Origin of the sequence: Flavobacterium sp. UBA2787, assembly GCA_002352205.1 — a bacterium.
In the GTDB taxonomy this organism is placed as follows: Bacteria; Bacteroidota; Bacteroidia; order Flavobacteriales; family Flavobacteriaceae; genus Flavobacterium.
Genome location: DEHZ01000015.1, coordinates 346030 through 461372 on the forward strand (window position 1 = coordinate 346030; position 115343 = coordinate 461372).

General features: G+C 34.2%; 100 protein-coding genes and 1 tRNA gene (2 of these 101 only partly in view). 59 read left to right on the top strand and 42 right to left on the bottom strand.

The window, feature by feature from the left end:
- The 3 genes in view from B4N66_RS14625 to B4N66_RS14635 are tightly spaced (at most 33 nt apart) and all read left to right on the top strand, a layout consistent with a single transcriptional unit that may run on beyond the window.
- On the top strand, positions 1-1188 hold the 3' portion of the coding sequence (locus B4N66_RS14625) for a DUF4365 domain-containing protein (RefSeq protein ID WP_291095742.1). The gene continues 1512 nt to the left of window position 1, outside the view; the window shows 1188 of its 2700 coding nt (coding positions 1513-2700); the start codon falls outside the window, past its left edge; its stop codon occupies positions 1186-1188.
- Between the two features lie 33 nt (positions 1189-1221).
- Positions 1222-1611 (top strand): hypothetical protein, encoded by a 390-nt coding sequence (locus B4N66_RS14630; protein WP_291095744.1) that lies wholly within the window; start codon positions 1222-1224, stop codon positions 1609-1611.
- Complete coding sequence (locus B4N66_RS14635) at positions 1598-4990, top strand: PIN domain-containing protein (protein WP_291095745.1); 3393 nt, start codon at positions 1598-1600, stop codon at positions 4988-4990. Before B4N66_RS14630 ends, B4N66_RS14635 begins: the two co-directional genes overlap by 14 nt.
- Before the next feature lie 169 nt (positions 4991-5159).
- On the opposite strand, the gene B4N66_RS14640 is transcribed toward B4N66_RS14635, so the two are convergent.
- From B4N66_RS14640 to B4N66_RS14655, 4 genes are all read right to left on the bottom strand, one after another.
- Positions 5160-6209, bottom strand: a complete 1050-nt coding sequence (locus B4N66_RS14640; RefSeq protein WP_291095746.1) for a CBS domain-containing protein — start codon at positions 6207-6209, stop codon at positions 5160-5162.
- 143 nt (positions 6210-6352) lie between these two features.
- The gene (locus B4N66_RS14645; RefSeq protein ID WP_291095748.1) at positions 6353-6889 is read right to left on the bottom strand and encodes a hypothetical protein; all 537 of its coding nucleotides are present in this window, start codon (positions 6887-6889) and stop codon (positions 6353-6355) included.
- 2 nt (positions 6890-6891) lie between these two features.
- A complete protein-coding gene (locus B4N66_RS14650; protein WP_291095750.1) occupies positions 6892-7797 on the bottom strand; it encodes a hypothetical protein in 906 nt (301 codons plus the stop codon).
- 423 nt (positions 7798-8220) lie between these two features.
- Complete coding sequence (locus B4N66_RS14655) at positions 8221-8628, bottom strand: helix-turn-helix domain-containing protein (RefSeq protein ID WP_291095752.1); 408 nt, start codon at positions 8626-8628, stop codon at positions 8221-8223.
- Between the two features lie 492 nt (positions 8629-9120).
- Between B4N66_RS14655 and B4N66_RS14660 the strand changes: the two genes are divergently transcribed.
- The 3 genes from B4N66_RS14660 to B4N66_RS14670 all read left to right on the top strand — a co-directional run bounded on the left by B4N66_RS14660 (position 9121) and on the right by B4N66_RS14670 (position 12434).
- Entirely contained in the window at positions 9121-10059 is a 939-nt protein-coding gene (locus tag B4N66_RS14660; RefSeq protein WP_291095754.1) for a PKD domain-containing protein, read from the top strand.
- A gap of 292 nt (positions 10060-10351) precedes the next feature.
- Positions 10352-10834: a hypothetical protein gene (locus B4N66_RS14665; RefSeq protein WP_291095756.1), complete on the top strand. Its 483-nt coding sequence runs from the start codon at positions 10352-10354 to the stop codon at positions 10832-10834.
- Between the two features lie 22 nt (positions 10835-10856).
- The gene (locus B4N66_RS14670) at positions 10857-12434 is read left to right on the top strand and encodes a hypothetical protein (RefSeq protein WP_291095757.1); all 1578 of its coding nucleotides are present in this window, start codon (positions 10857-10859) and stop codon (positions 12432-12434) included.
- 1445 nt (positions 12435-13879) lie between these two features.
- Here B4N66_RS14670 and B4N66_RS14675 read toward each other — a convergent pair.
- The 3 genes from B4N66_RS14675 to B4N66_RS14685 form a co-directional block, all read right to left on the bottom strand.
- On the bottom strand, positions 13880-15475 hold the full coding sequence (locus tag B4N66_RS14675; protein WP_291095759.1) for an ice-binding family protein: 1596 nt from the start codon (positions 15473-15475) through the stop codon (positions 13880-13882).
- Positions 15476-15674: 199 nt separating this feature from the next.
- The gene (locus tag B4N66_RS14680; protein WP_291095761.1) at positions 15675-17279 is read right to left on the bottom strand and encodes an ice-binding family protein; all 1605 of its coding nucleotides are present in this window, start codon (positions 17277-17279) and stop codon (positions 15675-15677) included.
- Positions 17280-17597: 318 nt separating this feature from the next.
- Positions 17598-18116: a heavy-metal-associated domain-containing protein gene (locus tag B4N66_RS14685; protein ID WP_291095763.1), complete on the bottom strand. Its 519-nt coding sequence runs from the start codon at positions 18114-18116 to the stop codon at positions 17598-17600.
- A gap of 118 nt (positions 18117-18234) precedes the next feature.
- On the opposite strand from B4N66_RS14685, the gene B4N66_RS14690 reads away from it, so the two are divergent.
- Complete coding sequence (locus tag B4N66_RS14690) at positions 18235-19101, top strand: DMT family transporter (protein WP_291095765.1); 867 nt, start codon at positions 18235-18237, stop codon at positions 19099-19101.
- Positions 19102-19394: 293 nt separating this feature from the next.
- On the opposite strand, the gene B4N66_RS14695 is transcribed toward B4N66_RS14690, so the two are convergent.
- Both B4N66_RS14695 and B4N66_RS14700 read right to left on the bottom strand, forming a co-directional pair.
- Entirely contained in the window at positions 19395-21428 is a 2034-nt protein-coding gene (locus B4N66_RS14695; protein ID WP_291095767.1) for a M16 family metallopeptidase, read from the bottom strand.
- A 10-nt stretch (positions 21429-21438) separates the two neighbouring features.
- On the bottom strand, positions 21439-22764 hold the full coding sequence (locus B4N66_RS14700) for a M16 family metallopeptidase (RefSeq protein WP_291095769.1): 1326 nt from the start codon (positions 22762-22764) through the stop codon (positions 21439-21441).
- 201 nt (positions 22765-22965) lie between these two features.
- On the opposite strand from B4N66_RS14700, the gene rplU reads away from it, so the two are divergent.
- Together rplU and rpmA are read left to right on the top strand one after the other, a co-directional pair.
- A complete protein-coding gene (rplU, locus tag B4N66_RS14705) occupies positions 22966-23592 on the top strand; it encodes a 50S ribosomal protein L21 (RefSeq protein ID WP_291095771.1) in 627 nt (208 codons plus the stop codon).
- A gap of 31 nt (positions 23593-23623) precedes the next feature.
- Entirely contained in the window at positions 23624-23884 is a 261-nt protein-coding gene (gene rpmA / locus B4N66_RS14710; protein WP_248435982.1) for a 50S ribosomal protein L27, read from the top strand.
- A gap of 66 nt (positions 23885-23950) precedes the next feature.
- Here rpmA and B4N66_RS14715 read toward each other — a convergent pair whose 3' ends face one another.
- Together B4N66_RS14715 and ahcY are read right to left on the bottom strand one after the other, a co-directional pair.
- Complete coding sequence (locus tag B4N66_RS14715) at positions 23951-24523, bottom strand: hypothetical protein (RefSeq protein ID WP_291095772.1); 573 nt, start codon at positions 24521-24523, stop codon at positions 23951-23953.
- Between the two features lie 89 nt (positions 24524-24612).
- Positions 24613-25929 carry an adenosylhomocysteinase gene (gene ahcY / locus B4N66_RS14720; protein ID WP_291095773.1) on the bottom strand — a complete coding sequence of 439 codons (1317 nt, stop codon included), beginning with the start codon at positions 25927-25929 and terminating at the stop codon, positions 24613-24615.
- Between the two features lie 138 nt (positions 25930-26067).
- Here ahcY and B4N66_RS14725 point away from each other — a divergent pair, with 138 nt between their 5' ends.
- The 6 genes from B4N66_RS14725 (at position 26068) to B4N66_RS14750 (ending at position 33044) form a co-directional block, all read left to right on the top strand.
- Entirely contained in the window at positions 26068-26703 is a 636-nt protein-coding gene (locus tag B4N66_RS14725) for a 4'-phosphopantetheinyl transferase family protein (RefSeq protein ID WP_291095776.1), read from the top strand.
- On the top strand, positions 26703-27422 hold the full coding sequence (locus B4N66_RS14730) for a geranylgeranylglyceryl/heptaprenylglyceryl phosphate synthase (RefSeq protein ID WP_291095778.1): 720 nt from the start codon (positions 26703-26705) through the stop codon (positions 27420-27422). Before B4N66_RS14725 ends, B4N66_RS14730 begins: the two co-directional genes overlap by 1 nt.
- A complete protein-coding gene (gene pnuC, locus B4N66_RS14735; protein ID WP_291095779.1) occupies positions 27415-28038 on the top strand; it encodes a nicotinamide riboside transporter PnuC in 624 nt (207 codons plus the stop codon). Before B4N66_RS14730 ends, pnuC begins: the two co-directional genes overlap by 8 nt.
- Positions 27999-30113 (top strand): DUF4301 family protein, encoded by a 2115-nt coding sequence (locus B4N66_RS14740; RefSeq protein WP_291095781.1) that lies wholly within the window; start codon positions 27999-28001, stop codon positions 30111-30113. The genes pnuC and B4N66_RS14740 overlap by 40 nt, the downstream gene beginning before the upstream one ends.
- Positions 30113-30514, top strand: a complete 402-nt coding sequence (gene arfB, locus B4N66_RS14745) for an alternative ribosome rescue aminoacyl-tRNA hydrolase ArfB (RefSeq protein WP_291095783.1) — start codon at positions 30113-30115, stop codon at positions 30512-30514. Before B4N66_RS14740 ends, arfB begins: the two co-directional genes overlap by 1 nt.
- 313 nt (positions 30515-30827) lie before the next feature.
- Positions 30828-33044, top strand: coding sequence for a TonB-dependent receptor (locus tag B4N66_RS14750; protein WP_291095785.1), 2217 nt, complete (start codon positions 30828-30830; stop codon positions 33042-33044).
- A gap of 39 nt (positions 33045-33083) precedes the next feature.
- Here B4N66_RS14750 and B4N66_RS14755 read toward each other — a convergent pair whose 3' ends face one another.
- Positions 33084-33512: a hypothetical protein gene (locus B4N66_RS14755; RefSeq protein ID WP_291095786.1), complete on the bottom strand. Its 429-nt coding sequence runs from the start codon at positions 33510-33512 to the stop codon at positions 33084-33086.
- Between the two features lie 224 nt (positions 33513-33736).
- On the opposite strand from B4N66_RS14755, the gene greA reads away from it, so the two are divergent.
- Both greA and B4N66_RS14765 read left to right on the top strand, forming a co-directional pair.
- A complete protein-coding gene (gene greA / locus B4N66_RS14760; protein WP_291095788.1) occupies positions 33737-34213 on the top strand; it encodes a transcription elongation factor GreA in 477 nt (158 codons plus the stop codon).
- Between the two features lie 21 nt (positions 34214-34234).
- Positions 34235-34624: an HIT family protein gene (locus B4N66_RS14765; protein WP_291095789.1), complete on the top strand. Its 390-nt coding sequence runs from the start codon at positions 34235-34237 to the stop codon at positions 34622-34624.
- A 35-nt stretch (positions 34625-34659) separates the two neighbouring features.
- On the opposite strand, the gene B4N66_RS14770 is transcribed toward B4N66_RS14765, so the two are convergent.
- On the bottom strand, positions 34660-34899 hold the full coding sequence (locus tag B4N66_RS14770; RefSeq protein ID WP_291095790.1) for a GlsB/YeaQ/YmgE family stress response membrane protein: 240 nt from the start codon (positions 34897-34899) through the stop codon (positions 34660-34662).
- Between the two features lie 64 nt (positions 34900-34963).
- Complete coding sequence (locus B4N66_RS14775; RefSeq protein ID WP_291095791.1) at positions 34964-36112, bottom strand: sensor histidine kinase; 1149 nt, start codon at positions 36110-36112, stop codon at positions 34964-34966.
- 103 nt (positions 36113-36215) lie between these two features.
- Here B4N66_RS14775 and B4N66_RS14780 point away from each other — a divergent pair, with 103 nt between their 5' ends.
- The 3 genes from B4N66_RS14780 to aat all read left to right on the top strand — a co-directional run bounded on the left by B4N66_RS14780 (position 36216) and on the right by aat (position 38230).
- Positions 36216-37094, top strand: a complete 879-nt coding sequence (locus B4N66_RS14780) for a flavin reductase family protein (RefSeq protein WP_291095792.1) — start codon at positions 36216-36218, stop codon at positions 37092-37094.
- 35 nt (positions 37095-37129) lie between these two features.
- Positions 37130-37504 (top strand): DUF3127 domain-containing protein, encoded by a 375-nt coding sequence (locus B4N66_RS14785; protein ID WP_291095793.1) that lies wholly within the window; start codon positions 37130-37132, stop codon positions 37502-37504.
- A gap of 84 nt (positions 37505-37588) precedes the next feature.
- Positions 37589-38230, top strand: coding sequence for a leucyl/phenylalanyl-tRNA--protein transferase (aat, locus tag B4N66_RS14790; protein WP_291095794.1), 642 nt, complete (start codon positions 37589-37591; stop codon positions 38228-38230).
- On the opposite strand, the gene B4N66_RS14795 is transcribed toward aat, so the two are convergent.
- Positions 38227-38787, bottom strand: coding sequence for a DNA-3-methyladenine glycosylase I (locus B4N66_RS14795; RefSeq protein WP_291095796.1), 561 nt, complete (start codon positions 38785-38787; stop codon positions 38227-38229). The two genes, aat and B4N66_RS14795, sit on opposite strands and share 4 nt — an antisense overlap.
- A 161-nt stretch (positions 38788-38948) precedes the next feature.
- Between B4N66_RS14795 and ald the strand changes: the two genes are divergently transcribed.
- On the top strand, positions 38949-40037 hold the full coding sequence (ald, locus tag B4N66_RS14800; protein ID WP_291095798.1) for an alanine dehydrogenase: 1089 nt from the start codon (positions 38949-38951) through the stop codon (positions 40035-40037).
- Between the two features lie 62 nt (positions 40038-40099).
- On the opposite strand, the gene B4N66_RS14805 is transcribed toward ald, so the two are convergent.
- From B4N66_RS14805 to rplM, 5 genes are all read right to left on the bottom strand, one after another.
- Positions 40100-40318, bottom strand: a complete 219-nt coding sequence (locus B4N66_RS14805; protein WP_291095799.1) for a VF530 family protein — start codon at positions 40316-40318, stop codon at positions 40100-40102.
- Positions 40319-40395: 77 nt separating this feature from the next.
- Positions 40396-41361 (bottom strand): translation elongation factor Ts, encoded by a 966-nt coding sequence (tsf, locus tag B4N66_RS14810; protein WP_291095801.1) that lies wholly within the window; start codon positions 41359-41361, stop codon positions 40396-40398.
- 146 nt (positions 41362-41507) lie between these two features.
- Positions 41508-42308 carry a 30S ribosomal protein S2 gene (gene rpsB / locus B4N66_RS14815; protein ID WP_291095803.1) on the bottom strand — a complete coding sequence of 267 codons (801 nt, stop codon included), beginning with the start codon at positions 42306-42308 and terminating at the stop codon, positions 41508-41510.
- Positions 42309-42452: 144 nt separating this feature from the next.
- Entirely contained in the window at positions 42453-42839 is a 387-nt protein-coding gene (gene rpsI, locus B4N66_RS14820) for a 30S ribosomal protein S9 (protein WP_248435880.1), read from the bottom strand.
- Positions 42839-43294 carry a 50S ribosomal protein L13 gene (gene rplM / locus B4N66_RS14825; protein WP_112085949.1) on the bottom strand — a complete coding sequence of 152 codons (456 nt, stop codon included), beginning with the start codon at positions 43292-43294 and terminating at the stop codon, positions 42839-42841. The genes rpsI and rplM overlap by 1 nt, the downstream gene beginning before the upstream one ends.
- Positions 43295-43596: 302 nt before the next feature.
- Between rplM and B4N66_RS14830 the strand changes: the two genes are divergently transcribed.
- Positions 43597-44619: a LacI family DNA-binding transcriptional regulator gene (locus B4N66_RS14830; protein WP_291095805.1), complete on the top strand. Its 1023-nt coding sequence runs from the start codon at positions 43597-43599 to the stop codon at positions 44617-44619.
- 411 nt (positions 44620-45030) lie between these two features.
- Here B4N66_RS14830 and B4N66_RS14835 read toward each other — a convergent pair whose 3' ends face one another.
- From B4N66_RS14835 to B4N66_RS14860, 6 genes are all read right to left on the bottom strand, one after another.
- On the bottom strand, positions 45031-45414 hold the full coding sequence (locus B4N66_RS14835; protein WP_291095807.1) for a hypothetical protein: 384 nt from the start codon (positions 45412-45414) through the stop codon (positions 45031-45033).
- A 65-nt stretch (positions 45415-45479) separates the two neighbouring features.
- Positions 45480-48353 (bottom strand): DNA polymerase I, encoded by a 2874-nt coding sequence (gene polA, locus B4N66_RS14840; RefSeq protein WP_291095809.1) that lies wholly within the window; start codon positions 48351-48353, stop codon positions 45480-45482.
- Between the two features lie 109 nt (positions 48354-48462).
- Positions 48463-51654 (bottom strand): tail fiber domain-containing protein, encoded by a 3192-nt coding sequence (locus B4N66_RS14845; RefSeq protein WP_291095811.1) that lies wholly within the window; start codon positions 51652-51654, stop codon positions 48463-48465.
- Entirely contained in the window at positions 51651-51872 is a 222-nt protein-coding gene (locus B4N66_RS14850) for a hypothetical protein (protein ID WP_291095813.1), read from the bottom strand. The genes B4N66_RS14845 and B4N66_RS14850 overlap by 4 nt, the downstream gene beginning before the upstream one ends.
- Positions 51873-51980: 108 nt before the next feature.
- Complete coding sequence (locus B4N66_RS14855) at positions 51981-52694, bottom strand: LytR/AlgR family response regulator transcription factor (RefSeq protein ID WP_291095815.1); 714 nt, start codon at positions 52692-52694, stop codon at positions 51981-51983.
- Positions 52695-52711: 17 nt separating this feature from the next.
- Entirely contained in the window at positions 52712-54433 is a 1722-nt protein-coding gene (locus tag B4N66_RS14860) for a tetratricopeptide repeat-containing sensor histidine kinase (protein WP_291095816.1), read from the bottom strand.
- An 85-nt stretch (positions 54434-54518) separates the two neighbouring features.
- Here B4N66_RS14860 and B4N66_RS14865 point away from each other — a divergent pair, with 85 nt between their 5' ends.
- Both B4N66_RS14865 and B4N66_RS14870 read left to right on the top strand, forming a co-directional pair.
- Positions 54519-55751 (top strand): metallophosphoesterase, encoded by a 1233-nt coding sequence (locus tag B4N66_RS14865; protein WP_291095818.1) that lies wholly within the window; start codon positions 54519-54521, stop codon positions 55749-55751.
- A gap of 71 nt (positions 55752-55822) precedes the next feature.
- On the top strand, positions 55823-56119 hold the full coding sequence (locus B4N66_RS14870; protein WP_248435864.1) for a thioredoxin family protein: 297 nt from the start codon (positions 55823-55825) through the stop codon (positions 56117-56119).
- On the opposite strand, the gene B4N66_RS14875 is transcribed toward B4N66_RS14870, so the two are convergent.
- Both B4N66_RS14875 and B4N66_RS14880 read right to left on the bottom strand, forming a co-directional pair.
- Entirely contained in the window at positions 56116-56760 is a 645-nt protein-coding gene (locus B4N66_RS14875) for a polysaccharide deacetylase family protein (protein ID WP_291095820.1), read from the bottom strand. The two genes, B4N66_RS14870 and B4N66_RS14875, sit on opposite strands and share 4 nt — an antisense overlap.
- 40 nt (positions 56761-56800) lie before the next feature.
- Positions 56801-59998, bottom strand: coding sequence for a DUF2723 domain-containing protein (locus B4N66_RS14880; RefSeq protein WP_291095821.1), 3198 nt, complete (start codon positions 59996-59998; stop codon positions 56801-56803).
- 239 nt (positions 59999-60237) lie between these two features.
- Between B4N66_RS14880 and B4N66_RS14885 the strand changes: the two genes are divergently transcribed.
- The 4 genes from B4N66_RS14885 to B4N66_RS14900 all read left to right on the top strand — a co-directional run bounded on the left by B4N66_RS14885 (position 60238) and on the right by B4N66_RS14900 (position 61920).
- Positions 60238-60308 (top strand) — tRNA-Gln (locus B4N66_RS14885).
- Positions 60309-60955: 647 nt separating this feature from the next.
- A complete protein-coding gene (locus tag B4N66_RS14890; protein WP_291095823.1) occupies positions 60956-61465 on the top strand; it encodes a hypothetical protein in 510 nt (169 codons plus the stop codon).
- The gene (locus tag B4N66_RS14895; protein WP_291095824.1) at positions 61458-61763 is read left to right on the top strand and encodes a hypothetical protein; all 306 of its coding nucleotides are present in this window, start codon (positions 61458-61460) and stop codon (positions 61761-61763) included. The genes B4N66_RS14890 and B4N66_RS14895 overlap by 8 nt, the downstream gene beginning before the upstream one ends.
- Before the next feature lies 1 nt (position 61764).
- Entirely contained in the window at positions 61765-61920 is a 156-nt protein-coding gene (locus tag B4N66_RS14900) for a hypothetical protein (protein WP_291095826.1), read from the top strand.
- Between the two features lie 289 nt (positions 61921-62209).
- On the opposite strand, the gene B4N66_RS14905 is transcribed toward B4N66_RS14900, so the two are convergent.
- On the bottom strand, positions 62210-62827 hold the full coding sequence (locus B4N66_RS14905) for a recombinase family protein (RefSeq protein ID WP_291095827.1): 618 nt from the start codon (positions 62825-62827) through the stop codon (positions 62210-62212).
- Positions 62828-62935: 108 nt separating this feature from the next.
- On the opposite strand from B4N66_RS14905, the gene B4N66_RS14910 reads away from it, so the two are divergent.
- Positions 62936-63424 carry a hypothetical protein gene (locus B4N66_RS14910; protein ID WP_291095829.1) on the top strand — a complete coding sequence of 163 codons (489 nt, stop codon included), beginning with the start codon at positions 62936-62938 and terminating at the stop codon, positions 63422-63424.
- A 3-nt stretch (positions 63425-63427) separates the two neighbouring features.
- Here B4N66_RS14910 and B4N66_RS14915 read toward each other — a convergent pair whose 3' ends face one another.
- The 4 genes from B4N66_RS14915 to B4N66_RS14930 all read right to left on the bottom strand — a co-directional run bounded on the left by B4N66_RS14915 (position 63428) and on the right by B4N66_RS14930 (position 68164).
- Complete coding sequence (locus B4N66_RS14915) at positions 63428-64444, bottom strand: hypothetical protein (protein ID WP_291095830.1); 1017 nt, start codon at positions 64442-64444, stop codon at positions 63428-63430.
- A 175-nt stretch (positions 64445-64619) separates the two neighbouring features.
- Entirely contained in the window at positions 64620-65456 is an 837-nt protein-coding gene (locus B4N66_RS14920) for a DUF2971 domain-containing protein (RefSeq protein WP_291095831.1), read from the bottom strand.
- Between the two features lie 216 nt (positions 65457-65672).
- On the bottom strand, positions 65673-67070 hold the full coding sequence (locus B4N66_RS14925; protein WP_291095832.1) for a phage integrase SAM-like domain-containing protein: 1398 nt from the start codon (positions 67068-67070) through the stop codon (positions 65673-65675).
- Positions 67071-67339: 269 nt separating this feature from the next.
- Positions 67340-68164 (bottom strand): universal stress protein, encoded by an 825-nt coding sequence (locus B4N66_RS14930; RefSeq protein ID WP_291095834.1) that lies wholly within the window; start codon positions 68162-68164, stop codon positions 67340-67342.
- Between the two features lie 176 nt (positions 68165-68340).
- Here B4N66_RS14930 and rimP point away from each other — a divergent pair, with 176 nt between their 5' ends.
- Genes rimP through infB form a run of 3 tightly spaced genes read left to right on the top strand, consistent with a single transcriptional unit; the run spans position 68341 to position 72938 of the window.
- Positions 68341-68805 (top strand): ribosome assembly cofactor RimP, encoded by a 465-nt coding sequence (rimP, locus tag B4N66_RS14935; protein WP_291095835.1) that lies wholly within the window; start codon positions 68341-68343, stop codon positions 68803-68805.
- An 18-nt stretch (positions 68806-68823) separates the two neighbouring features.
- Entirely contained in the window at positions 68824-70068 is a 1245-nt protein-coding gene (gene nusA, locus B4N66_RS14940; protein ID WP_291095837.1) for a transcription termination factor NusA, read from the top strand.
- A 35-nt stretch (positions 70069-70103) separates the two neighbouring features.
- Positions 70104-72938: a translation initiation factor IF-2 gene (gene infB / locus B4N66_RS14945; protein ID WP_291095839.1), complete on the top strand. Its 2835-nt coding sequence runs from the start codon at positions 70104-70106 to the stop codon at positions 72936-72938.
- Between the two features lie 57 nt (positions 72939-72995).
- Here infB and B4N66_RS14950 read toward each other — a convergent pair whose 3' ends face one another.
- The gene (locus tag B4N66_RS14950) at positions 72996-73385 is read right to left on the bottom strand and encodes an SPOR domain-containing protein (RefSeq protein WP_291095840.1); all 390 of its coding nucleotides are present in this window, start codon (positions 73383-73385) and stop codon (positions 72996-72998) included.
- Between the two features lie 219 nt (positions 73386-73604).
- Here B4N66_RS14950 and B4N66_RS14955 point away from each other — a divergent pair, with 219 nt between their 5' ends.
- The 13 genes from B4N66_RS14955 (at position 73605) to queG (ending at position 88940) form a co-directional block, all read left to right on the top strand.
- Positions 73605-74939 carry a c-type cytochrome gene (locus B4N66_RS14955; protein ID WP_291095841.1) on the top strand — a complete coding sequence of 445 codons (1335 nt, stop codon included), beginning with the start codon at positions 73605-73607 and terminating at the stop codon, positions 74937-74939.
- A gap of 32 nt (positions 74940-74971) precedes the next feature.
- Positions 74972-78040 carry a TAT-variant-translocated molybdopterin oxidoreductase gene (locus B4N66_RS14960; RefSeq protein ID WP_291095842.1) on the top strand — a complete coding sequence of 1023 codons (3069 nt, stop codon included), beginning with the start codon at positions 74972-74974 and terminating at the stop codon, positions 78038-78040.
- A gap of 36 nt (positions 78041-78076) precedes the next feature.
- A complete protein-coding gene (gene nrfD, locus B4N66_RS14965; RefSeq protein ID WP_291095843.1) occupies positions 78077-79480 on the top strand; it encodes an NrfD/PsrC family molybdoenzyme membrane anchor subunit in 1404 nt (467 codons plus the stop codon).
- Between the two features lie 21 nt (positions 79481-79501).
- Positions 79502-80026, top strand: a complete 525-nt coding sequence (locus tag B4N66_RS14970) for a DUF3341 domain-containing protein (protein ID WP_291095844.1) — start codon at positions 79502-79504, stop codon at positions 80024-80026.
- Positions 80027-80035: 9 nt separating this feature from the next.
- Positions 80036-80599, top strand: a complete 564-nt coding sequence (locus tag B4N66_RS14975) for a c-type cytochrome (RefSeq protein WP_291095845.1) — start codon at positions 80036-80038, stop codon at positions 80597-80599.
- Between the two features lie 25 nt (positions 80600-80624).
- A complete protein-coding gene (locus B4N66_RS14980) occupies positions 80625-81965 on the top strand; it encodes a quinol:cytochrome C oxidoreductase (RefSeq protein WP_291095846.1) in 1341 nt (446 codons plus the stop codon).
- A gap of 19 nt (positions 81966-81984) precedes the next feature.
- Complete coding sequence (locus B4N66_RS14985; RefSeq protein WP_291095847.1) at positions 81985-83142, top strand: cytochrome c oxidase subunit II; 1158 nt, start codon at positions 81985-81987, stop codon at positions 83140-83142.
- A 33-nt stretch (positions 83143-83175) separates the two neighbouring features.
- Positions 83176-84978 carry a cytochrome c oxidase subunit I gene (locus B4N66_RS14990; RefSeq protein ID WP_291095848.1) on the top strand — a complete coding sequence of 601 codons (1803 nt, stop codon included), beginning with the start codon at positions 83176-83178 and terminating at the stop codon, positions 84976-84978.
- Between the two features lie 85 nt (positions 84979-85063).
- The gene (locus tag B4N66_RS14995; RefSeq protein WP_291095849.1) at positions 85064-85276 is read left to right on the top strand and encodes a (4Fe-4S)-binding protein; all 213 of its coding nucleotides are present in this window, start codon (positions 85064-85066) and stop codon (positions 85274-85276) included.
- Positions 85277-85287: 11 nt separating this feature from the next.
- Positions 85288-85596 (top strand): GNAT family N-acetyltransferase, encoded by a 309-nt coding sequence (locus B4N66_RS15000; RefSeq protein WP_291095850.1) that lies wholly within the window; start codon positions 85288-85290, stop codon positions 85594-85596.
- 42 nt (positions 85597-85638) lie between these two features.
- Complete coding sequence (ruvB, locus tag B4N66_RS15005) at positions 85639-86664, top strand: Holliday junction branch migration DNA helicase RuvB (RefSeq protein WP_291095852.1); 1026 nt, start codon at positions 85639-85641, stop codon at positions 86662-86664.
- A 21-nt stretch (positions 86665-86685) separates the two neighbouring features.
- Positions 86686-88017, top strand: coding sequence for a cytochrome P450 (locus tag B4N66_RS15010; protein WP_291095854.1), 1332 nt, complete (start codon positions 86686-86688; stop codon positions 88015-88017).
- Complete coding sequence (queG, locus tag B4N66_RS15015) at positions 88017-88940, top strand: tRNA epoxyqueuosine(34) reductase QueG (protein WP_291095856.1); 924 nt, start codon at positions 88017-88019, stop codon at positions 88938-88940. Before B4N66_RS15010 ends, queG begins: the two co-directional genes overlap by 1 nt.
- Positions 88941-89092: 152 nt before the next feature.
- On the opposite strand, the gene uraH is transcribed toward queG, so the two are convergent.
- From uraH to B4N66_RS15055, 8 genes are all read right to left on the bottom strand, one after another.
- Positions 89093-89500, bottom strand: a complete 408-nt coding sequence (gene uraH / locus B4N66_RS15020) for a hydroxyisourate hydrolase (protein ID WP_291095858.1) — start codon at positions 89498-89500, stop codon at positions 89093-89095.
- Positions 89501-89524: 24 nt separating this feature from the next.
- Positions 89525-90052 (bottom strand): heme-binding protein, encoded by a 528-nt coding sequence (locus tag B4N66_RS15025; RefSeq protein WP_291095860.1) that lies wholly within the window; start codon positions 90050-90052, stop codon positions 89525-89527.
- Positions 90053-90116: 64 nt separating this feature from the next.
- Positions 90117-90686: a Crp/Fnr family transcriptional regulator gene (locus B4N66_RS15030; RefSeq protein ID WP_291095861.1), complete on the bottom strand. Its 570-nt coding sequence runs from the start codon at positions 90684-90686 to the stop codon at positions 90117-90119.
- A gap of 312 nt (positions 90687-90998) precedes the next feature.
- A complete protein-coding gene (locus tag B4N66_RS15035) occupies positions 90999-91409 on the bottom strand; it encodes a hypothetical protein (RefSeq protein WP_291095863.1) in 411 nt (136 codons plus the stop codon).
- 7 nt (positions 91410-91416) lie between these two features.
- A complete protein-coding gene (locus B4N66_RS15040) occupies positions 91417-91809 on the bottom strand; it encodes a GreA/GreB family elongation factor (RefSeq protein ID WP_291095864.1) in 393 nt (130 codons plus the stop codon).
- 18 nt (positions 91810-91827) lie between these two features.
- Positions 91828-93108 carry a Glu/Leu/Phe/Val family dehydrogenase gene (locus B4N66_RS15045; protein ID WP_291095866.1) on the bottom strand — a complete coding sequence of 427 codons (1281 nt, stop codon included), beginning with the start codon at positions 93106-93108 and terminating at the stop codon, positions 91828-91830.
- 373 nt (positions 93109-93481) lie between these two features.
- Entirely contained in the window at positions 93482-94807 is a 1326-nt protein-coding gene (locus tag B4N66_RS15050) for a sigma-54-dependent transcriptional regulator (protein WP_291095868.1), read from the bottom strand.
- Positions 94808-94812: 5 nt separating this feature from the next.
- Positions 94813-95904 carry a sensor histidine kinase gene (locus B4N66_RS15055; protein ID WP_291095870.1) on the bottom strand — a complete coding sequence of 364 codons (1092 nt, stop codon included), beginning with the start codon at positions 95902-95904 and terminating at the stop codon, positions 94813-94815.
- Between the two features lie 192 nt (positions 95905-96096).
- On the opposite strand from B4N66_RS15055, the gene B4N66_RS15060 reads away from it, so the two are divergent.
- From B4N66_RS15060 to B4N66_RS15125, 14 genes are all read left to right on the top strand, one after another.
- Positions 96097-98394, top strand: coding sequence for an NADP-dependent malic enzyme (locus B4N66_RS15060; RefSeq protein ID WP_291095872.1), 2298 nt, complete (start codon positions 96097-96099; stop codon positions 98392-98394).
- Between the two features lie 79 nt (positions 98395-98473).
- The gene (gene ruvA, locus B4N66_RS15065; protein ID WP_291095874.1) at positions 98474-99055 is read left to right on the top strand and encodes a Holliday junction branch migration protein RuvA; all 582 of its coding nucleotides are present in this window, start codon (positions 98474-98476) and stop codon (positions 99053-99055) included.
- Positions 99056-99058: 3 nt separating this feature from the next.
- Positions 99059-106294 (top strand): cell surface protein SprA, encoded by a 7236-nt coding sequence (gene sprA / locus B4N66_RS15070; protein WP_414654156.1) that lies wholly within the window; start codon positions 99059-99061, stop codon positions 106292-106294.
- Between the two features lie 71 nt (positions 106295-106365).
- Complete coding sequence (gcvH, locus tag B4N66_RS15075; protein ID WP_291095876.1) at positions 106366-106746, top strand: glycine cleavage system protein GcvH; 381 nt, start codon at positions 106366-106368, stop codon at positions 106744-106746.
- Complete coding sequence (locus B4N66_RS15080) at positions 106739-107113, top strand: VanZ family protein (RefSeq protein WP_291095878.1); 375 nt, start codon at positions 106739-106741, stop codon at positions 107111-107113. The genes gcvH and B4N66_RS15080 overlap by 8 nt, the downstream gene beginning before the upstream one ends.
- Before the next feature lie 49 nt (positions 107114-107162).
- Entirely contained in the window at positions 107163-107885 is a 723-nt protein-coding gene (locus B4N66_RS15085; RefSeq protein ID WP_291095880.1) for an energy transducer TonB, read from the top strand.
- Between the two features lie 100 nt (positions 107886-107985).
- Positions 107986-108756 carry an energy transducer TonB gene (locus B4N66_RS15090; RefSeq protein WP_291095881.1) on the top strand — a complete coding sequence of 257 codons (771 nt, stop codon included), beginning with the start codon at positions 107986-107988 and terminating at the stop codon, positions 108754-108756.
- A gap of 54 nt (positions 108757-108810) precedes the next feature.
- Positions 108811-109554 carry a deoxyribose-phosphate aldolase gene (gene deoC, locus B4N66_RS15095; RefSeq protein WP_291095883.1) on the top strand — a complete coding sequence of 248 codons (744 nt, stop codon included), beginning with the start codon at positions 108811-108813 and terminating at the stop codon, positions 109552-109554.
- 11 nt (positions 109555-109565) lie between these two features.
- Positions 109566-111671, top strand: coding sequence for a gliding motility protein RemB (locus B4N66_RS15100; RefSeq protein ID WP_291095885.1), 2106 nt, complete (start codon positions 109566-109568; stop codon positions 111669-111671).
- Between the two features lie 87 nt (positions 111672-111758).
- A complete protein-coding gene (gene cyoE / locus B4N66_RS15105) occupies positions 111759-112676 on the top strand; it encodes a heme o synthase (protein ID WP_291095933.1) in 918 nt (305 codons plus the stop codon).
- Between the two features lie 2 nt (positions 112677-112678).
- Entirely contained in the window at positions 112679-113257 is a 579-nt protein-coding gene (locus tag B4N66_RS15110) for a cytochrome c oxidase subunit 3 (protein WP_291095887.1), read from the top strand.
- A 46-nt stretch (positions 113258-113303) separates the two neighbouring features.
- Positions 113304-114317: a cytochrome c oxidase subunit 3 gene (locus B4N66_RS15115; RefSeq protein ID WP_291095889.1), complete on the top strand. Its 1014-nt coding sequence runs from the start codon at positions 113304-113306 to the stop codon at positions 114315-114317.
- A gap of 21 nt (positions 114318-114338) precedes the next feature.
- Positions 114339-114779: a cytochrome C oxidase subunit IV family protein gene (locus tag B4N66_RS15120; protein WP_291095891.1), complete on the top strand. Its 441-nt coding sequence runs from the start codon at positions 114339-114341 to the stop codon at positions 114777-114779.
- 75 nt (positions 114780-114854) lie between these two features.
- On the top strand, positions 114855-115343 hold the 5' portion of the coding sequence (locus tag B4N66_RS15125) for a hypothetical protein (RefSeq protein ID WP_291095893.1). Its footprint extends 165 nt past the window's final position; 489 of the gene's 654 nt are visible here — the first part of the coding sequence; it begins with the start codon at positions 114855-114857; its stop codon lies beyond the right edge, outside the window.

A 115343-nucleotide genomic window follows, 5' to 3' on the forward strand; every position in this document is an offset into this window, starting at 1 on the left:
GAATTCGAGGTGCTTGCAAATAAAATGCTTGAAGGCATATTAGCACTTTACGCAATTAATAATCCAGCTTCTTCAAAATATGAACATTTTGGATATACAATAATCAATATGTGGCTTTTCCATGCTGAACCAAGTCATATAAAACATTTATTAAGAAGGTACGATATAAAAGTTCTCGACTTGGAGTTCAGTGATATCGAATACGACATATTGAATGAATATATTAGTAATCTAATTAATTCTTCAAGTATAATTTATGAAAATTTCAAAAAGGAGAATTACACCCATAATGACAAAATACGGAAGCTTTTGCAAAACTATCTCCTAATTCTAGCCGTAATAAACTTAACTCAAGAACAAAAAAATAATTTATTGGGAAAATACTTAATTCTTGTTGACGTATTAGGAGAGTGGTATTTTACTGCATTTGATTACTTAGACTACTATGTGCATTACAATGACAATGTCAGTTGTGAGAATCTTGAGCGGATTATTATTTTGATAAAAAAATATGAACAATTTCATCATGACATTTTTCCTGATTCAATTAAGTTAATATGTGAAAACTTTGAAGAACCATACCAACGGGAAATGGCTTTAAAACAGTTACTAGAAATTGATGAGTTTTCTATTGATGACTTTATTGATAGAAATAAATTTTCCGATTTACCATTTCTCTTCAACTTGTTGACTGTCGAAACAAAGACCAAACTCAAAGACTCTCTAACCTCGAAATTAAATGATGACTTTGACAGCGAACTATTTTATCTGTATAGCATTTTAGATGTTCTTGATTTCAATCCGGATTTCTTAAAACAATTTGTAGAACTAACCCCAGATTACACATTCAAAAAAACTGGACACGAATTTATGAGCGGACGCAAAGAACGGAAAAATTATCACTTGGATAAAGTTCTAAATCTCATGTTCAAGTTTGATCTAGCGTTTACACCTGAAATTAAGGCACTTTCTAATAGGGCGATTGATAAAAACTACTACGATTGGATTATGGACATTGATGGGTTTGATTATTCCAAATTTAATTCATATTGGATTTTATATTACAAGACAGAATCTTATTTTAAAGCGTTTAAAAAGAGTGAAAAATTAAAGTACGAACTGAGAAAAGCTTTAAAAAATAAATACATCGAAGGGGTCGCAAAAATCCTAATTAGCAATTTTGATTAAATAAATTAAAAATAATTAACACTAATAATAAACATGGAACCTGTAACTACAACAGCAATCATTTTACTAGGCAAGCATTTAGCAGAAAAAGGTTTGGAAAAAGCTTTTGATACCACCGTTGGTGAAATTTCAAAAAATGCAGTCAATTGGGTTAAAAATCTATTTACTAAAGACGAATCTGTAAAAACAGAACTGGTAGAACTTCAAGAAAAACCAGAAAGCATAGCTCGTCTGAACGCAGTAAAGGCTATAATTGAAAGAGATATTGAAGATAATCCTGATTCTGAAAAATACCTTCAGGAAATTTATGATAAGCTGTTGAATATCAATATAAATATTACAAATAGCAAGAATATTAATACCGGCAATATAAACAGCGGTGGTGGGAATATACAATTGGGCGACAATTATGGAAATAAGTAACACAAATTTTGGAAATATAGATTCTAATGGTGGCAACGTTAATCTTGGAAATACTTATGTAAATAATGTTTTCGAAGGATTAGGACAACTACTAATAGAATATCGAGAGCAATTGAAGAATATTGAAACTTTGACAAACCAATTCAAAGTTAAGACTGCATTGACATTGTTAATTGAACTGGAAAACCGTGTCCAAGAAATTGAAATCGACGACAAAAATAAAATTTTAGGAAAGATTAATTTTCTTAAAGGTGTTTGCAAACGCGAACTTCCTGAGTCAAAAACAGAAAATGCCGCAAAAGACTTTATTACTGCCTACAATTATTTTAAATCTGATATCAAGATTCGAGATCGTGCCTGTGTAGAATACCTGAACTTACGGGAGGTCGAAAGGGCAGTTGAGTTTGCTGACGAAATATTATTGACCGATGAATATAACGTGTCAGCGTGGTATGTAAAAGCAGTAACTGCTACAGATTTGAAATTATTTATATTGACTATCCCAAAAGTAATAATTGAAGAATATAACTTTCGATTAAGTTTAATACATCATATTGTATTGACTGGAAATCTAAAATTATTTGAAGATTTAGCAGAGTATCACTTAACACTGGACATAGATTTTCCACGATATAAAGAAGTAACATTTAATGCACTTGAAGCTTGGCGAGTTGCGACCGACTTAGCCATTAACAAAGTGTTTAACGATTATCCTTTGAGATATATAAATGGTAACAACTTTATCCTTGAAGATAATCCAACTGTGAAAATTGTATTTGATTTATTATCAGTTTATGTCACAAAATTGGAAAATACCGAAATTGGCGATTCGATTCTCCATCAGCAATTTTTTTTAGCATATTTCGGTTATCTGCTTACAAACGATGGAGATTATCTAAAGTCATTAAAATCCATATTTCCTAAATTAGATCAGAAATTTTGGTTCTATGTTTTTAGCTATTGTCAAATATTAAACCATAGTAAAGAGTATGAAGAATCTTTAAAACAAGTTTTGGTTTACGAAACAAATGGTGGTGAAATGCAAAGTGAAGTCTATCTTTTTAAATCCGCACTTTATCATCTAACGGGACGTGGCTCAGAAGTAATAGACATTTTTTCTGATTATCTCAATTCCATTGATGTTATTGATGAAAGAAATGGGTTTAATATCATTAATGCCTTTCTTAACATTTTGTATAAGAAAGTTGATGAAAGCGTTTTGGATTCGCAGCTTGAAAGAATAAAGCAAAAACTGTTCAAAAGCGAACAATTAAAATCACTTTTAGAGATTACAATTAAAGTCCGATATGTGAAAAACTTCGATACTGAAGAAATTTACGGCGAGTTAGCAAACTTACAACAATTTCAGGGTTTTGATGTCAACTGGCGTAATCTAATCGCCGAAAATTTAAACACGATTGGCAAAAGAAAAGAAGCAATTATCCATTTAGAAAATTATGTGGATAAGACACAAATTAACGAAACTCTAAGGTTTTTCATAATACTTTTACATCAGCAACTAACCGACAAAAATGATCAAGAAAAAGGTAGATATAATGAACTGTTAGAACTATTAAAATTTTGGCGACTATATTCCAAATACCCTGACGAAACTCTCTTACAGTTTGAACATAATCTATATACAGAAATCAACGACTTAGCGACAATCGAAGAAATTGATGCATATTTATACAGTAACTTTCCGTATAATGAACAGTACATTCTTATTTATCTTAATGTATTGGAACGCCGCAAAAATTTTGAAAAGATTAAAGAGGTTTCCGACAATATAACTTGGGATATCGAAAATGAACGGTTTGGAGTTACACTAAGTGTTGTACTTATGCGTACTAAGGTGGACGTAGAAAAAGGATTCAAGATTCTATACGCACTGGCTTCAAATCCAAATAACATAGTTGCTAGAAAAAACTATTTTGCGAGTTCATTGGTTTTAAAAGAAAAGCAATTCTTTGTAAGGTATGAGAAAGTAGAAATTGGCCATTGGGTTACTTATCTTGTTGGTGATAAAAAGGAATACTTAAAGATCGAACGCGATACAGGTCTTCAAAAGGAGTTTATTGGCAAAAAGTCTGGAGAAATTTTTACAACTGTTACAGGTCTTTCTGGGAAGATGATTTCTATAACGATAGTAGAGATCCTCAATGACGCTTGGCATTTATTCCGAATGATTCAAGAAGAAGCTAATAATCCTATAAACGAACTAGGTTTTGAGTCTGTACAAATGCCAACCAATCCAGAAGATTTTGAAGCTTTCCTAAAATCTCAATTTGGAGGATTAGGCACAAAAGAGAAGGAAATAAAGGATGTTGCAATGGAGGATTATTTCAACTATCGAATTGGATTCTCCGAAATATCTCGTTCTGTTTTTCGAGAAAACTATATAAATGCCTATCTTCATCTAACAGGTGTTTTAGGGAATAGATTCACCACTATCCCTTCGCTTTTAACAAAAAAAATAACATCTGAACAAGTCACAGTATATGGTTTAGATTTCAGTACTTTACTTTTATTTTTCTTTTTAGAAAAGGAGTTTAGCTTCGAGTTTATCCACCGCTATTCGATTTCATACCTAATTAAAAACGAAATTGATCGAGAGATAGTTGAATTAGTAAACTCACCATCATCTCCGATGACTTTACAAATTACCACGCAGTTTATTCGAAAGTATGACACGCCAGAAGATTACAATCAGAAACGGATCGAGTTCTTACAATCATTACTTGATTGGATAGAGAGGAACTGTGATATAGATTTAGTTCCCGAAAAATTAAATTTGCTTCCAAAGTTTGACAACGAGCAACGGCTTGATGATATGATGAAGTTACTAGTTGACAACATTTGCATATCTGATCGGGAAAACTTTAAACTTATAACTAGTGATACGACATTATTTTTGTTCTCCCGACGTGGGAGTACATTTGGTAATATCGTTAACCCGGAAAAATATTTGAATGCTTTCTATCCTGAAAAATGCGATATTGAGTTTTATAGATTTTTATTAAAATCAAATTATATTGGAATAAATATCTCTTTGGAGACATTGAAAAATGAGTTTTATCAATACTTAAGTAACGGTCAAAATTATTACAATGCTTGTCTCGAAAATTTACAATATACAATTCATGGAAATCCACAAATTATAATCATGCTCAGTAAGTTTTTGAAGGAATTATATATTATGCAAGTTCTTACTTTAGAAAAGAAAAATTTATTTGCACATGGAATTTTAAGCAGAGCGGTTTATGGTATGCCAAGAGAAGTAATTGTCGCATTCAATCGACAATTATTAGTTGAATTTAGGTTAATGGGAAAATTTGGTGATGAAGTTATTTCTGTTTTAAGGAGCGTAACCCAATAATTGAAGAGTCATTCAACATGTGGTCGGGAGACGAAGAGTTGCGTGGCACTAAGTAGAATTCGGGCAGCAGGGTCCATCGCAGAACAACTTGCTATTAAAGAGCCTTCGTGGATCCGGTGAACTAATATTGTGCGTGAATGCTTTGTAGAGCTCAGGTCGAATCCTTGTTCTAGAACACTTTTAAATTTCTTAACGTCTGTAGTAGTCTAACAAAATTTCTTAATGTTTCAGTACTTTCAGTTTCTAGACCATCTGGGTCAAAATGCATAATATTATTTCTTATAATTCTTATTTTATCTAATTCAGAACAAAATATTTTTCTATCGATTGAAAGATTTAATTTTATCCAAATTTCTGGAACTTGACATATTCTTTGATACTCGCCAAATGTTAAATCTGCAACCGTTTCAATTTTTCTGTTTTCATCTTTTGAGTCTTTGCCATTTTCAAGTTCCACTTTATTTAATGATGCTAGAATCTGTCTTACATGATTTTCAATTTCGGCAACTAATAAAAATGGCTCTGTCAATTGTTTAAATTGTAAACTTAAATCACTTGCTGTTACAATTCCACAGATTTCATCTGCTTTGTTTTTTACTAAAATATAATCATGCTCTATGATAACTGGTAGAGCTTTAAATAAAGATGTTTCTTCTGAAATTAACTGGAAATTAGGTTCCATTAATTCTCGTACAATTATAGAGTTTTTTTTTACTGCTAATTTTTGACCAATAGATCTCCAACTAATTACACCTTTAAGCCCTCTCTTTTGCTGTTGCATTACTGGGAGTTGAGAGAAATCATGTGTCATCATTAAAGTAATTGCTTCTGAAAGTTCGCTATCGGGTTTTACAAAAATTAGCTCCTTATTTGCTGCTTCTAATCTCGAAATTCTATATGTCGGATCATCAAAATTCATTACTTCATCAGTTGATTTTTCAGCAATATTTTCAGGTTCATTAGTGTCATTATTGTTATCATGTTTTTTTTCGGGAGTAACTTTTCTGAATTCGATTAATGAGTCAATATATACACTGTTAAAATCAGGTAAAGTTTCTAATCCATTTTTTTTTAAATTATTTCTAATAACTGTTACGACCCACCAGCCCCTTCTCTGTGAACCCCAAAACCAATGAAGAAAATTTCGAACACTTATTGGTTCAACTTTTTCTCCTTTATCTAACTTTTGTTTAATCTCTTTTAGTTTATCTTGATACATAATTTTAGATTTTTGAGTAATATTGTTACCAACGTTTCTACATGATTGTCAACCATGCAGAAACTTTGATAGAAGCACTAAGCTTGATTTAACCACTGAACCCCCACTTTTTGTAGGTGCTATTGATGGCTGGCTTTCTTGCCCTATAATACTGTTCGTTCAATTGTTAGTGATAAAATTTTGTCTTGCAATAAATTTACTAATTCATCTGTATTTTTCAGGTCTTCAATTTCGGTTCTTGATAATAAAAGCACAGAAACTTTGTCCCTAATTACCGCATTTATTACTTCACTATGGGCATTACTTACACCGTCTGCAACTCCAGTAATACCACTCAAAGAGATTAATATGCCAGTAGAAACTCCGCAATCCCTTAATTTGTCAATAAACCACCGGACACCTCCACTACCCAATCTATTTGCTGTATTCTTACATTCTGCTATAATAACAAAATCAAGAAAGTATAAGTCAGAAATACGCTTATCATTTTTAAAAACTACATCTAGTTCGTGTGCTCGAACGCCGTCAAAAACATTTTTTTTATGAAAACGAACTCCTGGAACTTTGTCAAAAAGATAAACTGTAAGTTGCTCAAGAATATCGCCTTTGGCATCCACGGTTGGAGCAGTATCCGAATCATTTAACAGTTTTCTTATATGTACATTTGAATACTTTGCCATAACTAGTGTCCGTGTGCTATTTTATTTCTACTAGTAAGGATTACACTTTCAAAACTGCTTTCAAGTAAAGCATTTATGAAATCTTCAACATCATATGCGATTATTAATGGGTTTAGGGAAGATTTTAATTTGTGTCTTTTTCCCGTTTTGTCTAAATAAAGTAGTAATGCAACTCTTGCGTCAGAACTTTCTGCGTATCTTTTTATTTGAAACTCTGCTTTTTTAAAAGTTTCATCACTAAGTCTTCCAAACTTTGCTTCTACAATAATAGGATTGCCAATTATTCTTCCGAGTTTATCATTCCAAAGAGCAAAGTCAATACCTAAATCTGGCCCCCTGCTGTTGTCAGCATATTTTAAGTGGATGGTCTTGAATATTTCTTCTATGACATACTCCAATTCTCTCCCTTGCCCATTCTCCCTTATTCTCTTTGTTTGGTCAAGCAAAGATCTTAAGACTTCCTTAATATCATTATCATAATTCTCAACTTGCTTTTCAGATTGTCTTGTTACTCGTTTAGTTGGTTTTCTTTTTGCTCTGATTTCATCAAGAAAACCTAATAAAGTCATTTTCAAAAATTCTCTGTCGCTTAGGTTAGCGGTTAATGAGAGTTTATTGTCAATATAAAATGGAAGATTAGCTTCTTTGTCAATAATGATTAAAGATGGCTTACCTAGTCCTTCGCAAACCCCTATTTCATATAAAACATTCTTACTCTCTTTCGAAACTACAAAAACAGCAAAATCTGATTGTCTTAACTTCCTTTTCAAAATGTCTTGAATTGAACTTCCTATTGAAAAGTCGTATAAGTCGAAAGCCTCAACATTGTTTTCTGCTAAAACAGACCTTACTAAAGAGAGGTCTGTGTCGTATGAAGCTGATAGGAAACATTTTAATTGTCTATCCATTTTTATATTTTATTGTTAATTTTTGAGCCGTGTCGTTTTTTAAGTTTGCCACGAACTTATATATTGTCGCTACTTAATAACTTCCTTACATCAAAATATTCATTTTAAATCTCATTACTTTATTATTCAATTACATTGTTCCACTTTATAAAGAAAAAACCTTTGAATTTTTTTCATAACAAAACAAAACTATTCCAACCAAACTACTTTACGGATTCCCGTAAACTGCAAAAAAAATTAAATAGGGGGCATGTTGCCAATCGACAAACATCGTTTTTGGAAACACTAAGATATACAAAAACCATATACTTTTTACAAAAAGTACTTCTTCATCGAATAATTTCTAAAGTTATAAGACAATATACAACAAAAAATGCATTTAATTAAGAAATGCATTAGTGGGTATTTTTAATAATATGAAGACTATTTGTTGAGGAGCTTCTCTAAATAAGCAACTTTGTCCTTTTCTGCTTGAAGTAAAGCTTTATAAAGTTCTTTATTTTCTTCAAAGACTTCTATTAATTTCTCTATTGGATTAAATGTGGGTTGATAATTAAATAAGGCTCCATTATCATGATTATGAACAGTGTTACCAATAATATTAAAAACAGCTTCTTCTGAAAAATTCTTTAATACTTCGGTGTTTACATCCAAAGCTTTCGCAATTTCTACCAATTTATCATCCTCAATACTTTCACTATTCTCAATATTCGAAATCGTCTGTTGGCTCACACCAATAGCAAAGGCCAAAGCTTCTTGCTTCATACCTCTAAGTTCACGAATGCGGCTAATGTTCCGCCCGATGTGTTTGGGTTTGGCTGTTGTATTCATAAGCCAAATATATAAAAATGTTTGCAATCGTCCATGGCCAAAAAGGAAAAAATGAGTGGTAAAAAACAAAAGTGGTTGGTATTATACCAGAGAGGGTAGGCTTTTTAACCCTTCGCTTATTTTTTTAACCGCGAGGGGGCACAAAGGACGTTTCGCCTTTTTTAATGGAACACGAACCTGCCTGCCTGCCGGCAGGTCCAATGGATTAGCGAAAGCAAAACGCGGGTTTGCACGGATGTGGATAGTTACGCAACTTTTTAATCGCTGAGGTCTGCCAGATAGCTATTCATATTGTAATCAACTGTTTAGAGGGGAACATTTAACAAAATAGGCACAAAATGTGCAATTAACCATGTTAAATACTTCCTAAATTGGCTACTAGTTTTGTAGTACTTCATACAAGTAAGGACTAAAAAATAGTAATTTTTAAAAAATCGTGTTGTTCCTCAATATTGACTTAAATAGTTTATTAATCAATTAATTCTCAAAATCATGAAAAAATTACTTTTATTATTTATTTTGGCGACCTCATTTACATCTTTAAATGGAATTGCACAAGAAACGGAGCGATCCACCTCTTGTAGTGTAACATCAAATTTCCGAACGCAACTTATTAATTGCAATACAATACAATTCAATCCAAGTTCATCTTCAAATTCAGACACCTCCATAGTAGGCTATTACTGGAATTTTGGAGATGGCACTTCTTCAACGGCTCAAAATCCAACACATTCGTACACAAACAATGGCACCTATACCGCAACACTAACAATAATAGGTTTCAACAGTACAAATGGTGAATGTTGTACCGATGACTTTTCTAGATCAATTACAATTCAATGCGGCTCACCGTGTGGCGTTTCCATTACCTCTATTCAAGAAGTAAACGCATTGGGTCAAAATAATGTAGCGTTTTATGCCGTAACGCAAGTGAATCCGGGATGGAATATAACAAGTAGCACTTTTGAAGTTACCTATGCCAATGGAACAATTTTAGCCTATGCAGGAAGTGTTAATCCAGCAACAGGTTATCCACAAATTGTTATACCGGTACTTTGTGTTAATAAAGTAATGCAAGTAAAAGTAACAGTTGTGGTTTCTAATTCATCCGGTGTAACTTGTTCTGATATTGATACTAGAAACTGGAGTCCACTTGGCGTTTGTGGTACCGGAGATTTTTTTAGAGTAAGTCCTAACCCTGCGAAAAATACGCTTCATATAGAACTAAACGAAGGTGTACGAGATAGTAAATCTACGTCAGAAGTAATACTTTATAATCTATATGGTAATGTGGAACAAAAGTATACCATACCATCTACTCAGGAATCCATTAGTCTGGATGTAAGCAGTAGTAAACCGGGAATCTATATTCTAAAATTCATTAACGATGAAAACGTTTTGCAAAGTCAAAAAGTAATCATCGCTGATTAATTCAGTACCAGAACCGAAACATATTGAGGAATTTGTAAGAAGCCATTTTTTAAATGGCTTCTTCATTTTTCTACGCTTTGATACATCAAAACACATGTATCGAAAAATTACTACTTTCTTTCTCTTATTTGTTTTGAAACGAGATGAAAAGCACTTTAGTTTTTTTATAGAATATATTCAACTTAGGGTCATTTACATTAAAAACACATTTCTTATCGTCTTTTTAGCTTTCTTAAGGTGTTGAATGACCTCGTTTTTTTTGCCTCACTTGAATTAGTTTCTCACACAAATAATGGAAAAGACGCTTTTCTTTTTAAGTTACAAGAATCGAACAAATGGAAGTGGTTTTCGTGGATTTGAAAGCTTTGCTACACGGCATTTTGATGGCTTTTATCACGATGCATTTTTATTAATCGCGACCTTTGCGGTTAAAAAAACCAAGCGAAGCGTCCCTTCATTGCCTTCCGTGAGAAAAAAAAGCGAAGCATCCTTAGTGCCCTCTGCGACCTCCTTTGCGACCTTTGCGGTTAAAAAAAACCAAGCGAAGCGTCCCTTCTGTGCCTTCCGAGAGAAACAAAAAGCGAAGCGATCAAAACCCGTACAAACCAGCGTTTTGCATTGCAAATCCGTCAAATCCGCGTTCCAAAACCAAGCAAAGCGTCCTCTTTGCGTCTCCGCGACTTTGCGAGAAACAAATCCCCCAACCCGTACGTTACCAACCCCAAATAGTACAATACAACCCTCCATAGTTCCCTACCGCACTCACCCTCCATAACTTAGCCACAAAATTCAAAACCATGAACACAAAACTAGACACATCAAAATCCGCTTCGCTACCACAACCGGTCGTAGAGCAACTACACTTTTTATCCAAACAACAAGCCGTCGAGGCCATGTTTGTGAGCACAATAATAGGAAGTAATCACCCTTGCATAGTGGTACTTCTAAACAGCGAGGCCAATGCCGTGGAATGGCGTACCCAAAAATGGGTCAAAAAAGCCTTCCAAAACCACGGAGTCACATTTCTTATCAGTAACATCGATAAAAGGGTGTCAAACGGCAAAAAGGCTACGTTGTTCCTACACCACCATACCTGCCCCGAAAAAGAAATCTACAGAGCAGCAACAAGCCAATACCAAGCAATACCCTTCGCTAAAGCAAAAAAGAGAAGCAAAAACAGAACCAAAAACTATAGGCTAAAACAAAAGTTCCTTCGGGCAGAAATTAACAAAACAGACGTAGAAGAAGGCTTAGTGACTGTCTTCAACCTCTACAACTCCCTCTACGAACTGCACCTAACTTTCCTCGAAGAACTACTTTTTGGCACGTCCTACCAAACAGAAGACCTACACCAACGGGTACTTCGCGTGGCAAGCTATAACAAAGAAATACAAAGAGCATTTGTCAAAAAATCACCCACCAAATTCTATCTGCTGGAAACACTCATCATGGCAAAAACCATAGACGACCTCTGCATGCTCGAAGACCATTTCGTAGCCGCCATCCAAGCCAACGAAACCCTTTTGGGCAAAATCAACAAAAACCTGCTAAACCAACTAAAAAAAGAACGAAAAGACAAATCCAAAACCCCGCATCCTGTTTCGGCAAAATCCATTTACGATCACCCCAAAGTCCTAGAATTCATAACCACCCATCCCAACATAGAAGCCATCTACGAATACAAGCGAGTAGAACAACAACAAAACCAAACCATTTGCTCCATACGCTTTTGGCTCATCGTAGCAGAAGGCATCAGCAACCACCAACTAAGCAATTGGCACGAGGCCATCAAACAACAAACCCAAAACACCATCGAAATCATCCCCGTAGTCCACAGTCGCAGTTGGATACAACAGAACCTATACGAAAGTCAACACTTCTTCCAAAACGCGATGACCGAAGAAAACAGCATCTACCAACAAAACGATGCACTAGCCCAACTACATTGGCACGTGCCATACACGGCTCACTATCCCGACTTGAATTTTTATAGCCAAGGATGCCAAAAGTTATACAAAACCCTACAACACATCCGCACCCTCGATGGCACCCAAAACAAAGAAGGACTGGGCTTAATCTACACAAGCTTCATCGTCCGTACCTGCCAAGTAATCGTCTATGCAAACTGGAGCTATTTCCCAAACCAACTCCCATTTGCCATCCTATGGCGACTCTGCGAAGCAGCCCACACCAACAACCAACACCTGCAATTCCTTTTTCAAAAACTATCCTTCAAGTGGCTCACCTTCATCACCCACCACCAAAACACCTTCAACCCAACCCACCCAATCGATGAACCCGACCTCCAACTCCTCGACCAAATCGCCACCCAACTCCTCCAAACCCTAAAAACCTCAAAACAAGAAGAACAATAAATCACCACATAGACGAATTGACACATTACCAAATTGACAAATTGACAAAAAAAGCGAAGCGTCCCTTCTGTGTTTTCCGTGCCTTCCGTGAGAAACACAAAAAGCGAAGCGTCCTCCGTGCCCTCCGCGACCTCCTTCGCGACCTTCGCGGTTAAAAAAAAATCCAAAAACAAAATAACAGCACAATCAAATCCCTAAAAATCCCTCCATAGCGAAGCTATCAAAATCCGCTCAAATCCGCGTTTTGCAAAGCAAATCCGTTCAACCTGCTGCCGGCAGGCAGGTCCGTGTTCCAAAAAAAAACCAAGCGAAGCGTCCCTTCTGCGTCTTCCTTGCCTACCGTGAGAAATAAAAAAAGCGAAGCGTCCTCCGTGCCCTCCGCGACCTCCTTCGCGACCTTTGCGGTTAAAAAAAAGATCCAAAAACAAAATAACAGCACAATCAAATCCCTAAAAATCCCTCCATAGCGAAGCTATCAAAATCCGCTCAAATCCGCGTTTTGCAGAGCAAATCCGTTCAACCTGCCTGCCGGCAGGCAGGTCCGTGTTCCAAAAACCAAGCGTAGCGACCCTTCTGTGCCTTCCTTGCCTTCCGTGAGAAATAATAAAAGCGAAGCGTCTTAGTGCCCTCCGTGACCTCCTTTGCGACCTTCGCGGTTAAAAAAAAAGCAACCCAAATCCCTCTGTCCACAATCCAAACACCCCATCGCCCCATTGACACATCGCCCCATTGACCCATTAAAAAAAAGACCACTCCAAAGAGCAGTCTTTTCTAACTAACAAGCACTGTATGGCAAATAAAAATCAAGTCCACCGCAGCCTGGTATCGGCATATAAATAAATCAAAAATGATTCGGCTAAATCGATCAAAAAAACAAATCCCATCCCAACGGCAGAACAAGACAAAACTAACCACCTCCAAGCAACTACACAAACAAAGCACTACCGAATTCCCGAATTTGGGGTACTGGATTCTAGAATCCAACACCCTAAATAACCATAGTAAACAACAAACAATCAGATAGATAACTCTTAAAACCAAAAAAAAATAACAAAAAAAGAAAAAGAAAAAAATGCACCACAATAAAACCAATTTTTTCCACCACACAACCTCAAAATATGCAAAAAAAAAGTAAAAAATAGCCCAACCAATCGCCAAATTAGATTTCAAAATGACCAACTACAATAATCCCAACAACCAACAACAGACAACCAACAACAGACAACCAACAACAGACAACCAACAACTGCCTTCCCCTAAATACCAAAGCCCTATCTGAAGTAGGGATACTGTATGAGTAGTGTATGAAAAACATTATGTTAAATAGAGATAAATTCCTTTTTTGTAAGGTAGTAAAATGGAACGTTGTTGTAAAAGGTGACTGATAAAGTAAGCAAAACAAAAAACCCCGCCAAATGGCAGGGTTTTCTATATCAAATATCATTTTATTGTTTAGAAACCAATTTACCGGTTTGAACAACTCCATTGGCAGTAGCTACTCGATAATAGTAGATTCCTGTTGGTAAGTTCATGGGTAATTCGGTAAAGTGTTGTTGTAATGTTGTTGCCAAAACAAGTGCTCCTAAACTGTTATAAATTGTAAGTTCAGAAGAAGCAGCATCAACTTCCGCTAAGTCTATCGTTAACGCAGAGGAAAATGGGTTAGGGTAGAGTTTAGCTGTTCTTTGTGTAGTGGTAGTGATTCCTAATAGTTCGCAACCCGGCGTAATTGCAGCGGTGATGCTGTTGGTAGTGATGCCACCACTTCGGTTCATCACCCGTCCTTCAATTTCCACACCCGGATGCAGAGTAATGGCTCCGTTGTTTGAAATGAGGGTTCCTTTAAAACTGGTGTTTTCGTTTAACGTTATGGTACTATTTACCCTCCAGAAAACATTTTTGGCTTGTGCACCGTTTATTAATTCTATAACAGCATCGGTTGCAGTAGTAAGACTTCCATTGACTTTGATAATAAAAACCGCATCGGGATTGCCTTGTGCATTCAAGGTAAGTTTTCCGGTTAATACCGCCGACGACATGTGATAGGCATGAGGTGTTAAAACAAGATCATTCCCTAATGCTGATGGTTGGTGCAATAATATATCTATCGGAATAGAGTTTACGTAACTATATACCGCATTCAAATCGGTATGACATTGTGCCGTTGATGCATTTGGAGCATGATGGATGGTTCCGGTTACATTTTCAGTTTGAAAACCGGTTGTTGCTCCATTATTTGTTCCTACATCTCCGGTTAAAATCGAATCACCTGTATTGGTTACTTGACCATTTCCTGAAAAAAGAGTGTAACATGTAATTGTGTTTAATGGCGGAGCGGGAGGTCCGGTGAGTGGAGGTGCTCCACAGCCCAGCGGTATTCTTACTGTTACTCCGGTAGCCGTAATGGTACCTAAGGTAGAAACTGCACGACCTTCTATTTCTACTCCGCTGTTTAGAACAATGGAAGTGTCATACCCAATAAGTGTGCCTTTCATTATTGTATTAGCAGCAAGATTTATGTTGCCTTCTACTAACCAAAACACATTACACGCTTGTGCACCATTAACAAGAGCCACTTGTGCTCCTTCCGTTGAAGAAAGTGGCGATTGTATTTGAAAAATAAATACGGCATCGGAATTTCCTTCTCCATCAAGGGTTAAGGTGTTGTTTAAAACTGTGCTTTCTCCTATAAAGTAGGTTCCAGCTACAAGAATCTGTCCGTCGCCTAATTCGGGTTCCGGGAAAAATTCCGGATCAGTTTCATGAATTTCGATACATGTAATCGTAAGTGAATTTGCTACCTCTTCTGATGTAGAATCAGTGTCATGCAATACTCCGTCCACGTTTCCAAAATTATTAATCGATCCATTGTGGGTTCCAACATTTCCTGTTAGATGAGAAAGACCCGTGTTGTTCACATTACCACTTGATGAAAAAAGTGCAAAAGAAGACACGTTTCCAAGCACGGGAGCTTGTGCTCTGCTTTGGGTGACAAAGCATAGTGAGGCAACCGTAGTTGCCAATAGTAGAAGTTTATACATGACTTGGGGTTTAGTATAACTACAACTTTATTGTTGTAGCGGGATAAAAATAGTTTTTAAAAATAACATATACTATCAAAAAAATAGTTTTTTTAGATAAATTCAAATGTAGATAATTGAACGTCAGTAGAGTATTGTTAAAATGCACGAAATAAAAAAGCCCTGCCATTTGGCAGGGCTTTTTTATTCTAAAATCTTTTTATTGTTTAGAAACCAATTTACCTGTTTGATCAGCTCCGTTGGACGTGGCTACTCTGTAGTAGTATATTCCGGTTGGAAGGTTCAATGATAATTCAGTATTATTTTGTGTTAATTCTGTTTTATAAACCAATGCTCCTAAGGTGTTATAAATCGTAAGTTCAGAAGAACTTGCATCTATTCCGGCTAAGTCTATTGTTAATGAAGACGAGAACGGGTTCGGGTACAATTTTGCGGCATTGTTTGCTGCAGTGGTTGATGGTGTGCTTAGGTTATCGCAACCCGGTGTCATTTCGGCATTAATTCCGAACGTGGTTATTCCGCCACTTGTGCTTAATACACGACCTTCGATGTTTACACCTAAATTAAGGATTACTGCTCCGTTGTTTCCAATAACTGTTCCTTTATAGTCGGCATAATCATTAAGGTTGATAGCACCGTCCACTTTCCAAAACACATTCTCTGCTTTTGCACCGTTGATTAATTCTACAGTGGCATAAGTAGATGTAGATAAAGCTCCATTGATTTTGATAACAAAAACAGCATCCGGATTATCTTGTGCGTTTAGAATGACTGTTCCGGTTAATACCGTAGCAGCATTCATTAGATAGGTATGTGGTGTTAACACGAGGTCTTGACCAAATGCAGCAGGGAATAATAGTTCGATATCTACCGGAAGGGTGTTTAGGTAGGTGTAAACGTTATTTAAATCGGCAGCACATTGTGCAGTAGATACATCCGGGTTTGGGTGAATGGTACCGTCTACATTTTCGGCTTGAAAACCGGTTGTTAATCCAACATTAGTTCCGATGTCTCCGGTTACGAATGATATTCCGGTATTGGTTACTTCTCCATTTCCGGAAAACACAGTATAACAAGCAACTGAATTAAGGGGTGGAGCAACAGGGCCTGTTAGTTCAAGCGTTCCACATCCTAATGGCGTTGTTACAGTTACACCAGATACTGTTATGGCACCTGTGGTAGATAATGCACGACCTTCTAACAATACGCCACTATTGAAAACGATGGCGGCATTGTTTGCCACAATTGTCCCTTTGATAGACGTGTTAGTAGCAAGGTCAACAAGTCCTTCTATTTTCCAGAAAACATTGCAGGCTAAGGCACCATTGGTTAAGATAACTTGTGATCCGGCAGCCGATGAGAACGAACCTTCGATTTGAAAAATAAATACTGCGTTTTCATCTCCATCAGCATCAAGGGTTAGGGTGTTATTTAATGAAGCACTTTCGCCAATGAAATAGGTTCCAGGTTCAAGTGTTTCGCCATTGCCTAACAAAGATGATGGGAAAAAGTTCGGGATTGCCGCATCCAATTGATTGTAGGCAATTGTTAGGTCTGCAGCAGCAGCGGCTGTTGTGCCGTTTGAATTGTGCATAACACCATCTACGTTTCCGAAGTTGTTGTTAGGACCGTTGTTTGTTCCTACATTTCCAGTTAGATGTGAAAGTCCAGTGTTGCTCACTGCACCATTGGTGGAGAAAAGAGCAAAAGAAGAGGAGGTTCCGAGTACGGGAGCTTGTGCGTTTGCTTGGGTAACAAGACAAGTTAGGGCAACCGAAGTTGCCAATAGTAATAGTTTATGCATAAATTGGGGCGAACTGTTGTTTATTTGGGACAGTTGATTGTAAATGTATAGCTATAAAAATATATAGCATTCTTAGATTGATTTAGTTTAAAATTATTTTTTTTAAAATTGTGAAAAAGTAATTTTTATGAGTAAAAGCAAGGCTTGAGAGAGGATGGTTGAAAAATTGGCATTAGGAAGCTTATTCTTGTTAAATGATTTTTTTGTGAGAATTGTGCGTTTTTTAGAGATAGTAGTAGGTGGGTTTTGGGCATAAAAAAAACCTTTGTCAGTTTACTTCTGACAAAGGTTTATGCGGTAGTGATTGTGCTTAGTGAACTATAGTGTTTCTGCTTTTTTAGTAGCACAACACGCTTTTTTCTCTCCGGAAGAACATGATTTTTTTTCTTCCGTGGTGTTTTCTTTTGCAGCTTCTTCTTTTTTAGCTTTCTTTTTCTTTTTGTCTTTGTTAAAAAGCATTGCTTTGTCGGCAGTGTTTACCACATCTGACACTTTATAGGTTTTTCCGTCGGCTGCATTTTCTACAGTTTGAACCAATACTTCAGGTGTTAGCACATTGGTATCATATTCAATAGTTGCTTTTTTGGCTTCAAAATCGATTTCTGCTTTTTGAACACCATCAAGTTTGGCTAATTTTTTTTCTAAATGTCCGGCACATCCCACTTCGCAATGCATGCCTTCTACCGTGAACGAAGCTGTTGCCAATTGAGCCGGCTGATCTTGTGTGTGTTCAGTAGTAGCAGTTGCATTTTCGGTGTTTTCTGTTGCTTCTTTTTTGCAACTTACCATCATTAATGTTGTTAAAGCGATGGCTGCGATTGTTTGCGTGAATTTCATAGTTATATTGTTTAAAATGAGTGATATAAATTTTATTTATAAAGCATTACAAAAATAACATTTTTTTCGCTTTTTATTTGCCAAAATTAACGGAGTTTTGTGACGCGAAAAATTATCCATGGAAAATAAGAAGTTACGGTTTGTTTATTTAGTGATTTTGGCTCTCGTTTGGGGGAGTTCTTTTATTTTGATTAAAAGAGGCTTGGTTGGATTAACGCCCTTTCAACTGGGTTCGCTACGAATGGTTTTTGCAGGTTTGTTTTTGTTGATTATTGGTTTTAATAGTATCAAGCAAATTCAGCTTCGCCATTGGAAATATTTGGCATTAACTGCCTGTTTTGGCACTTTTATTCCGGTGTATTTGTTTTCGTATGCTCAAACAGAGATTAGTAGCTCGGTGAGTGCTATTTTGAATTCTCTCACGCCGTTAAATACATTATTGTTGGGGATTTTATTATTTAAAATAGATTTTCAACGCCGCCAGATTTATGGAGTATTTATTGGTTTAATCGGTAGTGCTCTGTTGATTTTGAATGGAGCCGCAAATCATCCGGAACAGAATTATAATTATGCTATCTTATTAGTTATTGCTTCTGTTTGTTATGCCATGAATGTGAATTTTATTAAAATGTATTTGTCTGATTTAAATCCGTTAAGCATCACCACCGGAAATTTTATTGTGATGTTGATTCCGGCTTCTATTGTTTTGTATTTCTCCGGTTTTTTTGAAGCAGTTCAAGTTCAGGAAACACAAAGTGTGATTGGTTATATTGTTATTTTGGGAGTGGTTGGTACTGCTTTGGCGAATATTTTATTTTATAAATTAATTAAAATATCATCGCCTGTTTTTGCTTCTTCAGTTACTTATTTAATTCCGGTTGTTGCCTTTATGTGGGGTTTGGTTGACAATGAAAGTTTGACTGCTATTCAGTTTTTGGGTGCGGCTATCATTATGTTTGGGGTTTATCTTTCGGCTAAGAAGTGATACGTTGTTTTGTTTCAGGTTTCAGGTTTGAAGTTTCAGGTTGGTATGTGCTAATAAAGAAAATGTTCCATTAAACGAATCTGTTTTCATCCATTATAGCTATGCTATCAAAATCAGCGAAAATCATTTAAATCAGTGTAATCTGTGTTCCATTAAAGCGAAGCGTCTTTGTGTTCTTAGCGAATTCCTTTGTGTTCTTAGCGGTTAAAAATGAAGTTTCAGCTTTTTATAAATCAGTTTAAAAAAAAGACTGCCATTGCTGACAGTCTCTTTTAAAAATTATTTTTTATTGATTATTGAAAATCAGCTTCGCTAACACCTTCATTAACTTTGATGTCGCTAATTTTGATATCTAAATCAAAACCAACATTCATCACATAGTTATAAGGAATTTTTAAACCTTTTACATCTCTGTAATCTTTATAAGTAATTGCACTACTTCCTTGCGGAGTTGCTGTTACATCAGCTACTTTTAATCCGGTAGCTACTTCATAATAACTTGTTGTTTTACCGTTTACAACAGCATAGCATTCTTTACCGTCTTGGCTTTCAATTCCTTTTAAAGTAATTCCCTCTTTTTTAAGTAAATTAACTTCAGGAAATGGATGAGCCAGTCCTTTCATGTCTTCCAACATATCTCCTTCTAAATTCATCTTTTGCCCTTGTTGAGCCATGAATCCGGTATTTCCATTCACCACTTGTTTCATCATACTCATTCCGCTCATGGTTAATTCAATCATTAATTTTCCAGAAGCATCTGTTTTATTTGTGTAAGCTAATGGAGCAGGAAGTCCCGGAACATTTGTAGAGCCGGTTAAAAACAATGATTTTACATCAGAAACGGCTTTTTGTCCACCAACAGCAGCGATGTATTTTTCTAAAACAGATTTAGCTGTAACATCAGCACTTACCTTTTTTTCCTCAGGTTTTTCAACTTTGTTTCCGTATTTATCAAAATAGAAGATTGGAATGTTTAATTTTTCTAAGCCTGGTAAAACATCGCCTGCTTTACTTACGATTACCACTCTTAAGTTTTCGGCTAAGAAATATTTTTTAGAAACTCTCAACACATCATCAGCTGTAACTGCATTGATGTTTTTGATGTAGTTTTCATAGAAATCTGCCGGTAAACCTTGTGTTTTAGTTTGCAAAGCATAACGAGCAACAGTAGCCGGTTTTTCAATATCCATTACGAATTTACCGATGTAACCCGCTTTTACGTTTTTCAAGGTTTCTTCAGATACTTTTTCTGTTCTAATGCGTTTGATTTCTTTCAAAATTTCAACCACAGCACTATCGGTAACTGCATTTCTAACTTGCGTAGTTGCACTAAAGTTTGATGTGTATTTGTTTCCTCTTAAACCTGAACGAGCACCATAGGTCCAACCATGAGCTTCTCTTAAATTCATGTTTAAGTAACTGTTAAAATCACCACCTAAAATTTGATTTGCTACAATTGCAGCAAAATAATCTTTATCAGTCATTTTTAAGTTAGTAATATGAACAGCAGCAATTTCTGATTGAACTGCATTTGGAGCATCAACAAAGTTAATTTGTGTGTATTGAACATCTTTTGGATCAGAATAAGACACTTGTGGAGCAACTCCTTTTTTCCAAGTACCAAATAATTTTTCAACGTTAGCTTTTACTTCTGCAAATTTTACATCACCAACAATTACTAAATAAGCATTTTGAGGTGTGAAATAGGTAGCATAGTTTTGACTAACATCTGCTAAAGTAACTTTGTTAATAGATTCTTCGCTTAAGTATTCTCCGTTTGGATGATTTTTTCCATACGCCAATACTCTTTGAACACGTCCAGCAATGGCAGGAACACTTTTTTCTTCCGATTTTAATCCTTCAATTAGTTTTGCTTTTTCTTTGTCAAATTCTTCTTGTGTAAATACAGGGTTTAATGCACCATCGGCCATTAGTTCCATAATTCTTTTAGAATATTTTGAAAGACCACTTGCATAAGCTCCATTAGATCCAAAATTAATGCTTGCACCTAAGAAATCAATTTCTTCGTTAAAAGCATCTTTTGAAATGGTTTTTGTTCCGTTTCCAATTAAGCTACTTGTTAAATCTGAAACACCTTTTTTGGCACCTTCAGTATACGGTGCATTGTCGATGGTTAGATTGTATGAAACTCTTGGAAGTTTATCGTTTTCAACCACCAAAACTTTTAATCCGTTTTTCAATTCGAAAGTTTGTGGCTTACCAATATTTATTTTAGGAGCCGGTCCCGGTTTTGGTTGAGGTCTATCTTGTGCTTGCATAGAAAGTGAAATAAACAAGCTCGTTGCTATAATGACTATTTTTTTCATGATTGATATCTTAATTTTGAGCTTTATCTGATTTAGGAGCGTAATCTAATAGTAAACGTTGATTTGGATTTAGGAATTTTTTTGCAGCTTCTCTAATTTCCTCTCTTGTTATAGAACGGTAGATATCAATTTCAGTATTAATTAAATTAACATCACCATATAACATGTGAAAAGTAGCTAAGTTTCCTGCAATTCCTTCCACAGAAGCATTGCTGTTTACGTATTGATTTTCGTAAATGTTTTGTAATTTTTGGTATTCTTTTTCAGAAATTAATTCTGTTTGAAGTTTTACGATTTCTTCATCAATTTCTGTCATTAAATTTTCAGGAGTGCTTCCACCCATTGGTAATCCGTATAAAATATACAAACCATAATCTTCTTGACTAAAATTGAATGCACCTACTTGTAGAGCCATTTTTTTGTCATCAACTAATTTTTTGTATAAACGAGAAGATTTTCCGTCTGATAAAAGTGTAGAAATCATATCTAAAACACGAGCATCTCTTGTTTTCATTGATGGGGTTCTGTAAGAAGCAACAACCATTGGAATTTGAATGTTCGGGTCTTCAAAACGAGCTTTGATAGTTTGTGTAATTGGAGCTTCTTCCACTTTAGTTCTCGTTACCGGAGCACCTTTAGGAATCACACCAAAATATTTGTCAATCCAAGCTCTTGCTTGAGCAGGATCAAATTGTCCGGCAACAACCAAAGTTGCGTTGTTTGGCACATAATATTTTTTGTTGAAAGCTTGAAATTCTTCTAAAGTGGCAGCGTCTAAATGTTCCATCGAACCAATGGTTGCCCAACGATAAGGATGTTTAGTGAACATATTCTTTTTTACTTCAGAAATTAAATTTCCGTAAGGTTGATTGTCAACACGAAGACGTTTTTCTTCTTTTACAACTTCGTTTTGCGTATCTACACCGATTTGGTTAATAACAGGGTGCAATAAACGTTCTGATTCCATCCATAAACCTAATTCTAAGTTGTTTGATGGGAAGATTTCGTAGTAATACGTTCTGTCGTCTGAAGTGTTTGCGTTGTTTGTTCCTCCGTTTCCGGTTACAATTTTAAACCATTCACCACGTCCGATGTTTTGTGTTCCTTCAAACAAAAGGTGCTCAAAAAAGTGAGCAAAACCTGTTCTTTCAGGATTTTCATCTTTTGCACCTACGTGATACATTACAGATGTAATAACCACCGGAGCCGAATTGTCTTGGTGTAAAATCACATGCATACCGTTATTTAGCGTGTAATGTTCGAACTCTACTTTTTGAGCAGAAACTGTACCTCCAAGCATAAGAACTGAACTTAAAGCCATTAAAGATTTTTTCATAAAAATTAGTTATTTATTTTTTTGCTTTTAAATAAGTATGCAATTTCGGGATTTTGTTACAGTTTTTTTCAATTTTTATTAAAAAAATCAATCAGGAATGCCATATTTTTTTTGAGATAAATATATTTTGAAGTTTAAGTTGTGTGATTCATAATTAGTTGTATATTTGCAAACTTAAAAATTAATTAAAAACACATTGTTATGTACGCAATCGTAGAGATAGCAGGGCAACAATTTAAAGTAAGCAAAGACCAAAAAGTATTTGTTCACCGTTTAGCATCTGAAGAAGGAAGCAAAGTTTCTTTCGATAAAGTGATGTTGTTAGACGATAATGGAACAGTTACTATAGGCGCCCCCGCTATAGAAGGAGCTTCAGTAGAAGCCAAAGTGTTACAACACTTAAAAGGTGATAAAGTAATCGTTTTCAAAAAGAAAAGAAGAAAAGGTTACAAAAAGAAAAACGGACACAGACAGTCATTTACGCAAATTGTTGTGGAAGGTATTTTAGCTTCAGGAACAAAGAAAGCGGCTGCAAAATCTGAAAGTCCTAAAGCTCCAAAAGCAACTAAATCAGCTGATGATTTAACGCTTATTGAAGGAGTTGGACCAGTTGCTGCTGAAGTATTAGCTGCTGCCGGAATAACTACTTTTGCTAAATTAGCAAAATCTAAAGCGGATGATGTTAAAACTATCTTAGAAGCATCTGACGCTAAAGTATCACATTTAGATCCAACTACTTGGGCTCAACAAGCACAATTAGCTGCTGATGGCAAAATGGATGAATTAAAAAAATTACAAGATGAATTAAATGGCGGTAGAGCTGTTTAATTTTAATATTAACTTATAAAACCCTAACATCATGGCTCACAAGAAAGGTGTCGGTAGTTCCAAGAATGGTAGAGAATCAGAATCGAAACGTTTAGGTGTTAAGATTTATGGTGGTCAAGCAGCTATTGCAGGAAATATCATAGTAAGACAAAGAGGTTCTAAACATAATCCGGGAGAAAACGTTTACATTAGTAAAGATCACACTTTACATGCAAGAGTTGACGGAGTTGTTAAGTTTCAGAAAAAAGGTGATAACAAATCATTTGTATCTGTTATTCCTTTTGAAGCATAATTTAGAATTTACTTCAAAATATAAAACCCATTTCGAAAGAGATGGGTTTTTTGGTTTTTTTAATTATTAATTAGATACATTCATCAAAATTAAATGAAGAATAACAAGTCGTTCTATTTCAGAAAATTTTTCAGAGTTATTTATTAAAGCGACAATGCTTTGCTGGTTTTTATAACCATCAGCCATTAGATTTGCATATATAGTAAATCGTTTTCTTAAGATGTTCTTTCTAGCATCCTCAGTTTCGTTATTGTAAACTTCTTCTGGACAAGAGGAATAAAAATCTAATGTAGTTAGAGAAAGTAAATCAAAAAAATTATCATCAACATTCGTCTTGATAGTTGCTGTTATTTTTTTTGAAATTTCATCATCATTAAAAATTATTTCGGTTAATTTTAGATAACTTTCTTTGCTTATGTTTTGAATTATTTTACTTTCTAATAAAGATAATTCTGCTTCCTCAAGTAAGTTGAAAATATCTTTTTCAATTCCATAACCTTCGGTTAATTTTTGTTGAGTTTTATCTACGATACATTTTTTATAAATAACATCTGAATCCATAGATTTACAACCCGATAAAAAACAAGAAATTATAAATAAAAAACCAACTAGGAAATACATTTTAATTTTTAAAATCATAGTACAAGTTTAAACAAAAAAACCCTCACTTTTCAGCAAGGGTAATTTTAAATTTCAAAGTCTTAGTACTTACTACTAAAATCTTACTACTAATATCTATAATACTCCGGTTTATAAGGTCCTTGAACATCCACACCAATATAAGCAGCTTGCTCAACATTTAATGTTTCTAATTCAACGCCTAATTTCTCTAAGTGTAAAGCGGCTACTTTTTCATCTAAATGTTTTGGTAACATATACACTTCGTTTTTGTAAGCGGCACTATTGTTCCATAATTCAATTTGAGCTAACGTTTGGTTTGTAAATGAATTACTCATTACAAAACTTGGGTGACCTGTAGCACAACCTAAGTTAACTAAACGACCTTCGGCTAAGATGATAATGTCTTTTCCGGCAATCGTATATTTGTCAACCTGTGGTTTAATTTCAATTTTTGAACTACCGTGATTTTTGTTCAACCAAGCCATGTCGATTTCATTGTCAAAGTGACCAATGTTACAAACGATGGTTTTGTCTTTCATTTGTTCAAAATGTTTTCCAACCACAATGTCTTTGTTTCCGGTTGTTGTGATAATGATATCAGCTGTTTTGATAACAGTTTCTAATTTTTTCACTTCAAATCCGTCCATTGCAGCTTGTAAAGCACAAATTGGGTCAATTTCAGTTACAGTTACGATAGAACCTGCACCTCTAAACGAAGCAGCAGTTCCTTTTCCAACATCACCGTAACCACAAACGATTACTCTTTTTCCGGCTAACATAATATCTGTTGCACGACGAACAGCATCAACTGCAGATTCTTTACAACCATATTTATTGTCAAATTTCGATTTAGTAACCGAGTCATTCACGTTGATGGCAGGAATGTGTAATGTTCCGTTTTTCATTCTTTCATACAAACGGTGAACACCGGTAGTCGTTTCTTCAGAAAGACCTTTGATTCCACTAATCAATTCTGGATATTTATCAAAAACCATATTAGTCAAATCTCCACCATCATCCAAAATCATGTTTAATGGCTGTCTGTCTTCTCCAAAAAATAAGGTTTGCTCGATACACCAATCAAAATCAACTTCGTTTAATCCTTTCCAAGCATACACCTGAATTCCGGCAGCAGCAATTGCAGCAGCAGCATGGTCTTGCGTCGAAAAAATATTACATGAACTCCAAGTAACTTCTGCACCTAAAGCGATTAATGTTTCAATCAAAACAGCCGTTTGAATTGTCATGTGCAAACAACCTGCAATACGAGCTCCTTTTAATGGTTGACTATCGCCATATTCTCTGCGAAGAGCCATTAAGCCCGGCATTTCGGCCTCGGCCAATTCAATTTCTTTTCTTCCCCAAGCGGCAAGCGAAATATCTTTCACTTTATACGCTACAAATGGCAATGTTTGTGTACTCATTTATAAAATAGTTATATTAGCTAAAAATTTATGCAAATCTACGGAATAGCTTAGAAAATTAAAAGCCTTTTTGTGTTTTTTGTGATTTGTTTAGTTTACTAATGTTTTGAAATACAATTTGATATATACTTTTCAATAATGCCATTTTACCAAAGAATTAATGTAGATGATAAAACAAATGTTTTTGTTTGGAAGATAACAGAATCGTTTGATAATTTATTTCGTGAAGTTTCATTGAAAGATACTTCTTTAGCAAGATTAGAAGGTATGAAATCCGAAAGTCATCAAAAAGGTTTTATGGCGGTTCGAATGCTTTTGCAATACAATGGCTACACCGATTTTGATTTGTATTATGATGAATTTGGCAAACCTCATTTGAAAGATGGTGTAAACATTTCCATTTCTCATTCATTTGGTTTTTCAGTTATCGTTTTATCAGATAAAAATGTGGGAATCGATTTAGAACTTCGACGTGATTTGGTCAAAAAAATCGCTTATAAATTTGCAGAGGAAGAATTTGTGTATGAATGCGAACAAAATCCTGCCGAATTCGTTAGTAAATTAACCGTCATTTGGGGAGTAAAAGAAGCCGTTTTTAAAGTGCGAAACGAAATCGGAATTAGTTTTAAAGACCATATTTTTGTACAACCATTTGAGATGAATGATTCAAAAACCACTGCTTTATTAGATTTTAATTCGGTAAAAAGAGAATTTTTGGTTTACTTTACCGAAATTGAAAATTACACCTTAGTCTGGCTTTGGGAAATGGAATGATGAAAAAAATCTACGAAGAAATACTGAAGGCAAAAGCCCAAAATCAAAAATCATTAGCAATTTTACTTGATCCCGATAAAGTTGATTTTGAGGCGATTGGTTCGTTGATTCATCAATTAAAAAAATCGCCTGCGACACATATTTTTGTTGGCGGAAGTCACGTGGAAACAACCAAAATTGATTTTTTAATTCAATCATTAAAAGAGCATTTACATATTCCGATTGTACTTTTCCCTGGAAGTCCGTCACAAATTTCAACTTTTGCAGATGGAATATTGTTTTTGAGTCTATTGTCAGGAAGAAATCCGGATTACCTTATTGAACATCACGTAAATGCTATTTCAGTTTTAAAAAATTCAACATTAGAAATTATTTCAACCGGTTATATTTTAATCGAAAGTGGAAGTGAAACTGCTGTGGAACGAATCAGTAAAACCAAACCTTTAGATAGTAAGAATATAGAATATGTCTGTCAAACCGCAAAAGCAGGAGAATATTTAGGCAATAAATTAATTTATCTTGAAGCCGGAAGCGGAGCAAAATTAGCCGTTCCATTAGAAATGATTAAGGCGGTTTCTCAAGAAATTTCAATTCCGCTGATTGTGGGTGGTGGAATTCGTTCGCAAAAAGCAATTCAAAACGCTTTTGATGCCGGAGCCGATTTGGTTGTGATTGGAACTGCTTTTGAAAACGATTCTAACTTTTTCAATCATGATTGATTTACTTTTTTCCCAATACAAAGACTATTCAAATCTGCACATTTTTCTTGAAATCACCGGAGTTTTTTTTGGTTTAATAAGTGTATGGTATGCTAAAAAAGATAACATTTTAGTATTCCCAACAGGAATCATAAGTACAACTATCTTTATATATTTGTTGTGGGAATGGAAGTTGTTGGGCGATTTTACCATCAACATTTATTATTCAATAATGAGTGTTTACGGCTGGTATCATTGGACTCGCAAAAAAGAAGGAAAAACAGAATTTCCAATTGCAAACATTACCAAAAATGAAAAATTATGGGCAATTGTAATTTTTGTTTTAACATCGATCGCAGTAGTGCTGATTTACACTTTTTTTGATAAATTTACAAGTTGGACAGCTTATGTTGATACATTTACCACCGGAGTGTTTTTTGTGGGTATGTGGCTCATGGCAAAACGTAAAGTTGAACACTGGATTTTTTGGATAGTGGGTGATATTGTTTCTGTACCTTTGTATTACTATAAAGGATTAACATTCACTAGCTTACAATATTTTATATTTACAATAATAGCCTTTTATGGTTACATCGAATGGAAGAAAACCTTAAACAACAACAGACAAACATCATAAAAATTGCTATTTACGGACCTGAAAGTACCGGTAAAAGTACCTTAGCAAAACAATTAGCAGACCATTATCAGACGATTTGGATTCCTGAATTTGCTCGTGATTACCTTCAAAATAAATGGAATACATCAAAAGAAATTTGTCAACAATCCGATTTAATTCCAATTGCTATTGGTCAAACTAAATTGGAAAATGAAGGTTTGCAAAACGCCAATAAAATTTTAATTTCTGACACAAATTTGATGGTAACTAAAGTTTTTTCGGATATTTATTATGGTAATTCCGACCCGATTTTGTTCAAAGCAGCAAAAAAACATAAATACGATTTGTTTTTGTTGACTGATGTTGATGTGCCTTGGGAGAAAGACGATTTACGCGATAAACCCGAAAATAGAGAAGAAACATTAAAAATTTTTGAGGATAATTTAATTGAATTTAATAAACCTTACGTTAAGATTTCCGGTTCAAGAGAAAAGCGACTTCACAAAGCTGTTTCCATTATTGATGATTTAATTGAAGCAAAAAAGTTAGGTTTCAATTCGTTTGATTTTATCGAAATTCAACAAAGAGAAATAAGTTTAGAAAAAGTTAAAAATCAATTGAATTTTCTAATAAACGGAATTCAAGCTGTCAACCTCGATCGAGCAGCCAAATTGGGCGACGGAATAAAATCATTGTCAGAAGAAGAAGCGATTTATTATGCTAATTATTTTGATGATAAAAAAAATCATTTGAAGCTCAAAAAATTTGTCCCGGCTTCCGGTGCAGCGAGTCGAATGTTCAAATTTTTAAACGAATTTATACACGATTTCAAGTTAGGCGAAGAATCAATTAATGCCTACATCAATCGAAAAAAAGCTAAAAACTTATCGCTTTTTTTAATTGGTTTAGAAAAATTTGCATTTTATAGTGAAGTTTTAAATCAAGCAAAAAAGGCTTACCCTGATTACGATCAATGGCCATACGACAGCAAATATTTTGCTTTTATTAAAATTCTTTTATCAAAAAATGACTTCGATTTTGCCGGAAAGCCAAAAGGTGTTTTGCCTTTTCATAAGTATCCAAGTCACGTAGCAACGCCAATTGAAGAACATTTAAATGAAGCTGTCTTCTATTCAAGTTCCAATCAAAAAGCAAATTTACATTTTACGGTTTCCGAGGAACACCAAACTGCTTTTGAAGAAATCGTGGATTCGGCTAAGCCAAAAATTGAACGCGATTTTCAAACCGAAATAAACGTTAGTTATTCCTATCAAAATAAAGCCACCGATAGTATTGCCTTAGATCAAGACAACGAACTTATCCGTGAAAAAGAAGGAAATTTAGTGTTTAGACCCGGTGGTCATGGAGCGTTAATTGAGAATTTAAATAATTTGGATGCCGATATTATTTTCATCAAAAATATTGATAATGTTATTCAAAATCATATCGAAGAAATTGCATTGTATAAAAAAGCATTGGCCGGAATTTTATTAGATAAACAAAATCAAATTTTTGAATATTTAAAAGCGTTGGATGAAAATCAATTAGACAAAAGTTTTTTAGATGAAATTGTGATTTTTATTGAATCAAAATTACAATTTGAAGTGGTAGAAGATTTTTCAAAATATACCAAAGAAAGCAAAATTGAATACCTCAGAAACTATTTAAATCGTCCGATTCGTGTGTGTGGAATGGTCAAAAATGAAGGTGAACCCGGCGGTGGTCCGTTTTGGGTGAGAGATAGAAAAGGCCTTGTCTTTTTGCAAATCGTCGAATCATCTCAGGTGGATGAAAATGATCAAAATCAAGTTAAAATATTGAAAAGTTCAACACATTTTAACCCGGTTGATTTAGTTTGTGGAACTCGAAATTACCGTGGAGCAAACTTTGATTTAAATGAATTTATTGATCACACAAGCGGATTCATTGTTCATAAAAATAAAGACGGTAAAGAGTTGAAAGCCTATGAATTGCCCGGACTTTGGAATGGTGCGATGGCAAAATGGTTGACAATTTTTGTTGAAGTTCCACTGGTGACATTCAATCCGGTAAAAACTGTAAATGATTTATTAAAAACTGCTCATCAACCGAATTAATGGACAGCGAAAAAACACTCACAGAACTTAGCTTCAAAGCCGTTCGAAGCAGCGGAGCAGGAGGACAAAACGTGAATAAAATTTCGTCTAAAGTGGTTTTGTCTTTTGATTTGCTCAATTCGCAGAGTTTATCAGAGGAAGAAAAAATATTAATTTCCGAAAAACTAAAAACAAAATTAACGTCCGACGGAATTCTGATTTTAAACTGCGACGAAGATAGAAGTCAACTCAAAAACAAAGAAATTGTAACCAAACGTTTTTTGAAACTCATTCAAAACGCATTGGTCATTCCCAAAAAAAGAAAACCAACCAAAATTCCGCGTTCGGTCATCGAAAAAAGAATTAAGGAAAAACGAACTACTTCAGAAACTAAACAAAACCGAAAGAAACCGGATGTTTAAAGGATAATTAATTTATTTTTTTGTCATTCCGCAAGATGACGAAGTCGAAATAGGAATCTCCTGCAAAGCAGGCCGTTTTTGCCATTGAATTTGATTTTTACCATTGCCATTGAAAATCTTTTACTACCTTTGCACCGTCTCAAAGGGGTGCTCAAAATAACGAGCTGAGATCATACCCAACGAACCTAGAACAGGTAATGCTGTTTAGGGATTAGACAAAAAAGTAAATGTGCACGTTTATTTTGATGTCAAGAGTATCAATTTTAATTTTTAACCAAGAGTAATTGCCCCTTTTATTCGTAATCTTTTACGAATGAAAACTTTATTCAACAATCGCCATTATGGCACAAAAACGCTCAGCAGGTATTGCTTTGCCAGCTTTTTTCTATTCTCTTTAATCGGTTTTTCTCAGGAACAGCTAACGGTTGCCGATACAACTAAAACAAAAGACATTCCTCTCGATGAAGTTTTGGTTTCGGCCGTTCGTGTAACAGTACAGTCGCCGGTTACTTTTTCCAATCTTCGTAAAGAAGAATTTCAATCTCGAAATCTCGGACAAGATATTCCGATTATGATGAATTATCTTCCGTCAGTTGTCACCACAACCGATGCCGGAGCTGGAGTGGGCTACACCGGAATTCGCGTTCGTGGATCTGATGCAACGCGTGTGAACGTAACCATCAACGGAATTCCGTATAATGATTCCGAAAGCCAAGGAACTTTTTGGGTGAATATGCCTGATTTTGCCAGTTCGACCGAAAGTTTGCAATTGCAACGAGGAGTTGGAACTTCAACCAATGGAGCGGGAGCTTTTGGAGCGAGTTTAAACTTGTTGACCGACTCGTATTCAAAAGAAGCCAGTGGAGAAATTTCCAATTCGTACGGAAGTTTTAATACCAGAAAGCATACTTTAAAATTCAGTACAGGCTTAATGAATGATAAATTTGAAATTGCAGGACGATTGTCTAATATTGTTTCAGATGGTTATATCGACAGAGCTTCTTCTGATTTAAAATCCTATTTTTTACAAGGTACTTATGTTGGTGATAACACTTTAATAAAGGCTCTTGCTTTTGGAGGAACTCAAAAAACCTATCAAGCATGGTATGGTTTAGAAGACCCCGATTTATTGGTGAATAACAGAACTTTTAATGTTGCCGGAATGTATTTTGATGACGAAGGAAATATGCAATTCTATGACAACGAAACAGATAATTATCAGCAAGATCATTATCAATTGCATTGGAATGAACGTTGGAGCGACAATTGGAGCACGAATTTAGCCTTTCATTATACCAAAGGAAAAGGTTATTTTGAACAATATAGAGAGGATGAGGATTTTGCTGATTATGGTTTAAATCCGATAACATTAGGTGGAGAAACCATCGATGTAACCGATTTAATTCGTCGTCGTTGGTTGGATAATGATTTTTACGGAACAACGTTTTCATTGAATTATAAAAAAGACAATGTAGATTTTATTTTTGGAGGAGGAGCAAATAAATATGAAGGAGCTCATTTTGGTGAAATCATTTGGGCTGAATTTGCCTCGCAAAGCGAAATCAGAGATTGCTATTATGATGATTTTTCAACCAAAACAGATGTCAATTTTTTTGCTAAGATAAATTATGATTTAACTGAGAAATGGCGACTTTTTGGTGATATTCAATTCCGAAATGTTGGATTTAATGCCAATGGCGAAGATACCGGAATTGTGAATGACAATTTTAATTTCATTAATCCAAAAGCCGGAATTACTTTCACTTTAAATCAAAATAATAATTTTTATTTTTCGTATGCCAAAGCCCAACGCGAACCAAATCGTAACGATTACGAAAACGGAAATCCAAGACCTGAAAAATTAGATGATTTTGAATTAGGATGGCGATATGCAACAGAAAATGTGAAATTGAATGTTAATAGCTATTTGATGATGTACAAAGACCAATTGGTTTTAACCGGAGAATTAAATGATGTAGGAGCACCAATTCGTGCCAATAGTGGTGATAGTTTCCGTGTTGGATTAGAAGTTGATGCCACTTTGAAACTTTCAGATAAATTCTTTTTGCAACCAAATTTCACGGTAAGTCAAAATAAAAACCAAGACTTTGTTTTTCAGCGAGATGGTGAGTTGCAAAATTTGGGTTCAACTAATATTGCTTTTTCACCAAATTTTATTGCAGCAAATCGTTTTACTTTTATTCCGGTTAAAAATCTAGAACTTTCCTTTTTATCAAAATTTGTAAGCGAACAATTTATGGGGAATATCGATGCAGAAAGTTCAAAATTAGATGCTTATTATGTAAATGATTTTAATGTTTCGTATGAAATTGAAACAAAAAAAATATTTAAATCTATCCGATTCAGTGCTTTAGTGAATAATATTTTTAACCTGAAATACGAAAGCAATGGTTATTTTTACACTTTTGATGATGATTCGGACCCGAACGCCATTACAACTTTTGAGGGAGCTGGTTTTTATCCGCAAGCGGGAATTAATTTCCTTTCAGGAGTAAGCTTTTTGTTTTAGTATATAAAAGAAATCCTGACTTTGCGGTCAGGATTTTTTTTAATTATAAACTCTAACAATAGGTCCGTTTACTTCAACACGGTAACGTTTCATCGGGAATTCTAAACCCTCACCTCCCAGACCGGTAAATAAATTATACAATTCTTCATCACATGGGCAAAGAGCATTACTACCCTGGATAATCATGGTTGAACAAGAACTCAAGGCTTGGTTTGGACAGGCTGCGTCAAAGGCGTTGTAGCCACCACCACCGATGCTGAAAACAATAATTCCTCTTACCCCTGCATTTCCTTGTGAAATATAAACACCGTTTCCGGCAAATTTTAAAGAGCTGTACAGCGGTAAATCGGTATTAATATCTACCGTAAAAGTATAATTTGGTATGTTGGGATTAAAATTATTAAAACGTTCGTTTTCACATCCGGAAAGGAAAACACAAGCAATGAGTAGCAGAATAAATTTTTTCATAAACATTATTTTTCGTAACACAAATTTAATTTAATTACCTTTGAGTATCCTTATTAAGGAATAAATTTTCAAATAATTAAAAATTATACTATCTTTGTTGAAAGGAATCCTCTCAAAGGGGATTTTTTCTATTTTATATAACGATAAAAATAAGGATTTTATATATCAAAGTTCAACTTTTGTGAATTTTGAAAAATTGAATTGCAATAAAAACACATGAAGTTATGAGTACAGTATCGTATTACACCGCAGAGGGTTTAAAAAAACTAAAAGAAGAATTAGAAAATCTTAAACATATTGAACGCCCAAAAGCATCACAAGCCATTGCAGAAGCAAGAGATAAAGGTGATTTATCTGAAAATGCAGAATATGATGCCGCTAAAGAGGCTCAAGGATTATTGGAAATGAGAATTTCTAAAATGGAAGAAGTATATTCAAATGCCAGATTAATTGATGAATCGCAACTTGATTTGTCAAAAGCATTAGTATTGTCTAACGTGAAAATTAAAAACCAAGCCAATGGCATGGAAATGAAATACACGTTGGTGGCCGAAAGCGAAGCTGATTTAAAAACCGGAAAAATATCTGTTACTTCTCCTATCGGAAAAGGTTTGTTAGGAAAATCTGTTGGCGATGTAGCCGAAATTACAGTCCCAAATGGTGTTTTAAAATTTGAAGTTTTAGAAATTACAAGAGATTAATTTTTTTGAAAATTTAAATCAATGGCAAGTATTTTTACCAAAATAATAAACGGCGAAATTCCATCCTATAAAATTGCAGAAGATGAACATTTTATTGCTTTTTTAGATGTAAATCCAAACGCAATTGGTCATACACTTTGTGTTCCGAAACAGGAAATCAACAAGATTTTTGATATGGAAGAAGATCATTATTCAGCTTTAATGAAGTTCTCCAGAAAGATTGCAATAGCTTTGGAAAAAGCAATTTTGTGCAAACGAATTGGTGTTGCCGTGGTGGGATTAGAAGTGCCTCATGTTCATGTTCACCTCATACCGTTACAAGATATGGATGATATGCGATTTCAGCGGAAGGTGAGTTTAACAAAAGAAGAATTTGAAGCTACAGTGCAAAAAATTCAAAACGAATTATAAAAAATAAAATCCCGAGTTCATCGGGATTTTTCGTTTTATCTTTTTATCAAACTTATTAGAAAAAGCAAGACCCAAGCCCCCCCGGCAGCAATTAGAATTTGCCAAAGTAATCCGCCTCCGCCAATTCCGAAATGCCCGGCTAACCATCCGCCAACAAATCCGCCAATGATTCCAACAACAATGTTTCCAATTAATCCAAAACCTGAACCTTTCCAAAGTTGACCTGCAAGCCATCCCGAGATAGCACCGATGAGTAAGAAATACAAAAAATTCATAAAAATTGATTTTATTGGTTAATATTGTTAAAATTATAAAAAATAAATGACAATTTAATAAAAATTATATTTTTTTAAAACTAACCATCATCGTAGTGCCTTTTCCAACCTCTGATTGAGATACTTTAATTTTTCCTTTATGGTATTCTTCCACAATGCGTTTTGTTAGAGAAAGACCTAGTCCCCAACCACGTTTTTTAGTGGTAAATCCGGGTTCAAATACTCTTTTAAATTGATTTTTCGGAATTCCTTTTCCGGAATCGGAGACTAAAATTTTTACTTCTTTTTCGTCTTCAATGATCGTTAGCGATAACTTCCCGCGACCTTTCATCGCATCAATCGCATTTTTTACCAAATTTTCAATTGTCCAGCTATGTAAAGTTGGATTGAGATTGACCAAAATAGTTTTAGTTGGTGCCGAAAATGAAAATTCAACTTGTTTTGAAAAACGCGATTTCAAATAATCAAAAGATTGAATCGTTTCTGTAACCAAATCTAATTTTTCCAGAAGTGGTTCAGAGCCAACTTTAGAAAAACGATCAGTAATAGTTTGTAATCGGGTAATGTCTTTTTCAATTTCTTTGATTGTATTTTCTTCTACATTCTCAATCTTTAAAATTTCTAACCACCCTATTAATGACGAAAGAGGTGTGCCAATTTGATGTGCAGTTTCTTTTGCCATTCCTGCCCAAAGTTTGTTTTGTGTAGCAACTTTTGTGCTTCTGTAATAATTGTAAACTAAAGCAGTAAATAGCAGTATAATCAAAATTAAAGCAATCGGATAATATTTTAATTTGTTAATCAATGAAGAATTACCATAGTATAAATACCAAAATTTTCCGGGATTGTATTCAATGACTATCGGCGTATTTTCCTTTTTTAATTTTTCAAGAAATTGATTTAACTTTTCATTATTCGAAATGATATTTTCATCAATGTTTTTTTGATTTATGATTGTGTCGTTTTCAGTTAGTATAATAGGAATAGTTGTATTGTTATCTATTATTTGACGTGGAAGCTCAATATCATCAGTTTCAGGATTTGCATTATTAACAGTTTTCAGGCTTTCAGCCCAAAGTTCCATTTTTATTTTTTCTTCGTTTTTAAATATTTGAAAAAAAGTGTAAGTATTCCAAAGAATCAGCGAAACGATCACAAAAGAAGTGAGAATCAAAAACCATCGGGTTACATTTCTGCTTTCGGAAAACTGCATAAATTTGTATTTAGGATAAAAGTAGTAAAATCTTGTGTTAATTGAAAAATTCAATCGTCAAATACTGCTCAATTTTATACATTTGTATAAACTCAAAAAAACAATGGTTAGTATTTCTCCAAAAGATGTTTCTCCTTTAAAATTACAAGGTTATTTGCAAAGTTCGGTTGGGCCGAGACCGATTGCGTTTGCCAGTACCGTTGACGCAAATGGCAATCCGAATTTGTCACCATTCAGTTTTTTTAATGTGTTTAGTTCCAATCCGCCGATTTTGGTTTTTTCCCCTGCCAGAAGAGTTCGGGATAACACCATTAAACACACTTTAATTAACTGCGAAGCCACAAAAGAAGTGGTCATTAATGTGGTGAATTTTGATATTGTTCAGCAAATGTCGTTGTCGAGTACAGAATATGCCGATGGAGTAAATGAGTTTCTAAAATCAGGTTTAACTATGTTGCCTTCTGAGGTTGTAAAACCATTTCGTGTGGCGGAAAGTCCGGTTCAATTTGAATGCAAAGTCAATCAGATTATTGGTTTAGGAACAGAAGGTGGAGCAGGAAATTTAATTATTTGTGAAGTTGTAAAATTGCATATTGATGAATCTATTTTAGATGAAAACGGTAACATCAACCAACATAAAATAGATTTGGTTTCACGCATGGGTGCCAATTGGTATTCGCGTTCCAATCAAGGGCTTTTTGAAATCCCAAAACCATTGGCAACATTAGGAATAGGAGTCGATCAAATCCCTGATTTTATTAAAGAAAGCCCCGTGTTTAGTGGAAATGATTTAGGAATGTTAGGAAATGTAGAAAGTTTGCCATCAACAGAAGAAATTAATATATTTGTAAATGAAAATATTCAGGTGAAAGGAGTTTTGAGTTCTGCCGATGAAATGAAAGTGCATCAAAAAGCAAAAGAATTCCTTAACAAGCAAGATGCCCTTTCGGCCTGGAAAGTTTTGTTAGCCAAACGAGTTTAATATGAGCCAAATTAATAATTTTTAAAATCAAAATCATGGAAGTTTCAGGAAAAATCAAAGTCATTAACCCAGAACAACAAGTTAGTGCATCATTTAGAAAAAGAGAATTAGTGGTTACCACAGACGAACAGTACCCACAACATATTATGGTTGAATTTACACAAGACAAGTGTGATTTGCTTAACTCATATAAATTGGGTGAGGGTGTAAAAGTATCCATTAACATTAGAGGAAGAGAGTGGGTGAGTCCGCAAGGCGAAACCAAATATTTCAACTCTATTCAAGGTTGGAGAATTGAGCGTTTGCAAGCTGAAGCTCCTGCTGCTCAAATGCCTCCTGTGCCTGCAGCAGAGGCCTTTGAACCGGCAACCAACTTTAATGAAGAAGAGCACGACGATTTACCGTTTTAATTCTCATACTAAAAAGTGAATAAATTCCAAATTCTAACTTAACATGTTGGAGTTTGGAATTTCTTATTTAGATTTTAATTATAGATGTATTTTTTAAGTAAAGATTTATATTTTCCGCCGGTTTCTGAAGCTTCCTACGAAGGGATTTTGGCTGTTGGTGGCGATTTGAGCACAGAACGATTGCTTTTGGCTTATCAAAACGGTATTTTCCCATGGTTTGAAGAGGATGAGCCTATTTTGTGGTGGAGTCCGCCACAACGAATGGTGGTCAATCCAAAAGAGTATAAAGTAGCTAAAAGTCTTCGGAATATCTTAAACAGAAATATATTTAGAGTTACCTTCAATCAAAATTTTTCTGGAGTTATCGAACATTGTCAAACCATTAAACGAAAAGGGCAACAAGGAACTTGGATAACCGATTCAATGATGGACGCATATCTTAAATTGCACGATTTAGGAATTGCAAAATCGGTTGAAGTTTGGCAAAATGATGAGTTAGTCGGTGGCTTATATGGAGTTGATTTAGGTAAGATTTTCTGTGGTGAAAGTATGTTCAGCAAAGTTCCCAATGCAAGTAAAGTAGCATTCGTTTCTTTGATTGAAAAGTTAAAACAAGAGAATTATCTTTTACTGGATTGTCAAGTGCATAATGATCACTTAGAAAAATTAGGTGCGTTTGAAATCTCCCGAGAAAATTACCTCAAAATTCTAAAATCGTCGCTTTAATTTCTTTTCCAGCAATCCAAAAAATGATCATTAACCATTCCTGTCGCTTGCATATGAGCATACATGGTAGTTGGTCCGATGAATTTAAAGCCTCGTTTCTTCAAATCTTTACTGATTTTTTCGGCTAATGGACTGTAAGCCGGTACTTCTTTAAAAGAAGTGAAATTATTCACGATTGGTTTCCCATCCACATAACTCCAGATAAATTTAGAAAAAGAACCAAATTCTTCCTGCACTTTTATAAATGCTTTTGCATTGCTGATGGCGGAATTTATTTTCAAAGTATTTCGAATAATTCCGGCATCTTTCATCAATTCTTGCACTTCGTATTCGCCAAATAAAGCAATTTGTTTATAATCGAAATTAAGAAATGCTTTTCTGAAATTTTCTCTCTTTTTTAGAATCAAATGCCAACTCACTCCGGCTTGAAAAGTTTCTAAAATTAAAAATTCAAACAACTTTTGGTCATCAAAAACCGGTTCGCCCCATTCTTCATCGTGATAATTGCGGTATAAATCATCTTTTTCGCACCAAGCACACCTTGTTTTAGTTTCCATATTGTTTCATTTATTTAACAAATATAAAAAATCAAAGCTTTAATTTGATATTAATGTTTATTTTGGGGGTTATAACTTAAAAAATGATAAAAATTGAACATTAGTGTATAAAAATTAGGGGTTATTAATACATTTGTGTAATAATTAGAAACAATTAAGTGATGAAAATAGGGGTTCCTAAGGAAATTAAAAATAATGAAAGTCGAGTTGGAATGACTCCGGCTGGTGTTTTTGAATTGATTAAAAACAATCATACGGTTTATGTTCAACAAGATGCCGGTTTTGGAAGCGGTTTTTTTGACACGGATTATGCAGTGGTTGGTGCAATTTTAGTTCCAACAGCGGCTGAAGTTTATGCTCAAGCCGATATGATTGTGAAAGTGAAGGAACCTATCGCTGAAGAATATCCATTGATAAAAAAGGGACAAATTGTTTTTACGTATTTTCATTTTGCTTCCAGTGAAGAATTGACGATTGCGATGTTGGAATCCAAATCAATTTGCATTGCGTATGAAACGGTGGAAGAAACAGACGGTTCATTGCCTTTACTTACACCAATGTCGGAAGTTGCTGGAAGAATGGCAATCCAACAAGGAGCAAAATATTTAGAAAAACCAATTAAAGGAAGAGGAGTTTTGTTGGGAGGCGTTCCCGGAGTTCCACCCGGAAAAGTGTTGGTTTTAGGAGCTGGAATTGTAGGCATTCAAGCAGCAAAAATGGCGGCCGGTTTAGGAGCACATGTTACGATTTTAGATATCAATATGAAACGACTTCGGTATGTGAATGATGTGATGCCAAGTCACGTTGTAACTGAATTTTCGAGTGAATATAATATTAGAAGGCACATTAAAAATCACGATTTGATTATTGGTGCGGTATTAATTCCGGGTGCAAAAGCCCCAAAATTAATTACCAGAGATATGTTGAAAGAAATGCATCCCGGAACCGTTATGGTGGATGTGGCAGTAGATCAAGGAGGTTGTTTTGAAACGACTGTCGCAACAACGCACGAGAATCCAACGTATATTATTGATGATGTTGTGCATTATTGTGTGGCGAATATGCCGGGAGCGGTTCCTTATACTTCAACATTAGCCTTAACGAATGTGACATTGCCGTATGTTTTAAAATTAGCCAACCTAGGATGGAAAGTTGCCACAGACCGCTATCCGGATTTAGGAAAAGGACTCAATATTGTTCAGGGAGAAATTGTTTATAAAGAATTAGCCGAAACGTTCAATTTTAGTTAATAGGTTTTATTTGTTTGTTTGTTTAAAAATCCCATCGCAGCCAAGGTGATGGGATTTTGTATTTATTTCGTTTTGGAAATTGTTTCACAGTATAATTCTTCCACTTTTTTTTTAGCCCAATCGGTTTTTCGTAAAAAAGTTAAACTTGATTTGATGGAAGGATTTTCGGTAAAACATTTTATTTTTATTTTTTGACTTAAGGTTTCAAAACCATAAAAATCAACTAAATACTCAACTATTGATTGTAGTGTTTTCCCGTGAAGTGGATCGTTGTTTTGCATTTTGTAAATTTAACTAAAAACCATAAAAAAACCTCAATCATTATAATTGAGGTTTAGTATATTTTGTTCGTTAGGAATTACCCTAAAGCAACTCTTTTGAAACCTGTAATTTCAACATTGAAACCTTTTACGTAATCACCAACTTTTTTACTATCATCTTTGATGAAGTTTTGATCTAATAAAGCTTTTTCTTGATCTAAAGTTGTGTTGTCAGAGATAAAACGTTGGATTTTTCCAGGAATGATTTTATCCCAAATTTGCTCTGGTTTACCTTCTGCTTTCAATTCAGCTTTAGCATCTTCTTCTGCTTGTTTTAAAACTTCTTCAGTTAATTGAGAGAAAGAAATATATTTAGGAACATTTTTTAATGTTTTTCCTAAACGTTTTGCTTCTTCATTTTCTTTTTCGATTATAGCAATACGAGCAGCAAGTTCAGAAGCAACGAAAGCAGGATCAAAATCTTTATACGATAAAGTATCTGCTCCCATTGAAGCTACTTGCATAGAAATGTCTTTTGTTAACGTTTCAGCATCAGCAATAACAGATGAAATTGCAGTTAAAGCTGCAATTTTGTTCACGTGTACATACGATCCAACAAAAGCACCTTCTAAAATTTCAAAACCACCAATTTCAATTTTTTCCCCGATAACTCCGGTTTGCTCAATTAATTTTTCAGCAACGGTCATGTTTCCCTCAAATGAAGAAGCTAAAAATTCTTCTTTAGAAGAAAAGTTGATTGCTTTTTCTACTAATTGTTTAGCCAAAGAAACGAATGATTCGTTTTTACCTACGAAATCAGTTTCACAGTTCAAAGTAATTACAGCACCTTTGGTTTTGTCTGCATTTATAAAAGCAACAGCAGCACCTTCACTAGACTCACGGTCAGAACGGTTAGCAGCAACTTTTTGCCCTTTTTCTCTAAGGATTTGTATAGCTTTATCGAAATCTCCTTCAGCTTCAACCAAAGCTTTTTTACAGTCCATCATTCCGGCACCTGTAGTTTGTCTTAATTTATTTACGTCTGCAGCAGTAATTGTTGCCATTTTGTATCTATTTTTAAGTTTAAATTTTTATGTAAAAAAACAAATTCCAATATTCAAATTCCAAATTCCAATTTTATTAAATCATCAATTTTTCGAGAGACAATTTTTTGGAACTTGGAATTTTTCCTATCGGAATTTATAGTTATTTATTCTTCTGAAGTTGTTTTAGCTTCTTCTGCTTCCACTGCTGGAGCAGCTTCTACTGCTACTACTTCTTCTACTGTATCTTCTGCAACAGCATCACCATCTTTTTCAGATCCTCTTTCAGAAAGACCTTCGATGATAGCACCGGTTACTAAAGATAAAATTTTATCGATTGATTTAGAAGCATCATCATTAGCCGGGATAACGTACTCTACTTCACGTGGGTCAGAGTTGGTGTCAACCATAGCAAAAACTGGAATGTTTAATTTTTGAGCTTCTTTTACTGCGATGTGTTCAGCTTTGATATCTACTACAAATAATGCAGCAGGTAATCTAGACATGTCAGCGATAGAACCTAAGTTCTTCTCTAGTTTAGCACGAAGACGATCTACTTGAAGTCTTTCTTTTTTAGAAAGAGTATTAAAAGTGCCATCTTTCTTCATTCTATCAATAGAAGCCATTTTTTTCACGGCTTTACGGATAGTCACGAAGTTAGTAAGCATACCACCAGGCCATCTTTCCGTGATATACGGCATGTTCGCTGCAGCAGCTTTTTCGGCTACGATATCTTTTGCTTGTTTTTTGGTAGCTACGAAAAGTACTTTTCTACCAGATGCTGCAATTTTTTTCAAGGCTTCGTTAGCCTCTTCAATTTTAGCAGCAGTTTTATATAGGTTAATGATATGAATACCATTACGTTCCATATAAATGTAAGGAGCCATATTCGGGTCCCATTTACGAGTCATGTGTCCAAAATGAACGCCAGCCTCAAGTAAGTCTTTAACTTCAACTTTGTTTGCCATTTTTGTACTAGTTTACGTTCTGTTGATTAGCAATAATGTAGTAGCGATTACTCTGGTCTTCATTATTTAGATGCTAAACTAATTTTCCGATCGCATCGGAATAATAACAACAATAACTTTTTTAATAATAATTTTGTAATTCGATTAACGTTTAGAGAATTGGAATCTCTTACGAGCTTTCTTCTGTCCAAATTTCTTACGTTCAACCATTCTTGGATCTCTTGTTAGCAATCCTTCTGGTTTCAAGATAGCTCTGTTATCAGCTTCTACCTCACACATTGCTCTTGCAATAGCCATTCTCACAGCTTCTGCTTGCCCTGTTGAACCACCACCATATACATTTACTTTTACGTCAAAGTTAGTTGCATTTTCTGTCATAGACATTGGTTGCATCACTTTGTACTGTAAAGTAGCAGTAGGGAAGTAGTTTTCAAATTCTCTTTTGTTTACGGTGATTTTTCCTGTTCCTTCTGAAACATAAACACGTGCCACAGCACATTTTCTTCTACCGATTTTGTGAATAACTCCCATTACTTTAGATCGTTTAAGTTAACGGTTTTTGGTTGTTGAGCTCCATGTTTGTGCTCAATACCAACATTTACATTTAAATTGCGGAATAGTTGAGCACCTAATTTGTTTTTAGGTAACATTCCTTTTACAGCCTTTTCTACTAAAGTTGCAGGGTTTTTTTGTTGCAATACTTTAGCCGTTAGGCTTCTTTGTCCACCTGGGTAACCTGTGTGACGGATGTACGTTTTGTCATCCAACTTGTTACCAGTCAGGTTGATTTTTTCTGCGTTGATAACGATTACGTTATCACCACAATCAACGTGCGGGGTATAATCAGGCTTGTATTTACCTCTCAATAGCATTGCTACTTTTGAAGCAAAACGTCCTAAGTTATGACCCTCAGCATCTACAACAATCCACTGCTTATCTGCGGTAGCTTTGTTGGCTGAAACTGTCTTGTAGCTTAATGTGTTCACAATAATTTATTTTAATTAAACATTCCATCCCCAATAAAGGGGTTGCAAAAGTACAATTAATTATTATAAAAGCAAATAGCAATTTGAGATTATTTTTAATCACTTATTTTTAGATGACTAATTTTGCTAATACTACTGATTTTAAAGGTGTAAGTAATGGATTTATTTCGAATTTATTTTGGTTATCAAACGTTCAATTCATCGATTTATTACAAATAAAATGAGTTTTCATCATCAGATAAATGTCAATCACATTAAATCTATTCATTATTTTACTATTTTTACGTCTAAATTCGAAAGATATGAAGCCGAAAGCCACTTTAAAACAAATTTCAAAAGATTTAGGAATTTCCGTATCAACGGTTTCTAAAGCGTTGAGTGATAGTCATGAAATTAGTGAACCTACTAAAATAAGGGTTCAGGAGTATGCAAAGCTTCAAAATTATAAGCCAAACTCCATGGCTAAGAATTTAAAAAATCAGCGAACAAATACAATTGCGGTAATTATACCTAATATATTGAATCCATTTTTTGCTAAAGTGTTTAGCGGAATTGAAAAAGCCGCCAATGCAAAAGGGTATAATGTGATTACCTATATTTCAAACGAATCACTTAGCAAAGAAAAGCAAGCCATGGATTTGTTGAGCAATGGAACAGTAGATGGTTTTATTCTATCGGTTTCGGAAGAATCGCAAGCCAAAAATGTTTCTTCGCATTTTAAAGAAATTCTTCGTGAAGGATTGCCAATTGTAATGTTTGATCGTATCATGGAAGATGTTAATTGCGATAAAGTGATTGTAGATGATTTTGAATCATCAGTTGAAGCAGTAAATCATTTGTTGAAATTAGGTTGTAAAAAAGTAGCCTTACTTTCTTGTATTGATAATTTAAGTGTTGGAAAACACCGAGCATTAGGTTATGAAAGAGCCTTGCAAGACAATAAAATAAGCATTAACGACAAGTATATCATCATTACTGATAGTCAAGAAGATTTTGATGCTCGTTTAGAAAAATTATTAGCATCCAAAGAAGTAGATGGTATTTTGGCTGTGGATGAACATTCTTCTACTATGGCGATGAAAATTGCTATCCAAAAAGGAATTAAAATTCCGGAAGAATTATGCGTAATTGGTTTTGCAGACGGAGTTTGGTCAAGACGATTAACACCGAGTTTGTCCACCATCAGCCAACACGGCCCGGAAATTGGTGAAGAAGCCGCTAAACTTCTAATCGAAAAACTCGAACGAAAACAAGAAACACCGACTTATAAAACTACAGTTGTAAAAACGGAGTTGAGACAACGGGATTCTACGAGGAGGGTATAGGTTTTATTTGAATGGAATTCGGGAATTTATACTAAAGCCTTGTTTTACAAGGTTTTTTTATTTGACTGGAATTCGGAAATTATAAATTAAGAACCTAAAAACTCATTTTTAATCATAAAAAAAATAAATATACAATATAGAAAAGTAGCAAGAATATAACTGTTAAACATAATCTCATTTTGTGATGAATAGAATTTTTTTATTTTTATCAAGTTAAATAAAATTGGAGACGAAATGATAATAAGATTTGCTATTTTTCCTGAAGTAATTGCCGTTTGACTCACTGAACCTGCTCCAGAACCAAAATACATGAAGAGAGAAAAAAGCATAATAAAAAACATTACAAAAAAGTATAGAATTTCTAAACTTAAAATGACCACTAAAAGTTTAAGATTGACTTTCATTAAGTTGTTAGATTGATGATTTTATTCTCCAAAACAAAGCATTAAAAAATATCATTACAAATACAACAATTCCAATAATTGCAAGCGTATCAACTAAACGCATATATCTGAAATTATCATAAAACAAACAACAAAAAGCAATTAAGATAAAATGTATAATAGAAAAAACTAAATTAGTTTTCGCTTTGATGATGGCTAGAAACAAATATCCAATGAAAAAAGCAAAAACAAAATATTTAACGTAATACATCGTAAATCCTGAAATGTCATAAGCCCATCCAACTGTTTTGTTTAAACCATAATTTTCAATTTCTGAAAATCTTACTAATAAAGGTAAACATAAAAGTATGATAAGATACATTTTTGTTTCAAAGAGATTCTTCACTTTCATACCTAATTGTTTATTCAAACACTTTGTTCTGCGGTTTAACTGAAAACTGACAACCGACAACTGTCTTAATGAGCCTCCAGCCAATTTCTTCCCATTCCCAACTCCACATCCAACGGGACAGCTAATTTAAAAGCGTTTTCCATTTCGTGTTTAATCATCGGTTGAATTTTTTCTAATTCAAAATTGTGTACATCAAATACCAACTCATCGTGTACCTGCAATAACATTTTAGATTGCCAGTTTTCGGAAGTCAATTTTTGATGAATATTGATCATTGCGATTTTGATGATATCGGCAGCAGAACCTTGAATGGGAGCGTTGACAGCATTTCGTTCGGCACCGCTTCGCACCATCGCATTGGCGGAATTAATATCTTTTAAATAACGTCGTCTTCCTAAAACGGTTTGTACATAACCATTTTCTCTGGCAAAATCAACTTGGTTTGCCATATAGGCTTTCAGTTTTGGATAAGTGGCATAATAGGCATCAATCAAGTCGGCACTTTCTTTTCGAGATAAATTCGTTTGGTTGGAAAGTCCGAATGCCGAAACGCCGTAAATGATTCCGAAATTCACCGTTTTAGCATTGCTTCGCTGTTCTTTGGTGACTTCTTCCAGCGGAACATTGAATACTTTTGCAGCCGTACTTTTGTGAATATCTTCGTTGTTTTGAAACGCTTTAATCATATTTTCTTCGCCGGATAAAGCGGCAATAATTCGCAATTCAATTTGCGAATAATCGGCAGAAACTAGAGTATAATTTTCATCTCTGGCAATAAATGCTTTTCGGATTAATCGACCTCTTTCGGTACGAATCGGAATGTTTTGCAAATTCGGATTATTCGAACTCAATCGTCCGGTTGCGGCAACCGTTTGCATGTAATCGGTGTGAACTCGTTGCGTTTTTGGATCTACTTGATTCGGCAACGCATCAATATATGTGCTTTGCAATTTCACCATTTGTCGCCATTCTAAAATGTCTTTCACAATTTGGTGTTCGTTCACTAAATAACTCAACACCTCTTCGCCTGTGGCATATTGACCGGTTTTAGTTTTCTTTTGTTTGGCTCCGCCGATTTTTAATTTATCAAATAAAATATCGCCTAATTGTTTTGGTGAAGCCAAATTGAATTTTTCACCAGCCGTTTCATAGATTTTTTGTTCAAATTCGGTGATGTCTTTTTGCATATCCACCGACATTTTTTTCAGAAAATCCACATCCAATCGAATACCTTCAGATTCCATCGCAGCTAAAACCGGAATTAACGGAATTTCGATTTCATCAAACAATTTCTTCGTTTCGGCTTTGTCTAAAATCGGACTGAAAACTTCTTTTAATTGAAATGTAATATCAGCATCTTCGGCAGCATATTCTTTGATGTCTTCCAAATTGACATCACGCATTGATTTCTGATTTTTCCCTTTTTTTCCAATTAATGTTTCGATTGATTTTGGGGAATATTTTAAATACGTTTCAGATAAAACATCCATATTATGACGCATATCGGGATTAATCAAATAATGAGCAATCATCGTGTCAAATAATTTTCCTTTGACTGAAATTCCGTAATTCGCTAAAATTTTCAAATCATATTTGATGTTCTGACCGATTTTTTCAATGGTTTCATTTTCAAAAAAAGGTCTGAATTTCTCCATTAATTGTTGAGCTTCTTCTTGATTTTCCGGAAATGGAACGTAAAATGCTTTTCCTTTTTCCCACGAAAGTGCCAAACCAACTAATTCGGCATTCAAGGCATCAATTCCGGTGGTTTCAGTATCAAAACAAACCGAAGATTGATTCATTAAATTCTGCAAAAGCAGTTTTAAGTGTAAATCACTTTGAACCAATTCATAGTGATGAGAAGTCGTTTCTAATGTGGCATAAAACGAATTTGTTCCTGTTTCAGTTGAGTCATCATCGCTAAATCCAAACAAATCAAATTGATCTTCGTTGGATTTTTTGGCGGATGATTTCTTTTGAATTTGATTTTTGTCATTGCCATTGTCATTGACCTCTCCATTTCCATTGGTATTAATTTCGTCATATTCTTTTCCGGAGCCAAACCATTTATCAAATTGAGCTTTCATTTGACGGAATTCCAATTCTTGAAAAATAGCATCCGTTTTTTCTACATCGGGCTTGGATAACTCAAAATCGGTTGCGTCAAAAGTTACCGGACAATCGAGTAGGATAGTAGCTAGTTTTTTGGACAACAAACCTTGTGCGGCATTGTCTTCAATTTTTTGTTTGATGGCTCCTTTTAGTTTATCCGTATTAGCTAAAAGATTTTCAATAGAACCGAACTCTTTTAATAATTTTTTAGCTGTCACGTCACCAACTCCAGGAAACCCGGGAATGTTATCCACGGCATCACCTTTCATTCCTAAAAAATCAATTACTTGGAGAGGATGTTCAATTTCAAATTTTTCCAATACTTCGGGAATTCCCCAAATTTCAATATCATTCCCCATTCGGGCGGGTTTGTACATAAAAATATTTTCGGAAACCAACTGAGCAAAATCTTTATCGGGCGTAACCATAAAAACTTGAAATCCTTCTTTTTCGGCTTGTTTGGCTAGTGTACCAATTAAATCATCGGCTTCAAACCCTGCTTTTTCCATAATCGGAATTTGCATCGCTTTTAATAATTCCTGAATATATGGAACAGCAATTTTAATCGCTTCCGGCGTTTCGTCGCGATTAGCTTTGTAAGTTGGAAATAATTCATTTCTAAAAACACTACCCCCTTTATCAAATGCAACGGCAAGATGGTCGGGTTTTTCACGTTTAATCACATCCATAAGAGCGTTCATAAATCCCATGATGGCCGAAGTGTCCATTCCTTTGGAATTGATTCGAGGATTTTTTATAAAAGCATAATACCCACGAAAAATTAAAGCGTAAGCATCGAGAAGGAAAAGGCGTTTTTGCGTTGACATAATTCTTAAATATTGAAGATTTCAAAGATACATTTTTGATTGCTAAAAAAGAAAAATGCCGAAACCAATTTCTGATTTCGACATTTTCCAACCACTAAAAAATCCAACTTTATTTTATATTCATTTGTTCTAATTTGGCTTCCAGAGCATTTACTTTTTCTAATGCTGATTTTAATGCTGAATTTTCATTTTCTAATTTTTCGATTTTATCGTTTAAAGCTTTGATCGCTTGAAAAACGATTGGGTCATAGTCACCATAAGCCGTTTGTAAAAAACCAAGATTATCTTCGGTTACTTTTTCCGGGAAAATTTCTGCAATTTCTTGTGCAATAAATCCGATTTGAAGATTTTCAGGTCGAACGGTTCCGGTTTTGTCGTCGTTCCAATAATAAGTCACGCCTCTTAATTGGAGAATTTTTTCTAATGCTTCATTTGGAGAAATTGTTGCAATATCCTTTTTTAAGCGGCTGTCTGAATTGGCGACGAAACCACCGGCAGTAGTTTTTGATGCTGTGCCATTTACTTCTAAAGCATTTGTTGTTGGTGTTCTCATGATTCCGACTAAACCATTTCCTGTTATTCTTACAATATCACCTGTCCCATTATGATAGATATGAAATCTGCTATCGGCAACCGTGTTGTCGGCACGACCATAAAGCACCCATTCATTATCTGCTTCAGCTGCGTTTGTAAACTTAATACGGGCACCATCGTTTGCACCTTCTTCTCTCAGTAGAACATGAGATAATGTTCCTGAACTATTTTGCCTTACTTGAAACTCACTATTAGTTCTTAGAATATCATTATCAAATTCACCATAAATTAATGCGTTATTTTCATCTGCACCGTTATTCTCTATGAATAGCCTATTACCTGCTGTAGAATTTCTACCTGCATTTGAGCCAATAAAAACATTACCATCGCCACTTGCGTTTTGTCCTGCTTGAAAGCCCATAATGGTATTTCGTAATCCACTCGGATAATTTTCACCCGCTAAATGACCCACAAATGTATTGTAACTTCCAGTTGTAAAGTTTTCTAATGTTTGTTCACCAATTGCGGTGTTTCCATCTCCACTTGATAAAGAGTATAGCGATGCAAGTCCGATAGCGGTATTGTCAAATCCTGTTGTATTACTGAGTAATGTTAAACCACCAATTGCTGTGTTATCAGAGCCAGTTGACGTTGATAAACCGCTAGAATTACCAACAAAAACATTTCGGGTTCCAGTTGCATTTTCTCCAGCACTACTGCCAATCCAAACCGACTGTAACTGTGTTGTTTCTATTTGTCCTTTTGCAGTAATTCGTACTTTTTCTGTATTGTTTGTACGAATCGATACATCTTGATTGTCAGTTGTACCCAAGAAGTTAAAGGTTGGATTTGTTCCTGTATTACCCGTTAATTTCCAATCATTTGCTAAAGAGGTTAAATTAACCGTTTGAGTAGCAACACCATCGTTTGATAATGATAAGTTTAAAGTTGTTCCTGTTAAACTAAATACATCTATGGTTTGATTGTCAGTATTCAAAGCAGCCAAATTTACAGATTGTGTAGCAACACCATCATTTTGTAATGATAAGTTTAAAGTTGTTCCTGTTAAACTAAATACATCTATGGTTTGATTATCATTATCAATTTGCCAGGAAGCCGTGCCATTAGCATCACTTTTCAATACTCTACCTGCCGCTTGGTTGCCATCTACCATTCTTATACTTCCCTGTACATGAAGGCGTTCTTCTGGAGTTGACCAGCCCAAACCAGTATTTCCGTTTTTTAGCATTACAAGAGCATTTCTTCTTTCATTGCTGTCAAAAATATTATTATTATTAATATCAACTCCATTTCCTATTACAAATAATCGATCAGACATATTTGCTGTTCCGAACGATGAGGCTCCATTTGTGGAAGGAGTATAAAAAGTTGCTCCAATACCAAACACGGTTTCTCCAAAACTTCTAGCATCATTAAAGTAACCAAACGCTGTTGAATAGTTGCCAGTTGCATTAGTACCAAAACCAAAAGAGGTTGAATTTTCGCCAGTTGCATCAGTAGCATAACCAAAAGAAGTTGAATAGTTGCCAGTTGCATTTGAGTTTTCGCCAAATGCAGTAGAATTCACTCCAGATGCTGTTGTGGAATTTCCAAATGCAGTAGAATTCAAACCAGATGCCATTGTCTCATTGCCAAATGCAGTAGAATTCACTCCAAATGACGTTGTATTATTGCCAAATGCAGTTGATTGTTCACCTATAGCCGAAGTATAATAGCCAAATGCAGTTGAACTAGAACCGGATGCCGAAGCAAAATGGCCAAATGCAGTTGAAGCTGAATCGCCGGTTGCATCTGAGAAAAAACCAAACGCAGTTGATCTAGAACCGGATGCCATTGTACTATCGCCAAATGCGGTAGAAGTTGAGCCGCTTGCATCTGAGCCAAAACCAAACGCAGTCGAACGTTCTCCTGATGCTTCCGAGGCTCTACCAAACGCAGTTGAATCATCACCAATTGCTCTTGTAATCATACCAAATGCTGTTGAATTCTCTCCAGAAGCATTTGTGGAAGCCCCAAACGCAGTAGAATTCACTCCAGAAGCATTTGTAGAATCCCCAAACGCAGTAGAATTCACTCCAGAAGCATTTGTAGAATCCCCAAACGCAGTAGAAATCAATCCACTTGCCACTGAGTTAAAACCAAATGCCGTTGAAATATTTGCTGAAGCAATAGTTGAACTACCAAATGCCGTTGAAAAATTACCAATTCCTATATTATTCCATTGATTTCCAACAATATATCCTGCTCTAAAAGCTGCTTTTCTCGGATTAAAAAACATACGAGTACCAGTTCCTGTAATTTCTGTGTCTATAGTATTGCCTGAACCATAAGTTCCGGTTACCAAAAAACCGTCATCTCCATTAATGCGAACAGCACCATCGGTTGCCTCAATATTTTTTCCAACTCCTGCTCCACCTTGGTCATATGATTGATCCAATGTGTTTCCGGTAATTGTCTGCGTAATCGGTATCCATTGCGTACCATTAAAAAAGTAAAAACCAATACCATTTCCACCCACAGTAGCAGCATTGGTATTCCAAATTAACAAACCAGTTGCAGCAGTATTAGTTCCGTCTAACATTGTTGTTGTAACATTAGTTAAACTAACTCGTGGCACTAAAACACCTTTATTGGTAGCAGTAATATCAAGCATTGAAGATGGATCGGGGTTGGTAGTATTAACCCCAACTTGTGCATTTAGCAAGACACTAAACAGTAAGACGAATAGTATGGTAATTTTTTTCATGACAATAAAATTTTTTCCCAGTGGTTGGTGGTTAGTATTGGTTGTAGGGTAAATGCAAATCGATTTTGGGCAAAACCTTTAATGACTATTTTTTTGTTTTCACTTTTTAAAGTGTCTTTAAAAACCAAAGTATGATCGGTTTTAAGACGAATTTCCAACAGATAAAACCCGTTTGTTTCGGTGTAAAGTGTGATGGAAGAATTAGATAAGCTAAACATAGTTGTTAGATTTTAATCTAAAACTATACTAACTCGCTGAATTACAAAGATTAAATAAAGTGAAGAGAGCTTTTTTTTAAGTGAACAAAGCTTTTTTCTAAGTGAAGATTATAATAAGGTAATGTTTTTCATTAATTCATCACGGTATGATTTTCCCACAGGAATTTTGTGTTTACCAATAAACAGAAATCCTTCTTGAAGCGAAGAAATTTGGGAAACCTGCACCACAAAAGAACGGTGCACCCGAAGAAATTTTTGAGAAGGCAATTTTTCTTCTACACTTTTTAACGTATGGCTAATCAAGGTTTTGTTTTGTGAAGTGATGAGGTAACAATAATTATCATACGCTTCTAAATACAAAATTTGGTTTAATTCGATTCGGATGAGTTCTCCTTTATTTTTTATGAAAAACGAATCATTTTCTTCGGTAACCGAAACGGAAGGTTTTTGAAGATGGTATTTGTGCAAAGCTAATTCGATATTCGTTTTTAATGTTTTTTCATTAAATGGTTTTACGATATAGCCAAAAGGTTCAGTCGCTTTCACTTTTTCCAAGGTGGCATTATCCGATAAGGAAGTTAAAAAAATGAATGGAATATCAGCTTTCTTTTTTAAATGATTCACAAAATCAATTCCGTTTAATTCGCCATCTAAAGTGATATCAACCAAAATTAAATCGGGTTGAAGCGTTTCTACATCAAAAGCAGCTTCTTTTACATTGTCAGCCATTCCGCAAATTTCATAACCTTCTTTCTCAAGACTGGTTTTGATGGTTTCGGCAATCAACGGCTCGTCTTCCAATATGTAGATTTTGGTTTTCATACAACTAAAATACTATTTTAATTCAATTCTTCAAATTTAGTAATGACAAGAGTAACTGTTGTGCCATTGTTATTTTCAAAAGAAACAGTCGCTTTTAGTTTTTTGGCTAACGAATGAATCAATTTTAAACCAAAAGATTCGGGATTGTTTTGATTAGAAATACCAATTCCATTATCGGAAACTTTCAGTTCATAATTAGCATCTTTTTTTAAAAAGGAAACTTTCAATTCCGGATTTTGAATTTTTTCAGGGAAAGCATATTTAATAACATTTGTAATTAATTCATTAATGATTAATCCGATAGGAGTGATGGTGTCAATGCTAAAAATTTTACTGTCAATTATTGTTGAAATTTTCAAATTTTCAATACTATCTGATTGATTTTCAATAATATCATTCACTAAATCTTCAATATATTCTTTCGAATCAATTCCAACCAATTGATCTTTGCTATACAATTTTTGATGAATCAAAATCATTGATTTTACACGATTTTGAGCTTCTTTTACCGCTAAAGCCGCTTCTTTGTCACTGATATTTTCCGATTGTAAATAAAGCAAACTGGATACAATTTGAAAACTGTTTTTCACCCGATGATGCGTTTCTTTCAACAACGTATTTTTTTCGTCAACCAAAATTTCAAGTTGAGCTTTTTGTTTGTTGACTTTTTTCTTTTGTTTGATGTTTAAGTAAGCTAAACAACTCAAAATCAATATTATAAATCCTGACAGAAAAGTAAAAATGAGTAATTGATTTTTTTCTTTTATTCTTTTTTGAAGTTCTTCTTCTTTTTTTTCAGTTTGGTATTTGGTTTCTAATTCATACACAATATCGTCACGTTGTTGCATTTTCAAACTGTCGTAAACTTGTATGTATTGATTTCGAAATTGCGTTGCTTTAGAAAAATTTCCCATCGATTCATACACATTCCCAATAGATTTCAGCATGATGCTTCGGTTTCTCAAATTGTCAGTTTGGACTAAAAATTTTTCCGATTTTTTTAGAAGTGTGTCAATTCCGTCAAAATTTTTCAATTTACTTTTAGCATTGATTAAATACGAATAATCCATCACATCACCCTCTTGACCGGTTTCAGGATTTACAGCAATAGCTTTTTCAAGAAAATTGATGGCTTCTTCGAATTTATTTTCTCTGATTTTTAAGTTTCCTAAGTTGGAATAAGTAGATCGTTTGGTTTCAAAAGAAGCTTCATATTCTAAGCTTTCCAAAAAAAGTTTTTCCGCTTCATCATATTTTTCTGTGCTGGAATTTATTGAACCCAAATTGATTAAACATTTCACCAACAAATCATTATCCGAAGATTTTTTGGCAGCTTCCAACGATTTTTGATAATAAATTTTCGCTTTTTCATATTCGTCTGTCGTATGAAACATTACACCAATGGAATGATAAAGATTTTTAACGTAATCAATCTTATTTTGTTCCGCTATTTTAATTGCTTTTAAATATAATTCTGATGCTTTTTTATAATCATTTTGAATGATTTCATAATAAAGACCTTCTACTTCCAATGTTTTAACTCGCAGTAATAGATTTTTTTCTACCTTATAGATGTCTTTTAATTTTGAGATGTAAATTCTAGCACTATCATTATCGGAGAGAACAAAATCCCAAGCTTTATTAATCAAAATATCACTTTTTTGGTTTTGGGAAAAAGCAGTAGTGATGCAGAAGAAGCAATGGATGGAAATGACTAAATTTCTAAAGCGTGAACGCATATCACAAATGTTAAAAATTACTTTAAATCAAAACAAATTTTGAAATTAGAAACTACTTTTGATAAAAATATGAAAAAATATATTAATGTATCGATTACTCTTCTTTATTCTCTTTGTTTTATTTATTGAAGTCTATGCATTTCAAGCCTTTAGAACCTTATCTAAAATAAAATGGGTTCAGTATTCATATGTGCTTTTGAGCGTACTTATTTTGGCGTTTATCATCTATTCTTTTACGCAATTTGATCGTCGTGTAGGGCAAAATTCGAGTACACTTCTCACTTTTGGTTTGGTGTTAATTATTTATATTCCTAAAATTATTTTGACTTTGGTAATGTTTGGGGAAGATTTTTATCGAATAATTTCCGGCACGATTTCGCACTTTTTGGGAAATACAGAGCAAAGTTCTTTTCTTCCTGAAAGGAGAAAATTCGTCAGTCAGATTGCTCTTGGAGTTGCAGCTGTTCCTTTTATATCACTTCTGTATGGAATGACCAAAGGGAAATATAATTTTAAAGTCATCAAACAAACACTTTTTTTTAGTGATTTACCAGATAGTTTCGACGGAACAACCATCACACATATTTCAGACATTCATTCCGGCAGTTTTGATAATCCTGAAAAAATTCAATATGCGGTTGATTTGATTAATGAGCAGAATTCCGATATGGTTTTGTTTACCGGTGATATCGTGAACACACACGCCACCGAGATGCATCCTTGGGTTGATACATTCAAAAAAATCCACAATCCCAAATTTGGAAAATATTCTGTTTTAGGAAATCACGATTACGGCGAATACATTGATTGGCCAACGCAAAAAGATAAAGAAGATAATTTTGAAGCCATCAAAGATTTACATCGTCAAATTGATTTTAAATTATTGATGAATGAAAATGTAAAATTGAAAAACGGAACCGATGAAATTGCCGTTGTTGGTGTTGAAAATTGGGGTAAAAGTTTCAAAAAAGCAGGAGATTTGGTGAAAGCTTCCAACGGTTTAAGTCAAAAGGATTTCAAGATTTTGATGAGTCACGATCCAAGTCATTGGGAATACGAAGTGAAAAATAACGAGCAAAATTTTCATTTGACGTTATCCGGTCACACACACGGATTGCAATTTGGAATAGAAATTCCCGGTTTTATCAAATGGAGTCCGGTGCAATATGTGTACAAACAATGGGCAGGATTATATGAAAATTTAGGTAGATATGTTTATGTAAACCGTGGTTTTGGTTTCCATGCTTACCCCGGAAGAGTAGGAATTTGGCCTGAAATTACCGTAATCGAATTAAAAAAAGCCGAAAAAGTAGCGTAATTCGTAAAATATGCTACATTTGTACTTAATATGTTAAAAAATAGGTTTAAATTTAAATAAAATTTGTCCTTATGTCAAAGTTTGGTGAACTTATTAATGCTCAAGTTCCGGTGTTAATTGATTTTTACACTGAGTGGAACGAATCATCCGTAGCAATGCATCCTGTAATTAGAGATGTGGCGGCTGCATTGGGCGATAAAGCGAAAGTAATTAAGATAGACGTAGATAAAAATCAGGAATTGGCCGATGCTCTTCGTATTAAAGGTCTTCCTACCTTAATGATTTACAAAGAAGGTCAGATGGTGTGGAGACAGTCCGGTGAGCTGGATGCAAACACAATTATTGGTTTAGTTCAAGAACAAGTCTAGTTGATTATTTCACATTGATATCCGTTTTCGGATAAAAATTGAAGCGTTTTTGGAAGTACAAATTCCAAATTCGGAAATGCTTTTATACTATCGTGAAAAACGATTATACTTCCTGATTCCACATTTTTTACCACATTTTCAAGACACTTTTCTTTGGTGATTGTTCGTTTATAATCGGCACTCAACACATCCCACATAATAATTTTATACCCTAATTTTCGCAGTTTTCTGGATTGCAAAGGTTTGATTTTTCCATAAGGCGGACGAAAAAGCTTGGATAGATTTTGGTTAATCGAATAATGCTCAATCATTTCCTCACATTTTTCAACTTCTTTTAAATAGGTTTTATTTGGCGTATTCCATCCTTTCACGTGATTAAAAGTATGGTTTCCAATAGCGTGACCTTCCGTAATTAATTGGTTGAATAGATCAGGATGTTTCTCTATATTATTACCAATACAAAAAAAAGTAGCTTTAAAATTATACTTTTTTAATTGTGCTAAAACCCATTCGGTGATTTCCGGAGTTGGACCATCATCAAAAGTTAGAAACACTTTTTTTTTATCGTTCGCAATGGTCCAAACGTAATTTGAAAAAATGTTTTTTATAATTGGGTTCGTTTTAATCCAGAGTAAATCCATACATTTTAAACAAAAAGAGCCAACTTAATGGCTCTAATTTTTATTCATTATCACGACCAAATCGCTCGAATCGTTTGTTATAGCTGTTGAATGTTTTTCTGTTCTTCTCATAAAAAGCAGTGTCTTTTTTGCTTTTTATTACTTGAATCAATGATCTGTAACGTTCTAAGTTTTTGACAACTTCATAGATGTTATCATTTTGTTCAGATGCTTTTTGGCTTACATAATAATTTAGATTGTCATTGTATTTTTCAGCTAATCTAGTCATCAACTCTTGTGCTTTTTTGGTTTCACCAACATCATAATAACCGGCAACAAAAGGCTCTAGCAACGTATAAAAACCATATTTATCCAAAGGTAATTTGGTTAAAACCAAATCGATTACTTCTTTAGCTTTTTCTGTTTTTCCTTCAGCGATGAGTTGCTGCATTAATCTTGACAAGTTCAAACGATAAGTAATGCTGTTTCTTCGGGTTTCAATGTCATGATAAATATCGCCATCACTGTTGCCCCAATCCCATTTCATTACGATATCATACATTTTATCGCTATCAATCATACCCATTTCTAATTGACCATTTTCAGGGTTGTAGGGTGTTTTAATTGGAACTAATTTGTATACTAAGCCATCTAATTGAAGATATTGCTTCATCCAAAGAAAATCTTCGTCGGAATCGCTTCCGCCGGTAAAATAGATAGGTCTTTCCCAATTATTATTTTGAATGATATCAAACATCATTATACGTGCTTTATAAATAGCTCTGTCTTTGATGTCAATGTCCATAAAGGGGACGATGGAATCATAATATTTTTCAGAAACAACTTTGTTTTTAATAACTGCTTCTTTATCAATAGTATATCTTATTTTATTAGTTGGGAAGAAATGCACGCTTTGTCCACTTTGCATTTCAAGTTTGGTATTAGGGTCATCACTTTTAATAAAGTTGATAAAATCTTTTAACTCCCAACGATTTTGAGTAATTTCATTATAAACACAATAGTCTAATTTATCTCCAACATATAAACTTCTATCGAATGAAATTGGCAATGGTTCCGATGTATAAGCTTTTGCTTTCATCTGATCAATGTGCCAGTCCGTCATAAATAATTGTGTATTTACAACTCTAACATCTCTTCGAATTCCTTCAATTTCTTGAGCATACCATAATGGGAAAGTGTCATTATCACCAATTGTAAATAAGATAGCATTTGGTTCACATGATTCTAAATAACCTTTTGCATTCGCTAAAGCAGTATATTTTCCTGATCTGTCATGGTCGTCCCAGTTTTGAGAAGCAAGTAGAACTGGAGCAGCTAAAAGAGAAGCAACAAAAACAAACGGAAAAACTATTTTTGGCTGCATCCACTTTATTAATGTGTCAAAAATGGCATAAACGCCAATTCCAATCCAAATCGCAAAAACATAGAATGAACCAACCAAAGCATAATCTCTTTCTCTAGGTTCAAAAGGTCTTTCGTTGAGGTAGATTTTTAAAGCTATTCCTGTAAATAAGAATAATGCGAGCAATACATAAAAACTTTTTAAATCTTTTTTAGAATGATAAAGTAATCCGATTATACCTAAAATAAAAGGCAAAAAGAAGTAAACATTTCTTCCCTTATTCGTTATCACATCTTCAGGAAGATTTTTTTGAGAGCCTAAAAATATTTCGTCAATAAAATCAATTCCGCTTAGCCAGTTCCCTTCGTTGTCATATTTTCCTTGAACGTCGCTTTGTCTTCCAACAAAATTCCACATCAAATAACGAACATACATATAGCCAAATTGATACTCAAACATAAATCGGAAATTGTCTGAAGCTTTTGGTTTTTCCACAATAAGATAATTTCCGTAGCCTTTTAAAAACGATATATAATCTTCGGTATCCAATCTTCCTGAGCTGTAAGCTTGTCTGAATTGCGAAACAATATCAACTAGTTCTTGCTCATGAGCATATTCCGGATCAATTTTAAAATCTACAACATTCGTAAACTCCATATAGTTTTGAGCACTTTCACCATTCCACATTCTTGGTAAAAAAGCTTTGTGAGCATTGTGACTATTTTGTGTGGCATTTATAAAGTTGTTTGTGATAACATATTTTCCCGTTTTATAATCACGCTCATAGTTTGGAGCTTTGTCTAAAAACGGTTCGTCCGGATCTAATCCGGCAAACATATCTGTGAATTGAGGCCCATAAAACAATGGGTTTTGAGGATACTGCTCACGATTATAATAAGCCAAAACTTCACGAGCATCAGACGGACGATTTTCATTAATAACCACATTGGCATTGGCACGAATAGGCAACATCATCCAAGTTGAAAAACCAATAAGAACAAAAAGAATACACAATAAAATGGTATTGTATTGCGGAAGGTTCTTTGTACGGGTAAATTTCAATCCAAAATAGAAGAACGCTATTAAAAACAACGTCATGAAAATGGTTCCGGAGTTAAATGGTAATCCGAATGTGTTTACCATAAATACTTCCGTTTTTCCAAAAAGCGACATGGTTAATGGCAACAGCATTTTAAAAATAAACAACAAAATTGCTACTACAACAATATTGGCAATGATGAAATTTTTAACGGTTACTGTTTTGTAATTTTTAAAAAAGTATAATAATCCGATTGAAGGAACTGCTAGTAAAGCCATAAAGTGAACACCAAACGAAAGCCCTAAAACCAAACAAATTAAAAGTAACCATTTATTTCCGCGTGGTGTGTGCATGTCTGTTTCCCATCGCAAACCAAGCCAAAATAATAACGAAATTAATAAGGTTGCCATCGCATATACTTCTGCTTCCACAGCATTATACCAAAAACTATCGGTAAACGTAAAAGCTAAAGCACCTACCAAAGAAGCACCTAAAATAGCAATTTCATCCATTTTAGTGATTTCTTTAAATCGAGTAATTATTTTTCTCAACAATAAAGTAGACGACCAATACATAAATAAAATAGTGAACGCACTAGAGAATACTGACATCATATTTACCATCAGTGCGACCTTTGAATCATCAGGAGCAAACATAGCAAAAAAGGCACCAATCATCTGGAATAGTGGAGCTCCCGGTGGATGACCAACTTGTAGTTTAGCTGATGTGGAAATATATTCGCCACAATCCCAAAAGCTAACCGTTGGTTCAACAGTTAATGAAAATGTAAGTAAGGCAACGGCAAAAGCGAACCAACCTAAAAGGGTATTCCATTTATTAAAATTGAGTGTAGTCATCAGTGCGATTTATTTTTTATGCTTGAATGTAGCTACAAAGAAACTATTTTTTTGTGGAAACGTATATGGCTTAACAAAATTTTGTTAATTAAGTTTAATTGAAAGTATTTTTTTTGAGCCTTAAATAGCTCGTTTTTAATCTGATGTTGGTTTTGGATAAAATATTTCACAGAAAAATCTTTTATTTATTTGCTTTAAATAAAAAATAGTATAAATTTGCACCCGCAATCAAGCGATTTTGGTCCATGGTGTAATGGTAACACAACTGTTTTTGGTGCAGTCTTTCAAGGTTCGAGTCCTTGTGGACCAACTGCTAAAATTAGAACCCCTGTAAGCATAAAGCTTTTCAGGGGTTTCTTTTTTATTGCGTAGTAAATAACGTAGTAATTATCTAATGACGATTCTTAAACGTAAAACTTGACAGGTCATAATTAAATGAGTATTTTTGTATTAATTCAGATTGTACGTTTTTTAGGCAGTTAAAGCGAGTAATACAATCAAGGAGGCTGACTTCAGTAGCAATAACATTAAACTCCAATACAACCATATATTTGAGGTGAATAAACAAATTCTTAACTCACGAGATGTCATGCAGATTCTTTGTATCTGTGAAAATACACTCCTCGAGATGGAACGAGATGGCAGAATCATAATAGATTTTCGAATAGGTAACAGAAAGCGTTATTATTCTAAAAACATTTTTGACTCACTTGCCAAGCTAAGTTCAAAAAAAATCTAAGGTAATTTTTACCGTTAGCTATTAAGGGTTATTTTTATGATATCCCTTTAGCTTTTTACTTTCTCTTTTTTTTTACGATTACATTTATGAGAAAGTAATATATTTTTAAGTCTTGCGGACTTTTTACAAATTCCGTGATATTTAAAATAAAATAAGTAATCTATTCAACGGACTTTAGTACAGTGTGTAATGGATTAGTAGTAATAACAAATAAGTAAATGATTAAAGATGATTATTATAATGTAAAGGAAGTTAGTCAACTTACAGTACAATCAACAAGGAATGTAAGAAGGATTATACAGAAAATTAAAAATGAAGTAACTGAAAGAATGTTATTTCAAGATGAGAATTATAATTGGTATATCTCTCCCCACATAATAAGCCGTTTTAAGCTCCAAAGAATAAGAGCAAGCAAATACTATGCTTTGAGCATAGACCCTTGTTACAACTATTCTAGTGATGAAATAGAAGAGATATTAGGCTTTGTTTTAAAGCAAATGGGCAACACTAGCTTAGAGATTAATTATGTTATTGAAAAGAAGAGTAAGAATGGACAAAACCATTTACACTGTTTTGTGAAGTGCAGTAACAAAAAAAAGTTGATACAATGTTTCCGTTTAGGATTTTCTAAAGTCAGTTATCACCAAAGTGCAATTTTTGATTTGGAAAGTTGGAAAGGGTATATAACAAAATATAATAATGAGATTAAAACGATTAAAAATGGATAAGATATTTAATAATGAAGAATTTAAAAAAAGTATGGGAATAAAACAAAGAGTTTTACAACCTTATAATTTCGAGCGTTATAAGGCAGTTAACCCCCACTTAACGGAGGAAGTTTATAAATTTATAAGACAAAATAGCTCGGAGTGGAAAATATTATGTGGGCTTTCGGTCCATTCACCGTGGGGAGTTGAAATTTTACCAGAAGTTTGGTGGCTAAAAGGTGGTGAAAAATACAAAGAAACGGACTTCTACAAGTACCGATTTGTGCAAGAACATTATCTTAATTTGACTAGTTGGTAATATGAAAACAATCGATGATAAGATTAGGGTTAAGCAAGTTGAAATTCAGGTCCAAAATGACCCTTTGAAAAAACAAGAGTTACAAAAGGAGTTGCAAAAATTACAGCTTAAAAAAGAGATTGAGATTATCCGCAGACGTATTGAGCAATTAGGCTAGTTTTTTTACCGGTGCGGAGCACCGTTCTTTAAAAATTAAAATACTGCCGTTACCGCCCGTAAAATAGAAATTAAAAATTGTTGTTGTTTAAGTGGGGTATGATGGTGCGTTTATATTTATTTTCAGAATTTTTGGTATAAAAAATGTTCCGTTTTGTACCTAAAAGATTGGGTATTAACTCTGAAACAAAAAAAATAATGTTGCTTTATTATATAATAAATACGGATTCAGTCGATGCTGTTCGTGAAGTGTTTCAAAAAAAAATGGGTCGTGAATTTCACGACCTTTTTTATGCAACCATTTTTTTTATTTTTTGTACTGTTCCGCTACTTTTTGAAGTTAGTTTCATAACGTTGCGAACCGATTGACCTTGTTTAAGGAATTTAACAATATCGCTATGCTCAGTCAGTAATTTTTTGGTATCTTTTTCTGAACCGACCTTTCTTCCCAGTTTGCCACCATCACGTATAAACTTGTCACGACCTGAGTTTAAACGTTCTTTAATCATGCTTAATTCTAAGCTTGTAAAAGTTGAAGCAATGCTTAACATAGTTTGAACCATTCCGTTAATTTCTCCCGATGGGAGTAGGGTATGAAGTTTAAAGTTATCGATTATGATATTGATTTTGTTTTCGTTACATTTTTCTAAAAACAAGGCGAAAGATGATATTTTACGGGAAATTCTAGAGATTTCTATGGCGATTATATGTTTTATATCGTTTTTGATGGCATAGTCTAAAATCTCAGCATTTACCTCATCGTTTTTTGTTCCTGACTTGTAGTATGTGAACTCTTTTACGATGTTGAATTGATTGCCGTAGTTTTTGGTGAGCTCTTGAGACTGGCGTGTAACGTCCTGACGATTTTCATTCGTTGAACATCTTGAAATGATGATAGCTTTTTGCATAACGCTTATGATTAACATTTGTATATACAAATGTAGTAAAAAATTTGATGTGAGCAAACTATTTTTAATTATATTTGATTAATAAATAACATTCTAAAAAAAATATTTATGCCTTTTTTTGTTTTTAATATCAGCAATCATCACGAAAATTATTCAGATTACCATGTTAAATTTTTCAATACGGAACTTGAAAAGGATGATTTTATAAATTCTATTTTGGAAGTTGGTGAAAAGGTCTATTTTCAGAAATCTGATACGTTGTTAGATATTATAAGCAGAATAGCTTTTGATACGTTTGAAAATACGCCAACAACGCATCAGGTTGTAGATGTTTATATGCAGTTTATTGATAAATTTGGACTGAATTTAGTAAATACAGAGTTTCCAAATGAACTTGTCGGTGTAGAATTTATTAATAATGTTATTATAGAATATGAAAAAATCTCAAACTATATTATGGACCAAGCTCACGAAACAATGAGCCAAAAAGAATATGTTGACCAACAATCTGATTGGGAAACTAGTTATGATGATGAAACTAGAAAGTGGGACGATGAAACAGATGGTTCATGGAGAACAGGTAACGACTTTGGTTAAATTTCAGTATTTGGGCCAAGTTGAGGAAATGTAATCACTGTTTCCAGTACCTATAGGTAATCTATCAACACAATGAGGTTCTGGATTAAAAACAGCTTCCTTTTGTAGAATGAAATTAATTAAGGGAATTGAAATTTCAGTTCCTACCGCTTTTCTCATTTTAATAAGTAACCAACCAACATCTATGATTTGATTTAACCATATTGTAGCTTCTTCTATAGTTACAATTAGAGAAGGCGGGTCGAAATGCATCAAGTGATTTCGAAGTTCTCTTAAATTATGGAAACTTGGTAAATATTTTTCTGCTCCTAAATGATTTCCAGAAATTTGATAAATCCATCCTAATTTATCCTCAAACCTTCTCCCATGCCTCTCACCAAGTTTTTCTTTTTGAAAATTCCAATTTGCTAAAGGATTATATTCAGCCATTATATATATTTGATTAAGGGTTATCTCAACTAATGAAATGCTATCACTAATTAAACTTCTTAATTCAAAAAACCAGTCATCAGTTAGAGAATCTGCTGAATTTTCAATGAGTTTTGTTCTAATTTTGGTTATTCTTTGCAATAATTGAGGTTGTAGGGATGTAAATGTATGCCCCTCTCTTATAAGTTTTGGAGATATGGGATATTTTTCCCCAAAGATTTGTTTAATGTAGCCATCTGCGATTGCTAAACCATGGGGAGCAGTCTCATCATGTTTATGGAAATTTATTTTACCTTCAAACACTCCATCAAGCCAAAAGCTTTTCATTACAGGCAAATTAAATGCTGTTGGATTGAAGTGCCCTTCATTTCTAATAAACTCAGAAATGTAATGATAATTTATTTTATTACTAATGATGTCATTATTAGCATGGTCTTTACCTTTTACTCTGTAAAAATTTTTATCTTTTCGCCATTGATTAGCTGATTTACTAGTGTTAAAAAATTGATTTGTTATTAGTAAAGAAGCTTCTGTAACCGCTCCTGAGCGGGGTGTCTCAGAAAGAATGATGTATGGATGATTATTACGCATATAATTAAAATTTATTATGTAAATATAATTAAACACGTATTGATAATTTAAAAGACTTGATAAAACTATAGATTGTCTTATTTTTTATCAAAGAAATAGATTGATACGGTAACAATGTATCATTAAACTGCATTATAGATTTATTTTGATACAGTAAAGCTATTGATACATATCATTAAAATATTACTTGGTTTGAGGGCTGTTGAATTGTAGGTTTTATGTAATAAGAATCCATTTTCCCGATAGTATAATTCATAAATGCTTTTGCCCAAATAAAGTCTTTATTATTTTTTAAAAGATGTACCAATGTTCCAGCGTTATCATGGTCGATTTTTTCACCTAAAATTATTCCTTGCAAAGCTTCAGGATTAAATGGAATTGCCCTAGGCGAGTTTGGGTTAAAGAACTCTATTGAGTATCTAATTTCTTTTTCGTCTTGCCAATCCAATAGTTTGCTGTTTATTATTTTTTCTCTGTCAAAATCATTTACACAGACCTTATTATTTACAAAACTTATGTTTATTGAATGTGGAAATTCAGAATAAATTATATCAGATTCCAATATATGATAACCAAAACTGTTTTTAGAGAAACTATTATAAAGAATTTCTTTGTCAAAAATCAAACAAATTCCAGAATGAGATTCAGCATAGTGTGACCACATTCTTGTATCTAAATAGCTTTTTGAAAAACTACAAATACCAAATTTTTCTTTTATACTTTTTTGTAAACACTCAGTAATGTCTCTTAATATAAAGTTAACATCTATACCAAGACGTATAATTTTTTCTTTTACTGCTGTGTTAATTAGTAAATCATTCTGATAAAAGTCGATTAAAGCATCACTCGTTGGCAAATCACCTCCTATAAAATTAATGTCAAATTTACTTTCAAATGGGTCATTTAGATTATGTGGACTGCCAAACCAGAGTTCATTTTTTATTAAACATTTGAGAGTATTTACTCCAAACGGCACATACTTATATATGTAATTATCGTTATGATTTAGCATAGCCCAGTTTTATAATTCATCCTTTTTTTTATTTCAATAGTGTTTATATTATGTTTTTTTATGCATAAAATTGATGCTTGGGTTCTATCAAATTTTATTAGTATTGTTAAGTGGCTCGATGTTTTCCGGCGGAAAACGATCGAGCCGCTATCAATCTTTTATAAAATCTCTTATGAGTTTTATGTTTGTATTTGAATACTAATGTATGGAATTTAATTAATATTTAAAAAGTTTTGATTTTTTGGAGTTCACTTGTTTAATCAGTTTAACAGCTCTGTCATTTAAAGTAGATTTATCATAACCATCCAATACAGAAACGTTTTTTATTTTCGGATGTGTGATTGGTTCTATAGCATCATTTTGAATTCCTAATTGTTTTAAATTTGTTATGAAAGTCCTTCTACAATCATGCGGACCAAAAAGTTCATGTTGTTTCTTTTTTTCAATTTTAGGTTCATCAACCAAATAGTATTTTGTTTTAGTTATAGTTTCGTTATCAAATTTTAGATGTTTCAAAAACTTTTTTATAACTTTCCTGATATTCGGTTGTGATGTGAACTTTGGAAATTGGTTATTGTTTAATTCTAAAATCATTTTAACGGGTTTCAATATTGGAATGGTAGTAATCAATTCTTCAACATTTTCGTTTGATTTTCTGATTTTAGTTGTGAAACAATGGTATTTTTTTGAATCGTGGACTATAATTTCAGGCTTTAATTCATAAAGGTGGGTCATGTCTCCAATTCTTAATCCCGTGAATGAAGATAAAATAATATAGTTTTTAGCGTGCGTGAATTCTTGAGAGTGGCTTGTATCAGTGTTGATTATAACGCTTAATTGTTCTTCGTTCAAATAAGTTTCGTAAGTCGATTTATTAGTTGCAATTTTCAAACTTTTTTTAGAATAGTCTATATTGATTTTTATATTTTCTTCTTTTGCACAGTTAAAAATTGCTCTAATCGACCTGAACTCTTTATTCATAGTTGTTTGAGTATAATAGTTTCCATTGTCTTCCATGTGGAAATTATTAATAGTTTTGAAGTAATCCCAATATTGTTCCTCTGTAATATCACCAAATGTTAGCGTGGAGTTATTGTAAGTGTCATATCTCTTTAACCTGTTGGCAACCGCTTGATATTGATTGCCTGTTGAAGTATCCCAATGTCCTAGTTCATTGTTAGACAAACTCGTTCTTTTGGCAATGAGTTTTTCAGTATATTCAACAATACCTATGTGAATAGAGGCTTTTGATGTTCTATTTAATTTTTCTTCTATTAATTGTTTTAACTCTTTAGTGCTTGGGTCCCTGTCAAAAGTATTTCTAAAATATGAAAGTTGGTCGTAAGAAGCTTTTTCAATTTTATCTAGTAAAACATTTAAATCTCTTCCAAATCTTTTGACATATGTCTGATTTGCTCTGTAAATTGGCTGGTCGTTCCAATATTCTTTTTTTAAATTCCATTTAGTTGAAATTCTAAGTGGTACGTAGTTAAATTTGTTGAGCTTATAGTTGTAGGTTTTGTATCCATAAGACAAATTAAAAAAAATCAAATGTTCACCTAATTTATTCGGTTTTGATTCTAAATTAAAAAAATGAGTAGGTTTCTTCATCATAACATAAAAAGGCGTAGTAAATCACGTAGCAAAAATATATAATAATTTGAAGTTTTACAAAGTTTTTTGAGGTGTAGTGAAAAATAAATTTTATCTAAATCCTTTAAATATAAGAGGGTTATAGGTTTTATGAAGTAAGTTGAGGTGCTGAGGTATTTGTCCTTGTGGACCAACAGACAAACCCACTTTAACGAGTGGGTTTTTTGTTTTTAAAGCATAAAAAATCCCGTCTTACGAACAAAACGGGATTCAATAAAAGTTTTGGTAGATTATATTTTGAAAGTTAAAACCGGTTTAACAGCATGATTTACTAAGTCTTCACTAATACTTCCATTGAAAAAGTGAGAAAGCCCTTTTCGTCCATGCGTACACATTCCAATTAAGTCGGCATTTATACTGTTAGCAAAATTTAAAATTCCTTTTTCAACATTAGCATCATTAAAAATATGTGTTGAATAACTGTTAATTTGAAATTGAGCAACAAATTTGTCCATTATTTCTTGGGCAACCAAAGTTGATTTAAAACTATTTGGCGTATTAATCATTACCAAATTTAGTTCTGCACCAAATTTATTGGCAGCTTCAACCACTTTTGCAAAAGGTTTTTTTACTTCGTCTGCAAAATCAGAAGCAAAAACAAATTTCTTAATATTAAAATCAGGTATTTCTTTTTTGATAATTAAAACCGGAACTTCCGAATGACGAACAACTTTTTCAGCATTAGAACCAATAAACATATCTTTAAATCCACTGGCACCGTGCGATCCCATTACGATCAAATCTACGTCGTTCTTTTTGCTCAAGTTAATGATTCCGTCAAAAGCCAATTCAAACTGAATGATTTCAGATACTTTTAAGCCTTCTAAATACGGTGCGTCCATCAAGCTTTCTAGTTTGTTAATAGCTGCGTTTTTAAAGAACATAAGTTCAGGTATGGCATGTGCACTATTTACAGCATCACCAGATTGCGAAGGCAATTCTAACATGTGAAGTAAAATAATTTCACCATCATGTTTTTTTGCTATTTGAGCCGCTACTTTTAGGGCATATTCTGCGTGTTGAGAAAAATCGGTTGGAATTAAAATTTTTTTCATAAAAAGTCGTGTAAAATAGATTGGTTTATTTAGGTTGTTTTAGAATATAAAGGTACAAATATTTTTATCATTTTACAATGAATTTTCAATTATAAAAAAAATCACTATATTTGCACCGTTATTTGATTAAAAAGTAAATAATGAGGCACGCATTGCGTGCCTCTTTTTATAAAAATATGATATTTAAAGATAAAGTTGTTGCCTTATTAAATCAGGGGTTGAGTGAAAAACCTTCTGTTTTTTTGATTGATTTAACCATTACAGATGCTATGAAAATTATAGTTACGTTAGATGGTGATCAAGGAGTTACACTGCAAGATTGTATCGATATTAACAGAGCAATTGAGAATAATTTAGATAGAGAAGAGCAAGATTTTTCAATCGAAGTGGCTTCTGCCGGTGTTTCAACTCCACTAAAATTAGTAAGACAATACAAAAAAAACATAGGAAGAACGTTAAAAGTTAAAACCGCAACAGAAGTAATAGATGCTGTTTTAGCCAATGCAAACGACGAATTTATTACTTTGACTTGGACGGCAAGAGAGCCCAAAAAGATTGGTAAAGGAAAAGAAACGGTAGAAAAAAAGATTGAGCTACCTTATTCGGAAATTAAAGAAGCAATAGTGACAATAACATTTTAAAAACACAAGTAGTTTAGCATGGAAAATATAGCATTAATCGAATCATTTTCAGAGTTTAAAGACGATAAATTAATCGATCGTGTGACCCTCATGGCCATTTTAGAAGATGTTTTTAGAAATGCCTTGAAAAAGAAATATGGTTCAGATGACAATTTCGATATCATCATCAATCCTGACAAAGGAGATATGGAAATTTGGAGAAACCGTGTGGTGGTAGCTGATGGAGAAGTAGAAGATGAAAATTCTGAAATTTCATTATCTGAAGCCAGAAAAATCGAACCTGATTTTGAAGTAGGTGAAGATGTTTCTGAAGAAGTAAAATTAATCGATTTAGGAAGAAGAGCCATTTTAGCACTTCGTCAAAACTTGATTTCAAAAATACATGAACACGACAGCACAAATCTTTACAAACAATTTAAAGATTTAATTGGCGAAATTTATACTGCAGAAGTACACCATGTTCGTCCAAGAGTTGTAATTTTGGTAGATGATGACGGAAACGAAATAATATTGCCAAAAGAAAAACAAATTCCATCCGACTTTTTCCGTAAAGGAGATAATGTTCGTGGAATCATTGAAAATGTTGAATTAAAAGGAAACAAGCCTCAAATTATTATGTCAAGAACTTCAGAAAAGTTTTTGGAAAAATTATTTGAACAAGAAATTCCTGAAATTTTCGACGGATTAATCATGATTAAAAAAGTGGTTCGTATTCCGGGAGAAAAAGCAAAAGTTGCTGTAGATTCGTATGATGACAGAATTGATCCGGTTGGAGCATGTGTCGGAATGAAAGGATCAAGAATTCACGGAATCGTTCGCGAATTAGGAAATGAAAATATTGATGTTATCAACTATACAAGTAATAATCAATTATTTATAACAAGAGCATTGAGCCCTGCAAAAGTTTCTTCTATCAAAATTGATGAAGAGAAAAAAAGAGCTGAAGTATTTTTGAAATTAGAAGAAGTTTCAAAAGCAATTGGTCGTGGCGGACACAACATCAAATTGGCTGGCTTATTAACGGGTTATGAATTAGATGTTATCCGTGAAGGAAATGTTGCCGAAGAAGAAGATGACGTAGAATTAACAGAGTTCTCTGATGAAATCGACGGATGGGTAATCGATGAATTTGCAAAAATAGGTTTAGATACAGCAAGAAGCGTATTAAAACATACTATAGAAGATTTAGTCAGAAGAACAGACTTAGAAGAAGAAACTGTTCAGGATGTGATGAGAATTTTAAAATCAGAATTTGAAGCGTAAACTTCACAAAAAAGAACACACACTAAAAAAAATATATGTCTGAAGAAAAGAACATAAGAATTAATAAAATTTTAAGGGAATTAAATATTTCTTTGGAGAGAGCTGTCGATTATTTAAAAGACAAAGGTGTTACTATTGAAGCTAGTCCAAACACAAAAATCTCTGAAAATGAATATTCAATTCTTTGTAATGAATTTGCCGGCGATAAGGGGAATAAAGAGGCTTCTAAAGAAGTGAGTGAAGAAAAACGTAAAGAAAAAGAAGCTCTCCGTGTTGAAAGAGAAAAGGAATTGGAATTGCAGAAAAAGCATGAAGAAGAACTTTTAAAGCAACAACAAGAAGTTATTAAGGCTAAAGCAACTGTAACCGGACCAAAACAGGTTGGTAAAATTGATTTAGAGCCAAAAAAACAGCCTACTCCGGAAGTTGAAAAAGTAGAAGAAGTTAAGCCGGAACCAGTTCAAGAAGTTGTTAAAAAAGAAGAGCCAGTTCAGGAAAAACTAATTGTTGAAGAAGATAAGCCAAAAGCTTCTCCAGAAAAAGTTGAGCCTAAACCGGTAGTTCAAAAAACCGAACAGCCTAAAAAACCGGCTATCACTCCAACACCGGCTACTTCCGCCCAAGCTCCTGCTCCAGCAGCAGCACCTGCAGATGAAAAATTTGAGACTCAATATCAAAAATTATCAGGAACTACCAATACCGGACAAAAAATTGATTTGTCTCAATTTGATAAACCAAAAAAGAAAAAGGAAGAACCAAAAATTCAACCTCGTTCGGCTACGCAGCAAGCGGGTGGTTCAAATGATCCAAATAAAAACAAAAGAAAAAGAATTCAACCTAAACCGGGAGCACCTGGAGGTCAGAATACCGGAAATACACAAGGTGGACCGCCTCGTCCGGGTCAAGCAATCAGACCTGGTTTTAATAAAAGTGCTCGCCCTGCAATTGTGGCAAAAGTTGAGCCAACGGAAGAAGAAGTACAAAAACAAATCCGTGAAACCTTAGAAAAACTTCAAGGTAAAGGAAATAAAAGCAAAGCGGCAAAATACCGTAGAGACAAAAGAGATTCGCACCGTCAACGTTCGGATGATGAATTAAAAGCGATCGAAGAAGGAAGCAAAACCATCAAAGTAACAGAATTTGTTACCGTTGGTGAAATTGCAACCATGATGGATGTGCCAATTACCAAAGTTATCGGAACATGTATGTCGTTAGGAATTATGGTAACGATGAACCAACGTTTGGATGCTGAAACTTTATCGATTGTTGCAGATGAGTTTGGTTATGAAGTAGAATTCATTACAACAGATATTGAAGACGCTATTGAAGTAGTACAAGACAAAGATGAAGATTTGGTGCACAGAGCTCCAATTGTTACCGTAATGGGTCACGTTGACCATGGTAAAACATCTTTACTAGATTATATTCGTAAAGCAAACGTAATTGCCGGTGAGTCCGGAGGTATTACACAGCACATCGGTGCCTATGGGGTAACATTGGAAAACGGTCAAAAAATCGCATTCCTTGATACACCGGGTCACGAAGCGTTTACCGCAATGCGTGCTCGTGGTGCTCAATTGACAGATATTGCGATTATCGTAATTGCTGCTGATGACGACATCATGCCACAAACCAAAGAAGCCATAAGTCATGCTCAAGCAGCTGGTGTGCCAATGATTTTTGCTATCAATAAGGTAGATAAGCCAAATGCTAATCCTGAAAAAATTAAAGAAAAATTAGCCGGTATGAATTTATTGGTGGAAGATTGGGGTGGAAAAATTCAATCACATGACATTTCTGCTAAAATGGGAATTGGTGTGAAAGAATTACTTGAAAAAGTTTTATTAGAAGCTGAATTGTTAGATTTAAAAGCTAATCCAAACAAACCAGCTGTTGGTACTGTTGTTGAAGCCTATTTAGATAAAGGAAAAGGATATATTTCAACTGTATTAATTCAAGCCGGAACAGTTAGAATCGGAGATTATGTGTTGGCAGGTAAAAATCATGGTAAAGTGAAAGCGATGCATGATGAACGTGGCAATAGTATAAAAGAAGCCGGGCCTTCAACACCAATTTCTATTTTAGGATTGGATGGAGCTCCAACTGCGGGTGATAAATTTAATATGTTTGAAGACGAACGTGAAGCGAAACAAATTGCTGCAAAACGTTCACAATTGATGCGTGAGCAATCAGTTAGAACTCAAAAACACATCACGTTGGCCGAGATTGGAAGACGTATTGCATTAGGTCAATTTAAAGAGTTGAATATTATTTTGAAAGGTGACGTGGATGGTTCGGTTGAAGCACTTTCTGACTCGTTCTCTAAATTGTCAACCGAAGAAATTCAAATCAAAATTATCCATAAAGGTGTTGGTGCGATTACCGAATCAGATGTATTGTTGGCTTCGGCTTCCGATGCAATTATTATCGGATTTAATGTTCGTCCTGCCGGAAATGCTAAACAATTAGCAGACAAAGAAGAAATTGATATCAAAACATACTCAATTATCTATGATGCAATTGATGATTTAAAAGATGCGATGGAAGGAATGTTGTCTCCGGAATTAAAAGAAGAAATTTCAGGAACAGCAGAAATCCGTGAAACATTCAAAATTTCGAAAATTGGAACAATCGCAGGTTGTATGGTTATTGATGGAAAAATCATCAGAAGCTCTAAAATAAGATTAATTAGAGAAGGTGTCGTGATTTACACTGGTGAACTGGTTGCTCTTAAACGTTTCAAAGACGACGTAAAAGAAGTTTCGAAAGGATATGATTGTGGTATGCAAATTAAAGGATACAACGACATTGAAGTAGGCGATTTAATCGAATCATTCAGCCAAGTAGAAGTTAAGAAAAAGCTGAAATAAGAAGCATAAAAAAATCCCGAGCAATCGGGATTTTTTGTTTTTATAGGATTGTGAAATTTACTTACTTGGTTTAATCAAAAAAGCATTCGGATATTTTACTTTTAATTCTTTCAAATTTCTTTCAGCTTCAATTCTGGTTTTATAATTTCCAACCCAAACTTTATAAACCGGAGTATGAAATACTATCGTAGCATCAAAATCTTTATTCTCTCTTTTAAAAGAAATAAGTTCCTTTCTTGAGTTTTCATTATTTCCCGTAAATATTTGAATTTTCCAACGGTCATTCACCGTCAATGAGGCGTTTACTCTTCTTTTTTCATTTAACAATTGTTCGAATTTCGCATCTTGCTCAACAGTTGTAGTTTGTGCGAAAACTTCATTATTTGTAAATAATAAAACAAGTAAAATAAGGGAGTAAAACAGTTTTTTTCTTTCTTTTGATAACATAATGAATTGATTTTAATGCAAATGTAGTGGTTATGAAATAAAACAAAACAATAAATATTATTTAGAATAAATATAAATTACTATTTAAGGGTATTTTAAGGTTTTGAGAATAGTTCATAAGTCGTATTTTTGTCGGAGTTTAAAATAAAATGTACGTTTTATTGTGAACTATAGAAAAAATCATACCAAAAAATTAGTCGACAAATTATATTCTAATATATGAAAAAGGTGGGTAACCCTAATTCGATTTCAAGAGTTCTACTGTTTAGTTTAGCATTTATGCTAACTTTTTCTATTCAAATTTTTGCTCAAGATGCTGTCGCTCCGGCACCAGCTGCTGATGCAACCGCTGCTGCACCTGCTCCAGCCACTGCCTCAGGAGATCCGGTTGCAGGAAAAGCATTGTTCAATGCTCAATGTGCTGCGTGTCATAAATTGGATGCAAAAATGACCGGACCTGCGTTGCGTGGGGTGGGTGATAAATATGAAAAAGAATGGTTGTACAAATGGATTCGTAACAGTGCCGAATTAATAAAATCGGGAGACGAAAGAGCAAACAAAATTTTTAACGAGTATAACCAGTCGCCAATGACTGCGTTTCCTCAGTTGTCAGATGCAGATCTTGATAATATCATAGCTTATACGATGGAGCCGATTGCTGCTCCACCGACGCCAACACCTGGTCCGGAAGGAGTAGTTGCTCAGTCAGGCGGAATTTCAAACGAAGTAATTCTTGGAGCTCTTGCATTAGTTTTAGGAATGCTAGTTGTGATGCTGTTTTTAGTTAACAATGTGTTGTCTAAAATCGCAAAAGCAAACGGAATCGAAGTAGCTCAAAAAGAAAAAACTTTACCAATTTGGAAAGCATTTGCTAAAAATCAATTCTTGGTTTTAGTAACCGTTATTTTCCTTTTATTATCAAGTGCTTATTTTGTGTACGGGTGGTTTATGCAAATTGGTGTAGATCAAAACTACGAGCCAATTCAGCCAATTCATTACTCACATAGAATTCATGCCGGTGATAATGGAATTGATTGTAAATATTGTCACTCATCAGCAAGAGATAGTAAGCATGCCGGAATTCCTGCTTTAAATGTTTGTATGAACTGTCATAAAAACGTTTCAGAAGTTGCGGAAACTACTGCTACACCAGAATACAGCAAAGCATTCTATGACGGAGAAATTCAAAAATTGTACGATGCAGTAGGTTGGGATAAAGCCAATCAAAAATATACTGGAAAAACACAACCGGTTAAATGGGTTCGTATTCACAACTTGCCGGATTTAGTTTATTTCAATCACTCGCAACACGTTACTGTTGCCGGAATTGAATGTCAAACATGTCACGGTCCTGTTGAAGAATATGAGTTGCAAAAACAATTTGCTCCTTTAACCATGGGATGGTGTATCAATTGTCACAGAGAAACCGATGTGAAATTGAAAGACAATGATTACTACAAAAAAATTCACGAAGAACTTTCTAAAAAATATGGTGTAGACAAATTAACGGCTGCACAAATGGGAGGTTTAGAATGTGGAAAATGTCACTATTAATTAATTTATTAAGAAGCTAATATATATACAGTATGTCATCAAACAAAAAATACTGGAAAAGTGTTGAAGAGCTAAGCGATAACAGTTCTATTGTTGAGACGTTAAGAAACAATGAATTCGTGGAGCCAATTCCAACGGATGAGTTTTTGGGAGATAAAGACAGTTTGTCTAACTCTTCTACTTCAAGACGTGATTTCTTAAAATACGTTGGTTTTAGTACAGCTGCCGCTTCATTGGCTGCCTGCGAAGGACCAGTGATCAAATCTATTCCTTATGTAGTGCAACCGGAACAAATTATTCCCGGTATTGCAGATTATTATGCTACAACAATGTTCGACGGTTTCGATTTTGCTAATATTTTAGTAAAAACTCGCGAAGGTCGTCCAATCAAAATAGAAAACAATACGATCGAAGGTGCTAATTTTAGTGCTAACGCTCGTGTTCATGCTTCGGTTTTGTCAATGTATGACAACATGCGTTTAAAACAACCTAAGCTAAACCAAAAAGATACTTCTTGGTCAGAAGTTGATGCAAAAGTAAAAGCTAGTTTAGCTGATGCAAAAGCAACTGGTGCTCAAGTAGTTCTTTTAACCGGAACATTAGCAAGCCCTTCTACAGATAAATTAGTTGCCGAATTTATAGCCAACAATCCAACAACAAAACATGTAATTTATGATGCTGTTTCTTCTTCAGAAGCGTTAGATGCGTTTGAAGCTGTTTATGGAGAAAGAGCGTTAGCAGAATATGATTTTTCAAAAGCATCAACCATTGTTTCCGTTGGAGCAGATTTCCTAGGCGATTGGCAAGGTGGTGGTTTCGATAAAGGATATGTTCAAGGAAGAGTTCCAAAACAAGGGAAAATGTCAAAACATATTCAGTTAGAAGCGAATATGACATTGTCCGGTGCTGCAGCAGACAAAAGAATCCCAATGTCAACAGCAGAACAAAAATTAGCTTTAGTTAAAATTTTCAGTATTGTTACAGGAACTCCTGTGAATGTTGGAAAATTAGCAAACGAAGCTGAAATCACAAAAATTGCAGAACAATTAAATCAATCGGGTTCTAAAGGAGTTTTAGTTTCTGGTATCGATGATAAAAATGCACAATTATTAGTATTGGCAATCAATGCTAAATTAAGCAGCGAAGCATTTAATACAAACCAAACCAGACAAATCAGAAAAGGTTCTAACCAAGCAGTAGCTCAGTTGGTAGCCGATTTGAATGGTGGAAAAGTACACACACTTATTATGAGTGGTGTAAATCCGGTTTATACGTTAGCAGACGGTAAAACATTTGCTGATGGTTTGAAAAGAGCTAAACTTTCAGTAGCTATTTCATTAAAAGAAGACGAAACTGCTTCTTTAACAACCATCGCTGCTCCTGCACCTCATTATTTGGAGAGTTGGGGTGATGTTGAAATTATCAAAGGAACTTTTGGAGTTACTCAACCAACTATTCGTCCGTTGTTTAATTCTCGTCAATTACAAGATAATTTGTTGGTTTGGAACGGAAGCAATAAGACTTATTATGATTTCTTAAAAGAAACCTGGTCAACCGGAATTTTAACTGAAAAAACTTGGAATCAAGCTATTCATGATGGAATTTTTGTTTCAGCAACAGTTTCGGGTAATGCTGGAGGTGTAGGTGCTGATTTTTCAGCCGCAGCTTCTGCTTTAGCTCAAGCAAAATCAAGTTCATTCGAATTAAATTTATATACCAAAACCGGAATGGGAGACGGGCAACAAGCCAACAACCCATGGTTACAAGAGTTTCCGGATCCAATCACAAGAGTTTCTTGGGATAACTATTTAACTGTTTCTAAAGCAGATGCAGAAAAATTAGGAATTGAAAACGAAATTGTTGCCAATGGTGGTCTTAACGGTAGCTATGTAACGGTAACAGTTGGAAATACAAAACTTGAAAAAGTTCCTGTAATTATTCAACCGGGTCAAGCCAAAGGAACAGTTGGTTTAGCTTTTGGATACGGTAGAAAAGAGGCTTTAAAAGAAGCTATGCAAGTGGGTGTGAATGCCTATTCTTTATACAAAGGATTTAACGCAACGCAACCGGTATCAATTGCTTTAGAAAGTGGAGCACATGAATTTGCTTCAGTTCAATCACAAAAAACCTTAATGGGTCGTGGTGATATTATTAAAGAAACTACGTTAACCATTTTCAATACAGAAAAAGATGCTAAAAAATGGAATCCACCACCAATGGTTTCTATGGATCACAAACCTATCGAAGCTACAAAAGTAGATTTGTGGGATAGTTTTGACAGATCGGTTGGTCATCATTTCAACTTGTCAATCGATTTAAATTCATGTACCGGTTGTGGTGCTTGTGTAATCGCTTGTCATGCTGAAAATAACGTTCCTGTAGTAGGAAAATCAGAAGTAAGAAGAAGTAGAGATATGCACTGGTTGCGTATTGACAGATATTATTCTTCGGAAGAAACATTTGCCGGAGATATAAAGAGAAAAGAAGAATTCGACGGATTATTCGGAGAAAAAGGTTCATTAGGAGGATTTGTTGAAATGGAAAGTCCTGGTGAAAATCCACAAGTGGTATTTCAACCGGTAATGTGTCAACACTGTAATCATGCACCATGTGAAACGGTTTGTCCTGTTGCAGCAACATCACATAGCCGTCAAGGTCAAAACCACATGGCATACAACAGATGTGTGGGAACTCGTTACTGTGCAAACAACTGTCCGTATAAAGTACGTCGTTTCAACTGGTTCTTATACAACAAAAACAATGAATTCGATTTCCATATGAATGATGATTTAGGTCGTATGGTATTGAATCCGGATGTAAATGTTCGTTCAAGAGGGGTAATGGAAAAATGTTCTATGTGTATTCAAATGACACAAGCCACTATATTAAAAGCGAAAAAAGAAGGTCGTCCTGTAAATAAAGACGAATTCCAAACAGCCTGTTCAAGTGCTTGTTCTACCGGATCGATGGTATTTGGTGATGTGAATGATAAAGAAAGTGATGTAGCCAAATTAGTTGAAGATGATAGAATGTATCATTTATTGGAGCATGTTGGAACAAAACCAAATGTATTCTATCACGTAAAAGTTAGAAATACGTAGTTAAAATTTAATTAATAAGAAATACTATAAAGGATTATGTCGTCTCACTACGAAGCACCCATTAGAAAACCTTTAGTTATAGGTGATAAATCTTATCACGATGTAACAGTAGATGTCGCTGCTCCTGTTGAAGGAAGAGCAAATAAACAATGGTGGATTGTATTTTCAATCGCATTAGCCGCTTTCCTTTGGGGATTAGGCTGTATGATTTACACCATTTCTACCGGTATCGGAACATGGGGATTAAATAAAACTGTTGGATGGGCTTGGGATATCACTAACTTCGTTTGGTGGGTTGGTATCGGTCACGCCGGAACATTGATTTCTGCGGTACTGTTATTATTCCGTCAAAAATGGAGAATGGCCATTAACCGTTCTGCGGAAGCAATGACCATCTTTTCGGTAATGCAAGCAGGTTTGTTTCCAATTATTCACATGGGTCGTCCATGGTTAGGATATTGGGTATTGCCAATTCCAAACCAATTTGGTTCGTTATGGGTAAACTTTAACTCACCGTTACTTTGGGACGTATTTGCAATTTCAACGTATCTTTCTGTATCGTTAGTTTTCTGGTGGACAGGTTTACTTCCTGATTTTGCCATGTTGAGAGACAGAGCGATTACTCCTTTTACAAAAAGAATTTATTCAATTTTATCTTTCGGATGGAGTGGAAGAGCAAAAGATTGGCAACGTTTTGAAGAAGTATCTTTAGTTCTTGCCGGATTAGCAACTCCACTTGTACTTTCTGTACACACAATTGTATCCTTTGACTTTGCTACGTCGGTAATTCCGGGTTGGCATACTACCATTTTCCCGCCCTATTTCGTTGCTGGAGCGGTATTCTCAGGATTCGCAATGGTAAATACCTTGTTGATTATCATGCGTAAAGTATCTAAATTAGAAGCATACATCACCATTCAACATATCGAATTAATGAATATTGTAATTATGATTACAGGTTCTATCGTGGGTGTTGCCTATATTACTGAGCTGTTTGTTGCTTGGTATTCAGGAGTAGAATATGAACAATATGCATTCTTAAACAGAGCAACAGGACCATACTGGTGGGCATATTGGGCGATGATGACATGTAACGTTTTCTCACCTCAGTTCATGTGGTTTAAGAAATTAAGAACAAGTATCATGTTCTCGTTTATTATTTCAATTGTTGTAAATATCGGAATGTGGTTTGAACGTTTTGTAATTATCGTAACCTCATTACACAGAGATTACCTACCATCATCATGGACAATGTTCTCTCCAACGTTTGTAGATATCGGAATTTTTATCGGAACAATCGGGTTCTTCTTTGTATTGTTCTTATTATATGCCAGATCATTCCCAGTGATTGCTCAAGCAGAGGTAAAAACTATCTTGAAATCATCAGGAGATAATTACAAGCGTAAGAGAGAAGAAGAAGGACATCACCATAATCATTAAGATAATTAGTAGTAAGAAATTATGAGTACTAAAGTTATACAGGCACTATATAATGATGATGACATCCTAATGGATGCCGTGAAAGAGACTCGCAAAGCTCATCATCATATTGAAGAGGTTTATACTCCTTTTCCAGTTCACGGATTGGATAAAGCCATGGGGTTAGCACCAACACGACTTGCAATTGCATCGTTTATGTATGGATGTGTAGGACTTTCATTTGCTACTTGGATGATGAATTATATTATGATTCAAGATTGGCCACAAGATATCGGTGGAAAACCAAGTTTTAGTTACATTGAAAATATGCCGGCATTCGTGCCAATTATGTTTGAGCTTACGGTTTTCTTTGCGGCTCACTTAATGGTAATTACTTTTTATATGAGAAGTAAATTATGGCCTTTCAAACAAGCAGAAAACCCTGATGTTAGAACAACAGATGACCACTTTTTAATGGAAGTTGCTGTTCATAATAACGAACAAGAACTGTCTGATTTCTTAAAGAAAACAGGAGCAGTTGAAATTAAAGTTGTAGAAAAGCATTAAGATAGAAATATGAAAAGCTTATTTAAAATAGCCCTATTGTTTGGATTAGCCGTTTCGGTGACCTCTTGTTTTAATAGCAAAAGTCCAAATTATCAATTTTTTCCAAATATGTACGAGTCAGTTGGGTATGAAACCTATGCTGAATCAGAAGCATTTAATGGCGAAAATCAACTAAAAGGTCAAACTGCTCAAGAACCTGCCGTAGGAAGTATCAAAAGAGGTTTTGAAATTTATGAATATGAAAATTCAACAGCCGGATACGAATTAGCTAAGGCAAATTTAATTTCTCCAATTGACTCAATTTCTGAAAAAGAAGTTGCTAAGGGAAAAGAACTTTACGGAATTTATTGTGCCATTTGCCACGGTGATTCAGGAAATGGAAAAGGAAAATTAGTGGAAAGAGAGAAGTTTCTTGGAGTTCCAAGTTATGCCGATAGACCAGTTACTGAGGGAAGTGTTTTTCACGTGATTACCTACGGTTTAAATTCAATGGGTTCTCATGCTAACCAATTATCGCAACACGAACGTTGGTTAGTGACTGATTATGTTCTTCAGTTAAAAAGTAAATTATAATTATTGACAACTAGATTGTATAGATATGTATACCTTTTCAAGTAAATTAAAAGTTTTTTCCTTTGTTCTAATAATCGTTGGATTGTTGGGAATTGGATATAGTTTTATTTCTGCTCCAAAAACCACAGCCGATGTAGAAAAAATTCTTAAAGCTGAAGAAGACGCTCATCACGGTGCTCACGACGCTCATGCTCATGATGCACACGGACATGATGCTAATAGTGCAGAAGCACACGCAGAACATGAAGAACATTTAAACCATGTTTTACATCAGTTACAAAATAAGCCTTGGGCTGCTTTGTATGTTGCTGCCATCTTTTTTATGTTAATTTCACTTGGTGTGTTGGCTTTCTATGCAATTCAAAATGTGGCTCAAGCAGGATGGTCTCCGGTATTGTTTAGAGTTATGCAAGGAATCACGGCCTATCTACCATGGGGATCTGCTATCTTTTTTATATTATTAGTTCTTTCAGCTTTCCATTTTAACCATTTATTTGTATGGATGGATCCTGAATTAGTTAATCCGGAAAGTCCAAAATTTGATAAACTTTTATATAATAAAAAAGGATATTTAAATGAATGGTTTTGGTTAATCAGAGCAGCTATATTTATCATCGGATGGAATTTATACCGTTATTTCTCCAGAAAAAATTGTTTAGCTCAAGATGAAGCTTCTGATAACGCATTCTACAAAAAGAATTTCAACATTTCAGCCGGGTTTTTAGTATTCTTTATCGTTACAGAATCAATCATGTCTTGGGACTGGATTATGTCTGTTGATCCTCACTGGTTTTCTACGTTATTCGGATGGTATGTATTTGCTTCTTTCTTCGTAAGTGGAATTACTGTGATTGCAATGGTAACATTATACTTAAAATCAAGAGGTTATTTAGAACATGTAAATACTAGCCACATTCACGATTTAGCTAAGTTTATGTTTGGTATTAGTGTGTTTTGGACGTATTTATGGTTCTCTCAATTCATGTTAATTTGGTATTCAAATATACCGGAAGAAGTTACTTATTTCGTAACAAGAATTGAACAATATAATTTACCTTTCTTCGGAATGGTTGCAATGAACTTTATTTTCCCATTCTTAATCTTAATTAATACAGATTTCAAACGTATTACTTGGGTTTTAGTGATGGCTGGAGTAGTAATTTTATTAGGACATTATGTTGATTTCTTCAACATGATTATGCCGGCTACTGTTGGTGACAGATGGTTTATAGGGATCGGAGAGATTGGTTCATTGCTTTTCTTCCTTGGATTATTTATTTTAATAGTGTTTACAGCTTTAACAAAAGCACCATTATTACCAAAAAGAAATCCATTTATCGAAGAGAGTAAACATTTTCATTATTAATATTTAAAGATTTAGACAGATGACAAGTTTGTTAGTACTAGTTGTTTTAGTTTTAGTATCAGTAGCCATTTGGCAATTGACCAAAATATTTGATTTAACGCAAGTAGGAGGTGATGCTGATAATTCTCAAGTGGCTAATGACAATGATAATAATGTAAATGGTTACTTAATGTTTGCCTTTTTGGTTTTCATTTATATTACAACAATTGTTTGTGTAGTTAAGTATGGACATTTTCCATTAATGAGTAATTCTGCTTCAGAACACGGAGTAGAAGTAGATCGTTTGATGTGGATTTCAATGATTCTTATTTTCTTTGTTCAAACAATTACGCAAGCATTATTGCATTACTTCGCATTCAAATACAGAGGGAAAAAAGGAAATACCGCACTGTATTTTGCCGATAACAATAAATTAGAAATGATATGGAGTATCATTCCTGCGATTACATTAGCCGGTTTAATTCTTTACGGATTATATGCTTGGACAAACATTATGTTTGTTGACGAAGAAACTGAAAACCCAATGGTTGTAGAAATTTATGCAAAGCAATTCGGGTGGGAAGTTCGTTATGCCGGAGAAGATAATGTCTTAGGTAAAGCAAATGTTCGTTACATTGAAGGAATCAATACATTAGGTGTTGATTTAGCCGATCCGAATGCTCAAGATGACATTACAGCATCAGAATTACATTTACCAAAAGGAGTAAAGGTAGTTTTCAAAATTCGTTCTCAAGACGTTTTGCACTCAGCATACATGCCTCACTTTAGAGCTCAGATGAACTGTGTTCCCGGTATGGTTACGCAATTTGCTTTTACGCCAACTATCACTACAGCAGAGATGAGAAATTCACCTGAAATGATAGAAAAAGTTGCCACAATCAACAAAATTAGAGCTGAGAAAAGCAAAGAATTAGCTGCAAAAGGAGAAGCTATTTTAGATCCATACACATTTGATTACCTTTTATTGTGTAATAAAATTTGTGGAAAATCGCATTATAATATGCAAATGAAAATTGTTGTTGAAAGTAAAGAAGATTTCAAAAAATGGTTAAGCGAAAAAACAACGTTGGTTCAAGCTATCAAAGCTCAGGAACAACCTGCTGAAGAAATTAGTATAGAAGAAGATTCTACCAAAGTAGTTGTTGATTCCACTTTAGTAGTTCAAGTAGTAAAATAAAAATAGCTAAATTAAAAATTATAATTTAAGAGTATGTCAGCACACGATCACGCAAACGAACACGATCACGGACACGAACACGAACATCACCACAAAGATACTTTTATCACAAAGTACATCTTTAGTATTGATCATAAAATGATTGCCAAACAATACCTAATCACTGGTTTGATTATGGGTATTATTGGTGTGGCAATGTCTTTGTTGTTCAGAATGCAATTGGCATGGCCGGAAGAATCTTTTAAAATTTTTAATGTATTACTTGGAGACGAATATGCCCCGGACGGAGTAATGCGTAACGATATTTATTTAGCCTTAGTCACAATTCACGGAACCATTATGGTTTTCTTTGTATTAACGGCTGGGTTAAGCGGAACCTTTAGTAATTTATTGATTCCTCTGCAAATTGGAGCTCGTGATATGGCATCCGGTTTCTTGAATATGATTTCCTATTGGTTATTCTTTTTATCAAGTGTTGTAATGATTTGTTCTTTATTCGTCGAGTCTGGACCAGCTTCAGCAGGATGGACAATTTACCCGCCGTTAAGTGCACTTCCACAAGCAATTCCCGGTTCAGGAACCGGTATGACGTTGTGGTTGGTTTCGATGGCAATTTTCATCGCTTCTTCATTAATGGGGTCTTTAAATTATGTAGTTACAGTAATCAACCTTAGAACTAAAGGAATGTCTATGACAAGATTGCCTTTAACTATTTGGGCATTCTTTGTAACAGCTATTATTGGTATCGTATCTTTCCCAGTTCTTTTATCAGCAGCGTTATTGTTGATTTTTGATAGAAGTTTTGGAACCTCGTTCTTTCTTTCGGATATTTTCATAGCAGGTGAAGTTTTACATTATCAAGGTGGTTCTCCGGTATTATTTGAACACTTATTTTGGTTCTTAGGACACCCGGAAGTTTACATCGTTTTATTACCCGCATTAGGAATTACATCAGAAATTATAGCAACCAATTCACGTAAGCCTATCTTTGGTTACCGTGCGATGATTGCTTCAATTATAGCTATTGCATTTTTATCAACAATCGTTTGGGGCCACCACATGTTTATCTCAGGAATGAATCCATTCTTAGGTTCTGTGTTTACCTTTACAACTTTGTTGATTGCAATTCCTTCAGCAGTAAAAGCGTTCAACTATATCACAACATTATGGAAAGGTAACCTTCAGTTAAATCCTGCCATGTTATTCTCTATCGGATTGGTTTCTACATTCATCACGGGAGGTTTAACAGGTATTATTTTAGGAGACAGTACACTTGATATTAATGTTCACGATACGTATTTCGTTGTAGCTCACTTCCACTTAGTAATGGGTATTTCTGCTCTTTACGGAATGTTCGCCGGAATTTACCATTGGTTCCCAAGAATGTTCGGAAGAATGTTAAATAAAAACTTAGGTTATGTTCACTTCTGGGTAACTGCTGTTTGTGCGTACGGAGTATTCTTCCCAATGCACTTTATCGGAATGGCTGGTTTACCTAGACGTTATTACACCAATACTGCATTCCCATTATTTGATGATTTGCAAAACGTAAATGTTATCATTACAATGTTTGCTTTAGTAGGTGGTGCTTTCCAATTAGTATTCATTTGGAATTTCTTCCACAGTATGTTCTACGGTAAAAAATCTGAAATAAATCCGTGGAGATCAAACACATTAGAATGGACTGCTCCAGTTGAACACATTCACGGAAACTGGCCTGGTGCTCTTCCTGAAGTTCACAGATGGCCTTATGATTACAGTAAGCCAGGACATGTGGAAGATTTTGTACCTCAAACAGTTCCAATGGGACCGGATGAAGAAAAATTACATCACTAATTATTATTAATTCATATTTAAAAAAGTCCTTTCATTTTTTTGAAAGGGCTTTTTTATTTATCTTTATTCTGATAAATTTTTAGTTATGGATTCATCAAAAGAATATACTAACGGCGAAGTTACAATCGTTTGGAAACCCGATTTATGCACTCATTCCGCCAATTGTGTAAAAGGTTTACCAACCGTTTTTCAACCCAAAGAAAAACCATGGATAAAAGAAAAAGGTGCTTCAACGGAAGAAATTATTAATCAGATTATCAAATGTCCTTCGGGAGCACTCACTTTTTTATTTAAATAAAGAAAAATAATATGGCAGATAGATATGAAGCAGTTGATTTACTGAAAAATGAAGAAAAGAAATGTTTTGAACTTCACGTCGAAGGTCACATCGCTTTTATTGAATATATCCTGACAAATCAAAATGTTATGTACCTAACGCATACAGAAGTTCCTGTTGCATTGGAAGGAAAAGGTGTTGGAAGTAGCATCGTTGTCAAAGCATTAAATTATATCAAAGCAAACAATTTCACTCTAGCTCCACTTTGCCCTTTTGTCGCAGCTTACCTTAAAAGATATCCGGAATGGAAAGAAATTTTAGCTCCTGGATACCACGTTTAACTATTTCTTTTTATAAATAGACTTTGTCTTATCTTTGCTTTTATGAATGAATATTTAGACCCAACCAACAAAGGTTTTAATCCGGAAGAACTCGATCTTGAAAAAAAGTTGAGACCGCTTTCATTTGATGATTTTGCCGGGCAAGACCAAGTTTTAGAAAATTTAAAAGTTTTTGTAGAAGCCGCCAATCAAAGGGAAGAAGCTCTCGATCACACCCTTTTTCACGGTCCTCCCGGATTAGGAAAAACAACATTAGCGAATATTTTGGCAAATGAATTAGGGGTTGGAATCAAAATTACTTCGGGACCAGTGTTGGATAAACCTGGAGATTTAGCAGGTTTACTTACGAATTTAGAGGACAGAGACGTTCTCTTTATTGACGAAATTCACCGTCTTAGTCCAATTGTAGAAGAATATTTGTATTCTGCAATGGAGGATTTTAAAATTGATATTATGATTGAATCCGGACCAAATGCAAGAACGGTTCAGATTAATCTCAATCCATTTACCTTGGTAGGAGCAACCACGCGTTCAGGCTTACTTACCGCACCAATGCGAGCTCGTTTCGGAATTCAAAGTCGATTGCAATATTATAATACGGAATTGTTAACTACTATCGTTCAGCGTAGTTCTTCCATTTTGAAAGTTCCAATTTCTATGGAAGCAGCTATCGAAATTGCCGGAAGAAGTCGAGGAACTCCTCGTATAGCAAATGCATTATTACGTAGAGTTCGTGATTTCGCTCAAATAAAAGGCAACGGTAAAATCGACATCGAAATTGCAAGATACGCTCTAAAAGCTCTAAATGTTGATGCTCACGGTTTAGATGAAATGGACAATAAAATCCTAAACACCATCATCGATAAATTCAAAGGTGGTCCGGTTGGTCTATCAACATTAGCAACTGCTGTTTCTGAAAGTGGTGAAACCATCGAAGAAGTCTATGAACCTTTTTTAATTCAAGAAGGTTTTATTATGCGAACACCTAGAGGAAGAGAAGTAACGGAGAAAGCATACAAACATCTGGGGAAAGTTAGAACCAATATCCAAGGTGGCTTGTTCGAATAACGAAAAGCAATATAAAGCACTATGAGTTTACCGAGTTCAATTCCTGAAGTTTCCTTTTTTAAATTCCTTAATCATGCGAATAATATTTTAAAAAATCCGTTGCCTTTTCATGCCAAAAATTTTAAAAATCTAGGTGATATTTTTCGTCTAAATATTGGTTTCGGAAAATCTGTTTTATTTTGCAGAGACGCAGGGTTATTGCAACACACACTTCAAAAAAACCAAAAAAATTACACTAAATCGTATATTCAAACAAAAGATTTAGCAAAATATGTTGGAAAAGGTTTATTGACAGCAGAAGGCGAACATTGGCAAAAACAACGCAAATTAATTCAACCCGCTTTCCACAAAAGTCAGCTTGTTTTATTGTTAGATACTATCCAACATACGATTTTAGAAGAATTAAAAAATATCAAAACCGGAAAACCAATGGATGTTTTCCCGGTTTTCAACGATTTGGCCTTTCAAACTGTTGTAAAATCCATATTTAATATTGCGATTTCTGATGCTGATATTGCTTCGTTGCAACATACCACCGAAGCAACGCAACAAATGTTAGTGCAAGAACTGAGACAACCTTTTTTGGTTTGGTGGTTTAATTTATCAGGAAAGACAAAAAAGCATTTAGATTTAACTCAAAATTCCAGAACCATTCTGAGACGGTTAGTTGAAGAACGAAAGCTAAGTAACACAAAGCATGATGATTTGTTGGATATGCTTTTAAGTGCAAAATATGAAGATGGAACAAGCATGGAAGAAAATCAACTGGTAGATGAAATTTTAATTTTATTTGCAGCCGGTCATGAAACCACTTCCAATGCATTAACTTTTACAACGGAACTACTAGCTAGAAACCCTGAAGCTCAAGCCAAAATTTTAGAAGAAATACGTCATATTAAAAGTGAGTCGGATGATATCATGCATTGGATAAAAAATGCTGCTTATACAAAGTTAGTTATCGAAGAGTCCATGCGATTGTATCCGCCAGCCTATTTTATTGACCGAGTAAATATTGAAGAAGAAAACTTTAATGGAATGATTCTACCAAAAGGTTCCAATTTATTATTTTCTGTGTATGAAATTCATCGCCATCCCGATTTTTGGAAAGATCCGGAAGCATTTATTCCCGAACGTTTTTTAGAGGAAAACATTAAATTTTCTAAAAATTATTTCCCTTTTGGGGCTGGACCACGAATGTGTATTGGGAATAATTTTGCGATGTATGAAATGATATTGGCGATAATAGCTTTGGTAGAACAGTTTGAAATTATTGAAAAGAAAGACCCCATTCAAATAAAACCATTAATCACGTTAAAACCGCACAACGCCATTTTAGAGTTTAAAAAAAGGTAATGAACACGAATGAGATATACTCCAACTTCATCAAGCAAGAGGCCAAACGCCTCGGTTTTTTGTCTTGCGGAATTTCCAAAGCCGGTTTTCTTGAAGAAGAAGCTCCTAGACTTGAAAAATGGCTGAACAACAACATGAACGGTCAAATGAGTTATATGGAAAACCATTTTGATAAAAGATTGAACCCATCGTTATTAGTTGATGGAGCCAAAAGTGTCATTTCATTATTGCTGAATTATTATCCATCCGAATTTCAAAACGAAGAAAGTTATAAAATCTCAAAATATGCCTACGGACAAGATTATCATTTTGTCATAAAAGAAAAACTCAAAGAACTTTTACATTTCATCCAAACCGAAATTGGTGAAGTTTCCGGACGAGCCTTTGTTGATTCAGCTCCGGTGTTAGACAAAGTTTGGGCAGCCAAAAGCGGTTTAGGTTGGATGGGGAAAAACACCAATCTCATTACCCAAAAAGTGGGTTCTTTCTATTTTATTGCTGAACTAATTGTAGATTTAGAATTAGAATATGATGCTCCAACTACTGACCATTGTGGTTCGTGTACAGCCTGCATTGATGCTTGTCCAACCGAAGCCATTGTGGCTCCGTACGTGGTAGATGGTAGTAAATGCATTTCCTATTTTACCATCGAATTAAAAGAAAACATTCCCGCAGAAATGAAAGGCAAATTGGATGATTGGGTTTTTGGTTGCGATGTGTGCCAAGATGTTTGCCCATGGAACCGTTTTTCAAAACCGCATAGCGAACCGCTTTTTCAAGCCAATCCCGAATTACTTTCTTTCACCAAAAAAGAGTGGGAAGAAATTACAGAAGATGTTTTTAAAGAAGTGTTTAAAAATTCAGCGGTGAAAAGGACTAAGTTGGAAGGGGTGAAGAGGAATGTCGCGTTTTTAAGAGATTAATTCTCATTTTAAGTTTGCAAAGCTTTGAATTGCTTTGTCTTTCTTAAAAAAATAATCCTCACAAATGAAAATGTACAATACATCTTAAATTACTTAGGATGATATTTAAAATAAAAATATCATCTCAAGTAATTTTTTTGAATTTGAAAAGTTTAATTCCCTCTGTAAGTGGAATAACCAAATGCCGAAAGAGTAATAGGAACATGATAATGACTATTGTCTTTTATCTCAAAAACAACTTCAATGAATGGATAAAAGCTTTCGGTTTTATTTTCTTTGAAATAATCACTAGTAAAATAGGTCAGTTTGTAAATTCCATTATTGTCTTTTTCAGTACTAAGAAAGTCAGTAATTCTTCCATTTTTGTCTGTTTTCTTCTCTTCTATAAAAGTCCATACTTTTGTTTTTTCATTCATTTTCTCTAGTTTAATGGACACATTCGGAGCAGGCATGCCTTTAGAGATGTCTAAAATATGACTTGATAATTGATGTCTACTTGTCTGAGCATAAGACGTCACCGAAATTAAAATAAATAGAAACGTTAGGATTAAATTTTTCATAGTTTATGTTTTTTAAAGTTAAAATTAATTTGAAGATAGAATACCAAATTCCGGAATCGAAGCCGATTTTGCAATAGCATCATCATTTTCAGGACTGCCTCCGCCGGCAACACCAATACTTCCGATGACTATTCCGTTATGCCATAATGGAACGCCACCGCTTAACAACAATAACTCCGGAAGTGTATTTAAATTTTTAGTATCATTATTGCGTTCTGCATTTCTTAATAGCATTAAGGTCGATGTTTTAGTAGATAAGGCGGTATAAGCTTTTCGTCTGGCTGCTTCCGTATTATGTGGACCAACACCATCGCCTTTTGTGAGCAAAACAATAGTTCCTGAATGATCCAAGATAGCAATAGAAACATTTTTTGAGAGGCATTGGGCTTCTTGATTAGCACGTTTCATCAATTCAAAAGCAGCATCTTGCGTCAATAAATCAACAGTTTTGATATACTTATTTTCCTGAGTTGGTTTTAACTGCTCCGGTACTTTGTTTTGACTAAAACCGAATGAAGTTATAAAAACAAACAAATAGATTGAATATTTCATAGTATATTTTTTCTGCAAAGTTACTATACAGAAAAAGCATAACTGTTGTCCTAAGTCAACGTTTTTAAAGCTTTGATTTAATTCTACTTAATGTTGAAGGGGAAATTCCTAAATAGGAGGCGGCCATTTTATTTGAAACTCTTACTAGTAATTGCGGTTGATTTTTTATGACCCACTGTACTTTTTCTTTGGCATCAAAACCTTGAAATCCGTAGATTCTTTTTTGTGCCACGATGAAGCCCAGTTCAAGTATTTCGGTATAAATTTTTGCAAATTGAGGAAATTCATTTACTAATTTATAAAAATCAGTTCTTGTAATCGAAAGTAATTCAGATTTTTCAATGGTTTGTAAAAATTCCTCAGTAGGATGCTGATCAATAAAACTAGGCAATGCTGTAACAAAATTACCTTCGTAGGCAAAGTACCTCGAAATTTCTTGTCCTGCATTAGTTGTTGTAAAAAGCCTTATACAACCCTTGTTGATAAAATAGTAGTTTTTTGCAATGTCGTTATAACTGATTAAAATTTCATTTCGCTTAGTTTTCAAAGGTTTAAAATGCAAACAAATGAATTCAAGCGATTCTGTATCAAATTCCGCTTTTTTGTTTAAAAATAGTTTTAAGGTGGAATACATTATTAAATTTATCAAAATAAGAACTAATACTACTAGATGAAGTTAAGTTCAAAAAGTTTTTCAGATTTAAACTGATGTAAATATAGCTAATAAAGCTTCCTAAATTTTAAAATCAAATTTAAATTTTGGTATGAATAGGAATCAAATATTTGGCCATCGAATTATGGTAAAACAAAAGCTTAAAAAAAAACACCGGCAAAAACCGGTGTTGAAAAAGCAATTGTAACAAACGAAAACGTTCTACGCATAACAGATGAAAAGCAAGAAAGTATTCCAATTGCATTTTTGTTGAAAAAAATAAGAAACTAAAAACTATTTTTCCGTTTTGTTATGATTGTTTATCTTTAAAAAAATAGTCTTTTTGAGCTTTCTGTATTGGGATAAAAAGGATTCAATGTGTATTTTGAAATCCACAAAATCATTGAAGTAGAACGTTTCGCATTGAATATCATCGCATTCATTCATCCCTTCTAATTTGATTGAAAAATTGTTTAAACGTGACAAAAAAACCGCATTTTCCAATTGTTTCACGTTGAGTTTTAGCATTAACTTATCAGAAATTAATTCCTGATTAGTTTTGTTTTCAGGAGTTTCAAGGAAGCTTTTCAAAAAAATAATTTCTTCCTCAATTCCTTCCAATTCTTCTCGCCAAAGTTTGATGTCACGATCAAGAAATTGATGTTGAATGGTATCTTGACTATAAAATTTCTTCAATAAATTCATATGCCAATTATAAAGGTTGTTCTACTTTTGTTATTCTAATGGTGTTTAATCCCGACGGAAACTCCCATTCCACTTCATCGTTTTCAGCATAGCCAAAAAGGGCAAGTCCCATTGGAGCCATGACAGATAATTTATTCTGAGATAAATCACTCTTTGCTGGGACAACTAATTGCAATTTCTTTTCGCCGCCAAAATCGGTTTTTATCGTTACCACAGAATTGAGTCGAATCACGTCCAAAGGCATCTTAGCGGAATCTAAAACCTTTGCGTTTTTGATTTCTTCCATCAATTTTTCAAATGATAATCGGTATGTTTTATCTTTTTCATTATGAATAGTTGAAAAAAGCGTTTTTAAAACTTCCAGTTCTTTTTTGTCAACTACTACTTTTTCGTACTTCATGATTTTTTTGATTATTATTTATGGGAAAATCCCTCTTTGAATGTAGGCTGTTTCAATTCTTTTGATGGCTAAAATATAGGCTGCTGTTCGATGGTCAATTTGATCTTCGTGAACTAAATTTTCTACTTTTTTGAAAACTTCGGTCAATTTCTTTTCAATTTTAACCATTACCTCATCAAGTGGCCAAAGTTCGCCGTTTCTGTTCTGGAGCCATTCAAAATAACTTCCAATTACTCCACCGGAATTACATAGAATATCCGGAATAATTGTTACACCATTTGCCAATAAAATTCGTTCACCTTCATTATTTGTTGGTCCATTCGCTCCTTCGGCAATTACTTTCGACTTGATTTTACCTGCATTTTTTTCAGTAATCTGATTACCTAAAGCTGCCGGAATAATGAAATCACATTCCAATCCGAAAAAGTCTTCAGGTTCCATTTCTGTTGCTCCTTCGAAACCTTTTACTGAACCCTTTCTTGGTTTGCTGTGTTCGTGTAGATTTGCCACAGAAATTCCATTTTCATTAATTAAAGTGGCGTGAGCATCTTGTACTGCGATTAAAATTGCACCATCATCAGTTAAGAATTTCGAAGCCCAATAACCTACATTTCCAAAGCCTTGAACGATGAATTTCTTGCCTTTCAAAGTTTCTTTTCGTCCTTCAAAAAGTAATCGCAACGTGATATAAACACCAAATCCGGTTGCTCTATCACGTCCTTCTAATCCGCCTGAACCTACTGGTTTTCCGGTAACTACATGTTTATTATTTGATCGTTCCGAAGGCGATTTTGTCGACATAAATGTATCGGCAATCCAAGCCATTGTTTGTTCATTCGTGTTAACATCCGGTGCAGGAATATCATATTCCGGGCCGATATTTTCACCTAAAGCAAACGTAAATCGGCGAGTAATTCGCTCTAATTCACCTAAAGAATAATTTCTCGGGTCAATTTGAATTCCTCCTTTTGCTCCACCATAAGGCAATCCGGCCAACGACGTTTTCCAAGTCATCCACATGGCTAACGCTTTGGCATCATCAACATCCACAGTAGGGTGATAACGCAATCCTCCTTTGTATGGTCCCAATGCGTTGTTATGTTGCACACGGTATCCGGTGAAAATTTCAATAGAACCATCATCCATTTTTACAGGGAAATGAATAATGATTTCATTGTTTGTAATTGATAAAATTTTTCGAATATTTGGATTTAAATTCATTGAATCGGCTGTTTTATCAAACTGCTCGATTACGTTGTCCAACATTGTTTTCTGTTTTTGCTCTTTTAAAATTTCCATTTTCTGTTTGTTTTTAACTATATTCTTCACATTCTATTTTCTTGGTTTGCATCCAAACACAATTGCTGTTGTTCAAACAATTGCTGCAGATGCCAAACACCATTATATTGTTTTCAAAATGAGATGAAACTTTGATAGTGTTCTCAAAGTTCATTTCTGCCCATAGCGTATCTTCCCCTTTTTGAAACGAGGGGTTATTTAAAATCTCCATAGTAATTTTAATCTGGTTTCGACCTAAGCTAAGCAAGGTGCGTGCCAAAGGAAATTTTTGGCAAACAATATGCTTGTAATCAATCTGTTATGAAAAGAGTGTAAAGTAGAGATGAATTTTTCACTGCGGAGTAAAGTCTCGACCGGTTCATTTCTCCCCGATTTAGAGAAGTTTTTGACGTAGTGTTTTGCGGTCAATTTGAAGAATTTCTGCTGCTTTTGTTTTGTTGTTGTTTACAGCCGATAATACTTTTAAGATGTGTGCTTTTTCAATCTCGTGAAGTGGTTTTAATGGCGAACTTTCAGATGGTTGTTTGTATTTTAATTGTTTGGGAATTAAGTCAACATCAATTTCGTGATCACACATCACAATTAATCGTTGCATAATATTTTCTAATTCCCGAACGTTTCCCGGCCAATCGTGACGGGTTAAAATGTCTATTGCTTTTGGAGTAATGCTAATATTCGATTTTCCATACTCTTTTTCATATTTTTTAATAAATGTATTTATTAACGGTAATACATCCGATTTTCGATTTCGTAAAGGTGTCGATTCAATACTCACAACATTCAATCGATAATATAGATCTTCTCTGAAAGTTCCGGATTTAATCATATTTTGTAAGTTGCTATTGGTAGCAGAAATAATTCTAATTTCAATTTTTTCTGGTGTTTGAGAACCAACCATTGTGATTTCTTTTTCTTGCAAAACCCTCAATAATCGACTTTGAACTGTTAAAGAGGCATTTCCAATTTCATCCAAAAAAATTGTTCCGCCTGCGGCCGCATGAAACAAACCTTTTTTCGTTTCATTTGCACCGGTAAAAGCTCCTTTTACATAACCAAATAATTCCGATTCAAGTAAAGTTTCCGGTATTCCACCGCAGTTTACAGTTATAAATGGTTGTGATGCAAAACGGCCATTGTAGTGAATTGCTCTCGCAATAAGTTCTTTTCCGGTTCCGCTTTCTCCTTCAATTAAAACAGTTACACGATTGTCTTTCACACGTTCAATAACATCAATTAATTTAAAATGTTCTTCAGAATCACCTACAATTCCGGCATAAAATGTTTCTTTTAAAACTTTTTTATCGATAGTATGATTCGAATTTTGAGTAGAATTCTTCAAACAATTTTGAATGGCTTTTTTTAATTCTTCACTTGTAAATGGTTTGATTAAATAATCTAAAGCTCCTGATTTTACTGCATTTATCGCCGTATCTACAGATGGAAAACCAGTAATAACTAACTTTGGAATGGAAGGAAAATGTTCCGATGTATATTTGATTAATTCTATCCCATTAATTTCAGGCATTTGCAAATCGGTAATCAGCAAATCAATTGAAGTTGATTTTAAAACCTCAATCGCCTCATTAACCGAAGATGCTTTGTAGGCATGAAAATTAAATGATTTCAAATTGCGTTGAAGTAGTTCCAACATATCATAATTATCATCTACAATCAGAATATTTTCTTTTTTAAGTTTCATAATAATTATTTTAAAGGTAATTTAATTCTGAAAATTGTTCCTTTCGGTTTATTGTCCAATGCTTCAATAATTCCCTGATGACTTTTGATGATGCCATGCACTACACTTAATCCCAGTCCGGTTCCTTCGCCAAGTGGTTTTGTGGTGAAAAACGGTTCAAAGATTTTATGTTTAATTTCATCTTCAATGCCTTTTCCGTTGTCTTTAATTTCTATAACGAAATGACTTTCGGTTGAAAAAACATTCACGTGAATTTCACTTTTTGGAGGCGAGACATAAATGGCGTTCAAAAGTATATTAAACAAAACTTGAGTAAGTTGAATGTTGTCAATTTGTGCTTTAATGTCATCATCCGCAAAACTAACTTTATAATTGATGTCTCCTTTTTTAAAATTCGGACCAAGCAATGTTAAGGCCTGAATAATAATTGGTTTGACAGCAAAAACACTTTTATTTTGAGGCATTTCGCAGGAGAAAAACATAAGATTTTTAACTATTTCACGTGAATAAATGGCAGCATTTATAATTTTTGAAATATCGCGATCAATTTGAGGATTGTTGTTTTGTTGCTTAATCAATTCGGCAAAACCTAAAATATTTCCAAGGGGCGTATTCAATTCATGAGCAATTCCAGCAGTAATTTCTCCTAAAATTGATAATCGATCCACTCTTTCTGCACTTCTTTTTAAATGAGCTTCTTTAATTTGGTTTTCCTTTTTTTCTAAGAAGAAACTAACTTCATAACATACTTTTTTTAATAATTTTTTTTCATCTTCCAAAAAATCATTTTCAGTAAAATTATCTGCAGGGTAATGAACTTTTATTCCACCAACAACACTATTTTCAATTAGTAAATTATCAAATACAAAAATTGTATTTTCTAACTTTTCATTAGTCGAAAAATACAAATCTTTAAAAAAAATTTCAACAATTGCTTGTTCGTGGAAACGCCAAGCTTCCTTAAGTCTCGATGCAATCGCAACAAATACTTCTTCATTAGTCAACTCAAACTGATTAAGAATATTAGTCACTTCATAAAGACAACTAAGTTCTTTAATTCGTTCGGTTAATTTTTCTTCTGTAGAAAATTGGTCCATCGTTACATCATTTAGTAATGTTAATAATCGGGTAAAATTTACCCACTTCAAAGATATTCAAAATTTAGATTCGATGGGTTTTTATTGAAGTCTAAAAAGAGGTAAGAATTGATGAAAATTATTTTTTTTTATTTTTTTGTATTCTCTACAAGTCTCTTACCTTTGTGAGTCAAACATAGAAGAACCAAATTCATGCACAAAGACACAAAACGCAGAGAAGCCCTTTTATATCACGCAAAACCGAATCCGGGGAAAATTCAAGTAGTTCCCACCAAAAAATATGCAACTCAACGTGATTTGTCGTTGGCCTATTCTCCCGGTGTGGCGGAACCTTGTTTGGAAATTGCCAAAGATGTCAACAACGTTTACAAATACACTGCCAAAGGAAATTTGGTTGCGGTAATCACCAACGGAACGGCTGTTTTAGGTTTAGGCGATATTGGTCCGGAAGCTTCAAAACCCGTGATGGAAGGTAAGGCTTTACTCTTCAAAATTTTTGCCGATATCGATGTGTTTGATATTGAAGTTGGAACAAAAGATATTGATGCATTTATCGAAACCGTTAAAAATATCGCTCCCACTTTTGGAGGAATAAATTTAGAAGACATCAAAGCTCCCGAATCATTTGAAATCGAACGCCGTTTGGTGGAAGAATTAAACATTCCGGTGATGCACGATGACCAACACGGAACTGCAATTATTTCATCGGCAGCGTTATTAAATGCCTTAGAATTGGCGGAAAAAAATGTAGCTGATATTAAAGTTGTCGTGTCCGGTGCCGGTTCTGCAGCATTAGCTTGTGCCAATTTGTATCTTCTACTTGGCGTAAAAGCCGAAAATATAATTATGTTCGATCGCGAAGGTGTTTTACATCCTGAACGAACAGACTTATCTCCTTTACAACAAAAGTATACTTCCGGAAAAAAAGGAACCGATTTACAAACAGCCTTGATAAATGCGGACGTGTTTTTAGGTTTATCTGCCGGAAATATCCTTACACCAGAAATGCTTTTAGGAATGGCCAATGATCCAATCGTTTTTGCGATGGCGAACCCAATTCCTGAAATTGATTATAATGTGGCGATAAACACCCGAAAAGATATTATAATGGCAACCGGTCGTTCAGACCATCCTAACCAAGTGAATAATGTGCTTGGATTCCCTTATATTTTTAGGGGAGCGTTGGATGTTAGAGCAACAAAAATTAATGAAGCGATGAAAATGGCTGCCGTTCGTGCCTTAGCTTTATTGGCAAAAATGCCTGTTCCTGAGCAAGTTAATATTGCTTACGGGGAAACAAAATTGAATTTTGGTCGCGATTATATTATTCCAAAACCATTCGATCCACGATTGATAACCATTGTTGCTCCGGCAGTTGCAAAAGCAGCCATGGATTCCGGAGTGGCTCAAAATCCTATTTTAGATTGGGATAAATACGAAGAAGAATTAGCCGAACGATTAGGTTCTGATAATAAAATGGTTCGATTGTTGGCAAACCGTGCTAAAACCGACCCAAAACGAATCATTTTTGCCGAAGCCGATCATTTAGATGTGTTGAAAGCCGCTCAAATTGTAATGGAAGAAGGTATCGGCAAACCCATCCTTTTGGGAAATAAAGAAATTATTTTGGAACTAAAAGAGGAAATTGGTTTTGATGTTGATGTGCCGATTTTAGATCCAAAAACAAAAGAATGTGATGATAAGCGAATGCAATATGCCACCACTTTTTGGGAAAGCAGAAAACGCAGAGGAATTTCGTTATTGGACGCTCAAAAATGGATGAGGGAACGCAATTATTTTGCAGCGATGATGGTCAATGAAGGTGAAGCAGATGCATTAGTGACAGGATATTCCAGAAGTTATCCAACTGTCGTTAAACCAATTATGGAGCTAATTGATAAAGCTCCCGGTGTTAGCCGAATTGCCACTACCAATATGATGATGACCAATCGAGGACCAATTTTTTTCTCCGATACGGCCATCAATGTTGATCCATCTGCAGATGATTTAGCAAAGATCGCTTTGATGACAGCCAAAACAGTGAGAATGTTCGGAATGCAGCCTGTTGTAGCGATGGTTTCTTATTCCAACTTTGGTTCGTCAAGTAATGAAACTGCCGTAAAGGTTCGTCAAGCAGTAGCTTATTTACATAAATATTATCCGGATTTGATTGTAGATGGCGAAATTCAGGCGGATTTTGCTTTAAATCCTGAAATGCTGAAAGACAAATTTCCATTTTCAAAATTAGCGGGAAAAAAAGTAAATACACTGATTTTTCCTAATCTGGAAGCGGCAAATATTAATTATAAAATGCTGAAAGAATTGTATAAAGTAGATTCAATTGGGCCAATAATGCTAGGGTTAGACAAGCCTGTGCACATTTTTCAATTGGGAGCCAGTGTGGAAGAAATGGTCAATATGGCTGCTGTTGCTGTAGTTGATGCTCAAGAAAAAGAAAAGCGTTACAAATCGCTCAAAGTAAGTTTTTAACTTATTTTTAAGTTATTAATCGTTTTATTGATTGGTAATTAAAGTTTTTTGTTACATTTGAAAATTACTTATTTCATCAATGATAGCTCATATACAAGGTCGTTTGGTAGAAAAATCGCCAACTGATGTGGTCATCGACTGCAACGGTGTTGGTTACCATCTACATATTTCTTTGCACACGTTTTCATTAATTCCAAATTCAGAAAACATCAAATTATTTACGCATCTTCAAATTAAAGAAGATGCTCATACTTTATTTGGTTTTGTAGAAAAGTCTGAACGTGAGATATTTAAATTGCTACTTTCGGTTTCAGGTATTGGAGCAAGCATCGCCAGAACAATGCTTTCTTCGATGGAACCTAAACAAATTTTGCAAGCAATTGCAACAGGTGATGTGGTTTCAATTCAATCCATAAAAGGAATTGGAACTAAAACAGCACAACGAGTAATTTTAGACTTGAAAGAAAAAGTGTTAAAAGTGTATGATTTAGACGAAGTTTCTATGTCGTCAAACAATACAAATAAAGATGAAGCGTTATCTGCTTTGGAAGTTTTAGGTTTTAACAAAAAATTAGCAGAAAAAGCAGTAGAAAAAATTGTGAGAGAAAGCCCCGATGCAACGATCGAATCAATCATTAAACAAGCATTAAAAAATTTATAGTTCTTGAAAACTACGTATAATTATAATTTTGTTGTGTCAATTAAAGCATGCTTTTTTTGGCTCATTTTACTTTTAAGTTTCGCCGCATTTTCACAAGAAGATGATGATTTAGAAACTCCCATAGATTCAGTTGGTTATAATGTTGGAAAAGTAGAATTAAATAATCCACCAAGTATTGTCTCCGCTTACACCTATGATCCGGTTACTGATCGTTATATTTACAACAGTAAATTAGGTGAATTCAACATCAATTATCCTGTTATTTTAACACCAAAAGAATATGAAGAATTGGTTCTTCGTGAATCGATGCGTAATTATTTTAAACAAAAATTAGATGCAATTGATGGTAATAAAGAAGGCTCAGAAGAAGGTAAAAAAGATTTATTACCGCGATATTATATAAATTCCGGTTTTTTTGAAACTATTTTTGGAAGTAATACCATTGATGTTCAGCCACGTGGATCGGTTGAAATGGATTTGGGAGTTCGCTATACTAAACAAGATAATCCTTCTTTTTCACCACGAAACAGAACGACAACTACTTTTGATTTTGACCAACGGATAAACATGAGTTTGACCGGAAAAGTGGGTACGCGATTGAACGTGAATGCCAATTATGACACTCAATCAACGTTTGCTTTTCAAAACTTGATTAAGTTAGAATATGCACCTGAAGAAGATGCTATTTTGCAAAAACTAGAAGTAGGTAACGTTAGTATGCCGCTAAATAATACTTTAATTCGTGGTGCACAGAGTTTATTTGGGGTAAAAGCTCAATTACAATTTGGAAGAACAACGATTACCGGTGTTTTTTCTGAACAGAAATCGCAAACTCGATCCGTAACCGCTGAAGGTGGTGGAACAGTGCAAGACTTTCAAATGTTTGCATTGGAATATGATGCAGACAGACACTTTTTCCTTTCACAATATTTTAGAAGTCGATATGATGCCTCTTTGAGACAATACCCAATGATTGATAGCCGTGTACAAATAACACGTATTGAAGTATGGATTACGAATCGTCAAAACAGAATTAACACTTCACAAGAGGGGAATAATTTACGAAACATTATCGCTCTTCAAGATTTAGGTGAAGCTCAATTACCCGGATTGACTGATGATGAAGTGGTTGGAATTAGTCCAATTCCACCAGGATTTTTTAATGTAATTGGCAATACGCCTTCCAAAAACTCAAACAACGATTTTGACCCTGCTTTGATTCAAAGTGGTAGTGGTTTATTACGTCCGCAAATCAGAGAAATAGTAACATCAAATGAAGGTTTTAACTACAATGCAGTAGAAGGATTAGACTATTCAAAACTGGAAAATGCAAGAAAATTAACAACTAACGAATTTACCTATCATCCACAATTAGGATATATTTCGCTTCAACAAAAATTAGCAAATGATGAAGTGATTGCGGTGGCCTATCAATATACAATTGGAGATGATGTTTATCAAGTAGGGGAGTTTGGAAATGACGGTGTAGAATCAACAGTTGTAGATTCTGGAACAAATATTCCGGTAACACAATGTTTGGTTTTAAAGATGTTGAAAAGCAATTTAACCAATGTTGATATGCCAATTTGGAATTTGATGATGAAAAACATTTATCAGATACCTGGAGCATTTCAACTGGAACAAGAGGATTTTAGATTTAATATCTTGTATTCAGATCCATCCCCTTTAAATTATATTACATTAACCAGTCCATTACCTTCTCCGGAAGATGAAGTTTCGGAAACACCTTTGCTAAGAGTTTTTAATGTTGACCGTTTAAATTACACCAATGACCCGCAACAAGGTGGAGATGGATTCTATGATTTCATACCCGGTTTAACAGTTGACAGTCAAAACGGGCGATTGATTTTTACAACCGTAGAACCTTTTGGTGAACATTTATTTGAAAAATTAAAATCAAATCCGGGCGAAGATTATAACAACACAGTTTCAGGATATAATGCCAATCAAAATAAATATGTTTTTCGAAGTATGTACCGTAGCACACAAGCAGCTGCACTTCAGGATAGCGAAAAAAATAAGTTTTTACTACGTGGACGTTATAAATCAACAGGCGGCGATGGAATTCCAATTGGAGCATTCAACGTGCCAAGAGGTTCTGTAGTTGTAACAGCTGGTGGTCGTACTTTAGCAGAAGGAATTGACTATACCGTAAACTATCAACTTGGAAGAGTTAGAATTTTAGATCCTTCACTTCAGGCTTCCGGAACACCAATTAACATTTCGGTAGAAAACAACTCCGTTTTCGGTCAGCAAACCAGACGATTTATGGGTGTGAATGTTGATCATAAATTTTCAGAAAAGTTTCAAATAGGTGCAACTTATTTGAGAATGACCGAAAGACCATTTACTCAGAAATCAACATTTGGTCAAGAATCGGTCAATAATTCTATTTTTGGATTCAACGGAAATTATTCAACAGAACTACCATTTTTAACACGATTAGTAAATAAATTACCAAATATTGATACAGATGTTCCTTCCAATATTTCAGTACGTGGTGAAGTTGCATTCTTAAAACCAGATACACCAAAAGCAGATAATTTTGATGGCGAATCCACATTATATGTAGACGATTTTGAAGGTTCTCAAACCACTATCGATATGAAATCAGCTTTGGCTTGGAGCTTATCTAGTGTTCCACTTCACAATAATGAAAGTACTTATAATTTTGGTGAAACCTTAACAGGAAGAAATACCGGATTTAAAAGAGCTAAATTAGCATGGTACACCGTTGACCCAATTTTTTATACTAGTCAGAGACCCGGCAGTATTTCTGACGAAGAAATGGCATTGAATAAAACCAGAAGGATTTTCATTAATGAAATTTTCCCTGTAACCGATATCGCTCAAGGTCAACAAACGGTTATTAATACCTTAGATTTAACCTATTTTCCAACGGAAAGAGGTCCATACAATTACAATCCTGATACAACAACGGATAATACCTTGCCAAATCCGGAAACAAACTTTGGAGGAATTATGCGAGCCATCAATTCTACCAATTTCGAGCAAGGAAATGTGGAGTATATTCAGTTTTGGATGATGGATCCCTATCACGGAACAGATGAGTTTAATCCAACAAATACAGGAGAAATTTATTTAAACTTAGGAGAAATTTCAGAAGATGTTTTAAAAGACGGAAGAAAACAATATGAAAATGGTTTGCCGGGAGTTGGTTCAACACAACCTACCATTCCTACATTCTGGGGTAAAGTTCCTGCTTCTCAATCGTTAATTTATGCTTTTGATACCGAAGATGGTAACAGAGCTTTGCAAGATGTTGGTTTAGATGGAGTAAATGATGAAGAAGAAGCTCAATTGGATGGATTACCACCTCAATTCTCCTCTTTTGAAGATCCTGCTGCAGATAACTATCAATTCTATTTGGATGCTACCGGTGACGTAATCGAACGCTACAAAAATTATAACGGATTAGAACGAAATTCTCCGGTGAATGTTTCTGATAATAATCGAGGAAATTCAACATTGCCTGATGCGGAAGATATCAACAGAGATAATACGATGAATACGATTAATGCGTATTTTGAATATAAAATTGATGTTTCTCCTAACATGACTGTTGGTCAAAATTATATTACCGACATTGTTTCTGTTCCTGCAACTCCACCAAGCAGTAGCGGTCCTGGTTTACCTGAAGCGAGATGGCTTCAATTTAAGATTCCTGTGTCTCAATTTCAAAACAAGATAGGAAGTATTTCAGATTTTCGTTCCATTCGATTCATGAGAATGTTCATGACCGGATTTACCGAAGAAATGACAGTTCGTTTTGGTGTTTTAGAATTAGTTCGTGGTGAATGGAGAAGATATTTAGGAACATTAGATCCAAATGAAACAATTGAAGAAGACGAAGATGATAATACCGCTTTTGATGTTCAGTCGGTTAATATTCAAGAAAACAGCAACAGAACACCTATTCGATATGTAATGCCGCCAGGAGTGGATCGTGAACAATTGTATAACAATAATACAGTTATCAATCAAAACGAACAATCACTTTCACTTCGTGTTGCTAAAAAGAATACAAGTCTTCCCGGTGGTTTGGAGCCTGAAGATTCAAGAGCTGTTTTCAAAAATTTAGAGGTAGATATGCGTCAGTTTGAAAAACTAAAGATGTTTATCCATGCCGAAGCAATAGAAAATAATGTTGATGCGGATAGATTGTTGGATGATGAAATGGTCGCCTTTATTCGTTTTGGAAATGACTTTACACAAAACTTCTATCAAGTTGAAATTCCGCTGAAAGTTACACCTCACGGAGCAACTGTTCCGGAAGAAGTTTGGCCCGAAGCAAATGAAATCGATTTGAATTTAGCCTTGCTTACTCAACTTAAAATTTTAGCCATCAATGGAGCAAATCCTAATCCCGATGAAATTTATTTCCAAGATGAAGATCAATTGGATCCTTCGGCAGCGTCTAAACCAAATAAACTTCGTTTAGGTATAAAAGGTAATCCAAACTTTGGATTAGTAAGAACGTTGATGATTGGTTTGAGAAATGCCAAAACCGGTCAAGTTGAATTAGAAAGTATTCGCGGAGAAGTTTGGTTCAACGAATTACGTGTAGCCGGTTTAAAAAATAAAGGAGGATATGCAGCTATTTTGAATGTAGATGCCAATGCAGCAGATTTTGCCACTGTTTCAGCCACAGGACGAATGAGTACTATTGGTTTTGGAGCTTTAGAACAAGGTGTAAATGAAAGAAGTCGTGAAGATATGCAACAGTATGATATTGTTACAAATATTAATGTTGGCCAGTTGCTCCCAAAAAAATGGGGAATCAATTTACCATTTAATTATGCTATTGGTGAACAAACTATCACACCGGAATATGATCCTTTTAACCAAGATATAAGACTTGAACAGTTGTTGGATATTACGCCAGATGCTGCAGAAAGAGAAAATATTGAAAAAAGAGCGGTCGATTATACCAAACGAAAAAGTATAAACTTTATAGGTGTTAGAAAAGAACGAGGAGCGGAACAAAAAGCTCGTGTGTATGATGTTGAAAATTTCACGCTTTCTCATTCGTTTAATGAAGTAGAAAAGCATAATTATGAAATTGAAGATTTTATTGATCAGCAAACCAGAACATCGGTGGATTATGCACATACTTTCCAAAACAAGCCGATTGAGCCTCTAAAAAGTAATAAGTTTATGAAGAAATCTCAATATTGGAAATTATTGAGTGACTTTAATTTTAATTACCTTCCGTCTAACATTAACTTTAGTAGCAATGTAATAAGACAGTTTAACCGTCAGCAATTTAGACAGGTTGAAGTTGAAGGAATCCCTTTATCTGCTTTATACAGAAGAAATTATTTATTTAACTATCAATACGGTTTCAATTTTAATTTAACTAAATCGTTAAAACTTAATTATACAGTAAGTAGAAGTAATATTGTTAGAAACTATTTTGATGATGAAGGATTTCCGGAAGAAGAAAACAGAATTTTTGACGATTACTGGAGTGTTGGTACACCCGATCAACATAACCAACAATTTGTGTTGAATTATGAACTTCCTTTGAATAAACTACCTTTTTTAAGTTTCTTAAAATCGAATTATTCATACACAGGAACCTATAGTTGGATGCGTTCTTCCGATGCTTTATCTACATTTGAAACAGAAGATGGATTTGTTTTTGATTTAGGAAATACTATTCAAAATTCTGCTTCGCATAGACTAAATGCAACCATGAATATGGATATGTTTTATAAGTATATTGGTTTAACAAAAGGACCTAAGAAACCTGCCGCAAAGCCAAAACCTGCCGCACCAAAACCTGGCGAAAAAATTGTAAGCACCAGACAGCCTCAACAATCGGAAGGAAATGTATTTCTTGATGGTTTGATTGGAGTTGTAACGAGTGTAAAAAACATCCAAATAAATTATACTCAAAATGAAGGTACTGTTTTACCGGGATATACACAATCGTTAGGCTTTTTCGGAACTTCAAAACCAACTACGGGATTCGTTTTTGGACTTCAAGATGATGTGCGATACGAAGCTGCCCGAAGAGGTTGGTTAACTATTTATCCTGAGTTTAATCAAAACTTTACGCAAGTTGTTACAAAACAATTAAACGCTACAGCAAAAGTTGATTTGTTTCCGGATTTTACTATCGACTTAACTGCCGATAGAAATTATATGGAGAATTATACCGAACAATATGATGTGGAAAGCGGTATTTATAATTCAAGATCGCCATATACAACCGGAAATTTTTCAATTTCTACCGTGTTAATAAAAACTGCTTTCAGCAAAAGTGACGAGTTTAATTCAGCTGCTTTTCAAGATTTTAGAGATAATCGTTTAGATGTTGCAAATCGTTTGGCAGCACAATATTATGTTGGAGATATTCCAAGAATTACAGATTCTTCAGATCCAAATTTTGGTTTTCCGGTTGGTTTTGGTAGAAATAGTCAGGCAGTTTTAATTCCTTCTTTCTTGGCAGCCTATTCGGGTAAAGAATCGGGAGGAGTTTCATTAAGTGCTTTTAGAGACATTCCACTTCCAAATTGGACTGTTAAATATAGCGGTTTAATGCGTTATAAATTCTTTAAAGATAGGTTTAAACGCTTTTCATTACAACACAGTTACAAAGCAGCATACACAATAAATTCATTCCGATCTAATTTTGAATACGAACAAAATCCTAATCAATTAGATCAAGGGGGTAATTTTTACAATAAAACACTTGTGCAAAATGTTAACCTTGTTGAGCAATTCAATCCTTTAATTCGTGTTGATTTTGAAATGCAAAACTCTTTCAAGTTTTTAGCTGAAATGAAAAAAGACAGAGCATTGTCTATGAGTTTTGATAATAATTTACTAACAGAAATTCAAGGTTTAGAATATGTGGTTGGACTAGGTTTCCGATTTAAAGATGTAACTTTCACTTCAGCTTTAGCCGATAATCCGCAAGGAGTTATTAAAAGTGATATTAACATTAGAACGGATTTTTCTTTTAGAGATAATAAAACAATCGTACGCTATTTAGATTATGATAACAATCAATTATCCGGCGGACAGAATATTTGGTCTGCAAAATTAACAGCTGATTATGCTTTTAGTAAAAATCTTACGGCTATTTTCTTTTATGACCATACTTTTTCTAAAGCAGTAATTTCCACAGCTTTCCCATTAACCAACATTAGAGCCGGTTTTACCTTGCGATATAATTTTGGAAATTAACAGAAAAATTAACCGAAAAATAGTTTAAAATAATCCTATAAAAATTACATTTGTACAAACAATTTACAATAATGAATATACCATCAAATTTAAAGTACACAAAAGACCATGAATGGGTTAGTTTAGAAGGGGATGTTGCCACAGTAGGAATCACAGATTTTGCTCAAAAAGAATTAGGCGATATTGTTTATGTGGAAGTTGAAACCCTTGACCAAACGCTAGATAAAGACGAGGTTTTTGGAACAGTAGAAGCTGTTAAAACCGTTTCAGATTTATTTTTACCATTAGCAGGTGAGATTATAGAGTTTAATGAAGATCTTGAAACCAAGCCTGAAAGTGTAAATACAGATCCATATGGAGATGGTTGGATGATTAAAATTAAAGTTTCAAACCCGGCTGATTTTGCTGATTTATTAAGCAGCGACGACTATAAAGAATTAATTGGTGCATAAAAAAAACTTTCTTCTTCTTGCCTTGGTTTTTTGGATTGTATTTATCACAACACTAAGCTTGGTAAGTTTGAATGGTTTGCCAAAAATTTCTCCTAAAAATGGAGACAAATACGTTCATTTTATATTTTATTTTATTTTAACATTGTTACTTATTTTGAATTTTGTTGACAAAGTTGGTGTAAAACGCTCTCTCGTTATTTCTTTTGTAATTGCGGTTTTTTATGGCATAATTATTGAGATATTGCAAGGTGTTTTAACTGAAAACAGAAAGCCTGAATTTGCAGATGCTTTAGTTAACTCTTTTGGAAGTTTGGTAGCTACAATTGTAGTCTTCTTAAATAGGGAAAGGTTAAATTTTATAAAATAATTTTAATATTTTTGATAAATAGCTATATTAGCAACTCAATTAACGAATCATGGAACCAAAAAAGAACATTAATGTTGATCCTAAAAGAAATAGTGCACTCTATTTTCAACTTGGATTAGCTGCTATTGCAATATTATCATACCTAGCAATAGAGTTAAAAACTTACGAAAAAGATTTGTCGGGACTTACTAAATCTGTAGATAACAGTTTCTTAGATGAGGATGTTCCTGTGACAGTTCAATTGAATACACCACCGCCACCGCCACCGCCGCCACCGCCAGCTCCTGAGGTAATTAAGATCGTAGAAGATAAAAAGGAAATCAAAGAAGTTGAAATTCAATCTACAGAAACCAACCAAAAGGAAGAAGTTGTAAAAGCTGAAAAAGTGGTTGTAGCCGAAGTGGAAGAACCGGATGTTGATGTGCCATTCGCAATTATTGAAGATGTGCCATTGTTTCCTGGTTGTGAAAGCGTTCCAAAAGACAAAAGAAAAGAATGTTTTCAAGATAAAATTCAAGCACACATCAAGAAAAATTTTAGTTATCCAGATGCTGCAATAGATGCAGGTCATCAAGGAAAAGTATTCGTGAGTTTTGTTATTGAAAAAGATGGAAGTGTAACAATTGCTAATATGAGAGCACCTTATCCGTCTTTGGAAAAAGAAGCTAAAAGAATTATGACTAAATTGCCTAAGATGATTCCAGGAAAACAAAGAGGAAAGCCAGTAAGAATGACAATGAGTATTCCGATTACGTTCAAATTAGATCAATAATTTTTTAGATAAATTAACTTATAATCCACTCAAATTGAGTGGATTATTTTTTTTGGCATAAATTTTGGTTTCTTTTTTTTATAACTAATCCATAGAAACCATGAGAAATTTAGATGACTACCCAAACGTAAAGCACAACGGAAAAATTTATTTCCAATTAGGGCTTTTGGCAAGTTTAATTGCCGTTTATTTTATTATTGAATTAGAAACTCCAGTTTCTGAATTTGATACCTTTGAGAGAAGAGAACCTGTTGACATCTCAGAGAAGCCCTTCATTCATGATTTTACCGTTGAAAAAGAACCTCAAAAAGAAATTGCTAAGGCAGAACCTAAACCAAAAGAGGCACCAAAAAAACCTGTAATTAATGATTTTACACCGATTGATGATAATAATCCGGATCCTGAGGATTTAGAAACATCCACTCCAGATGATACACCAATTGAAGAAATAATTAAACCAGAAACTACATCAACACCAATAGCTGCTTTACCAATTAAAAAGGAACTATATGATGGAAGTGAATTAGACGAATTACCAACTTTTGTAGCTTGTTCAGGTTTAAAAGGTGATGCTCAAAGAGCCTGTTTCAATGAGCAAATGAAAAAGTATTTGCAAAGAAATTTACGTTATCCCGAAAGAGCGAAAGAAAATAATAAACAAGGCTCAGTTTTAGTTGAATTTATTATCAATGCTAACGGTTCTATCTCAGGAGTAAAACCTGCAAATGCTGACAAATTCAACGATAAAGATTTAGAAAAAGAAGCCTTGAGGGTTATCAGTAAATTACCAAATTTAAAACCTGGAAAACTAAAAGGGGAGTCGGTAAATGTGCGATATAAAATTCCAATTACGTTTAAATTAAATAATTAAAATATTTATACCCAAAAAGTATCCCACTTCGGTGGGATTTTTTATTTTTACGCAATGGATATCAAACATTTTTTAGACTCAACCTATTTAAAAACACCTGAGCAAGCCGGATTGTCTTTTGAGGAAAATAAAAAAGTGGTTCAAGGTTTCATTTCAGAAGCCATTGAAGAACACTTCAAACTCATTATGATTAGACCGGACATGGTTGCATTGGCAAAAAAAATGATTTCCGAAGCCAAATCAAAAGTGTTGATTGGAACTGTTATTGGTTTTCATGAAGGAACTGCAACTCTAGAAGAAAAACTATCCGAAGCAACAAAAGCAATTGAAGATGGTGCAGATGATTTGGATTTTGTTTGCAATTATGAATTGTTCAAAGCCGGTGAAACCAATAAGGTGAGAGAAGAAGTTTTAAAATGTACTCAACTTGGCTTATCACATCACAAAACTGTAAAGTGGATTATTGAAGTTGCCGCTCTTTCAGATCAACAAATCATTCAATTATCTGCATTAATAAAAAATGTGGTGATTGCTAATTTTAAGGAAGATTTTTATTCATCGGTTTTTGTAAAATCGTCTACAGGTTTTTACAAAACACAAGATAATAAACCGAATGGAGCAACAGTTCCAACAGTAATAATGATGTTGGAAAATAGTTCGCCTTTGCCGGTAAAAGCGGCTGGAGGAGTTAGAACCTATCAAGAAGCAATCGAAATGATCAATCTTGGCGTTAAAAGAATTGGAACTTCTTCAGCAAAAGCAATTGCAAAAGGATTAATTGCTTCTAATAATTATTAATTATGACTCAAATGAAAAATTATATTATTATTTTAGTTGTTGTGTTTTCCAATTTTTTGTGGTCTCAAGACAAAAAAGTAGAACAGTTTCCGGTTTTTCCATCTTGTGAAAATAAATTCAATGAAGAATTAGAGAGCTGTTTTTATGATGAAGTGCAACAAAAGGTTTTCACAAATTTTAAAGTTCCACAAAATGTGATAGACAATAATTTTAAAGGAAATTTTATTGTTTTGTTTGAAGTTAATAGTGAAGGAAAATTCATCATGCAATATTCGGATGCAGCTTATCCTGAACTGAACGAAGAAATTAAGCGTGTTTTTAGTGAAATGGATTCTATTGGTCCACCAACGTATGCAGGAAATCCTACCTATTCAAGATACTCTATTCGTATAAATATACCCTTACAAGATCCGGTTCAGGCAAAGTTAGCAAAAGAAGAAGCTGCTAAAAAAAGTACTACCGAATTCAAAGTCAATAAAAATGAATTGGATGAATACGACAATATCAAATATGAAAAATTTTCGAATCCTCAATTTCAAAGTCATTTAAACATACCTTTTTCCCACAGTAATTATGCTCAGTTTGATGCAGCTTTAAATCAAGTTGGCTCAAATAATCACACGGCTTCAAAACCATATACTTATTCCGAAGTAAATAAATATTATAATTTGGAAGAAGCCAATCAAAAATTAATGAAAAATAAAACCGGTTGGTGGGGAAGAAAATTTTGGAACGAAAATTTAGTGGCCATTCAAGGGAAAGACTATTGGTTTACGATGAATCCGATTTTAGATTTAAGAGTCGGTAAAAGTAGTCCAAGCGAAGCAAGTTATACGTATCATAATACCAGAGGACTTCAAATTCAAGGAGGTTTAGGAAAGCAATTAAATTTTACAACTTCCATTTATGAAAGTCAAGGAAGATTTGCTGATTATTACAACCAATATGCCGAAAGTATTGCTCCTTCGGGTGGAAATCCAGCCGTAATTCCCGGAGTTGGGATTGCTAAAAGATTCAAAGACGATTCGTATGATTTTCCATTATCAGAAGCAAATTTAACCTACACACCAAGTGATTTTATTAACCTTCAATTGGGTTACGGAAGAAATTTTATTGGTGATGGTTATCGTTCGCTTTTAACAAGTGATGGAGCTAGTCCGTATCCATATTTCAAAATCAATACAACTTTTTGGAAGATAAAATATACTAATACATATATGTGGTTAAAGGATATCCGTCCGGAAGTAACTGTCGACGGAACGTATTCAACCAAATACATGGCCAATCATTATTTAAGTTGGAATGCATCTAAACGATTAAATATCGGTTTTTTTGAATCTGTAATTTGGACAAATACTAACGACAGAGGTTTCGATTTCAGTTTTGTAAATCCAATAATTTTCTACAGAACAGTTGAGTTTAATTCATCTTCCAAAACAGGAAATGCTCTTTTGGGATTAACCGCAAAATATAAATGGAGCAATCAAGTTGGTTTGTATGGTCAATTTTTAATTGATGAATTTTCATTAGCAGATGTGAAAGAAGCTAATCAAAGTTGGAAAAATAAATTTGGCTATCAAGTAGGTGCAAAATATTATAATGCTTTTAATATAGAAAATCTTTTGCTACAAGTAGAATATAACCACATCAGGCCTTATGTTTATTCACACAGCACTCCAATCACAAACTATGGTCACAATAACCAAAGTTTAGGTCATCAATGGGGTGGAAATGCCAGAGAAGTCGTAGCCATTGCCCGTTATTTTAAAGGAAGATGGTTTGGTGATGCAAAATTAACCTACGGTATTCGTGGTTTGGATTTTGACACAGCAGAAAATTCCTTGAATTATGGAGGAAACATTTACAAAGATTATGATGATCAAAGACCTTTTGATACCGGCGTAAGCATTGGTCAAGGTAACAAAACCACAATCATGATTGCCGATTTGCAAGCGGGTTACTTAGTAAATCCTGCTTCAAACCTAAAAGTTTTTGCCAATTTGATTTATAGAAGTTTTGATCCAACACAAAATACGCTAACAACTTTTAAGCAGGATACCACTTGGTTTTCTGTTGGATTGAGAGCCGATTTATTTAATTGGTATTTTGATTATTAATTTAACACCAATTTTCTAATTTGTTCAATTCTTTTTAAAGTTTCTAATTTGTATCTTTGCCGAAGTTTAAAAACAATGAAACAAGTCTTGAACGCTACCCACAATTCGTTTACAATTCAATCTCTTTATTTTGATTTCAAGCAAATCACTAAAGCCGGGTTGTCTATTAGCGTTGTTTTTTCTTCAATAGCAGGTTACTTTTTAGGTATTTTAGATATTTCAACCTTCAGTTGGATTACTCTATTAATGCTTTCCGTTGGTGGATATTGCATGGTTGGAGCTTCTAATGCGTTTAATCAAATCATTGAAAAAGATTTAGACAGTTTGATGGAAAGAACCAAAAACCGACCAATTGTTGCGGGAAGAATGTCGGTAAACTCAGCATTTATTTTGGCTACGGTTCTAACCCTAATTGGATTGATAATTTTATATCTGATAAACCCTAAAACAGCGATGTTTGGGGCGATTTCAATATTTTTATATACCAGTGTTTATACGCCTTTAAAAACCCTTACGCCACTTTCCGTTTTTGTGGGAGCCATTCCGGGAGCTATTCCTTTTATGTTGGGATGGGTAGCCGCAACCGATGATTTTAGCTTAGAAGCAGGAACCTTATTTTTAATTCAATTCTTTTGGCAATTCCCTCATTTCTGGGCAATTGGTTGGTTTTTGTATGACGATTACAAAAAAGCAGGTTTTTTTATGCTACCAACCGGAGAAAAAGACAAAGGAACAGCCTTGCAAATTATTTTATATACCATTTGGTTGATTATTGCTTCGTTGTTGCCTGCAATTTTTCCGCACATCGGAATAGTAGGAAGTCGATTATATTTAACGCCGGTTTCAGCAATTGTTGTATTTTTGCTCGGAATTTGGATGTTATACTCCGCATTTGAATTGTATAAAAAACGCGACAGCAAAGCTGCCAGAAAATTAATGTTGATTAGTGTGAGCTATATAACCCTTCTCCAGTTGGTTTATATTGCGGATAAATTTTTACGATAATTATGGAAATGACCGTTCAAGAACACGAAAATAGAAAAGGACAATCGTATAAATTGTTGCTTTGGTTTGCTATGATTAGCATGGTAATGATGTTCGCCGGATTAACCAGTGCATACATCGTGAGTACTTCGAGAAAAGATTGGCTTAAAGATTTTGAGTTGCCTCAAGCATTCATCATCAGTACAATAATTATTATAATTAGTAGCCTAACGTTTCATATGGCATTAACTACAATTAGAAAAAATGATCGAAGCAAAACATCATTATGGCTACTTGTAACACTAGGATTGGGAATTTTGTTTGTAATCTTCCAATTTATAGGATTTGGTCAAATCATCGAAAAAGGATATTTTTTTACTGGGAGCGAAAGTACAGTAAACACTTCTTTTCTATACATCATAGCAATTTTGCATATGGCTCACCTTTTTGGAGGGCTAATAGCACTTTTAATTATAATTTATAATCATTTTAAACAAAAATACAATTCAACCCAAACCCTTGGAATTGAGCTAGGTGCGATGTTTTGGCATTTTCTTGATATATTATGGATTTTGTTGTTTTTATTTTTCTATTTTTACTAATAGAAAAAAAATGTAAATTTGGGAACTTTTTAACTAATAACTAAATATGGGAGCGACAGTTACTACAACTGAAGAAAAAATCTGGGACGGCGGAAACGAGCCAATGGGAGCTAGCTATGGCAAAATGATGATGTGGTTTTTCATTTTATCAGATGCTTTAACCTTTACAGGATTCTTGGCAGCTTATGGCTTTTCTCGATACAAATTTGCCGATAGTTGGCCAATTGCCGATGAAGTGTTTAATCACTTTCCTTTTTTGCACGGTCATGATTTGCCAATGCTTTATGTGGCGTTAATGACTTTTATCTTGATCTTTTCATCTGTAACGATGGTTCTTGCCGTTGATGCAGGTCATCACATGAAAAAATCGAAAGTAGCTTTTTATATGTTTTTAACCGTTATTGGCGGATTGATTTTCGTTGGATCACAAGCTTGGGAATGGAAAAACTTTATCAAAGGTGAATATGGTGCAATTGAAACAAAAGGCGGAAGTATTATCCAATTTGTTGATGCAGAAGGAAAACGATACAAAGTATCAGATTTAGCTGTTACTTTGCCAAAAGATCGTGTGCAACACGAACGTAAAAACGGTATTTGGTTTACAAGTGAAGCTAGTTTGCCGGATTATTCTGTTGCAGAAGTAGTAGAAGGTTTTAAAGCCAACCCAAACATTTATGTTAGAACACAAGAAGCCTATTTTGATAAAAATGATAAAAAAGGAGTTCATCCAACTTTAAATAAAGAAAAGCATAAAACCATTTTAACAAGAGAAGAATCATTAGCTCGTTTAAACGATGCGGTTCATGTTGTTCAAGGAGCAAGTTTGGTTAGAAATGAATATGGAAGCAAACAGTTTGCTAATTTCTTCTTCTTTATTACAGGTTTCCACGGATTCCACGTGTTTTCAGGAGTGGTAATCAACTTTATCATTTTCTTAAATGTTATTTTAGGAACATATGAAAAGAGAAGAAGCTATGAAATGGTTGAAAAAGTTGGATTATATTGGCACTTTGTAGATTTAGTGTGGGTATTTGTATTTACCTTCTTCTACTTAGTATAATTTTAAAAAAGCATTATAAAAATGGCACACGAACATAACTTAGCAATTTTTAGAGGAAGACTTAAATTTAAGTCGAATGAACAAAAAATTTGGGGTGTACTGATTTTACTTTCTATCATTACAGCAATAGAAGTAGTATTAGGTATCTACAAACCAGCCGGTTTAATGACTCCTTGGATCACTCCTTTTGAAGGTGGTTTAGGAGCGACCTTAATCAACATTATTTTGTCTCCTTTAGTCTTTTTGATTCCCTTGAACTTAATTTTCTTAGTTTTAACTATTGTAAAAGCTTATTACATTACTTGGGATTTCATGCACATGAGAGATGAAAAAGCAAGTTTAAGAAGAGCTGTAGTTTGGACATTTATATTCCTTGCTCTATATATTGCTTTAATCTTTTTGTTGGAAGGTGATTATGTTTATGAGATTTATAAAACTTCCTTTATTAAATGGAATTTTTAACACGATATTAGTTAAATAAAAAGGTACGCTTTGCGTACCTTTTTTTATTTTTGCACTAAATAAAATGCAATTGAAATGAAAAAGAATATAGTTCTGTTTTCTTTGTTTATACTTCCCATCGTAGCTTATCTTTTCTTTGCTTCCGGAGTGCATAATTTTACTCATTTACCAACCGTTACAAAATCGATTCCGGACTTAAATAATTGGAAAAATAAATATGGAGAGCAATTTTCATTAAATGATAAAATAACTGTTTTGGTTTTTCCTGGAACAGAAATTTTATATAATAAAGGAGATGCTTTTAACCTGAACCAAAAGATATATGAAAAGGTAATGGGTTTCAAAGATTTTCAATTAATTTGTATCGCTCCGATAGGAACTGAAGAACAAACAATTGAATTAAAAGAAGAATTAGGCCGAATTTCTGATATGTCTAAATGGAATTATGTTTTTGCTTCTCCTGAAGAAATTAAAACCTATTATGATAAATTAAATTTAATCGCTCAGTTAGATGAAAATTTAAGAACTCCAAATGTTTTTATCATCGATAAAGAGAGAAATTTA

Coding starts and splice junctions, on each gene's coding strand:
- B4N66_RS14670 (WP_291095757.1), top strand. CDS start 10,857: ATGAACACAAAACTAGACACATCAAAATCCGCTTCGCTACCACAACCG.
- B4N66_RS14845 (WP_291095811.1), bottom strand. CDS start 51,654: ATGAAAAAAATTACCATACTATTCGTCTTACTGTTTAGTGTCTTGCTA.
- B4N66_RS14960 (WP_291095842.1), top strand. CDS start 74,972: ATGTCATCAAACAAAAAATACTGGAAAAGTGTTGAAGAGCTAAGCGAT.
- B4N66_RS14870 (WP_248435864.1), top strand. CDS start 55,823: ATGTCAAAGTTTGGTGAACTTATTAATGCTCAAGTTCCGGTGTTAATT.
- B4N66_RS14780 (WP_291095792.1), top strand. CDS start 36,216: ATGGTTAGTATTTCTCCAAAAGATGTTTCTCCTTTAAAATTACAAGGT.
- B4N66_RS14920 (WP_291095831.1), bottom strand. CDS start 65,456: ATGCTAAATCATAACGATAATTACATATATAAGTATGTGCCGTTTGGA.
- B4N66_RS14950 (WP_291095840.1), bottom strand. CDS start 73,385: ATGTTATCAAAAGAAAGAAAAAAACTGTTTTACTCCCTTATTTTACTT.
- uraH (WP_291095858.1), bottom strand. CDS start 89,500: ATGAAAAATTTAATCCTAACGTTTCTATTTATTTTAATTTCGGTGACG.
- B4N66_RS15115 (WP_291095889.1), top strand. CDS start 113,304: ATGGGAGCGACAGTTACTACAACTGAAGAAAAAATCTGGGACGGCGGA.
- B4N66_RS14755 (WP_291095786.1), bottom strand. CDS start 33,512: ATGAAAAAATTTATTCTGCTACTCATTGCTTGTGTTTTCCTTTCCGGA.
- B4N66_RS14680 (WP_291095761.1), bottom strand. CDS start 17,279: ATGCATAAACTATTACTATTGGCAACTTCGGTTGCCCTAACTTGTCTT.
- B4N66_RS15120 (WP_291095891.1), top strand. CDS start 114,339: ATGGCACACGAACATAACTTAGCAATTTTTAGAGGAAGACTTAAATTT.
- B4N66_RS14855 (WP_291095815.1), bottom strand. CDS start 52,694: ATGAAAACCAAAATCTACATATTGGAAGACGAGCCGTTGATTGCCGAA.
- B4N66_RS14880 (WP_291095821.1), bottom strand. CDS start 59,998: ATGACTACACTCAATTTTAATAAATGGAATACCCTTTTAGGTTGGTTC.
- B4N66_RS15035 (WP_291095863.1), bottom strand. CDS start 91,409: ATGAATTTATTGAAGAAATTTTATAGTCAAGATACCATTCAACATCAA.
- B4N66_RS15055 (WP_291095870.1), bottom strand. CDS start 95,904: ATGGACCAATTTTCTACAGAAGAAAAATTAACCGAACGAATTAAAGAA.
- rplU (WP_291095771.1), top strand. CDS start 22,966: ATGTACGCAATCGTAGAGATAGCAGGGCAACAATTTAAAGTAAGCAAA.
- B4N66_RS15030 (WP_291095861.1), bottom strand. CDS start 90,686: ATGTATTCCACCTTAAAACTATTTTTAAACAAAAAAGCGGAATTTGAT.
- ruvA (WP_291095874.1), top strand. CDS start 98,474: ATGATAGCTCATATACAAGGTCGTTTGGTAGAAAAATCGCCAACTGAT.
- B4N66_RS14975 (WP_291095845.1), top strand. CDS start 80,036: ATGAAAAGCTTATTTAAAATAGCCCTATTGTTTGGATTAGCCGTTTCG.
- rimP (WP_291095835.1), top strand. CDS start 68,341: ATGATATTTAAAGATAAAGTTGTTGCCTTATTAAATCAGGGGTTGAGT.
- B4N66_RS14805 (WP_291095799.1), bottom strand. CDS start 40,318: ATGCAAAACAACGATCCACTTCACGGGAAAACACTACAATCAATAGTT.
- B4N66_RS14785 (WP_291095793.1), top strand. CDS start 37,130: ATGGAAGTTTCAGGAAAAATCAAAGTCATTAACCCAGAACAACAAGTT.
- infB (WP_291095839.1), top strand. CDS start 70,104: ATGTCTGAAGAAAAGAACATAAGAATTAATAAAATTTTAAGGGAATTA.
- B4N66_RS15040 (WP_291095864.1), bottom strand. CDS start 91,809: ATGAAGTACGAAAAAGTAGTAGTTGACAAAAAAGAACTGGAAGTTTTA.
- rpmA (WP_248435982.1), top strand. CDS start 23,624: ATGGCTCACAAGAAAGGTGTCGGTAGTTCCAAGAATGGTAGAGAATCA.
- B4N66_RS14980 (WP_291095846.1), top strand. CDS start 80,625: ATGTATACCTTTTCAAGTAAATTAAAAGTTTTTTCCTTTGTTCTAATA.
- B4N66_RS15010 (WP_291095854.1), top strand. CDS start 86,686: ATGAGTTTACCGAGTTCAATTCCTGAAGTTTCCTTTTTTAAATTCCTT.
- B4N66_RS14715 (WP_291095772.1), bottom strand. CDS start 24,523: ATGATTTTAAAAATTAAAATGTATTTCCTAGTTGGTTTTTTATTTATA.
- B4N66_RS15090 (WP_291095881.1), top strand. CDS start 107,986: ATGAGAAATTTAGATGACTACCCAAACGTAAAGCACAACGGAAAAATT.
- B4N66_RS14650 (WP_291095750.1), bottom strand. CDS start 7,797: ATGGATAGACAATTAAAATGTTTCCTATCAGCTTCATACGACACAGAC.
- B4N66_RS14640 (WP_291095746.1), bottom strand. CDS start 6,209: ATGTATCAAGATAAACTAAAAGAGATTAAACAAAAGTTAGATAAAGGA.
- B4N66_RS15085 (WP_291095880.1), top strand. CDS start 107,163: ATGGAACCAAAAAAGAACATTAATGTTGATCCTAAAAGAAATAGTGCA.
- B4N66_RS14910 (WP_291095829.1), top strand. CDS start 62,936: ATGCCTTTTTTTGTTTTTAATATCAGCAATCATCACGAAAATTATTCA.
- B4N66_RS14865 (WP_291095818.1), top strand. CDS start 54,519: ATGTATCGATTACTCTTCTTTATTCTCTTTGTTTTATTTATTGAAGTC.
- ald (WP_291095798.1), top strand. CDS start 38,949: ATGAAAATAGGGGTTCCTAAGGAAATTAAAAATAATGAAAGTCGAGTT.
- gcvH (WP_291095876.1), top strand. CDS start 106,366: ATGAATATACCATCAAATTTAAAGTACACAAAAGACCATGAATGGGTT.
- nrfD (WP_291095843.1), top strand. CDS start 78,077: ATGTCGTCTCACTACGAAGCACCCATTAGAAAACCTTTAGTTATAGGT.
- B4N66_RS14695 (WP_291095767.1), bottom strand. CDS start 21,428: ATGAAAAAAATAGTCATTATAGCAACGAGCTTGTTTATTTCACTTTCT.
- B4N66_RS14985 (WP_291095847.1), top strand. CDS start 81,985: ATGACAAGTTTGTTAGTACTAGTTGTTTTAGTTTTAGTATCAGTAGCC.
- greA (WP_291095788.1), top strand. CDS start 33,737: ATGAGTACAGTATCGTATTACACCGCAGAGGGTTTAAAAAAACTAAAA.
- B4N66_RS14900 (WP_291095826.1), top strand. CDS start 61,765: ATGAAAACAATCGATGATAAGATTAGGGTTAAGCAAGTTGAAATTCAG.
- B4N66_RS14895 (WP_291095824.1), top strand. CDS start 61,458: ATGGATAAGATATTTAATAATGAAGAATTTAAAAAAAGTATGGGAATA.
- B4N66_RS14645 (WP_291095748.1), bottom strand. CDS start 6,889: ATGGCAAAGTATTCAAATGTACATATAAGAAAACTGTTAAATGATTCG.
- B4N66_RS14635 (WP_291095745.1), top strand. CDS start 1,598: ATGGAAATAAGTAACACAAATTTTGGAAATATAGATTCTAATGGTGGC.
- B4N66_RS14725 (WP_291095776.1), top strand. CDS start 26,068: ATGCCATTTTACCAAAGAATTAATGTAGATGATAAAACAAATGTTTTT.
- rpsB (WP_291095803.1), bottom strand. CDS start 42,308: ATGGCAAACAAAGTTGAAGTTAAAGACTTACTTGAGGCTGGCGTTCAT.
- rpsI (WP_248435880.1), bottom strand. CDS start 42,839: ATGGGAGTTATTCACAAAATCGGTAGAAGAAAATGTGCTGTGGCACGT.
- B4N66_RS14675 (WP_291095759.1), bottom strand. CDS start 15,475: ATGTATAAACTTCTACTATTGGCAACTACGGTTGCCTCACTATGCTTT.
- B4N66_RS14835 (WP_291095807.1), bottom strand. CDS start 45,414: ATGAAAGTGAAGAATCTCTTTGAAACAAAAATGTATCTTATCATACTT.
- B4N66_RS14925 (WP_291095832.1), bottom strand. CDS start 67,070: ATGATGAAGAAACCTACTCATTTTTTTAATTTAGAATCAAAACCGAAT.
- B4N66_RS14875 (WP_291095820.1), bottom strand. CDS start 56,760: ATGGATTTACTCTGGATTAAAACGAACCCAATTATAAAAAACATTTTT.
- B4N66_RS14765 (WP_291095789.1), top strand. CDS start 34,235: ATGGCAAGTATTTTTACCAAAATAATAAACGGCGAAATTCCATCCTAT.
- nusA (WP_291095837.1), top strand. CDS start 68,824: ATGGAAAATATAGCATTAATCGAATCATTTTCAGAGTTTAAAGACGAT.
- B4N66_RS15045 (WP_291095866.1), bottom strand. CDS start 93,108: ATGGAAATTTTAAAAGAGCAAAAACAGAAAACAATGTTGGACAACGTA.
- deoC (WP_291095883.1), top strand. CDS start 108,811: ATGGATATCAAACATTTTTTAGACTCAACCTATTTAAAAACACCTGAG.
- B4N66_RS14655 (WP_291095752.1), bottom strand. CDS start 8,628: ATGAATACAACAGCCAAACCCAAACACATCGGGCGGAACATTAGCCGC.
- ahcY (WP_291095773.1), bottom strand. CDS start 25,929: ATGAGTACACAAACATTGCCATTTGTAGCGTATAAAGTGAAAGATATT.
- B4N66_RS14890 (WP_291095823.1), top strand. CDS start 60,956: ATGATTAAAGATGATTATTATAATGTAAAGGAAGTTAGTCAACTTACA.
- B4N66_RS14775 (WP_291095791.1), bottom strand. CDS start 36,112: ATGCAGTTTTCCGAAAGCAGAAATGTAACCCGATGGTTTTTGATTCTC.
- B4N66_RS14990 (WP_291095848.1), top strand. CDS start 83,176: ATGTCAGCACACGATCACGCAAACGAACACGATCACGGACACGAACAC.
- pnuC (WP_291095779.1), top strand. CDS start 27,415: ATGATTGATTTACTTTTTTCCCAATACAAAGACTATTCAAATCTGCAC.
- B4N66_RS14740 (WP_291095781.1), top strand. CDS start 27,999: ATGGAAGAAAACCTTAAACAACAACAGACAAACATCATAAAAATTGCT.
- B4N66_RS15110 (WP_291095887.1), top strand. CDS start 112,679: ATGGAAATGACCGTTCAAGAACACGAAAATAGAAAAGGACAATCGTAT.
- polA (WP_291095809.1), bottom strand. CDS start 48,353: ATGTCAACGCAAAAACGCCTTTTCCTTCTCGATGCTTACGCTTTAATT.
- B4N66_RS14795 (WP_291095796.1), bottom strand. CDS start 38,787: ATGGAAACTAAAACAAGGTGTGCTTGGTGCGAAAAAGATGATTTATAC.
- B4N66_RS15100 (WP_291095885.1), top strand. CDS start 109,566: ATGAAAAATTATATTATTATTTTAGTTGTTGTGTTTTCCAATTTTTTG.
- B4N66_RS14770 (WP_291095790.1), bottom strand. CDS start 34,899: ATGAATTTTTTGTATTTCTTACTCATCGGTGCTATCTCGGGATGGCTT.
- B4N66_RS15000 (WP_291095850.1), top strand. CDS start 85,288: ATGGCAGATAGATATGAAGCAGTTGATTTACTGAAAAATGAAGAAAAG.
- B4N66_RS14850 (WP_291095813.1), bottom strand. CDS start 51,872: ATGTTTAGCTTATCTAATTCTTCCATCACACTTTACACCGAAACAAAC.
- B4N66_RS14995 (WP_291095849.1), top strand. CDS start 85,064: ATGGATTCATCAAAAGAATATACTAACGGCGAAGTTACAATCGTTTGG.
- B4N66_RS14905 (WP_291095827.1), bottom strand. CDS start 62,827: ATGCAAAAAGCTATCATCATTTCAAGATGTTCAACGAATGAAAATCGT.
- aat (WP_291095794.1), top strand. CDS start 37,589: ATGTATTTTTTAAGTAAAGATTTATATTTTCCGCCGGTTTCTGAAGCT.
- B4N66_RS14750 (WP_291095785.1), top strand. CDS start 30,828: ATGAAAACTTTATTCAACAATCGCCATTATGGCACAAAAACGCTCAGC.
- B4N66_RS14970 (WP_291095844.1), top strand. CDS start 79,502: ATGAGTACTAAAGTTATACAGGCACTATATAATGATGATGACATCCTA.
- B4N66_RS14730 (WP_291095778.1), top strand. CDS start 26,703: ATGAAAAAAATCTACGAAGAAATACTGAAGGCAAAAGCCCAAAATCAA.
- B4N66_RS15025 (WP_291095860.1), bottom strand. CDS start 90,052: ATGAAATATTCAATCTATTTGTTTGTTTTTATAACTTCATTCGGTTTT.
- ruvB (WP_291095852.1), top strand. CDS start 85,639: ATGAATGAATATTTAGACCCAACCAACAAAGGTTTTAATCCGGAAGAA.
- B4N66_RS14660 (WP_291095754.1), top strand. CDS start 9,121: ATGAAAAAATTACTTTTATTATTTATTTTGGCGACCTCATTTACATCT.
- arfB (WP_291095783.1), top strand. CDS start 30,113: ATGGACAGCGAAAAAACACTCACAGAACTTAGCTTCAAAGCCGTTCGA.
- tsf (WP_291095801.1), bottom strand. CDS start 41,361: ATGGCAACAATTACTGCTGCAGACGTAAATAAATTAAGACAAACTACA.
- B4N66_RS14830 (WP_291095805.1), top strand. CDS start 43,597: ATGAAGCCGAAAGCCACTTTAAAACAAATTTCAAAAGATTTAGGAATT.
- B4N66_RS14930 (WP_291095834.1), bottom strand. CDS start 68,164: ATGAAAAAAATTTTAATTCCAACCGATTTTTCTCAACACGCAGAATAT.
- B4N66_RS15050 (WP_291095868.1), bottom strand. CDS start 94,807: ATGAAACTTAAAAAAGAAAATATTCTGATTGTAGATGATAATTATGAT.
- B4N66_RS14685 (WP_291095763.1), bottom strand. CDS start 18,116: ATGAAATTCACGCAAACAATCGCAGCCATCGCTTTAACAACATTAATG.
- B4N66_RS14860 (WP_291095816.1), bottom strand. CDS start 54,433: ATGCGTTCACGCTTTAGAAATTTAGTCATTTCCATCCATTGCTTCTTC.
- B4N66_RS14665 (WP_291095756.1), top strand. CDS start 10,352: ATGGAAAAGACGCTTTTCTTTTTAAGTTACAAGAATCGAACAAATGGA.
- B4N66_RS14690 (WP_291095765.1), top strand. CDS start 18,235: ATGGAAAATAAGAAGTTACGGTTTGTTTATTTAGTGATTTTGGCTCTC.
- queG (WP_291095856.1), top strand. CDS start 88,017: ATGAACACGAATGAGATATACTCCAACTTCATCAAGCAAGAGGCCAAA.
- B4N66_RS14955 (WP_291095841.1), top strand. CDS start 73,605: ATGAAAAAGGTGGGTAACCCTAATTCGATTTCAAGAGTTCTACTGTTT.
- B4N66_RS15060 (WP_291095872.1), top strand. CDS start 96,097: ATGCACAAAGACACAAAACGCAGAGAAGCCCTTTTATATCACGCAAAA.
- B4N66_RS14915 (WP_291095830.1), bottom strand. CDS start 64,444: ATGCGTAATAATCATCCATACATCATTCTTTCTGAGACACCCCGCTCA.
- B4N66_RS14630 (WP_291095744.1), top strand. CDS start 1,222: ATGGAACCTGTAACTACAACAGCAATCATTTTACTAGGCAAGCATTTA.
- B4N66_RS14700 (WP_291095769.1), bottom strand. CDS start 22,764: ATGAAAAAATCTTTAATGGCTTTAAGTTCAGTTCTTATGCTTGGAGGT.